The following is a 113,142-nucleotide window of genomic DNA, read 5'->3' on the forward strand; positions in this document are numbered from 1 at the left end:
GCCCCGCCGCCCCGGGGGGCCCGGCGGGCCCCCCCGGGCGGGCCCCGCGCGGGCACCCCCCGGGGCGCGGGCCCGGCGTCGGCGGGGCGCCGGCCCGCCGCGTGCGTCAGGCAGTGGCCGTCAGCGCGCCGTCTGCGGGACGCGCTGGCCCGGGACGGCCGGCCTGGCGGCCGTGCGGCCCGCGGCCGGGGCGGCTCCCAGGGCGGTGCCCCGGGTCTCCTCGGCCCACAGCACGCACACCAGCAGGCCGACCACGGTGGTGCCGGCCGCGATGAGCATGGTCGGACCGGTGCCCAGCCCGGACAGCGACAGCGGCAGCAGGTAGGTGCCGACGGCCGCGCCGATCCGGCTCACCGAGGTCGCCACACCCACCGCCGTCGCCCGGATCTCGGTGGGGAACAGCTCGTTGGGGTAGGTCCAGTCGAGGACGTTGGGCCCGCCGCACAGGAAGGCGTACGCGCACAGCGCCGTCAGCGCGACGGCCGCCGGGGCGGTGGGCCACACGCCCAGCAGGGCCAGCGGGACGGCCATCAGGGCGAACGACCAGATGATGACGGGGCGCCGGCCGCGGGTGTCGATCAGGCGCAGGGCCGGGTAGCAGCCGAGCAGGAAGACGAGGCTGATCAGCCCGGTGCCCAGGGTCTCCATCACGGTGCCGCCGGGCATGCCGAAGGAGGAGAGGATCTGCGGGCCGAAGGTGAGCATCGCGAACAGCGGGCCGACCTGGCAGAGGAAGAACAGACCGCAGAACAGGGTGCGGCGCCGGTAGGGCGGGGTCATCAGCAGGCGCAGCCCGCCGGGGCGGCCGCGCTCGGCCGGGTCGGGCATCAGCTCGCGGCCGTCCACCCGGACGCCGAGGTGCTTCTCGACCACGCGCACCGCGTCGCCGACCCGCCCGTGGGCGGCCAGCCAGCGCGGGGACTCCGGCGTACCACGGCGGATCACCAGGAACACCACGCACAGCACCGTGGAACTCGCGAGCATCCACCGCCAACTGCCGGGCCCGGCCAGCTCCAGGAACGCGTAGCCCACCACGTAGGCGAGCACGGACCCGGCGTACCAGGCGATGATCTGCTGACCGAGCAGCCGCCCGCGCTGTTTGGCGGGCAGCCACTCGGCGAGCAGGGAAGTGGCGATGGGGTAGTCGGCGGCCACGGCCATGCCGAGCACGAAGCGCAGCACGGCGATCGCCCACACCGTGTCGACCCAGAAGGAGAGCACCGAGCAGGCGACCATCACGAGCAGGTCGGCGGTGTACATCACCTCCCGGCCGATCCGGTCGGTCAGCACGCCGAAGAGCGCGCCGCCGACGAACATGCCCACCAGCGCGGCGGCGCCGATCAGGCTGACCTCCGCGGTGGACAGGCCGAGCTCGGGTCGCATCCCGATCAGGGCGACGCCGACGATGCTCAGGATGTAGCCGTCGAGCAGCGGTCCACCGGAACAGGCGAGGGCCAGTCTCCGGTGGAAGGCGGTATACGGGGCGTTGTCGATGGTCTGGGACATGTGCTGGGGGTCCTCCGGAGCGTACGACGGCGGATGACCCGCTCACCGTGCGCCGGGTAGACGGCAAGGAAAGACGCCGTCCGGCGGACGGCGCCATCACCCGCTCACACCGGGCGACCGTCCACGGTTGCCCGGGTGCGAGGGGGCCGCCACCGGGCCGAAGGTCGGCCGAAGTCGCGACGAAGGTCCCGAAGCGGACAGGACCTCGGACCGTGTCGCGACCCCGCCCGCCCAGTCCTGCCGGGCCCTGTCGCCGTCCGGACGGCCGTCCGCCCGCCGGGCGTGACCCTTCTCACCCGGAGGCCCCCGAGGGCCCCGATCCTGTGACCGGCGCCACATCGCGCCGTTCCGCCGGTGGGCGCACCGGGCTGCGCCCACCGAACGGCGCAGCCCGTCTCCCGCTACGCGGGCGCGCCCTCCGCCAGCTCGCCGTCGGCCAGCCGCAGCCACCGCTGCACGCCGATCCCGTGCAGGAACCGCTCGTCGTGGCTGACCACCACGAAGGCCCCCCGGTAGGAGTTCAGCGCGCTCTCCAGCTGGGCCGCGCCCGCCAGGTCGAGGTTGTTGGTGGGCTCGTCCAGCAGCAGCAGGTGCGGGGCCGGCTCCGCGCAGAGCACGCAGGCCAGGGTGGCGCGCAGCCGCTCGCCGCCGGAGAGCACCCCGACGGGCAGGTGGGCGCGGGCGCCGCGGAAGAGGAAGCGGGCGAGCAGGTTCATCCGCTCGGCCTCGGGCCGCTGCGGGGCGTACGCGGCGAAGTTCTCGGCCACCGTGCGCTCCGGGTCCAGCAGGTCGAGGCGCTGCGAGAGGTAGGCGGTGCGCCCTTCGGCGCGCCGCACGTCGCCTCCCTCGGGGGCGAGGTCCCCGCCGAGCAGGCGCAGCAGGGTGCTCTTGCCCGCGCCGTTGGGGCCGGTGAGCGCGATGCGCTCGGGGCCGCGCACCGTCAGGTCGACGCCCCGGCCGGTGAACACCTCCCGGTCGCCGAGCCGCACGCGCAGCCGCTCGCCGAGGAAGAGGGTGCGCCCGGCGGGCACGGTGGTGTCGGGCAGGTCCAGCGAGAGGCGCTGCTCCTCGCGCAGCGCGCGCCCGGCCTCGTCCAGCCGGGCCTTCGCCTCACCGACCCGCTCGGCGTGCATCTGGCCGGCCCGCCCGGCGGATTCCTGGGCGCCGCGCTTCATGGTGCCGGCGAAGATGCGGGGCAGGCCGGCGCTCTTCAGGTTGCGGGCGGCGTTGCCCTGGCGGCGTTCGGCACGTTCGCGGGCCTGCTGCATCTCCCGCTTCTCGCGGCGCAGTTCCTGTTCGGCGTTGCGCACGTTCTTCTCGGCGGTCTCCCGCTCGGCCCGTACGGCTTCCTCGTACGCGGTGAAGTTGCCGCCGTGGAAGCGCAGTTCGCCGCGGTCGAGTTCGGCGATCCGCTCCATCCGGTCGAGCAGGGCGCGGTCGTGGCTGACCAGGAGCAGGCCGCCGCGGAAGTCGTCCAGGGCGTCGTGGAGGCGGTGGCGGGCGTCGGCGTCGAGGTTGTTGGTGGGCTCGTCGAGCAGCAGCACGTCGGGGCGCCTGAGCAGTTGGGCGGCCAGGCCGAGGGAGACGATCTGGCCGCCGCTGAGGGTGCCCAGGCGCCGGTCCAGCGCCAGGTGGGCCAGGCCCAGGCGTTCCAGCTGGGCGCGGGTGCGTTCCTCGATGTCCCAGTCGTCGCCGATGACGGCGAAGTGCCGCTCGTCGACGTCCCCGGACTCCACGGCGTCGATGGCCCGGACGATCGCGGCGACGCCCAGCACCTCGGCGACGGTGAGGTCGCCGCTCAGGGGGAGGGTCTGCGGGAGGTGGCCGAGGGTGCCGGTGACGGTGACGGATCCGCCGGCGGGCCGCAGCGTCCCGGCGAGGAGCCGCAGCAGCGTGCTCTTGCCGGTGCCGTTGGGCGCGACGAGGCCGGTGCGGCCGGCACCGAGGGAGAAGGACAGGTCCTGGAAGACGGGGGTGTCGTCGGGCCAGGAGAAGGACAGGTTCGAGCAGACGACGAGAGCGCCGGACATGGAGGTGGCCTCACAGAGGAGCAGGGCGCGGCGCAGCAGACAGCCGGCGCCCGGGGGCAGACGGATGGGAGAAGGGCACGACGACGGGGCCACGCCGACGGTGCTCGTACGCACCGGTCGGTGGCCTACCGGGTCCGGGACTCACCCGGAGATGTCGTCGTCCACCACCACGTCTGGTCTCCTCGGCATACGGACGGTCGAAGTCCGCGCCAGTGTAGCCACCGGCGGCCAGGCACGCACGGCATTTATCCGGCGGCGGCCACCCCTTGCGGTGACCGCCGCCCGCTCCGCCCTCCCGCGCCCTGCGCTCGGTCATCCCCTGCCTGCACGGCTCGGTGACCCTCCCGGCCACCCCCGGGCCGGAACCGGCCGCGCTGCTCCGGCGCGAACCGGGCCGGCTCGACGAGCGCATCGACTGCCTCACCCGCAACCGCGACGCGATCCGCGACTACCTGGAACCCCGGGCCTGAAGCGGCGGCGGCGAGGGCTCGGCGGGTGAGCGGAACGGCCGGCTTCGGCCGGTCGTGCGAGTTCGGCGACGTCCGGAACCGCGGGCCCGGACCGCTCACCGGTCCGGGCCCGCGCGCCGTCAGGAGCCGGCCGTGGCCGCTTCCAGGGTGGTCGCCATGATCGGGCTGGTGAACGTGTTCGTCGCGTCGCCCGAGGAGGGGTGGTAGGAGCCCCACTTGAGGTAGTTGCGGTCGCCGTCCCAGGTGGTGCCCGTGAAGGTGTCCGAGCCGGTGGTGAAGGTCTGCTTCACGCCGTCGAACCAGAAGTCGATGGTGCCGTCGGTGCGGCCCAGGCTGATCTTCAGCGCGTACGAGTGCCACGTGTTGTTGGCCGTCTGAGCGGTCCACAGGGAGTGCGCGACGTGGTCGGTGTCCCACTCCTGGAGGCGGACGCGCCCGTTGACGATGTCGATCTCGATCGGGTGGTTGGCCGTGTCGGTGCTCGGCGAGCACTTGAGCTGGAAGACGTAGCGGCTGTTGGAGTCCTGGATGTCCACCTTGGACGACCAGCCGAGGTAAAAGGTGTCGCCCTCCTTCAGGTCCGGGCTGAGCGTCTCGCAGCGCTCCTCGCCGGCGGCCTGGAAGGCCCGCCACACGTTGCCCTTGGTGGAGTCCTGGACGACGTCGAAGTTGCCGGCCGCGCACTGGACGGCCTTGAACGAGGACGGGCCGGTGCTGGTGCTCGGCGTCCACAGGACCTCGCCCGCGTCGTCGGCGGAGGCCTGGCCGCCGCAGGTGAGCGCGAACGTGGCGAGGGCGGCGGCCGCGGCGGCGGCCTTGCGGCGGTGGGTCGGAACGGACATGCCTCTCCCGGGGGGATGAGTGGCGCGGGGTGGGGGACGGGTGTACGCGGCGATTCGACCACCGCCCGGCCCGTCCGGCCAGACGGAACGGCCGACGGAAGCTCCCTTTCGGACACTTCCGCCGGCCGTCGTGTCGACCTGAACCCGAACCCGGGCCCGTCCGTTACGGGTTGCGCGGCCCCTCGGTACCCTCGGAGCCCTCGTCGTACGAGGACGTGCCCTCGTCCAGCAGCGGCTCCTGCGTCTTGAGGTGCGCGGGGGCCAGCGCCCGCAGCGTGTGGTAGCCGGTGATGACGACCAGGGTGCCCAGCGCGATGCCGCTCAGGCTGAAGGTGTCGGTGAACTTCAGGGTGACGTTGCCGATGCCGATGATGATGCCCGCGGCGGCCGGCACCAGGTTCAGCGGGTTGCGCAGGTCCACCTTGGACTTGATCCAGATCTGCGCGCCGAGCAGGCCGATCATGCCGTACAGGATGACGGTGATGCCGCCGAGCACCCCGCCGGGGATCGCGGCGACGACGGCGCCGAACTTCGGGCAGACGCCGAACAGCAGCGCGAAGCCGGCGGCGGCCCAGTAGGCGGCGGTGGAGTAGACCCGGGTGGCGGCCATGACGCCGATGTTCTCGGAGTAGGTGGTGTTCGGCGGGCCGCCGAGCGCGGTGGAGAGCATGGAGCCGACGCCGTCGGCGGAGATCGCGACGCCGAGCTTGTCGTCCAGGTTCTGGCCGGTCATCTCGCCCACGGCCTTCACGTGCCCGGCGTTCTCCGCGACGAGCGCGATCACCACGGGCAGGGCGACCAGGATCGCGGACCACTGGAAGGAGGGGCCGTGGAAGTCGGGCAGGCCGATCCAGTCCGCCTTGCCGACGCCCGACAGGTCCAGGCGCCAGTGGTCGGTGAGGTGGCCGCTCGCGTCCACCGAGTGGATCCTGCCGAAGACCTGGTCGAACAGCCAGGAGATCCCGTACCCGAAGAGCAGTCCGAGGAAGATCGCCACGCGCGACCAGAAGCCACGCAGGCACACCACGGCCAGACCGGTGAACAGCATCACCAGCAGCGCCGTCCACTGGTCCTGCGGCCAGTAGGTCGACGCGGTGACGGGGGCGAGGTTGAAGCCGATCAGCATGACGACCGCGCCGGTCACGATCGGCGGCATCGCCGCGTGGATGATCCGTGCCCCGAACCGCTGGACCGCGAGGCCCACCAGGAACAGCGCCGCGCCCACCACGAACACCGCACCGGTCACGGTCGCGCTGGTGCCGCCCTGCGCCCGGATCACCGCGGCCACGCCCACGAAGGACAGCGAGCAGCCGAGGTAGCTGGGCACCCGGCCGCGGGTGGCCAGCAGGAAGATGATCGTCGAGACGCCGGACATCATGATGGCCAGGTTGGGGTTGAGCCCCATCAGCACGGGCGCCACGAAGCTCGCGCCGAACATGGCCACCACGTGCTGGGCGCCGAGCCCTGCCGTGCGGGGCCAGGAGAGCCGTTCGTCGGGGCGGACGACCGCCCCCGGCGCGGGCGTACGCCCGTCACCGTGCAGCTTCCAGCGCACGCCGAGATCCATGGTGGGGGTTCGCTTTCTCTGTACTTCCGGTGAACTGTCCGCACCATTCTCCCGGTCACCGGGCCTCCCGCGCGCACCCGGCCCGGCCTTGACCTGCGCACTCGCGCGGCCCGACGGCGGCGCGGCCGGCTCACAGCAGCTCGGCCCGGGCCGCCTGGATGCCCGCCTGGAACCTGGTCCGGGCCCCGAACCGGTCCATCAGCTCCCGCACCCAGCGCTGCACCGTCCGGGTGGACACCCCCAGCTGGCGGGCGATCGACTCGTCGGTGAGCCCCGCCGCGAGCAGCGGGAGCAGCTGGCGGTGCCGGTCCTCCGGACTCTCCTCCGGCAGGGCGGGCAGCCGCATCGCCTGCGCCCAGTACAGCTCGAACAGCCCGGCCAGCGCGTCCAGCAGGGTGGAGGGCCGGATCAGCAGCACGCTCTGCAGCTCGGTGCCCGCGCTGACCGGCAGCAGCGCCCAGCGGTCGTCCAACAGCGCCAGCTTCAGCGGCAGTTCGGTGTGCACCCGGGCCTGCTCCCCGGCCGTGGTGAAGGAGTGGATCTCCGCCAGGCGCTCCGGATCGCGCAGCACCTGGCTGTGGTACACCACCCTGGTCGTCACCCCCCTTGCCAGCAGGGCCAGTTCGGTCTGCGGATCGCTGCGCCGGATGTACGGGGGCCGGTCCAGGACCCGCAACTGCCGACGCACCCCCTGTTGCAGGGTGCGCCACAGCTCGGCGACCGACCTGCGCCCGCAGATCACCTCGGCCGGCCCGTCGGAGCCGCTGCCGTCCCGGCCCTGCCGGTAGGCGCGCATCAGCTCGCCCATCCGCCCCCGGGCGCGCCGCAGTTCGACCTCGCGCCGCAGCAGCAGTTCCTCCACCGCCACGTCCGGCGGCACCGCCGCCCAGGCCCCGGCCGCGCACGCCTCCACCAGCCCCTGCGCGGCCAGCGAGACCAGCGCCGCGAGCACGATCGAGGCCTGGAGGTTCATCTGGGTGGCCAGCCACTGCGGGTCGGCGGCCTGGACGCCGAGCAGCCGCAGGTAGAGCTGTTCCTCGACCGTGCCGAGGCCGAGTCCGGCGAGCATGCCCGTCCCCGACACTGCGCCCTCCTCGTCCTGCACCGCCAGTGGACGAGCCGACTGTGCGCCACTCGGTGCCCGAAATCAAGGGATTGATCGGCCGACATGTTCCCGCCATGTCGGGTTCCTGCCCACGCGGCTCCCTTCCCGGCCCGCCCGCGGCGCCCGCAAGCTGGGCGGCACCCCCTCAACCCCCAGTGAAGGAGCCCCCCATGGCCCTTTCCCGCACCGGCCGGCTCGTGCTCGCCGCCCTGCTGGCCCTCCCGGCCGCCGCGGCCGCGACCCCCGCCACCGCCGCCCCCGCCACCCACACCGCCGCGCACGGCTTCGGCGCCGCACACCGCTTCGGCCACGGCGCCCGCTACGACGGCGGAGTCTGGGGCGGCTACGTCGCCCAGGGCAACGGCTTCCAGAGCGTCTCCGGCTCCTGGACGATGCCCGCCGTGCAGTGCAACACCACCAACGACCTGTTCGCCCCGTGGGTCGGCATCGACGGCTACGGCTCGCAGACCGTCGAGCAGACCGGCGTCCAGGCCGACTGCTCCAGCGGCTCCGCGGTCTACTCGGCCTGGTACGAGATGTACCCGGCCCCGCCGCAGTACTTCAGCGATCCGGTGGACGCCGGCGACAGCTTCACCGCCTCGGTGGTCAACAGCGGTGGTTCCAGCTACGCCCTGCAGATCACCGACAACACCAAGGGCTGGACCGAGACCACCACCCAGCAGCTCAACGGCCAGAACGTCAGCGCCGAGGCCGTGATCGAGTCCCCGAGCCAGAGCTACCCCTCCTTCAGCCGTCTGGACTTCTCCGGCGTCACGGTCAACGGCCAGGTCTTCGACGGCTACTCCCCGCAGGCCATCAACAGCGGCCCCTACACCGAGACCGCGCTCAGCAACGGCTCCTTCGCGATAGTCCCCGCCTGACCCGCCTGACCCGCCTGACCCGCCTGACCCGCCTGACCTGAACCATCGGCCGGACCCGTTCCGCCGGACCCGCCTCCGCGTTCGCCCCGGCCCCCGCCTTCCCGCGAGGGCCGGGGCCAGTTCGCGTCCCGCCGGGACTCATGTCCCAGTGGGACATTTCCGGGTGTACGGTGGCTCCCGTGACCACCGAGAAGGCCGAGCACAGCACCGAGGGGCGGCGTGACCGCAAGGCGCGCCGCACCCGCGAGTCACTGGCCGCCGCCGCCCTCCAGCTGGTGCTGGACCGCGGCCTGGCCGCCGTCTCCGTCGAGGACGTCACCGACCGGGCCGACGTCTCCCGCCGCACCTTCAGCCGGTACTTCGCCTCCCGCGAGGACGCCGTGCTGGACTGCCTGCGCGCCGACTTCGGCCGGATCAACGCGGCGCTGGCGGCCCGCCCCGCCGCCGAGACCCCGGTGGCCGCCTACCGCGCGGCGCTGCGGGTCTGGCTGGGCGACGAGCGGGACCCGGCCTGGCACCGGCGCCCCGGCGTGCGGGAGCTGTTCGGCCTGATCGCCGCCGAGCCCTCGCTGACCGCCGCCTACCGGCGGATCTGCGTCGACGAGGAGGAGGCCTCCATCCGGATCGCCGCCGCCCGGCTCGGCCTGGACGCGGAGTACGACCTGCGCCCGGCCGTCGCCGTCGGCCTCGGCGTGGCGGCCCTCCAGGCCGCCTCCCGCGCCTGGGTCCGCCACCCCGTCGGCGCCGACGAACCGGATCTGCCCGACCTCGTGGAACGGGCCTTCGACCTGCTCGCCGCCGAACCGCCCCCCGACGGCCCGGCGGCCTGAACCACCGCGCCCACCCGGCGCACCCGCACGAAAGGACGTACGCCATGACCGGCACCGACCACCCCCAGGAGTTCACCGGCAAGACCGCACTGGTCACCGGTGGTGCCTCCGGCATCGGCCTCGCCGTGGCCCGCCGCCTGGCGGCCGGCGGCGCGGCCGTCGCCGTCGCCGACTTCGACCTGGAGGGCGCCCGCAAGGCCGCCGCCGAACTGGAGGCCACCGGCGCCCGGGCCCTGGCGATCGGGACGGACGTCACCGACCCGGAGTCGGTGCGGGCCGCCGTCCAGGCCGCCGTGGACGGCCTCGGCGCCCTGCACCTGGCCGTCAACAACGCCGGCATCAGCGGCGCGAAGGCCCCCACCGGCGCGTACGAGCCCGAGCAGTGGCGCCGGGTCCTGGCCACCAACCTCGACGGCGTCTTCTACTCGCTGCGCTACGAGATACCCGCCATCCTGGCGGCCGGCGGTGGCGCCGTCGTCAACATGGCCTCGATCCTGGGCACCAACGGCTTCGCCGGTTCGCCCGCCTACGCCGCCGCCAAGCACGGCGTGGTGGGCCTGACCAAGACCGCCGCCCTGGAGTACGCCGCGCAGGGCGTGCGGATCAACGCCGTCGGCCCGGGCTTCATCGACACCCCGCTGCTGAGCGCGGCCGACGAGGAGGCGCGCCAGGCGCTGGTCGCCCTGCACCCGGCCGGCCGGCTCGGCCGCGCCGAGGAGGTCGCCGAACTGACCGCCTTCCTGCTCTCCGACCGGGCCTCCTTCATCCACGGCAGCTACCACCTGGTCGACGGCGCCTACGCGGCCCGCTGACCGGACCGTCACCGGCCCGTCCGGGAGCCGGGGCGGCGCAAGCGGGGGACAGACACGTCCGGGGGGACAGAGAGAGGGAGTCCGAAACCCATGAAGGCAGTCCAGTACCGCAGCGTCGGCGCCGCCCCCGAGGTGGTCACCGTCCCCGATCCGGAGCCCGGCCCCGGCCAGGTCCTGCTCAAGGTCACCGCGGCGGGGGTGTGCCACTCCGACATCGCCGTGATGAGCATGCCCGCCGAGCGGCTCTCCTTCCCCCTGCCGCTCACCCTCGGGCACGAGGGCGTCGGCACCGTGGCCGCGCTCGGCGCGGGCGTGACCGGCCTGACCGAGGGCGAGCCGGTCGCCGTCTACGGGCCGTGGGGCTGCGGCAACTGCGCCAAGTGCGCGGAGGGCAAGGAGAACTACTGCCTGCGCGCCACCGAACTGGGCATCCGCCCGCCCGGCCTGGGCGCCCCCGGGGCGATGGCCGAGTACATGGTGGTGGACAGCCCCCGGCACCTGGTGCCGCTCGGCGGACTCGACCCGGTCAGGGCCGTGCCGCTCACGGACGCGGGCCTGACCCCGTACCACGCCATCAAGCGCTCGCTCGGCAAGCTGACGCCCGGCAGCACCGCCGTGGTGATCGGCACCGGCGGCCTGGGCCACGTCGCGATCCAACTGCTGCGCGCGATGACCGCGGCCCGGGTGATCGCCCTGGACGTGACGGAGGAGAAGCTCGCGCTGGCCCGCAGCGTCGGCGCGCACGAGACGGTCCGCTCCGACGCCTCCGCGCCCGCCCGGGTGCGCGAACTCACCGGCGGCGTCGGCGCCCAGGTGGTACTGGACTTCGTCGGCGCCCCGCCCACGACGGCCGCGGCCGGCGCGATGGCGGCGGTGGAGGGCGACGTGACGATCGTCGGCCTCGGCGGCGGCACCCTGGCCGTCGGCTTCGGCACCCTGCCGTACGAGGTCTCGGTGGCCTCCCCGTACTGGGGCACCCGCGCCGAGCTGATCGAGGTCCTCGACCTCGCCCGGGCCGGCGCGGTGGACGTGCACGTCGAGACCTACGGGATCGACGAGGCGCCGCTCGCCTACGAGCGCCTGCACAGCGGCCGGATCAACGGGCGCGCCGTCATCCTCCCCAACGGCTGACTCCTCGGGGCGCCCGGAGCGACGCGGCAGGTCGGTGACCGAAGCGGTGCCGCCGCGCGGGCCGGCCGCCCGGGTGGAACGCGCGGTCGGGGATCCACCGAGGTCTTCGGTGCGCGCCGATGTCACGTTCTCCGGCGGTGCCCGGTCTACCTGTCGGGTGCGGTCGTGGCGTGCTGCGGCGACCGCCTCCGGTGAATCGGGTGCGGTGCGGGCGGGTGAGGCGGGCGGGTGGCCTGCTCCGGCCGCGCCGCACGGGAATCGTGAAGCGTAAGGAGCGCCGTCATGAAGGCCGTCATCGTGTGCACCTCCGTGTCCCACGGCAACACGAGGAGGATCGCCGACGTCATGGGCCAGGTCCTGGAGGCCCGGGTCGTCGACCCCGAACGGATCGGTGTCGAGGAGCTCGCCGACTGTGACCTCGTGGGGTTCGGCTCGGGGATCTTCTCGATGAGGTTCCACCCGCAGCTGCGCCGGTTCGTCAGGTCGCTCCCGCAGGGGCGGGGGCCGCGCCGCCGGGCGTTCGTGTTCGCCACCAGCGGGCTGCCCGAGCCGCGGTTCCAGCCGTTCACCCGCCCCCTCGTGCGGGTCCTGGAGCAGAAGGGCTTCGAGGTGGGCGACACCTTCGCGTGCCGCGGGTTCGACACCTGGGCCCCGTTCAAGCTCGTCGGCGGCATCAACAAGGCCCGGCCCGACGCGGACGACCTGATGGCGGCGCGCGCGTTCGCGGAAGGGCTGCGGGCCCGGACCGGCACGGCGTCCTGACCGGTCGGGCCGGGGGCCGCGGTGCTGCCCCGCCGCACGGGACGGCGGGGCAGCGGAGTACTGCGGTCAGGCAGTCAGTGCTGTCAGTGCTGTCAGAGCGGTCGGGACCGTCAGAACTGGACGTCGGTGCAGGAGTAGAAGGCGTTGCCGGTGTCGGCGACGTCCCAGACCGCCACCACCACCTGGTGCCCGGTACGACCGCTGGGGAGGGTCGCGGTGTGGGTGGTGGTGGCGGCGGGCTGGCGGCCGTTGTAGGGGACGGTCAGGAAGGGGGTGAGCTCCAGGCTGGCCCGGGTGATCGGCTGGCTCGCGTCATAGCCGGGCTTGGTGAGGAAGTACCTGAAGTTCGTGGTGGAGTGCCGGGCCTCGATGTACCAGGTGAAGGTGAGCTGCTGGCCCGCCGTCACCCGGGTGGTCGGCCAGGTGCCGTTGCGCGGGTTGTCCAGCGGGGCCCAACGGGCGTCCCCGCCGGCGCAGATGGTGCCGTCGGCCGGGCCCCGGCCGGGGAAGCCCTTCGGGCCCTCGACACTCTGCGGTTCCCACTGGATGTCGCCGCAGTCCCACGGCACCCCGCCCGCTCCGCAGAGCGCGGACCGGCTGGGCGGCAGGTTGATGTAGCCGTGCGACTGGGCGGGCAGGGCCAGTACGAGCGGGAGCGCGATCGCGGCCGCGGCCGCGCCGGCGAGATGACGTTTGCGCATGGTGCTCCTCCGTGGGGGTGGTTGGAGTGTGCGCCCGACGTAGGGCGCGCGCGTGGGGGCGCGGCCGAAGATCATGGCATGCCTGCGTCAGGTCGGTGCTGACACCGTAGAAGCCCCCGCCCGGGCCGTCAATGGTCTGAACCATTGCCGGTTCATTGCCGAGTCATTGCCGCGCCCCGAGCTCCGCGCCCCGAGCCCCGCTCCCCGCGGGTCAGGGAATCAGGACGATCTTGCCGCTGACGGTCCCGGACTCCGCCAGCCGCAGGGCCTCGGCCGCCTGGGCGAGCGGGAGTCGGGCGGCGATCCGGGCGGTGACGTCACCGCGGGCGACGGCGGCGAACACCTGGGCGAGGTCGGACCGGAGGCGGGCGCGGAAGCGGTCCCGGCCGAGGGCGCGGCCGGCCCAGATGTTGTAGAAGTGGGCGCGGCGGCCGTTGGGCAGGGTGTTCCAGAGCCAGGTGCGGGCGAGGATCTTCAGCACGGGCCACTGCTTGGAGCCGGTGTCGTCGCGGGTGGAGGCGCTGCCGTAGGCGACGAGCGTGCCGCCGGGGGCGAGCAGGCGCCAGGAGTCGATCACGCTGCGCCCGCCGACGTGGTCGAACACGGCGTCCACCCCGCCGGGCGCCAGCTCCCGGACCCGGGCCGCCACGTCCTCGGTGCGGTAGTCGACCGGGGTCACGTCGAGCTCCCGCAGGGCGTCGTGGTGTCGCGCGGACGCGGTGCCGATCACCTGCACGCCGGCCGCGCGCGCCAGCTGGACCAGGACGGAGCCCACCCCGCCGGAGGCGCCGTGCACCAGGATCCGCTGCCCGGCGCGCACCCGCGCCTGGCGGTGCAGCAGCTGCCAGGCCGTGATGCCGTTGACCACCACGGTCTCCGCCTCGGCCGCGGTGAGGCCGTCCGGGACGGGCACGGCGTCGGCGGCGTCGACGGTCACGTGGCTGGCCCACCCGCCGACCTTCGTCAGCGCGGCCACCCGCTGCCCGGTCAGCCCCGGGTCGACGCCCTCGCCGGTGGCCAGCACCCGGCCGACCAGGTCGTAGCCGGGGACGAACGGGAACGGCGGCTGGTCGTAGTACCGGCCGCGGCGCATCTGCTGCTCGGCGAACGAGACGCCGCTGGCCTCCATGGCGATCAGGACCTGCCCCCGGCCGGCCCGCGGTACGGCTCCGTGCCGGATCTCCAGGCCCTCCGGCGCCACGACGCCCGGCAGTACGACCTGGACGAGGCGTTCGGTGTCCATGACGCCCTCCTTCTCGATAGATATTGTTGCCTTCGTTAGAAGTTATAACTCCAGGCGTCGGTGAGAGTCAAGAGGGGGAGTGATAGCCTCTAACGAGATGGTGATGTCGTCGTCGTGAGGTCTGGAGGCGGCCATGGGCGCGTCGGATGTGAGGACTCCCCGGGAGCGCTACCGCGCCCAGGTGCAGGAGGAGATCAAGGAGCGGGCCTGGGAGCAGATCGCCACCGCCGGGGCCTCCGCACTGTCCCTCAACGCCATCGCCAAGCGGATGGGCATGAGCGGTCCGGCCCTCTACCGGTACTTCGCCAGTCGCGACGAGCTGATCACCGAACTCGTCCGGGACGCCTACCGGAGCCTCGCCGACGCCTTCCGGGCCCGCGCCGCCGCGGGTACCGACGTGGCCGGGCTGGCGCAGACCCTGCGCGGGTGGGCCCTGGACGACCCCCAGCGGTACCTGCTCGTCTACGGCACCCCCGTGCCCGGCTACCGGGCGCCCGAGGACACCACCCGGATCTCCGTCGAGATCATGGCCGTCCTGCTCGATGCCTGCGCCGCCGAGCGGTCGCCCGTCGAGCAGGCGCCGGCGGAGCAGTCACCGGCCGTGCCGCCGTCCCCGTTCGACGCCCACCTGGCCGAACACCGGGCCTGGGCCGGGGAGCACCCGGCCCCGCCGGCGGTCCTCCACCTGGCCCTCTCCGTCTGGACCCGGCTGCACGGCGTGCTCTCCCTCGAACTCGCCGGCCACTTCACCGGCATGGGGTTCGACCCCGCCGAGCTCTACGCCGCCGAGCTCCGCTCGCTCACCGGCCGCTGACGGCGCGGCGCTGGCCCGGGTCCGCGGACGGAAAGGGCCCCGGGCGGCCGTGTGGCGCCCGGGGCCCGTCGCGTCGGAGGTCAGGCGTCGGAGTAGCTGAGGTCACCCACCGTCCAACTGCTCACGTCCTCGATGGCGATCCGGTACATGCCGCCGGTGTGGGGCAGTCCGAAGTCGCCCTGGAGGATCCGCGCCCGGTGCAGGTGCAGGTGCGTCGGCCGTGCGGGCACGTCGGCGGAGGGCGGGGAGAAGAGGGCGGCGAACGGCTTCAAGTGCTGTGAGGTGTGCAGGACTTCCGACACCCGCTCGAACCAGAGGGCCATCGGTGCGAGCCGGCCGGTGATGACCGCTCCGGGGACGACCACGGTCAAGGACATCTGGTTGCTGTGCTCGGACTCCACCATGGCGGCGATGTCAACGAGGAGCTCATCAGAGTTCGACATGCACCCAGACTATTGCGCCGCCGCCGGCTTCGGTGGCCTCGTGCACGGTTCGGCGCAGGCCGGGCGCGTGACCGTGCGCGCGGCCTGTCCTACGGCCTACGCACGGTCCGGCGTCCTGGGGAAGATCTTGTGGATCGTTCCGGGGCCCGGGCCCTGGTGTCCCGGGGGGAGCCCCGGGTCAGAGCTTCCACATCTCGGCGTACGGAGGGGTGAGTCGCTCCTGGCGGGAGCCGAAGTCGACGAGGACCGCGATGTCGCTGCCGTCCTCGACGTCGACGACCCGGCCGAGGCCGTGCTTGTCGTGGGTGACCCGGTCGCCCACGGCGAACCGCTTGCGGGGCACCTCGGCCGGGGCTTTGAAGGGACTGGTGGGCAGGTGGCGCCGGACTGCCGGTGATTTCGTCATCCCGATCAGTATGCTCCGAAAAACCGGGGAGCGGACCCTTCCGGAGGGCCGGAACCCCGCCGGGTGACAGGGCACGACCAGTCGGCCCCGGCTCGGCGGACCCGCCCGGCCCGGAAAAATTCTCCGCCCGACCGGGCCCCGCCGCCGGTGCCCCAACTGCCCTGGCGGCGCCACCCGTTGCCGACCCCGTCGGCGGGTGGGCCGCGCCCGTGGGGGAGGGTCAGGAAAGACCGGCTGCGGAATATCCTCCGCGACGAGCCCGGGCCTGCTACAGTCGATTTAGTTGCAGTAGTGGTTCCCATGAACTTTGTGTGCGCCTGCTGATGTATTGCAGGCGCATTTTTTGTTTTCCGGCTCTTTCCCCGGCGGGTGCTCATCGCGGCGACTCGGCGTCCGCACGGTGCGGACTTCGTACAGTCTCTCGAAGGAGATTTTTTAATGGCTACTGGTACCGTGAAGTGGTTCAACGCGGAAAAGGGCTTCGGCTTCATCGAGCAGGAGGACGGCGGCGCTGACGTCTTCGCCCACTACTCGAACATCAACGCCCAGGGCTTCCGTGAGCTGCTCGAGGGCCAGAAGGTCGAGTTCGACGTCACGCAGGGCCAGAAGGGCCCGCAGGCCGAGAACATTCGCCCGCTGTAGTTCTCTGCCACGGCACTCGCCTGGTAGCGAGGGGCCCGCACCGTGCACTACGCCCGGTGCGGGCCCCTCGGCCGTTCCACCCCCCCATCGCCTCCGGCCGTCCTGGCCGCCAGGCCGCCCCGGCCGTACCGGGCCCCGTGGATCCGCCTTCGGCCGTCGTCCGCCGTCCCGCGCGGGCCGTGTCGCGCCGACCGCGCACACCGACGCCCGCCCACCGGTGGCTGCACCGTCCATGCCTCGCCCGGCCGCATCGTCCGCGCCCCGCCCGGCACATCTCCGGCCCGTTTCTTGTGATCTCCGCGCGCCCGTGCAGCGGAGTCTTCCTCGCGACGTGCCGTCCTGAGGAAGGTTCCGTATGAACCGCTCGAACCGCCCGTCGCACCGCAGTCCGCACCGCCGGACCGGAGCCCCGAACCGGGCCCAGGGCCGCTCCTCCCAGCAGGAGTTCGAACTCCCGGTCAGCACCACCCCCGCCCTGCCCGCCGTCGAATCGTTCGACGAACTGGACATGCCCGCGGCCCTGTTGAAGACGCTGACCCGCCAGGGCGTCACCTCGCCGTTCCCCATCCAGGCCACCACGCTGCCGAACTCGCTGGCCGGCCGCGACGTGCTCGGCCGGGGCCGTACCGGCTCCGGCAAGACCATCGCCTTCGGCCTCGCGGTGCTGGCCCGCACCGCCGCCCGTGCCGCCGGCCGCAGGGCGGAGCCGGGCAGCCCGCTGGCCCTGGTACTGGTCCCCACCCGCGAGCTCGCGCAGCAGGTCACCGAGGCGCTCGCCCCCTACGCGCACTCCGTGCGGCTGCGGATGGCGACCGTGGTCGGCGGGATGTCGATCGGCCGCCAGTCCCAGGTGCTGCACCGGGGCGCCGAGGTCGTCGTCGCCACCCCCGGCCGGCTGAAGGACCTGATCCAGCGCGGCCACTGCCGACTGGACGACGTCGGCATCGCGGTCCTGGACGAGGCCGACCAGATGGCCGACCTCGGCTTCCTGCCGCAGGTCACCGAGCTGCTCGACCAGGTCTCCGCCGACTGCCAGACGCTGCTCTTCTCCGCAACTCTGGACCGCAACGTCGACCGCCTGGTGCGCCGCTTCCTCAAGGACCCGGTCACCCACTCGGTGGATCCGTCGGCCGGAGCGGTCACCACCATGGAGCACCACGTGCTGCATGTGCAGAACCACGACAAGAACACCCTGATCATCCGCATCGCCGCCCGGGACGGCGGGGTGATCATGTTCACCGACACCCGGGACCGCGCCGACGCGCTGGTCGAGGACCTGCTCGCCAACGGGGTCAAGGCCGCGGCCCTGCACGGCGGCAAGTCCCAGCCCCAGCGCACCCGGACCCTGGAGCAGTTCCGCACCGGCCACGTCACCGCGCTGATCGCCACCAACGTCGCCGCCCGGGGGATCCACGTGGACGGCCTCGACCTGGTCGTCAACCTGGACCCGCCGGTCGACCACAAGGACTACCTCCACCGGGGCGGGCGCACCGCCCGGGCCGGCGAGTCCGGCACCGTCGTCACCCTCGTCCTGCCCAGCCAGCGCCGCCAGATGGCCCGGCTGGCGGCCACCGCCGGGATCGCCCCCACGGCCACCCGCGTCCACTCCGACGACGACGAACTCGCCCGCCTCACCGGCGCCCGCGTCCCGACCGGGATCCCCGTGACGATCCCCGACCCGGTCGTCGAGCGTCCCCGCCGCTCCGCCCGGGGTGCCGTCGGTGGCGGGCGCCGCCGCCCTGCCGGCGCTGCCGCCGCCCGTCATCCGCGCGCCGTGAGGTCCGCCGCGCGGTCCTGACCCGGTTCGTGCGGGCCCGGTGCGAACCGGCCCGGTACGACGGCCCCGCGCTCCCCGCCCCGACCGGGCGGTGGAGCGCGGGGCCGCTCGCGTTCAGGCCCGGGACGGGCCGCCTTCCGGGGCGAGGAGGAAGTCGAGGACCGGCCGGGCCCGGTCCCCGAGCAGGTGGCCGACCTCGGGGAGGAAGGTGACCGAGACCCGGGGGGCGGCCCGCTGGAGCCGGCGGCGGGTGTCGTGGGAGTCGATGAGCCGGTCGCGGCCACCGATGGTGACCTGCACCGGCATCTCCAGGCCCGCCAGGTCGTCGTCGGTGACGACCGGGAGCTTCTCCCGCCGCGGCCGGAAGTGCTGGTGGATGAGCAGCACGTACTCGCCGAAGGCGCGTTGCCCGGTCGTGGGCGGGGCGGTGGTGGGGGCGGGGCCCAGGGCCAGCCCCAGCATCGTGCGCCGCCCCCACTCCCCGAACGGCAGCAGGAACAGCGCGGCGACCAGGACGCCCCACTTCTGGCGGCCGATCCCGCTGGGGCAGCGCAGCGCCAGCCGGTCCACCCGCTGCGGTCGGCGGATGGCGTAGTCGAGGGCGAGCAGCCCGCCCAGCGACGTCCCCACGAAGGCCGCGCGCTCGACGCGCAGCGCGTCCAGCACGTCGTCCAGCCACAGCGCGTGCGCGTCGGAGTGCAGTTCGGGGCGCACGGGGGCGCTCAGACCGGGCTCGCCGATCACGTCGACGGCGTGGACGCGGAAGTCCCGGGCCCACAGCGCCACGTCGTCCGCCCACATCGCCGTGTTCGCCCCGGAGCCGTGCAGCAGGACCAGGGGCGGCGCGTCCTCGGGGCCGCAGGTCAGGACGAAGGTCGAACCCTGGCGGGTGGGGACGTGCAGCCGTTCGGCGGGCACGGGCCAGCGGTCCAGGAGGGCGGTGTACTCCCGGGCGAGGACGCGGGCGCCCTCGTCGGAGGTGTAGATGGCCATGCCGTACTCCACTCGCTCGATAGGTTGGTATCTATCCTTAAACTACCGCGAGGAATGAAGCAAAGGTAATTTTAGGGAGTGATGGGGAGTGTTACCTCGGGGCGGAAACGACTCCGGCCCGGCCGCCGTGGGGGCGACCGGGCCGGGAGGCGGGAAGGCTCAGGAGCGTTTGGGCGGCAGCACGGCCAGTGCGAGGAGGAGCACCAGGACGCCGCCGCAGGCGTTCCAGAAGCCGTTCTCCAGATCGCCGATCCCGAGCGAGAGCGGCTTCAGCTCCCGCCCCTTCTGGTACACCCAGAGCACGCCGGTGACCACCGCGACCACGGCGGCCAGGAGCAGGCCCGGGCGCGAGCGCACCAGCAGCGCCAGCACCGCGATCGCCGCGGCGACGGCCAGGAGCAGGAACATCGACATGCCGGTCGACGTGGTGCGGGTGGGTGACATGCCCCGGAACAGGTCGGCGACCGGTACGGACCTGGGATCGCTCTTGGCGTACCAGGGCTGGAACGAACTGAGCACCAGCCCTGCCGCGCCGGCCAGGGCCAACAAGCTTGCTACGACGGTTCGCATGGGACGGGACCCCCACTTTCCTCTTGGTCGTGTTCCTCATGGCCGGCCGATCGTCAGCACGATCGGCGCCCCCGCCTGGAGCATGCCATGGACGACCGGCCGGTCGGTGCCCAACGGCCGGATCGACGCCACGAGTTAGGCGACGGCCGGGTGCGGCGCGCGGAGCCCGCGGAACGCCCGGGGCGGCCGTCGGGAGGTTGCCGGGAGGCCGTCGGGAGGCCGTCGGGAGGTCAGAAGATCGAGCAGCCGGAGAGGGTGGTCAGGGCGTCCAGGGCGGTGACCGCGGCCACCGAGTTGCCGGCCTGGTCCAGCCGGGGGCCCCAGGCGCAGACCGCGGCCCGCCCGGGGAGTATGGCGAGGACGCCGCCGCCCACGCCGCTCTTGCCCGGCAGCCCGACCCGGAAGGCGAACTCGCCCGCCGCGTCGTAGGTGCCGCAGGTGAGCAGGACGGCGTTGACGCGCTTGGCCTCGCTGCGCGACATCAGCCGGGTGCCGTCGGTGCGCACCCCGTAGCGGGCCAGGAAGGAGCCGGCCAGGACCAGGTCCCGGCAGCTGGCGGACACCGCGCAGTGCGCGTAGTAGTGGTCGAGGACGGTCTCGACCGGGTTCTCCAGATTGCCGTGGCTGGCGATGAAGTGGGCCAGGGCGGCGTTGCGGTGGCCGTGCTCGGCCTCGGACGCGGCCACGACCGGATCGGTGTCGAGCAGCGGGTTGCCGGACTCGCGGCGGAGGAACTCGCGGACCGCCCCGGCGGCGTCGCCCGTCATGGTCTGCAGGCGGTCGGTCACCACGAGCGCGCCGGCGTTGATGAACGGGTTGCGCGGGATGCCGTGCTCGCTCTCCAGCTGCACCAGCGAGTTGAAGGGGTTGCCGGACGGCTCCCGCCCCACCCCGCGCCAGACCGTGTCCCCGCCGTGGGCCAGGGCCAGTGCCAGGGTGAACAGCTTCGAGACGCTCTGGACGGAGAACGGCTGCTCCCAGTCCCCGACCCCGTACAGCTCGCCGTCGACGGTGGCCACCGCCATGCCGAAGGCGTCCGGGTCGACCGTGGCGAGGGCCGGGATGTAGTCGGCGACATGCCCTTGGTCGCCGGTCGCCCGCGCGGCCGCCGCCGCGGCATCCAGCAGCAGCCGGTAGTCGAGGTTCTCTCCGGCGGGCATACCGTTCAACGCTGTTCCTCCATGAGCACGATCAGGACCACGACCTGGTCCGATACAGGATTATCCGTGCTCCGGGACGTGCGGATGAGCACCGGGAGCGACGTCGGCGCTGGTAGGAGGGGCGGTCGGGGAGGCTTCGGGCGCCCGCCGGTCCCCGGCTCCGCCCAAAACACAACTAAGTCATTCTCTTAACTGAGTTCAGTTATGCTGCTCCGTACGCCCGTGCTGCGGGCGCACGGCATGGCCGGACAGGTGGCAGTGGCGGGGAAGGGGTGCGGCGATGGCGGGAGACCTCCGGCGCGCGGACGGCGAGCGGAAGGCAGCCGGTCCCGGCGGGGAACTGGAAGGCGAACGGGCCCATGTCGAGGCCTGTCGGGCGGCACTGGCCCGGCAGGTCGAGGACGCCGACCACCAGGTCGTCGCCGCGGAGGACGTCTCCGGCGACGGTGCCAGTGCGGAGGCCCTCGGCCGCTACCTGCGGACCCGGGCCCGGCGGATGCGGGAACTGCCGCAGAGCCCGGCGTTCTTCGGCCGGCTCGACTTCGACGACGCCCCGGAGACCGGCGACCATCGGCGCCAGCGCTACTACGTGGGCCGCCGCCGGATCTCGGCCGACCCGGCCGCGCCGCCGCTGGTGATCGACTGGCGGGCCCCGGTCTCCCGGGCGTTCTACCAGGCGAGCGCCGACCGGCCGCTCGGCCTCGCGAGGCGACGGCGCTTCGGCTGGGCGCCGTCGAGCCCCGGCGCGCCCGAGGACCTCACCGGCCTGGAGGACGAGCACCTGGACCGCGCCGGGGCGCAGGGCGGGCGGCGAGGCGCCGGCGGCATCCTGGCCGCCGAGATCGAACGCCCCCGGACCGGGCCGATGCGTGACATCGTCGCCACCATCCAGCCCGAACAGGACGCGCTGGTGCGCGGCGGGCCGGCCGAGTCGGTGTGCGTCCAGGGCGCGCCGGGCAGCGGCAAGACCGCCGTCGGCCTGCACCGCGCCGCCTACCTGATCTACACCTTCCCGCAGCGGATCCAGCGCGGAGGCCTGCTGGTCGTCGGCCCGAACCCGACCTTCCTGCGCTACATCGCCGAAGTCCTGCCCGCGCTCGGCGAGATCGACATCGCCCAGTGCACCGTCGAGGACCTGGTGGCCATGCACCCCGTCCAGGCGCAGGACGACGAGCGGGCCGCCGTGGTCAAGCAGGACGCCCGGATGGCGGCCGTGCTGCGTCGGGCGCTGTACGGGCGGGTCGGCGCGACCGGCTCCGAGGCGCTGGTCGTGCCGGACGGCTCCTACCGCTGGCGCGTCCCGGCGGACGAACTGGACCGGATGGTCGCCGAACTGCGCGAGCAGGACGCGCCGTACGCGATCGGCCGGGAGAACCTCCGCACCCGGGTGGTGGCCGCACTCCAGGACCGGGCCGAACGGCGGTCCGGGATCAAGGGCGGAGCCTGGCGGGCGAGGGTCGGCCGCGGCCGGCCGGTGGCGGCCTTCCTCGACGCGGCGTGGCCCGCGCTGCGCCCGGAGGCGGTGCTGGCGGCCCTGCTCGGCGACCCCGCCGTCCTGGCCGCAGCCGCCGACGGCCTGCTCGCCCCGGCCGAGCAGGCGGCGATCCGCTGGCACCGGCCGCCGCGCTCGCCGAGGAGCGCGCGCTGGTCCGGGCGCGACCTGCTGTTGCTCGACGAGGTGGCCGGGCTGATCGAGCGGCCGGCCGGCTTCGGCCACGTGGTGGTCGACGAGGCGCAGGACCTCTCGCCGATGCAGTGCCGGGCGATCGCCCGCCGCAGTGCCTTCGGTTCGCTCACCGTTCTCGGCGACCTGGCGCAGGCGACCGCGCCATGGTCGGCGCGCAGCTGGCCCGAGCAACTGGCCCACCTGGGCAAGCCGCAGACGGCCGTCGTCCCGCTGACCACCGGCTTCCGGGTGCCGGCGGCCGTCCTGGCCCTGGCCAACCGGCTGCTCGCCGTGCTGGACGTGGGCGTCCCGCCGGCCCGCTCGCTGCGCCAGGGCGGTGAACTGACAGTGCGTCATGTTGCCGACCCGGGGCGGGCGTTGGTGGAGGCGGTGTGCGGCGCGCTGGAGCGGGAGGGATCGATCGCGGTCATCGCCGCGGATGCGGAGGCCGCCGGGGCCGCCGCGGCGCTGCGGGAGGCCGGGGTCGCGGCCGCGTCGGCGGCGGAGGTCGGTACCCCGGCACGGGTCACGGTGCTACCGGCCTCGCTGGTCAAGGGACTTGAGTACGACCATGTGATCGTGCTGGAGCCCGCCGCCATCGTCGAGGCCGAACCGCGCGGCCTGCACCGCCTCTACGTGGTCGTGACCCGGGCGGTGTCCCGGCTGGACGTGCTGCACGCCCGTCCGCTGCCGGCCGCCTGGTCCTGAGTGGGCGGTCGGGAGGCCGGGGGTTGCCGGGCGGTCGGGAGGGGGCGGGCCCGTCAGGGGGCGGAGGTGGGGGCCTGGACGGGCGGGCCGGTGAGCAGGGTGCCGGTGTCGGAGTAGGGCCAGCCGTTCGGGACGCAGCCGTGCAGGCCCTTGATCTGCTGCATCATCACCGGTGCCGGCGCGCCCGGGCCCGGGCAGTCGACGTGGCCGTTGCCGAGGATGTGGCCGACCTCGTGGTTGACGGCGAGCGCGTGGTAGAGCTCGGGCTTGCCGACGTAGAACTCCGACAGCTCCGTCCAGCGCTTGAGGTTGATGACGACCTGGTGGCCCACGCCGCAGTTCACCGTGCCGCCGGTGTCCAGGCCGTACTGGCCGCATATCCGGTCGGTGGTCTTGGGGGTGGCCAGGTAGACGGTGAAGTCCACCGGGTCGGCGGGCATGCGCTGGAAGGAGGCGGTGCCACCGGCGGCCCAGCCGTACTGGACGTTCCCGAGGACGGCGTCGACCTCGGCGGCGAACTGCCCGGGGCTCTCGGCGATCCCGTTCTCCGCCCGCACCTTGTAGCGGTACAGGTGCTCGCCGGTGCCGAAGCGGGGCGAGTCTCCGGCGGCCGTGGTGAACTCCATCGGCTTCTGCCCGTCGCCCGGGGCCCACGGGTGCCACCACAGCAGGCCGGCGGTCACGGCGCCGGCCACCACCAGGGCGAGCGCGCCGTGCCAGAGCCGCAGACGCCGGAATCCGGTGAACCTCTTCATCGGCTGCCCCCGGCTGCGAGGCGCGCCCTCGCTCCGGTGGTCGGGTCGGGTCCGGTGGACCCGCCGGGTATGGAGGTGTGGGGCGTCGGGGTGGGCATGACGGTGAAGGGCTCCTGGGCGGGTTCGGTCGGGATCAGACGAGTCTAGGCGGCGTTCAGGCGGGTTCGGACAGGTTCAGACGGGTTCGGACGGGGTTCGGTCGCGGAAACGAAGGGCGTTATGGGGAGGAACGGGCGAAAGCGGACCATCGGTTCAGTCGGTCGGTGACGGCCCGTCGGCCGCGCGGCCCGATCGGTTCCCGGAACCACTCGAAGGTGCCACCCGTGCGGCGTGTCCCTCGGCGTCGGCGGCGCTTTCCGCTGTCGTGGTGCACGTTGATCACCGGCCGCGTCCGAGCGGACCCGGCCGGGCTTCCCCACCCCACTCCACCTCACCGGAGGCACCGCCATGTCCATCACCACCGTCCTCACCGTCGACGGCATGAGCTGCGGCCACTGCGAGAAGACGGTCAGCGCCGGGCTGGCCGCCCTCCCCGGCGTCACCGGGGTCAGCGCCGACGCGCCGACCGGCCTCGTCACCGTGGCGTCCGCGCAACCGCTCGACGACGCCGTGCTCCGTGGCGCGGTCGCCGGGGCCGGGTTCACCTTCGTCGGCCGGGACTGACCCGCCCCGCCCCCGGCCACCGGCCGAGGGGGAGGGGGAGGGGGAGGGGCGGCCCGGGGCCTGTCCGACGGATCCGCCGGACAGGCCCCGGGCGCCGGGGGTCGTTGACCGGCGTCAGCCCATGCTCTTCGCGCCGTCCAGGGCCTCGCGGATGATGTCGGCGTGGCCCGCGTGCTGGGCGGTCTCGGCGACGATGTGCATCAGCACCCGGCGGGCCGACCACTCGGCGCCGGCCTCGAACCAGGGGGCCTTCGGCAGCGGCTGGGTGGCGCCCAGGTCGGGGAGGGCGGCGACCAGGTCGTCGGTGCGGCGGGCCACCTCGGCGTACTCGGCCAGGACGCCGGCCAGCGTCTCGCCGGGCAGCAGCCGGAACTCGTCCGCGCGGCGGGCGAAGTCGGCCTCGGTGAAGCTGCTGAAGTCAGGCATCGCGGACGGGCCCTCCACGATGAAGCCCACCCAGAACCGCTCGACCGCGCTCACGTGCTTGATCAGGCCGCCCAGACACAGTGCGCTGGCGGTGGTCCGCAGGCCGGCCTGCTCGTCGGTGAGGTCGCGGGTGGTGAAGCGCAGGAAGTGCCGCTGCTTGGCCAGGGCCGCCAGCAGGTCGGCGCGCTCGCCGGTGGCGGTGCTGTTGTTCGGGGTCGCGGTGCTGGTCATGGTGATGGCCTTCCGTTCGGTTCCTGCTCCTTCGGACAAGCTCCACGCTAAACGCGATAGCGGCCACTTTCTGGCCTGAATTCCGGGATGATCGGAGTCATGGCGAACACCAGCACCCGGACGCTGCGACTGCTCTCCCTGCTCCAGACCCACCGTTACTGGCCCGGCGAGGAACTGGCCGACCGGCTCGGGGTGTCGATCCGCACCCTGCGCCGTGACATCGACCGACTGCGCGAACTCGGCTACCCCGTGGAGGCGCAGCGCGGCGTCGACGGCGGCTACCAACTCGCCGCGGGCGCCGCGCTGCCCCCGCTGGTGATCGACGACGAGGAGGCGGTCGCCCTGGCCGTGGGCCTCCAGGCCGCGGCGGAGAGCCCGGTGGAGGGCATCGCCGAGGCCTCGGTGCGGGTGCTGGCCAAGGTGGTGCAGGTGATGCCCGCCCGGCTGCGGCACCGGGTCGAGGCGCTGCGCGCGGTGACCGTCCCCGTCGGCGGGGGCGCCACGGCCGGGCCGGGCGTCGACCCGGACCGGCTCACCGTGGTCGCGCTGGCCTGCCGGGACACCGAGCGGCTGCGCTTCTCCTACACCGCCGCCGACGGCCGGCACGCCGAACGCCAGGTCGAACCGCACCGGCTGGTCTGCCTGCACCGCCGCTGGTACCTGGTCGCCTACGACCTCGACCGGCAGGACTGGCGCACCTTCCGGCTCGACCGGCTGAGCGCGCCGCAGGGCGGCGGCGTCCGGTTCGGGCCCCGTTCGCTGCCCGCCGCCGACGCCGCCGAGTTCGTCCGGGCCGGTCTCAACGGCGTGCCGCGCCCGTACCGGGTGGCGGCGCTGGTGGACGCCCCGGCCGCGACCGTCCGCGCACGGGTCGGCCGGTGGGGCACCGTCGAGGAGGTCGACGCCGGGCGCTGCCGCCTGGAGATGACCGCCGACTCCCTGGACTGGCCGGCCATGGCGCTCGGCTCGCTGGGCGCGGACTTCCGCGTCCTCGGCCCGCCCGAACTGCTCGACCTCGTCGAGGAGTGGGGGGCGCGGTTCACCCGGGCCGCGCGGGGGAGTAGGGCCGCGGAGTAGGGCACCGCAGCAGGACGTCGGAGCAGGACGTCGGGCGGGCCGACTTCTCGTGCGGTTGGTGCTGCGCGTGCGGCGGGTCGGCCCCCACGGCAGGCAGGCAGGCCTGCGGGCAGGCGGGCCGTGCGCCGCGAGAGGCCTCACGGCGGGATCGCCTCGACGGCCGTGCGCAGTCGCCCCAGCACGCCCGCCAACGCGTCCAGCGGCGGCGTGGCCAGCGCCAGCCGGACGGCCCGGGGGTGGTGCGGGCCGGTGGCGAAGGCGTCCGCCGTGGACACCAGGATCCCCTCACCCGCGAGGACGGCGGCGACCTGGTCGGGCCGCTGGTGCTCCGCCAGGCCGAGCCACACCAGGTACGAGGCCGGGTGCGCCGTGACGTCCAGGCCGGCCAGGGCGGTGGCGGCGACGCGCTGGCGGGCGGTGGCGTCCGCGCGGCGATGCCGCTCCAGCCGGGCGACCGTGCCGTCCGCGAGCCAGCCGGTGGCCAGCGCCGTCACCAGCCCGGGCGCACCCCAGGCCGCGGCGCGCAGGCTGCTGGTCGCGGCCCGCAGCAGGCGCCCGGGCAGCACGGCGAAGCCGAACCGCAGGCCCGGGGCCACGTTCTTGGACAACCCGGCGACGTAGCAGGTGTGTTCGGGCGCCAGTGCGTGCAGCGGCGGGGGCGGCGAGGCCTCCAGGAAGGCGTACGTGCCGTCCTCGATCAGCGTGCAGCCGCGGGCGGTGGCGATGGCGGCCAGCCGGTCGCGCTGCGCCCGGTCGAGCACCCAGCCGAGCGGGTTGTGGACGGTGGGCATGGTGTACACCGCGCGGACCGGCCGGGCGCGGCACAGCCACTCCAGCGCGTCGAGGTCCGGTCCCGTCGCGGTGACCGGGACGGGCGCCAGGTCGAGGCCGTGGGCGGCGGCGAGCAGCTTCACCCCCGGGTAGCTGAGCGCGTCGACGGCGAGGACGTCGCCGGGCCGGGTGAGCGTGCGCAGCACGCAGTCGAGCGCCTGCTGCGCCCCGCTGGTCAGCAGGACGTTCTCCGGGGCGGTGTCGACGCCGCGCCCCAGCAGGTACCCGGCCACCACCGCCCGGTCGTGCCGGTGGCCGCCTGGCGGGTGCTGGCGCAGCAGCGCCTCGGCGTCGCCGGAGGAGGCCAGTGTGCGCAGGGCCTGCCGGAGCAGGTCCCCCTGCCCGGGGGCCAGCGGCTGGTTGAACGACAGGTCCGCGACCCGGGGCACCGGGAGCGCGCGGGAGGGCTCGATCCCGTCGTAGCCGGAGCGCGTCCGGACGAAGGTGCCCCGGCCCTGTTCCCCCACCACCAGCCCGGCGGCGGCGAGTTCGGTGTAGACGCGGGTGGCGGTGGCCAGGGCGATCCGCCGCTCGCGGGCGAGCACCCGGTGGGTCGGCAGCCGGGTGCCGGCCGGGAGCGCGCCGGAGCGGATGGCCGCCGCGAACTCGTCGACGATGGCCTTGTAGGAGGGCGGTCGCATGCGGCACCTGCCGTCGTGGGGCGTTGGGCGTCCAGGGTGTATCCAGGACAATAACTGGATTGTCCTGGAGGGTTGTTCCTAGCCTCGGTGCCGTCCGCAACCGGGCGGGCGCCGTGGGGGCGTCCGCCACCGCGCGGGCGTCCGCCGGGTTGCGGGCGTCCGTGCCCAGGCGAAACGGAGCACCCGGCATGACCGTCCGCAGCGAGCGGGACCAGCACGTCGTCACCCTGACCATCGACCGGGAGCACAAGCTCAACGCGCTCGACTACCCGACCATCGACGCGCTGCTCGCCGAACTCGACCGCGTCGACGCCGACGACACCGTCCGAGCGGTCGTGCTGACCGGCGCCGGGCAGCGGGCGTTCAGCGCGGGTGCCGACATCCCGTCGCTGGCCGGGAGCATCGCGGGCGGGCCCGAGCGGGCGCTGCGCGAGGTCGTCCGGCGCGGCCACGCGCTGACCCGGCGGATCGAGGAGTTCCCGAAGCCGATCGTCGTCGCCGTCAACGGCCTCGCCTACGGGGGAGGGTGCGAGCTCACCGAGGCCGCCCCGCTGGCCGTCGCCGCGGAGCACGCGACCTTCGCCAAGCCGGAGATCTCGCTCGGCTTCCCGCCGCCGTTCGGCGGCTCCCAGCGGCTGCCGCGGCACGTCGGACGCAAGCGCGCCCTGGAGCTGATCCTGACCGGGGACCCGATCCCGGCCGCCCGTGCCGCCGAGATCGGACTGGTCAACGCCGTCGTCCCGGCCGGTGAACTGCTCGACGCGGCACGGGGCCTGGTCGACCGGATCATCCGGCACGCGCCGACCGCGGTGTCCGCCTGCCTGCGGGCCGTCACCCGCGGCGTCAACCTGCCGATCGACGAGGGCCTCGCCGTCGAGGCGGCCTGCTTCGCGGCCACCGTGCCGACGGACGGGGTGCGGGAGGGGCTCCGGCACTTCCTCGACCGCCCGGCGGCCGACTGAGCCCGGCTCGCGCCCCTGGTCCCGGTGGTTCCGGGCCGGACCCGGCGTCCTTCGGCCACGACGACGACAACGCGGACGGCCGGGCCATCCGATCGGGTGACCCGGCCGTCGCGGCTCACAGGGGGGCTCGGTGCTCGCCGGGGGCGGGTGCGCTCACCAGGAGACCGGGTAGCGGACTGGGTGCCCGCCGATCCGGCCGGGGAGGAGACCGATCGCCACCAGGATGCCGGTCGAGAGGACCAGCAGCGGCAGGAACGGCAGTGCGGGCGGGGCCTGGAGCACCACGACCACGGCGCTCGCGACGGCCGGGGAGTGGGAGAGGTGGGTGAGCATCATCGCGCCCAGCGCGAGACCGGCGGCTATCGCGGCTCCCCAGGCGGTGCTGCCGGTGACCGCGAGGGTGGCATAGCCGATCAGGGCGGACAGCAGCTGGCCGCCGACGACGTTGCGCGGCTGGGAGATCGGAAGCCCGGGGGCGCCGTGCACCAGGGCGGCGCTGGCCGCCACCGGCGGGATCAGCAGCGGCTGGTGGACCACCATGCCGATTCCGGCCAGCAGGAGCAGCGCGCCGACGGCGAAGACGGAGGCTCGCAGGGCGTGCAGCGGGTGCGGCCTGGGGGCGTCTGCGGGCTTTTGGGTGGGCATGCGTGGGTAACTCCGGATGGGTGACGGGGGACCACGGGATGATAGGCACACTGCCGCTCGAAAGGTGGGATGTTTCGTCTGTTGGACAACCATTGGACACTCCGTGGACGGATGGCTCTGCGGGAGCGGGTCAGAACGTCGAGTTGGCGCACCAGTGCGCGAGCAGCTCCTCGTCCCCGCGCACGTCGAGCCGGGCGGAGGCCAGGTCGAGGCGGCCGTACAGGAGCAGCAGCAGATCGGCGGCGCTCGCCCGGACGGTCGCGTCGGCCTCCGGGCCCGGGCCGTCCGCGTCGGGCCCGAGGTCGTCGAGCCCGAAGCCGTCGGGCCGCAGGCGGATCAGCCAGTCGCCGTCCGCGGCGGTGGCGTTGCCGTCGGTGCGGGTGAAGCGGATGGTGCGGTCCGCGCCGCGCAGCTCGGCGGTCCCCGGGGCGAAGAAGGCGGCGTGGGGCAGGTTGGTGAGGAATTCGGACACCCCGTCGGCGGCCAGCTCCGGGTCGATCACCGGGGTGCGCCCGAGGGCGAGTTCCGCGTCGGCGCGGTGCACCAGGGTCTCGAACAGCATCCGCCGTACCCAGAAGCGGGCGTGCTGGTCGGCGCCCCAGGCCCACATCGGGGCGTCGAGGTCGGTCTCCGCGAACGCGGCGCCGGCCTCGGCCGCGGCCTGTGCCAGCCAGGCGGGGTAGCCGTCCGGCCCGGCGGGCAGCCGCAGGTCGACCTCGCGGCTGCGGGGCGGCTGCTGGATCCGCTGCCGGAGCAGGACGGTGAACCAGCGCTGCACGCTGCCGGTGTGGCGGGTGAGGTCGGTCAGTGTCCAGCCGGGGCAGGTGGGCACCGGGGTGGCCGGGTCGGCGTCCTGGAGGGCGGCGACGAGCCGGGCGGTCTCCGCGGCGACGGCGGCGCCGTGGTCGATGGTGGTCATGAGGGTGCTCGCTCGGTGTCGGGGTGGCGGGGAGGGGCGGAACGGTCGGACGAGGGGCGGAACGGTCGGACGAGGGGGAGCGGTCAGGCGAGCGGCTTGTCGACGACGGCCTTGGCGTGGCTGAAGGTGTCGAGGGAGTACTCGCCGTGGTAGCGGCCCATGCCGCTCTCGCCGACCCCGCCGAACGGCAGCTCGGGCATGGCGAGGTGGGAGACCGGCAGTCCGAAGGAGAGCGCGCCGGAGGAGGTCTCCTCGGTCAGCCGCTGCTTGGTGTGCGCGGACTCGGTGAAGGCGTAGAGGGCGAGCGGCTTGTCGCGCTCGTTGATGAAGGCGATCGCCGCGTCGAGGTCGGGCACGGCGACGACGGGGAGGATCGGGCCGAAGATCTCCGCCCGCATCACGGGGGCCTCGGGGGAGACGTCGGCGAGGACGGTCGGCGCGAGGTAGCGGTCGGCGCGGTCGTGGGTGCCGCCGGTGACGGTCCGACCGTCGCCGAGCAGCGCGGTGAGCCGGTCGAAGTGGCGCTCGTTGACGATCCGGCCGTACTCGCCGCCGGTCGCCGGGTCGTCGCCGTACAGCTCCCGGACGGCGTCGGCGAGGTGTGCCTCCAGCGCGGGCGCGCTCTCGCCGATGGCGAGGACGTAGTCGGGGGCGACGCAGGTCTGGCCGGCGTTGAGGAACTTGCCCCGGGCGATCCGCCGGGCGGTGACCGCGAGGTCGACGCCGGGTTCGACCACCACCGGGCTCTTGCCGCCGAGTTCCAGGGTGACCGGGGTCAGGTGCCGGGCGGCGGCCGCCATGACGATCCGGCCGACGGCGCCGTTGCCGGTGTAGAAGATGTGGTCGAAGCGCTGCTCCAGCAGCGCGGTGGTCTCCGGGACGGCGCCCTCGACGACCGCGACGGCCGCCGGGTCGAGGTAGCGCGGGAGCAGCCGGGCGAGCGCGGCGGAGGTCGCGGGGGCGAGCTCGCTGGGCTTGAGGACGGCCGCGTTCCCGGCGGCCAGTGCGCCGACCAGCGGGGACAGGGCGAGCTGGAGCGGGTAGTTCCAGGGCGCGATGATCAGGACCACGCCGAGCGGGTCGCGCACCACGCGGGCCGCGGCGGGCTGGAAGAACTCGGGCACGGCGGCGGGCTTCGGCCGCAGCCACTGCTCCAGGTGGGCGACGGTGTGGTCGAGCTCGTTGAGCGTGAAGCCGATCTCGGTGCGGTAGGCCTCGGCGGTGCTCTTGCCGAGGTCCTCGTGCAGGGCCTGGAGGAACGCCTCGGACTGCTCGGTGAGCAGCGAGCGCAGTGCTGCCAGCTGGGCCTGGCGCCAGGCGAGCGGCTTGGTCCGGCCGGTGTCGAAGGCGGCGCGCAGGCGGGTGACCGTGGCGGCGGCGGTCTCCGGGGCGGCTTCCGGCGTGGCTTCGGGAGCGGCGTCCGGAGTGGCGGCGGGGGTGTGGTTCATGAGGGTCTCGCGGTCCTTCCAGCTGGCTTGAGGTCGTCGATGGTTTATGACCTCAAGCATTCTTGGACGGTAAACCTCAATGGTTGAGGGTGTCAAGCAATGTGCCTATGCTCGAACCGTGCACCAGAACCCCCACCCGGACCCACCGGCCACGCCGGGCGAGCTGATGGATCAGCTCGCCCGGGTGGCCGCGGCCTACTACCGCCACTTCGCCTCCGCCGCGGCCGGGCACGGGCTGACCCTGATGCAGGGCAAGACCCTCAGCCTGCTCACCCGGCCGCGCTCCATGCGCTCCCTCGCCGGACTGCTGTCCTGCGACGCCTCCAACGTCACCGGCATCGTCGACCGGCTGGAGGGCCGCGACCTGGTCCGCCGCGAGCCCGACCCCGCCGACCGCCGGATCAAGAGCATCGCCCTGACCGACCGGGGCGAGCAGACCGTCCGGCTGATCCGGGCCGACCTGATGTCCGGCCTGACCGCGCTGGAACAGCTCTCCGGCCCGGACCGGGCCGCCCTGGGCGCGCTGCTGGACCGGGCGTTCCCCGAGACGGCGGCCCCGCCCGGCTGAGGCCGGGCCGCCGGCTCGAGGCGGGGCCGGAGCCCGGTCAGAGCTTCGTGGCCTCGTGGACCTGGTGGAGGTGGACGAGGACGTCGTGGGCCCGCCCGAGGGCGACGGAGGGCAGCGGGTCCTTCGTGAACGTGGACCCGGCCTCGTAGACGGGTCGGGCGGTGTCCAGCCAGTCGCGGGCCACGCGCGGGGCGGTGCGCAGGTCGACGTAGTAGTCCTGGCCGCGGACCTGGTCCAGGGTGTACTCGTTCATCCCGGGCGTGGCCGCGGGCACGGTGTTCTTCTCCCAATTGGTGTCGAGGGCGGCGCCCATGGTGAGGAAGGAGCCCCGGTCGAAGGTGAACCCGATGTTCATGTACTCCGGGCCGAAGGTGTCGCGCAGGATCGAGCCCTGCGTCTTGGGGTACATCTCGGGATCGCTGGCCAGGTAGCCGACGTGCCCGTTGTGGGCGGAGAGCAGCATCCGGTCGCCGGTGTGGCGCTGCCACCACGCGGTGTTGTCGGCCATGGCCCGGTCGCGGACGACCTCCGCGGCGTTCACCGAGGCCTTGTCGGTGAGTTCGAAGGTGGCGAAGGCGAAGGTCTGGGCGATGATGCGGGCGTGCTGCACGGCCCAGTCGTACTCCTCGCCGCCCTTGCCCTTGGCGGCGGTGACCAGGTCCAGCGCCTGCTGCGCCTTGGCGGCGTTCTCCTTCCGCTCGGCCACCGGCCGCTTCAGGTAGGCGACGGTGTCGTCGAGCGGGCGCAGGCCCGCGTACAGCCCGTCCACGCGCGCCAGGGCCGCGGGGTCGGCCTTGCGCAGGTAGGCGTCGACCCGGGCGAAGACCTCCTCGCCGAGCTTGGGGGCGCCGACGTCGTCACCCATGAAGTGGACCGGGCGCTCCGGGTGTTGGCGGTTGTACTCGCGCATCCAGCTGATCAGGTCGACGAACTCCTGGCGTTCCCAGGGTGATTGGCCCAGCTCCTCCTTGACGATCTGCCGGGCGTCGCCCTTGCCGTCCTGGAGGAACTTGTCGATCTTCAGGCCCGCCGACCAGCTCATCTCCAGGGCGAAGGTGGTGAAGCCCTTCTCCTGGACCAGGTAGCGGAAGACCCGCTGCTTCATGGTGAAGAACTCGTGCGAGCCGTGCGTGGCCTCGCCGAGGCCCACCACCTTGGCGTCCCCGACCATCGCGCCGAGCGCCCGCAGGTCGCTGGTGCTGCCGCCGGGCTCGGTCGACCGCAGCGGGTGCGCGGACCGCTCCAACGCGCGGACCACCGTGCTCCGTTGGCCGTCCACCGCAGGGGCGGCGGAGGCCACCGGGGCCAGCAGGGCGGTGCCGGCGGCCGCCACCGTCACCGCGATCAGCCCGCGTCGGCCGATCGTTCGCTTGTTCGCCGTGGTCATGATCTCTCCTCAGTTTCCTTGTCCCGAAAGCTCGGTGAGATGATCATCGTCCGCGGCGGGGGTGCGGCGCGCTGGGGCCGACCGCCGGGTTCCTCGGGGGGATAACCCCCGACCTGCGGCGATGCGGGGTCCGCCCGGCGGGTCAGAGCGCGGCGGCGCGGTGCGTCGGGCGGCCGTCCAGGACGGTCAGCAGCACCGGGACGTCCGGCAGTTCGGTGGCGGGGGTGGTGAGCGGGTCGGCGGCCAGGACGGTGAGGTCGGCGCGCTGCCCGACGGCGATCCGGCCGGCCTGCTCCTCCTCCCCGGCCGCGTGCGCGGCGTTGACGGTCACCGCCCGCAGCGCCTCCAGGGCGGTGAGCGCCTGCCCGGGCCGGTGCGGCGGCTGGGTCAGGTCGCGGCTCGGGCGGCGGTGGCGGGCGCCGGCCATCACGCCGAGCGGCGGGTACGGGGCGATCGGCCAGTCCGAGCCGAGCACGACGGTGGCGCCCGCGTCCCACAGGTCGCGGCAGCGCCAGGCGCGGTCGGCGCGCTCCTCGCCGAGGCGGCGGGACCAGTTGTCGGTGTGGTCGGCCCGGGTGAAGTCGCAGCAGTGGGTGGGCTGCATGGAGGCGATCACGCCCAGCTCGGCGAAGCGCCGCAGGACGGCGTCCGGGACGGTCTCGATGTGTTCGATCCGGTGCCGGACGGTACGCGCCCCGGCGGCGGCCGCCCCCGGGTCCTGCGCCGAGGCCCCGGCCACGGCGTCGAGCGCGTGGCGGACGGCGGCGTCGCCGATGGCGTGGGTGGCGGTCGGCACGCCGGCGCGGTGCAGGTGCGCGATGACGCGGGTGTACTCCGCCGGGTCGGGCCAGAACGCGTGGGTGGACTCGCCGTGGCAGTCCGGGCGTTCCAGCCAGGCGGTGCCGTTGTCGATGGTGCCGTCCATGAACAGCTTGACGCCGTCGACCCGCCAGAGCCGGCCGCCCCGGCGCTGCTGTTCGACGAGCGCGCGCAGCCCGTCCGCGTCCACCCCGGGCTGGCACCAGGGGGCGACCCGCAGCCGCAGCGGCAGCTCGCCCGCCTCGTCGAGTTCGGTGTAGAGGTCGAGGCTGTCGCCGTTCGCGTCCATCGCGTGGCCGCCGGTGAGGCCGGCGGCGGCCATGGCGGTGAGCGCGGCGGCCAGGCGGGCGCGGCGTTCGGCCCGGGTGGGCTGCGGGGCGGCGCGTTCGACCAGTTCGCAGGCGGCGTCCTCCAGCAGCAGGCCGGTGGGGCGCCCGGTCGCGTCGCAGACCACCTCGGCGGCCTGGGCGAAGCTGCGCGGGCCGTCGACGCCGGCGAGCTCCAGGGCGCGCGGGCTGGCGAGCATGGAGTGGGCGTCGAAGAGTTGGAGCAGCGCCGGGACGCCGTCGAGGACGGGCGCGAGCGCGGCGGACTCCACCGGCCGGTCGCCGAAGACGTTCGGGTCCAGGCCCCAGGCGTGCAGCCAGGCGCCGGGGGCGAGGGTGCGGACCTCGGCGGCGAGGGCGGCGCGGACCCCGGCGAGGTCGGTGCAGCCGGAGAGGTCGAGGCCGTGGGTGAGTTCGGCGCCGGTGACCGGGTGCAGGTGCCCGTCGACCAGCCCGGGGGTGACGGTGGCGCCCTTCAGGTCGACCACCGTGGTGGCGGCGTCGGCGAGTCGGCGGATCTCCCGGTCGTCGCCGAGGGCGGCGATCCGGCCGTCGGCGACGGCCAGGGCGGTCTGCGGGAGCGGGCCGCCGGTCGCCGGGTCGAGCAGGCGGGCGGACAGGAGGACGAGGGAGGTGCGCACATCGGCTCCAACGGTGCTGCGGGGTGGGGGAGTTGTGGGGTGGAGTGGTCAGTGTTGCCGGGCGAGGGAGCCGTCGGGCAGGCCGAGTTCGCGTTCGGCGGTGGCCGCGGCGAGCCGGGTGACGGCGGAAGGGTGTTCGCGCAGGCCGGTGTTGGCGTGGGCGGCGAGGCCGTCGATCACGACCAGGATCTGAAGCGCCGCCACATCGCCGTCCTCGGTGCGGAACTCGCCCTGGGTGACGCCCGCTTCGATGACGCCGCTGAGCCGTCCGCGCCAGCCGGACTGCTGCTCCAGGACCCGGTCGCGCAGGACGGGCCGGTAGCGGCTGAGGTGGCGGGCGTTGAGCCAGAGCCGGCTCATGTCGTCGTAGGCGGGCCCGGTGGCGCGGGCGAAGAACCGTGCGAGGTGGTGCAGCGGCGACCCGTCGTGCGGGTCGGCGGGCAGCAGCGTCTCCAGTTCGGCGGTGGCGGCGCTGCCGAAGGCCTCGGCGACGAGGTCCTCGACGGCGGGGAAGTAGTGGCTGATCAGACCGGGGCGGACGTCGAGCTGCTCGGCGATCCTGCGCAGCGTGATGCACTCCAGGCCCTCGGTGAGGGCGACGGCGGCCGCCGCCTCGACGATCTCCGCCCGCCGGTCGTCGGGGGATTTGCGGACCCGTTTGCGCTGAACGCTTGACGTCATGTGCCGGATGCTATTGAGTGTGCGACCAATAAGCAAGCAGGTGGGCACGACACCCCCACGGAGGGCCCCCAATGGCGTCCACGCTCCCGGACCACCCCCACCCCGACACCCGCGCCGCCGCGCCGCTCCAGCAGGAGCGGGCCGGCCGGGTCGAGGTCCACGGCATCGACCACATCCCCGAGACCGAACGGCGCGGCCGCGCCCGCGAACTCTTCTCCGTCTGGGCGGCGGCCAGCGTCAACTACCTCAACCTGGTCGTCGGCGGCGCCCTCGTCCTGGCCGGGCTCGACCTGCCCCAGGCGTTCGCGGTGGTCGTCGTCGGCAACCTGTTCTGGCTGGGCACCGGCCTGCTGGCGGTCTCCGGACCGGCCGCGGGCGCGCCCAGCGAGGTCATCACCCGCGCGCTGTACGGCGTCCGCGGCAACCGCGTGAACAACGCCGTCACCGGCTGGATGATCTCCGTCTGCTACTTCGCGCTCAACCTCGCCGCGGCCGCCGTCGCCGCGTTCTCGCTCGTCGAACAGGCCGGGATCACCCCGACCACCCCGATCAAGATCGCCATCGTGGTGGCCATCGTCGTGGTGACGCTCACCATCAGCGTCTACGGCCACGCCGCGATCCTCCGGCTCTACCTGCCGATCACCCTGGTGCTCGCCGCCGCCTTCGCCGTCGTCGGGTACGTGGTGCTCCGGCACGCCGACTTCGGCTACGCGCCCGCCGAACCGCTCTCCGGAACCCGCCTGTGGTCCGCCGTCCTGGCCGGCGTCACCCTGATCGCCTCCGGCCCGCTGTCCTACACCACCAGTGCCGACTTCTCCCGCTACCTGCCGCACACCACCTCCCCGCGCGCCGTCCTCGGCTGGACGGCCCTCGGCGGCTTCCTGCCCAGCGTCGCGGTCGGCGGCCTGGGCGTACTCGCCGCCAGCGCCGTCGACATGACGGACCCGCAGGCCGCCCTCCAGCAGATCCTGCCCGGTTGGTTCGACCCGGTCTTCCTGCTCGCCCTGGTCGTCGGCACGATCGCGGTCAACGCGCTCACCGCCTACAGCGCCGGCCTCGCCCTGCAGGCCGTCGGCATCCGGATCCGCCGCACGCTCAGCGTGCTCGTCGACGGCACCGTCGCCGTCTGCCTCACGCTGTACGCGCTGCTGGTCTCCAACTTCCTCGACACCGTCAGCAACGTGCTCCAGCTGACCGTCGTCCTGCTCGGCCCCAGCACCGCGATCTACGCCACCGACATCCTGCTGCGCCGCAACCGCTACGACGGCCGCGCGCTCACGGACGAGAGTCCGGGCAGTCCCTTCTGGTACCGGGCGGGCGTCAACCCGGCCGGCGCGCTCGCCCTCGCGGCCGGGGTGGCCGGCGCCGCGCTGTGCGTGGACACCCTGTACACCGGGCCGGTGGCCGCCCTCGTCGGCGCGGACCTCGCGCTGCCGGTCGGCATGGTCGTCGCGGCGGCGGTGTACGCGGTGCTGATGCGCGGGAGGCTGAACCGCCGGGGCGCCTGAGCGCGGTCTTCCGACGGCCCCCGGCGAACTGCCCTTCCTCGGGCGGGTGCTGAGGACGCCCGGCCGGGACGCGCCTGGGGGGCGGCCGGTTGTCGGTGGCGTCCGTTAGGGTGCGGACCGGCGGCCCGGCCACGCGGGTCGGCGCGAGGTGAGGGGGCGTCATGACGGACGGTACCGAAGGGGCGGGGGGCGAGGAGGGCATCCGGTGGCTCGCGGACGCCGGGTGCTCCGTCGACGGCGTCCTGTTCGCCCGGGGGATACCGCCGCAGGAGCTCGCCCGCCGGATGGGCGCCGATCCGGCCGCCGCGGCCGGGCCGCTCAGCGGCACCGAGGTGTGGGACCTCGACATCGAGGTGTTCCGCCCGAGCGACGACGGCGACGGTGTGATCAGGGTCGGCGAGTCCGGTGACTGGTCCTTCGCGGTCGAGTACGGCGACTCCACCGGCGGCGAACGGCTCACCGAGATAGCGCGCGACGGGGTCGAGGTGGTCCACTTCCGCCCGATGCCGGACCACCCGCCCGCGCTGCTCGACTACGCCCGCGACGGCGCCGTGCTCTGCGGGTTCGGCCTCGCCGAGGAGCGCTGGCGCTGGGGCCGGGAGCCCGACCTGCTGGTCCCCGAGCTGGTCGCCGCGGGCGTCCTGGAGCCCGACGGGATCACCCGCGGCCCCGGGGGCGAGCCGCCCGCGGCCGTGCGCCGCCGTACCCTCGGCGCGGTCGGGCGGCGGTTCGGGCTGAGCCTGCCCCGGGCCGTCCTCGGCGAGCTGCGGCTGCCGGCGTACGCGGTGCGGGGCAGGCCGGGGATGGCGCCGCAGGGTGGTTGAGCCCGGCCGTTCCCGGGCCCGCCCGGGCCGCGCACCGGACGTTTCGGACGCCCCGGGCGCGTGATCAGTCGGAGCGCGGCCTGGTCCGGGCGGCCCGGGCCTCCAGGTGGCGCCGCTCGGCGAGGCTGGCGGTGGCCTTCGCGGCCAGCCGGTAGTGCTCGTGGGCGCCGGCCGGGTCGCCGGCCTTCTCCAGCAGGTGCGCCCGGACGGACAGCAGCCGGTGGTGCCCGGCCATCCGCCCGTCACCGTCCAGGGCGGACAGCAGGGCCAGCCCGGCGGCCGGGCCGTCGGTCTCGGCGAGCGCGATCGCCCGGTTGAGGGTGACCATCGGGTTGGGCGCGATCCGTTCCAGGATCAGGTAGAGGGCGTGCACCTGGGGCCAGTCGGTCTCCTCGGCGGTGGCCGCGTCGGCGTGCGTGGCCGCGATGGCGGCCTGCAACTGGTAGGGCCCCAGGGTCGGGCCGGCCAGCGCCGCCTCGACCAGTTCGACGCCCTCGTCGATCAGCGCCCGGTCCCAGGCCTTGCGGTCCTGCTCGTCCAGCGGCACCAGGTCGCCGGCCGGGGTGGTCCGCGCCTCCCGGCGGGCGTGGGTCAGCAGCATCAGTGCGAGCAGCCCGGTCACCTCGTCGTCCCCCGGCAGCTGCGCGTGCACCGTCCTGGTCAGCCGGATCGCCTCGCGCGCGAGGTCGGGGCGGTGCAACTCGGGGCCGGAGGTGGCGGTGTAGCCCTCGTTGAAGATCAGGTAGAGCACGTGCAGCACGACCCGCAGCCGTTCCTCGCGCTCCGCGCCGTCCGGCAGGGCGAACGAGCTGCCGGCGGCCCTGATGCGCTGCTTGGCCCGGCTGATCCTGGCCGCCATGGTGGCCTCCGGCACCAGGAACGCGCGGGCGATCTCGGCGGTGGTCAGACCGCCGACCGCCCGCAGCGTCAGGGCGGTCCGGGAGGCCGCGGTGAGCGTCGGATGGCAGCACAGGAACAGCAGGACGAGCGTGTCGTCGGTGTCCGGCACCTCCGTCGGCACCACCTCGGCGGCCGTCGCCGACTCCCGTTCGCGGCGCGCGCGGTCGCGGCGCAGCTGGTCGATGAGCCGCCGGGCGGCGACGGTCACCAGCCAGCCGTGCGGATTGTCGGGCATGCCCTCGGACGGCCACTGCAGGGTGGCGGCGAGGACGGCCTCCTGGACGGCGTCCTCGCACCCTTCGAACCGGCCGTAGCGGCGAACCAGGGTGCCGAGGACCTGCGGCGTGAGCGCACGCAGCAGGTCCTCGAAGTCCGGTGCTGTCATGCCTCCAAGTGTCCGTCGGCGAACATCACCTGGCGCACCTCGACCCCCAGGCCCTCGATCGCGGTGTCCGGGATCAGCGCCGCCAGCGCGATCGCCCGCTCCTTGTCCTCGCAGTCGATCAGGTAGAAGCCGCCCAGGTACTCCTTGGCCTCCAGGAACGGGCCGTCGGTCACCACCGGCTGGCCGTTGCGCACGGTCACCACGGCGGCCTGGGCCGGATCGGCCAGTGCCTGGGTGGTGATCAGCTCTCCGGACGCCTTCAGCGCCTCGATGAACTCGCCGTGGCCGCGGCCGATCGCCGCCTTCTCCTCGTCGGTCAGCGCGTCCATCACGGCCGGGTTGATGTGCAGGCTGATCAGGAACTTCATCTCGTGCTCCTCGTGCTCCTCGTGGTTCGCGGGCCCGGCTGGGCTCCTCGACGGGTGGTCGGAGCCGTCGCCGCGGTCTTGACGTCCTCCGCCGGACGTTCGGAGGAATCCTCGCGGCCGCATCGCCACCTCGCCACCTCGCACCTCGTACCTCGCACCTCGCGCGTCTCCGCACGGCCCGCATCGGGAGGGCCGGGGGCCGGGAACCGCCCCGCCGTCACCCGGGAGTGTGATGGCCACGTCACATCGGGCGCCGCTACTGTGACCCGGTGGCGGAGCGTCACATGGAGCGGGTGGGCCGTCCCGGCCCGGTCCCGTCAGGAGGGGCAGTCATGAAAAGCACTCGTCGTGTGTTCGGAGCGGTGCTCGCGGCCGCCGCCCTGGCCGCCTGCGCCCCGTCGGCGTCGCCCGCCGCGGCCTCGATCGCCGCGCCGGCTGCCTCGGGGTCCGAGGGAGCCGGGGGAGCCGCGCCGGCCGCGGTGGCGAGCGGGAAGGCGGCCTGGACCGGCCAGTTCCGCGGCTACGGGACGGACCAGTGGAAGCACGCCTGGGGCGCGGTCGACCAGGGGACGTGGGGCGGTTCGGACCTGAGCGCGGTCGACGACGCGGCCGCTCCCGGGGGCGGCTCGGCGCTCCAGGTCACCTACGGCGCCGGCTCCTCCTCCAACCAGTGCACCGACTGCCCGAACCCGGGCGGCGGCCAGTTCTACACGGATCTGACCGGTCTGGGCCTGTCCGCCCTGGCCCAGGGCCGGACGCTGGACCTGAAGTACTCCCTCAAGTTCCCGGCCGGCCGGGACTGGGGCAAGGCGGGGAAGCTGCCCGGGCTGTACGGCGGCAAGATCGGCGAGGAGTCGGGCGGCAACCACGGCGCGGGCTGGTCGACGCGCTACATGTGGCGCGGCGCCAAGGGCGTGCCGGACAACGGCGAGGTCTACCTCTACACCCCGACCAACTCCGGCCCGACCGGCTACGGGGTGGACGAGGGGCTCGGTGACTGGCGGTTCCAGGGCGACGGCGCGTGGCACAGCGTCGAGCAGCTGGTCGACCGCGGCACCGGGGACGTCACCGTCTGGTACGACGGCCGTCAGGTCTACGCGGCGCGCGGGGTGGCCTCGGGCATCGGCAGGATCCCCTTCGGCGGCGTGTTCTTCTCCACCTTCTACGGCGGCCACGACACCAGTTGGGGCCCGGCGAGCACCCAGCGCGCCTACTTCGCGGACTTCTCGCTGTCCTCCGGTGTCCAGCACTGATCGTCAGCCGACCGTCACCGTCACCGTCACCGTGAAGGCCCGCTGCCCGGGCGGGCAGGCCAACGCCTCGCCGCAGGTGGTGCGGTGGGCGGAGAGGCGGGCGGTGCCGGGGGCGGCGGCGAGGAAGCCGGCGGTGACCTGGCCGCAGCCGCCGCCCGGCCGGCAGGAGGCGGAGGGGGTGGTCGCGGTGGCGGTCGGACGCAGCGTCCGCGGGCTGTCGCCGGCGGCCGGGGACCAGTAGGTGCTGTGCAGCTCGACCCGGACGACGGTGCCGGGTGCCACCCGTACGGTCGTGCCGTCGGCGTGCTCGTCGAGCACCAGGGCGGCCGGGGCGGGCGGGCCCGGTGCGGCGGGGCCGGTGTTCGACGAGCAGCCGGCCGCCAGGGCGAGCAGGGCGGCTGCCGCGAGCGTTCGCACGGTCACGGCTCTTCTCCTTCGCTGGGACGGGGTGCGGGGTGCGGGGTGGGGTGCCGCCGGGCGCGGTGCCGCCGGGGCGGGCCGTGGTGGCCCGCCCCGGCGGCGTCAGGGGCGTGGACGGGCGGCCGTCAGGAGACGGTCACGTCGTCGTAGTAGGTGTAGGTCGGGTCGCCCGGGTAGTTGTCGTCCACGTTGGTGAGGGTGAGCGTGTAGCTGTGCCCCGGGGTGACGGTGCCGGAGGCGGACTTCCAGCCGAGGCCGCTGGTGCAGGTCTTGGCGAGCACCGTGGTCGTGGTGTTGGTGGTGTTGTCCTTGAGCGTGGCGGTCGCCCAGTCGTAGGTGACGGTGTCCGGGCAGGTGACGTCGTACCAGAAGGCGACCTTGCTGCTGCCGGTCGGGGCGGTGAAGGTCTGGCTGGCCGTGGACGTGGTGGTGGGGCCGGTGGAGCCGAGCATCGCGCCGTAGCCACCGGTGTGCTTGGCGGCGCTGGAGGCGGCGGCGCTGCCGGTGGAGGTCCAGCCGCTCAGGGTGCCGGTCTCGAAGCCGCCGTTGGTGAGGCCGCCGCCGCCCGCGGAGGTGACGGTCCAGCCGAAGGCGGCGGAGCCGGAGGCGCCGGTGGCGTCCTTGGCGGTGACCGTGACGTTCGCCGTGCCGGCGGTGGTCGGGGTGCCGCTGATCAGGCCGGAGGCGGAGATGGACAGGCCGGCCGGCAGGCCGCTCGCCGTGTAGGTGAGGGTCTGGCCGGAGGCGCTGTCGGTGGCCGCGATCTGCAGGCTGACGGCCGTGCCGGTGGTGCCGGTCTGGGCGCCCGGGTTGGTGACGGTGACGGTGTTGCCGGTCGTGCCGCCGACGATCGGGTGGGACATCTCGCAGCCGCCCGCACCGCTGTTGAAGTCGTTCGCCCAGGTCGACTGCATGGCGAAGCTGCCGGTGGTGAAGCCGACGTTCGCCGAGGCGCCCTGGCCGCTGCTGACCCAGGCGCACTTGTCGCCGTTCTCGGCGCCGCTGCTGTCGGTCCAGCCGCCGGCCGGGTTCTGGTCGGTGATGGTCTCGGCGTACTCGTGGCCCTCGACGATGGTGACGCCGTCCAGGGTGCCGGCCGTCCCCGCGTTGACGAAGCCCTGCCCGCAGCCGGAGCCCGCGTCCGTCACGTACGGCAGGTTGGTGAAGGCCAGTTCGCCGTACGGGGAGGAGACGGCGCCGCCGGTGAGCGTGGTGTCGCCGGTGTAGTCGTGCCAGGCGCAGAAGTTGCCGGACGCGGTGTTGAAGCCGTCGGGGGTGGTGCCGGTGGGGGAGACGACGACGTACTGGTCGTTCCGGTTGGCCGCGGCCGTGGTGTTGCCGAAGTGGCCGGACGCCTTGACCGCCTCGGCGCCGATCTGGTTGCCGGTCGCGGAGGCGGGCGCCGCGGCGGAGGTGTCCACCCAGACGCCGGCGAGCGCGCCGCCGGTGGGGTAGGCGACGTGCGCGGAGTTCCCCGGGCAGGTCTGGGATCCGGTGGCGACGCCCTCGCAGTACTGCGTCATGACGCCGGACCAGAGTTCGTTGCCCGCGCCGATGCCCTTGAACAGCTGCTGGAGGCGCGGGGCCATGCCCTTGGCGTCGCCGCTGAGTGTGGTGTTGCCGTTGGCGTCGGTGCCGGAGCTGCCCCACTGGGAGCCCCAGAACACCAGGTAGACGTGCTCCGGTCCGGTGGTCACGCCGATGCTCGGACTGCCCGCGCCGCCGCCGTAGTTGAGGTTGTTGGCGGAGGTGGCGTTCGGTGCGGCCTGGTGGCCGCGCAGCGGGACGGCGCCGTGCCGGTAGGGGTGGTTCGCCGACGCCGCGGGGTGCGCGGCGTCGTCGGGCTGCGCCTGGGCGGGTGCCGCGGTGAAGCCGGCCGCCGCGAGGGCGAGCGCGGCGACGCCGGTGAGCGCCGCCCGTCCGGCGAGACGGAACGTGGGGGTTCGGCCCATGTGAGGGTTGCCTCTCTCATGCCGACCGCCCGGGCACCGGTGGGTGACGGGTGGTCGCGAAGGACAGGGAGAGGCCGGAGGCGGTGGAAATGCCTGGATGACCCGCCGCACAACGGATCACCGGGGGGAAAACAGGCCCGCCTCGGCCGCCGAGAAGCAAAGCAGCCGCCGGAGAACGGGGTCAACGAGCCTGACGGTAAAGTGAGTTGCCTTGATTCCCGCGTAATGGAAAAGCCCCCAGACGGAGGGGGCGGCGGTTCGGATTCTCCAGGCCTGCACACTGTATACGGGTTTCCATTAACCGTATGAACAGCCTTGGCCGAAAAGGGATTTGATGGTGAGAAACAGGTAAGACATTAGCCGCCGGGCAGAGGCGCGCGCAAGCGCGAGCCTCCGACGTGCGGAGGCCGCCCCCCTTGTACGTGGGGGCGGCCTCCAGCATCGCCAGGGGGGGCGGCGAAACGTCAGTGTTCTTTGGTGAAGCCGGTTCAGGCCGTGAGTGCGGCGTTGCGCAGCCGGGCGGCGGAGCGGGCCAGGAGGAACGCCGCGAGCAGGGCGGGACAGAAGCCCACCACGCAGGCGGCGAGGACGCCGGTCGCGGTCAGGCCGAACGGGGACACGACGGCGGCGACGATGGCGGCCAGCGGAATGGCCAGGACGGGGGAGAGCAGCAGCAGGGCCGCCAGCCGCTTCTCCCGGCGGCTCCACTGCGTGGACCGCCACACCCTGCTCGCGGCGATGACGGCGGCGGCCAGCGCGAGCGGGGGCCCGACGGCCGGGGCGAACGACAGCGGAACCGGCAGCACCGCGAAGACCAGGGTGCGGGCGGTGCGGCCGCGGCTCTCCGGCTCCGGTCGGGCGCTGCCCTCCTCGTCGAGCGCGGCGTCGGCGATCTGTCGGGGGCTGCCCAGCTGCTCCAGGACCCGCCGGACGGCGGCCTCGTCGGCGGGGTCGCACTCGGCGAGCGAGACCTCGATGTGCTCGCGCAGGTCCGCGAGCAGTTCGCGGCGGCGCGGCTCGGGCAGCGGAGCGGTGTACCGGGCGACCGCGGCCAGGTGGGCGCGGACCAGGGGGTGCTCGATGGGGTTGTTCACGGGTTCTCTCCCGGGGCCAGGACGTGGTCGACGGTTTCGCGGAAGGCGGGCCACAGCGTGGCGAACTCCTCCAGTGCGCTGCGGCCGGTGTCGGTGAGGGTGTAGTACCGGCGGGACGGGCCGCTGGCCGAGTCGCGCAGGAAGGTGTCGGCGAGGCCGGCCCGGCGCAGCCGGGACAGCAGGGGGTAGATGGTGCCCTGGCTGGTCGCCAGCATCGGGAACCGGCCGAGCTCCTGCAGCAGCTCCACCCCGTACCGGGGGCCGTCCCGCAGCAGTGCCAGGACGCAGTACTCCAGCACGCCCTTGCGCAACTGCGTCGCCACCGGTCCGTCGGCCGTACCGGCGTCGCCGTCGTGGTGTGTGATGCCAGGTACCATGTGATGCAAGATAGCATGCGACGCCAGGTAGTGGGCAATACCGGACGAGGGTCGCAGGACGCCTCACCCGGACGGCGGGTGGCAGCCGGACCGGCGCACGCCCCTCCACCGGGCCGTCCACCAGGCGTAGTCGCCCCACCACCCCTAGGGTCTGTGGTGCGCTGACCGTGCCGTCCGCCGGGGGCGCGCCCGGCAACCCGAGAGGTGGACCGCTCCATGCACACCGTCGTCCGCGGCGCCGGCGCTTTCGGCCTGGCCGCGCTGCTGCTCGCCTCCGCCACCGGCTGCCAGGGCGACGCCCGTTCCGCCGTCGAGCCCGCGCCGGCCTCCCCGGCCTCCCCGGCCGGCTCACCCGGTTCGCCCGCCGCGTCCGCGACCGGACTCGCGGCCCAGCGGCTCGACTGGCAGGCCTGCCCGGCCCCCAGCCCCGCGCAGGGCAGCGGCACCGCGCCCGCCGGCGACTGGCAGTGCGCCACCCTCAAGGCGCCGCTCGACCACGGCAAGCCGGACGGCCCGACCATCGACCTGGCCATGATCCGGAGCCGGGCGAAGGACGAGAAGCACCGGATCGGCTCGCTGCTGTTCAACTTCGGCGGCCCCGGCGCCTCCGGCGTCGCCACGCTGCCCGCCCTCGCCGCCGACTACGCCTCCCTCAACGCCCGCTACGACCTGGTGAGCTTCGACCCCCGTGGGGTCGGCGCCAGCGCCGGGGTGAGCTGCCTGGACGACAAGGCGATGGACGCCACCCTGGCAGTCGACAACACCCCCGGGACCCCCGACGCGGTGAAGGCGCTGGACGCCAGCAACGCGCAGTTCACCGCCGCCTGCGAGCACAACTCCGGTCCGGTGCTGCCCTACGTGGACACCGAGAGCGCCGCCCGCGACCTCGACCTGATGCGGCAGGTGCTCGGCGACCAGAAGCTCTACTACTTCGGCATCAGCTACGGCACCCAGCTCGGCGGCGTCTACGCGCACCTGTTCCCGCAGGAGGTCGGCCGGATCGTCCTGGACTCGGTCGTCGACCCGACGAAGGACCCGCAGCAGGCCGCGCTCGGCCAGGCCCAGGGCTTCCAGCTCGCCTTCGACAACTTCATGAAGGCCTGCGCCGCCGAGGAGGCCGCCGTCTGCCCGACGGGTGCCGGCGGCGCCGAGGGCACGGCGTCGGTCACGGCGCTGCTGCAGAAGCTGGAGCAGTCCCCGCTGCCCACCTCCAGCGGGCGGCAGCTCACCGAGACCCTGGCCGTCACCGGCATCGCCGCGGCCCTGTACAGCGAGGAGACCTGGCCCGTCCTGGCCGCCGGGCTCACCGAGGCGATGCAGCAGGGCACCGGCAACACGCTGCTCCAGCTCTCCGACGACATGTTCGGGCGCGACGCGCAGGGGCGCTACACCAACCTGAGCGCCGCCAACCGGGCGATCAACTGCGTGGACGCCCGGCAGCGCTACTCCGACCAGGACGTCGAGCAGCAACTGCCGCAGTTCCGCGACGCCTCCCCGGTGTTCGGGCCCTACTCCGCCTGGGGCCTGACGAGCTGCACCGGCTGGCCGGTGCCGGGCAAGGCCGACCACCCGGACGTCTCCGCCGCCGGCGCGGCCCCGATCCTGGTGGTCGGCACCACCGGCGACCCGGCCACCCCGGTCGAGGGCGCCCACGCGATGGCGCAGCAGCTCGGCCCCGGCGTCGGCGTCAACATCACCCTCCAGGGCGAGGGCCACGGCGGCTACAACACCGGCGACCCGTGCCTGAAGCAGGCCGTGGACGCCTACCTGCTGGACGGCACCGTGCCGGCCGGCGGGAAGACCTGCAGCTGAGAAGTGGCCCACCGCGATGGTGATCGATTGGCCCTGGAAAGCGGTCCACTCGGCGCCTAGGCTCCTCACCGTGACCACCAAAGTCGATTTCTACTTCGATCCGATCTGCCCGTTCGCCTGGATCACCTCCCGGTGGATCCTGGAGGTCGAGCGCCACCGCGAGCTCGACCTCACGTTCCGGGTGATGAGCCTGTCCGTCCTCAACGAGGGCCGCACCGACCTGCCCGAGCGCTACCAGCGCCTGATGACCACCGGCTGGGGCCCCGTCCGGGTCTGCATCGCCGCCGCCGAACAGCACGGCGAGCACGTGCTGCGCGACCTGTACACCGAACTCGGCACCCGCCTGCACGACCAGGACCGGCCCGCCGACGACGCCGTCCTCCGGGAGGCCCTGGTCGCGGCCGGGCTGCCGGAGGAACTCGCCGCCGCGGCCGACAGCACGGCGTACGACGTCGCGCTGCGCAAGAGCCACCACGAGGGCATGGACCCGGTCGGCGAGGAGGTCGGCACGCCGACCATCCACGTCGACGGCGTCGCCTTCTTCGGCCCGGTGCTGAGCGCCATCCCGCGCGGCGAGGACGCCGTCCGGGTCTTCGACGGGGTGCGGCTGCTGGCCGGCTACCCGAACTTCTTCGAGCTCAAGCGGACCCGGACCGGCTCGCTCGACTTCTCCTGACGGCGCCGCCGGCCCCCTCACCGGGGCCGGCCGGTTCGTCCTGGACCTCCCGTCCGGGCCCTTCTCGCCCCACCATGGAGAGGAAGGCCCGGCGGCGGAGAGGCGGTGAGCGTGGATGATCACCCGAATCCGGCTGCGCGCCGCCCGCCACCCCGCGACCCCGCCGCCCCCGGGCGGGGGCCCCCAGCGGCCCCGCACCCCCGGCGGCCCGCCGCCGCCCAAGCCGCCCCCGCCCGCGATGCGCCGCTGGCTGCTGCCCGTCGCCGTCCTGGTGACCCTGCTGCTGCTCATCCTGTTCTCGCGCTCCGGCTCGACCGGCGCCAACTACGGCTACACCGACTTCCTCAACCGGGTCGGCGCCGGCCAGGTGCAGACCGTGGACATCACCGACACCGGCGGGGTCACCGGCACCCTCAAGGACGGCACGCACTTCACCAGCCAGATCCCGACCGCCCTGGACACTTCCCAGCTCAGCGGCGAGCTGGCCAGCCAGCACGTCGACATCACCGCCAGCCGCAGCGGCGGCAGCTCGATCTGGTCCACGCTGCTGCTGTTCCTGCCGCTGCTGCTCTTCGGCGGGCTGTTCCTGTGGTCCGGCCGGATGGCCGCCCGCTCGCTCGGCGGCGGCCTGAGCGCCATCGGCCGCTCCCGCGCCAAGATCATCGAGGCCGAGCGGCCCGCCACCCGCTTCGCCGACGTCGCCGGGTACGAGGGCGTCAAGCAGGAGGTCAGCGAGGTGGTCGACTTCCTGCGCAGCCCCGAACGCTACGCCGCCGCCGGCGCCAAGGGCCCGCGCGGGGTGATCATGGTCGGCCCGCCCGGCACCGGAAAGACCCTGCTCGCCCGGGCCGTCGCCGGCGAGGCCGAGGTGCCCTTCCTCTCCGTGACCGGCTCCGGCTTCGTCGAGATGTTCGTCGGCGTCGGTGCCTCCCGCGTCCGCGACCTCTTCGACGATGCCCGCAAACGCGCGCCGTCCATCATCTTCATCGACGAGATCGACGCCGTCGGCGGCCGCCGCGCGGGCGGCACCCGGCTCGGCGGCAACGACGAGCGCGAACAGACCCTCAACCAGCTGCTCTCCGAGATGGACGGCTTCGACCCGACCACCGGCATCGTCGTCATCGCCGCCACCAACCGCCCGGACGCCCTCGACCCGGCCCTGCTGCGTCCCGGCCGGTTCGACCGCCAGGTCACCGTCCCGCTGCCCAACCAGGCGGAACGGGCCGCGATCCTCGCCGTCCACGTCCGCGGCAAGACCCTCGCCCCCGACGCCGACCTGAACCGCATCGCCCGCGGCACACCCGGCTTCTCCGGTGCCGACCTCGCCAACCTGGTCAACGAGGCCGCCATCAACGCCGTCCGCGCCGACCGCGCCACCCTCACCGCCGACGACCTCGACGCCGCCCGCGACCGCGTCCTGCTCGGCCGCCGGGACTCCTCCAACGCGCTGCTGCCCGAGGAGCGCCACGCCGTCGCCGTCCACGAGTCCGGGCACGCCCTGACCGCCGCGCTCTGCGAACACGCCGACCCCGTCGCCAAGGTGACCATCCTCCCGGCCGGCGTCGCCCTCGGCGCGACCGAACAACTCCCCGAAGCGGAACGCCACCTGTACACCGAGGGCTACCTCACCGACCTGATCACCGTCCAGCTCGGCGGGCGGGCGGCCGAGCTGGTGGTCTTCGGCGAGGGCTCCACCGGCGCCGCCAACGACCTCGCCCACGCCACCGGCGTCGCCACCCGGATGGTCCGCGAATTCGGCCTCTCCCCGGAACTCGGCCCGGTCGGCTACTCCAGCGGCTCCCCGAACTACCTCGGCGACGGCCCCGAGGACCTGTTCCGCCGCCCGTACTCCGAGCAGACCCAGCGCGCCGTCGACGAGGCGGTGGCCCGCCTGCTGCGCCGCGCCGAACGCCGCGCCGTCGACCTGCTCCGCGAACACCGCCACCACCTCGACGAACTGGCCGCCCTGCTGGTCGCCCAGGAGACCGTCGACGGCGCCGTCGTCCTCGACATCCTGCGGCACCCCGCGTAGGCGCTAGGGGCTCTCTTTCGGATCACGCCGGGCGCGCGACGCCGGGGCACGCACCTCGCCGCGTTGTCGTCGGTCGCCGATAGCCCCCAGCCTCCGGCCGGGAGGTGCCCCCACCGCATGGACTCCCTCCTCCGCCTTGCGATGCACGCACCCCGACGCCGCACGCTGATCCGACGTGATCCGAAAGAGAGCCCCTGGCCCCGGCCTGCCGCAGCACCGCCACCACCTCGTCGAACGCGTCGAACGCGCTGGTAGCGTCCAGGGCGGGCACCCACCGTGTCACCTTCACTCGGGAGTCGATATGACCGAACCCCTGTCCGCCGACCTCCAGCGGGAGATCGCCCGCACCCTGCGGGTGGCCCCCGTCCCCAGCCCCGAGCAGGAGGCGAAGCGCCGGGTCGACTTCCTCGTCGACCAGCTCCGGGCGGCCGGCGCCCGCACGCTGGTGCTCGGCATCAGCGGCGGCGTCGACTCCACCACCGCCGGGCGGCTCTGCCAGCTCGCCGTCGACCGGCTGCGCGCCGCCGGACACCAGGCCGAGTTCTGCGCCATGCGGCTGCCCTACGGCACCCAGGCGGACGAGGCGGACGCCCGCCGCGCACTCGACTTCATCCGGCCGGACCGGACCCTGACCGTCGACATCAGGCCCGCGACCGACGCCGCCCTCGACACCCTGACGTCCGCCGGCCTCACCTTCGCCGACCGCGCCCACGAGGACTTCGTCCGCGGCAACGTCAAGGCCCGCCAGCGGATGGTGGCCCAGTACGCGGTCGCGGGCGCCACCGGCGGCCTGGTCGTCGGCACCGACCACGCCGCCGAGGCGGCCGTCGGCTTCTTCACCAAGTACGGTGACGGCGCCGCCGACGTGATGCCCCTGGACGGGCTGACGAAGCGTCAGGTCCGTTCGCTGGCCGAGGCCCTGGGGGCTCCGGCGGACCTCGTCCACAAGGTCCCGACCGCCGACCTGGAGAACCTCGCCCCCGGCCGCCCCGACGAGGACGCCCTCGGCGTCCCCTACGAGGCCCTGGACGACTTCCTGGAGGAGCAGCCGGTGAGCGAGGAGGTCTTCCGCACCGTCCTCGGCCACTACCGCCGCACCGAGCACAAGCGCCGCCCGCCCGCCACCCCGGCGTAGGGCGCGTCGTCGGGCCGGGCGGGGGCGCTGCCGTCGGCAGCCCCCGCCGACGTCGTCGGGACGGGCCCCGGGGCGGTCAGTCCCCGTCGGTGTCGGCGGCCGGGGTGGGGGAGCCGCCGGACTTGATGCCGAGCTTGGCCTCGGCGGTGGTCCAGTCGGTGGCGATGGCCTGCTGGGCGGCGGCGAGGGCGGCCTGGCCCTTGCAGATCGCGGTGTGCAGGTGCGTCTCCACCGAGTCCTTGGGGTTGTTGGGGCCCTTGCCCGGGACATGGCCGGGGGAGGGCGGCTGCACCCACAGGTTGCGCGGGTCGTTGGGGTCGCCGCCGAGTTGCAGGCTGATCAGGTGGTCGTACTCGGCGTCGCCCATCGGGCCGGTGTAGCCGTAGGACTTGGCGTTCTCGGCCTTCTCCTTGCCGGTGATGTTCGCCGGCGGGCGGATCGTCGAGGTGTAGCCGCCCGGCTTGCAGATGGTGTCGTTGATGTTGCCCTGGTTGACCGCCGGGCTGATCGCGCCCGGGGTGCACTTCGGGTCGGGCAGCGGCTGCTTGTCCGCGGTGTAGCGGTACGTGCAGCTGCCCGGCGCGGGCTGCGGCTGGACGTCGTAGGAGCTCTTCGGGCCGGGGCCGGTGACGATCGCCGCCGGGGCGGGCGGCGCTCCGGCGGCAGCGGCGTCGGCGGCGGAAGAGGCCGGGCCGTGTCCGGCCGGCCGGGCAGTGTGGCCGCCGCCGGACGAGCAGCCTGAGGCTGCGGCGAGCAGGGCGGCCACGGCTATGGCCAGGGCGGCACGGGCGGGAGCCGGCACGGGTTCCTCCAGATCGGGGCGGTGGGGCGCGGGGCGGGCCGACGGACCTGCCGGTTGCCGCGCCAGCGGACACTACCGCCTGGAGGGGCCGAAGGGGTGACGGCACGTCCGGGCGCGGGAGGACCGCCCAGGGCGCGCGGAATCGCTTCCGCGACGCTCCGGGATCGGCGGGCCGGGCCGTTCGCCGGGGCGGAGACGGGCCGGGTCAAGAGTCCGTGTTCGGACGGAGTCGACGAAGCCGCCCCGCGTCGCCGAGGTCGTGTCGTAGCCTGACGCCGACCGCGCCGACACCGCGGTCCGACTGCGGAGGGGAATCCATGAACGAGCTTGCAGCAAAAGGTCATTGGCGAAAGTCGCTGGGTGCGCTGGCGGTGGTGGGGGCACTGCTGGCGACCGGTGCGGGCGCTGCGGCAGCAGCCCCGGCCCCGGCGCCGGCGGGCACCATCGCGTTGGGCGGCCGAGCCGAGACGCTCGCGGTCAGTCCGGACGGCACCCGGGCGTACGCGGTGGTCGACCTGCTGAACGGCGGCACCGACGGCGTGCGGGTGCTGCGCAGCGTCGACACCCGCACCGGCGCCACCGCGGACCTGCTGAGCGTCACCGGCTACGACCACGTCAGCCGCCCGGCCGTCAGCCCCGACGGCAAGCGCGTCTACGTGCTCGTCAACGAGGCCCTGCTGACGTTCGACACCGTGCGGAACCAGGAGATCGCCCGCGTCCCGGTGCCCGACCAGCCGCGCCCCGCGGGCTTCAACTCCGGCGTACTGAACAGCCTGGTGGTCAGCCCGGACGGGGCCCGGGTGTACATCGACCAGTACGGCCCCTGGGCCGTGCGCCTGGGCAGCCGAGGCGGCCGGGTGCTCGGCTACGACGCCGTCCAGCGGAAGTTCGCCGGTGCGGTGACCCTGACCGGCTACGAGGTGGCCGAGGTCGTGCTCGGCCCGGGCGGCACCGACGCCTGGGTCGGCACCGGCGACAGCCTCTACCACCTGGACACCCGGGCCGCCGCCCCGGCCGTCATCGACCTCGTCGACGACTACGGCCCCGGAGACGAGGTCGCCCCCACCCCGGACGGCCGGAGGGTGTACGCCCGCGGCTACCAGACCACCGCCGGCACCGTCTACCGGGTCGACCCGGAGGAGAACACCTTCCGCTCCGCCTTCACCGTCGCGCCCGACTGGACCGATGCGCACCTGTTGGCGGCGAGCCCCGACTCCCGCCGGGTGTACGTGCTCAAGGGCGGCACGACCGCACAGGCCACGCTGCTGGCCTACGACACCGCGACCGATACCGCCGTCCCCGGCGAGACGCTCAGCGGCTTCGGGCTGGACTCCGTGACCCGGGCCGTACTGGGCCGCGACGGCCACACCCTGTACCTGGTCGGGCCCAAGGGCGACGGCTCGTCCCTCCGGGTGGTCGGCTTCTGACCACGGTGCCGCTGCGGGGCTGAACCCGGCCCCGCAGCGGCGGGCCCCACCGCGCCGGCGGGCCCTACCGCGCCGGCGGGCCCTACTGCGCCGCGATCCAGTCCGTGACCAGCGTGTCCAGCACTCCCAGCGGCAGGCTGCCGTGCCCGATCAGCTGGTGGTGGAACTCCCGGATGTCGAACCGGGCACCCAGCGCGGCCTGCGCGCGCTCGCGGTGCCGGACGATCTCCCGGCGGCCGATCAGGTACGCCGTCGCCTGGCCCGGCCAGGCGAGGTAGCGGTCGATCTCGTTGCGGACGTTGGCCTCGGTGGTGGCCGTGTTGTCCCGCATGAAGGCGATCGCCCGCTCCCGGGACCAGCCGTAGTGGTGCAGCCCGGTGTCCACGACCAGGCGCACGGCCCGCAGCGCGTCGAGCGACAGCATGCCGAAACGGGAGAGGTCCGAGCTGTACAGCCCCATCTCGTCCGCGAGCCGCTCGGTGTACAGGCCCCAGCCCTCGACGTGGGCGGTCAGCTGGCCGCTCGGCCGGCGCCGGAACTCCGGCAGGTGGTGCAGCGTCTGGGCGACGGCGATCTGCAGGTGGTGCCCGGGCACGCTCTCGTGGAAGGCGATCGCCTCGTACTCGTACCTGAACCTGGTCTGCGGGCGCAGCGTGTTGATCCAGTGGGTGCCGGGCAGGCCGCCCGGGCCCGGCGGCTGGTAGTAGGCCAGCGGCCCGGTCTCCGCCTCGATCGGGTCGATCTCCCGGGTCACGCAGTCGGCGATCGGGTAGGCCCGGAAGTAGTCGGCCGAGGCGCGGCGGGCGCGCTCCAGCGCGTCGTCGACCAGGGCGATGATCTCCTCGGCGCTGCCGAAGCGCAGCGCGCGGTCCTCCCGCAGCGCGGCCAGCACGGCGTCGGGGCCGGTGATGCCGAGCACCTTGCCGCCCAGCTCGGCGAACTCCTCGCGCAGCCCCGCCAGGGTGTCCAGGCCGATCCGGTGGACCTCCTCCGGGGTGAGCCCGGGCCGGGTGTAGCGCGTGACGGCGTCGGCGTAGCCCTCGGTGCCGCCGGGCACGTGGCAGACCCCGGCCCGGTCGTCCGGCCGGGCGTCCGCGGCCAGCCGCTGGGCCAGGCCGGCCCGGTAGCGGGCCACGGCCGGGCGCACGCCGTCGCGGACGATCACCTGGCCCCGGTCGAACTCCGGGCGGCCTTGCAGCGCGCGCAGCAGCTGGTCCTCGTCCGGGCCGGCGACCAGGTACGCGTCGAGCTGGTCGAGGGCGGCGTCGACGCCGCTGCGCAGCGGCGTGCGGCCCTCGGCGGCGGCGTCCAGGTGGAGCTGCAGGGCGGCGTCGAAGTAGCCCGGCAGGCCGGCCAGCCGCTCCAGGTACGCGTCGGCGCCCTCCTGGTCGACGGAGGTCATGGCGAGCGAGGTGAAGGCCTCGTTCTGCGGCGCGGTGATGGTCGCCGAGATGCCGAAGTCGCCCAGCCCGTGGGTGATCCGGCCGGTGCCGTTGTCGATCAGCCGCCCGAGTACGCGGTGGGTGACCAGGTCCTCGCCGGCCAGCGCGTCCTCCGGGATCGCGGCCAGTCGCGCCCCGAAGCCCGCCAGTGCGTCCCGGTGGCGCAGCGCGGCCGCGCGGGACGGGTCGGGCACCTCGTGGGCGTAGCCCTCGACCCCGCTCAGCGTCGCGTCGAACGGGGCGTGGGCGTTCTCGGCGGCGAAGTACTCCTCGGCCAGGGCGGCGAGTGCGGTGGGGGCGGCGAGCGCGGCGGGTTGGTCGTGGTGCGGTCGGTCGGTCATGCGCGCTCCCCGGTCCGGTGTGGTCAGAGTGACGAGGGTTGCCTGGGCGCCTCGGTGGCGCCGATTATTCGGAGTCGGCGGCGGCGCGGTCAATACGCGGCGCGGGGAAAGGGGTTCTCCCCGGCGCGCGGTGGCGCCGCCGCCGACGCCCCGTCAGCGGTAGCCCTCCGGCGCGGCCGGCTTGCCCGCGTCCTGCACCTCGACCAGGTAGCGCCAGCAGTCCGGCCGGCTGCCGTCGCGGTCGGTGAAGCCGTACTCCTGGGCCAGCTGCCCGCTGGACACCGACCCGCCGTTCCAGCGGGAGACCTCGGGGTCGGCGGCGAGGGCGGCGACCGCCCGGCCGACGAAGTACGGGCTCTCGGAGATGCCGAAGTGCGGCTCCCGGGCCACGGCGTCGCGCCAGTTCTCCTCGGTGACGCCGAAGTGGCCCAGCATGATCTCCGAGCGCATCCAGCCGGGGGTGAGCGCCAGGGCGGTGGCGCCGCGCGGGCCCAGCTCGTGGCCGAGCGCGAAGGCCATCCGCAGCACGGAGGCCTTGGCGAGGTCGTAGAAGAACGAGTTGCGGTAGGTGTCGCGGTTGTACTCGGTGGTGCCGTCGGTCATCTCGACGACCAGGCCGCCCGGGCTGCGCAGCAGCAGCGGGAGGGCGTGGTGGCTGGTGACGGCGTGCGTCTCCACCGCGAGGCGGAGCAGCCGCAGGCCGTCGTCCAGGTCGTGCTCCCAGACCGGGACGTTCCAGCCGAACAGGTTCTCGCCGCCCCAGATGTCGTTCACCAGGACGTCCAGCCGGCCCTGCTCGGCGTCGATCCGTTGCACCAGGGCGGCCACCTGGGACGGGACCAGGTGGTCGGTCGGCATCGCGATGCCCCGGCCGCCGGCCGCGGTGACCAGGTCGGCGGTGTCCTCGATGGTCTCCGGCCGGTCGTACTCCGAGCGCTTCTCGCGGGTGCTGCGCCCGGTGACGTACACCGTCGCCCCGGCGGCGCCCAGCTCCACCGCGATGCCCCGCCCGGCTCCCCTGGTCGCCCCCGCGACCAGGGCGATCCGACCGTCCAGCGCCCCCGCTGCCCCTGCTGCCTCTGCTGTCTGTGCCATCCGCAAGCTCCCTGTCCGCATGTCCGCCGACGACTGTGCCGACGCCCGTGGAACGGACGTCGGCACCAGCCTTGCGCAGGGGCCTGACAATCGGGCCCGGCCGGCGGCCGGAGCGCGCGGGTCAGCCGGCCTTGGCCGCCTTGGCAGCCTTGGCGGCGAGCGCCGCGGCGTCCTTCTCCTGCTTCTCCTTGATCCGGACGGCCTCCTTGCGGACGTCCACCTGGTTGGCGCGCTCGTGCTGCAGCCAGAGCGGGTTCTCGGCCTTGAGGGCCTCGATCTGCTCGGTGGTGAGCGCCTCGGTCACGCCGCCGCGGGCCAGGCCGGCGATGGAGACGCCGAGCTTGGCGGCGACCACCGGGCGGGGGTGCGGGCCGTTCTGGCGCAGCTCCTGGAGCCACTGCGGCGGGTCGGCCTGAAGCGCGTTGAGCTCCTCGCGGGAGACCACACCCTCCTGGAAGCCGGTCGGCGCCGCGTCGAGGTAGATCCCCAGCTTCTTGGCGGCGGTGGCCGGCTTCATGGTCTGGCTGGTCTTCTGCTTGAGCGATGTCATGGTGACAAGGGTAAGGGAGTGCGCGGGCGCTCCCGGTCACGGTCGGTAGCCTTGCCCTGTGACAGACATGCAGGTGAACCCGTCCTTCCGGCTCGCGTACGTCCCGGGCGTGACCCCCGGCAAATGGGTCCGGGTGTGGTCCGAGCGGCTCCCGGACGTGCCGCTCGACCTCCTCGCCGTCCCGGCCGGGGACGGCGAGGCGACCCTGCGCGAGGGCACCGCGGACGCCGGGCTCGTCCGGCTGCCCGTCGACCGGGACGTGCTCAGCGCGATCCCGCTCTACGCCGAGACCACCGTCGTGGTCTTCCCCAAGGACCACTGGCTCGCGGCCGCCGAGGAGGTCGCGCTCGGCGACCTCGCGGAGGAGGTGGTGTTCCACCCGCTCGACGACACCCTCGGCTGGCCGGGCGGGCTGCCCGGCCGCCCGGCGATCGAGCGCCCGGCGAGCACCGCCGACGCCATCGAGCTGGTCGCGGCCAACGTCGGCGTGCTGCTGGTGCCGCAGTCGCTGGCCCGGCTGCACCACCGCAGGGACCTCACCTTCCGGCCGGTCGTCGAGGCGCCGCAGTCCCAGGTGGCGCTCGCCTGGCTGGAGGACCGCACGACGGACCTGATCGAGGAGTTCATCGGCATCGTCCGGGGGCGCACGGTCAACAGCTCGCGCGGGCGCGGCGCCCAGCCGGCGGCCGAGCCCCAGAAGGCCGCGGCGGCGCGCAAGTCCCAGCCGCAGAAGGGCGGCCAGCAGAAGTCCGGCCAGCAGAAGGCGGGTCAGCACAAGGGCGGCCAGCAGAAGGGCCGGCCGAAGCCCGCGGCGGGCGGCCGGGGTGCGGCCGCCGCCAAGCGCGGCAAGCCGAAGCGCCGCTCCTAGACGGAACCCCGGCTTCGTCCGGGTGCTGGCCGGGGACCGGCGGGGCGCGTACCGTCGGTCCCCGGGCGCTGCCCGCCCCGTCCGGCCGAGGGGTTGAAGGAGCGGGGCCATGTGGCACGACCTGGTGATCGTCCAGATTCCGATCGTGGAGAAGATCCTCCGCACGATCGCGGTCTACGCGCTGATCCTGATTCTGTTCCGGATCGCGGGGAAGCGCGGGCTGGCGGGCCTGAACACCTTCGACATGGTGGTCATCTTCCTGCTGTCCAACGTGGTGCAGAACGCGATCATCGGCAATGACAACAGCCTGCTCGGCGGCGCCATCGGCGCGGTCACCCTGATCGCGGTGAACGCCGCCGTCACCCGCTGGCTGGCCCACGACCCGCGTGCCGCCCGGCTGTTGGAGGGCACCCCGACCACCGTGGTGCGCGACGGCAAGCTCGTCCCGGGCGCGCTGCGCGGGCTGGCGCTGCGCGCGTCCGAGATCGAGCACGCCGTCCGCGTCCAGAACGGCGACACCATCCGCGACGTCGCGGTCGGGCGGCTGGAGCCCGACGGCCAGCTGGTGATCACCCTCAAGCCCACCGAGCAGAGCGCCACCCGCGGCGACGTCGAGGACCTGCACCGACGGCTGGAGGCCATCGAGCGGCTGCTCACCACCCTGGCGGCCGAGCGGCGCGGCGAGGACTGACCCGGCGGCCATCCCAGAGGTCTGGGATGGGAACGGCCGCGTCCGGCCCGGCAGGATTGGCGTAGACCACTTCCGTCCACACTCGCCGGACCGCCGTCCGGCCGGAGGAACGCATGCTGCGCAGACTCTCCTGGATCCCGGCCCTGACAGCCGTCCTGCTCGCCCTGGTGGCCGGGCCGACGGCCGGTACGGCATCCGCCGCGACCGAACGTGAATTCCTCCAGGGCTACGGGCAGTTGGTGCCGCTGCCGGCCCCGGTGACGCCGGCACAGCAGTGCGTCGAGCGGCGGCTGTTCCTGGACGCCGGCACGTACGCCTGGAGCTTCAGCACGCCGGGCGGCAACGTGCCGTCCCAGGACGTCCAGCTCTCCTCGGGCTGGTTCCGCTGGACGATCTGCGTGTACCCGCGGGCGTCCGTCTACGGTGCGACCACCTGGCTCGACCCGGAGACCCCCGGCCAGCCGCACCTGGAGCGGACCACCAGCTTCGACGTCACCTTCGCCTACACCTACACGTGGGAGTCCATGCTCTACCGCTGGCAGGGCATCCCCCGCCCGCCGCGCACGTGACGTTCCGTCAGGCAGGGCTCCCGTCCGCGCCGTGCGGGTCGGGAGCCCCGGTCACCACGGCCGACGGGCGAGGGTGGCCGTGAAGGGGCGGGGGGACAGCGAGGAGCTGCGGGTCGGGCGGACCGGGCGTCCAGGGGTGGGGGTGACGGTCCAGCGGGCCGCGATGGTGGCGATGGCGAGGGCGGCCTCGGTGGTGCCGAACACGTCGCCGATGCAGCGGCGGGCGCCGAGGCCGAAGGGGGCGTAGGTGCCGGGGGAGGGGCGGGTGTTGGTGAGCCAGCGGTCGGGGTCGAAGCGGGCGGGGCAGGCGAAGACGTCGGCGCGGCGGTGCAGCAGGTACGGGCTGAACAGGATGGTCGCGCCGGCCGGGACGCGGTGGCCGCCGAGTTCGGCGTCGGCGGCGGCGACGCGGCTGAGGATCCACACCGGCGGGTAGAGCCGCAGCGTCTCGGTGACGACGCGGGCGGTGAGCGGCAGGGCGGGCAGGTCCTCGTGGCGGGCGGGGCGGCCGTCGAGCACGGTGTCCAGCTCGGCGTGCAGGCGGTCGCGGATGGCCGGGTGGGCGGCGAGCAGGGTCCAGGCCCAGGAGAGGGTGGCGGCGGTGGTCTCCATGCCGGCGAGCAGGAAGGTGACCACCTGGTCGTGGATCTCGGCGTCGGTGAGCCCCCGCCCGTCCTCGTCGCGGGCGCTGAGCAGCATGGACAGCAGGTCGTTGTGGTCGGTGCCGGCGGCGCGGTAGTCGGCGATCAGCCGCCGGGTGACCTCCTTCAGGTCCTGCCGGGCGCGGCGGAAGCGGCGGTTGCCCGGGGTGGGGATGCGGTCGGTGCCGGGCAGCGGCATCATGACGCGCCGGCCGACGCCGCGGGTGATGACGTCCATGCTGTCGTGGACGGGCAGCGCGCCGGCCCGCTCGTGGGCGGCGAACAGGCAGCGGGCGGTCACCGCGGTGGTGAGGCGGTACATCGCGGCGGGGACGTCGACCACGTCGCCGTCGCTCCAGGAGGCGGTGGTGCCGGCGATCTCCTCGGCCATCATCGCGGCGTAGCCGGGCAGCCGGTCGCGGTGGAACGCGGGTTGCAGCATGCGGCGCTGGCGCCGGTGCGCGGCGGCCGGGCAGGTGGCCAGGCCGTCGCCGAAGACCTCGCGGGCCTTGTCGAGGACGAGCCCGCCCTTGTCGTAGGTGCGGTCCTCGGTGAGCAGTTGGCGGACCAGATCGGGGTGGCAGGCGACGTACACGTCGAGCGGGCCGAGCCGTAGTCGGACGAGGTCGCCGTGGGCGGGCAGGCCGGCGACGAACTCCAGCGGCCGGCGGAGGAAGGCGGGGGCGTGGCCGAGCAGGGGGAGGGCACCGGGGGCGGTGGCCGAGGTGTATGTGGTGGGCACGGGCGTCACCTTGGGGTGGGAGGTGGACCGGATCGGTTCGTGATCCGGCCTTTCCCCGGGGCGGTCGGCGAAACGATCTCCGACCGGCGGGTGGGGTGAACACGGGGGCGCATGCCGAACGCCCGTGCGCCGTCAGGGTTCGGCGGCGGGCGCCGGGGGCGGGGTATCCCTGGGCGCGGCCCCGCGCCTACACTGCGAACTCTTGCGCGACTACCGGTCAGTAGGGATTGGGGAGTTCGGATGACCGACGAGCGGGCCCACGGGTTCACCGACGACGCCCTCGGCGCGCACGACGCCGTGGCCCTGGCCGCCCTCGTCCGCGCCGGCGAGGTGGCCCCCGCCGAACTGGCCGCGGCCGCCGCCGCCCGCGCCGCCCGGGTCGACCGGGCGCTCACCCCCGTCGCCCACTCGTCCTACGACCGGCCCCGGCTCGGCCCGGACGGCACCGACGGCCCGCTGTACGGCGTCCCCACCTTCCTCAAGGACAACGTCGACCTGCGCGGTCTGCCGACCGGCATGGGCAGTGAGGCCTTCCAGGCCCGCCCGGCCCGGCGCAACTCCCGCTTCACCGACCAGTTCCTCGCCACCGGCCTCGCCGTCCTCGGCAAGACCCGGCTGCCCGAGTTCGGCCTCAACGCCTCCACCGAGTTCGCCACCGCCCAGCCGGTGCGCAACCCGTGGAAGCCCTCGCACTCGGCCGGCGCCTCCTCCGGCGGCTCGGCCGCACTGGTCGCCGCCGGAGTGGTGCCGATCGCGCACGCCAACGACGGCGGCGGATCGATCCGCATCCCGGCCGCCTGCTGCGGACTGGTCGGACTCAAGCCCACCCGGGGCCGCCTGGTCACCAACGCCCAGGGCGGCAAGCTGCCGATCGACCTCGTCACCGACGGCGTGCTCACCCGCTCCGTCCGCGACACCGCCGCCTTCTACGCCGCCGCCGAGCGCCACCACCGCAACCCCGCGCTGCCCCCGCTCGGCCTGGTCGAAGGCCCGGGGCAGCGCCGGCTGCGGATCGGACTGGTCGTGGACTCGCCGCTCGCCACCACCGACGGACCCACCCGCACCGCCGTCGAGCAGACCGCCGCCCGGCTGGAGGCGCTGGGCCACCACGTCGAGGAGACCACCCTGCCGTTCGGCGAGGAGTTCTCCCGCGACTTCGTCCTCTACTGGGGCTGCATCGCCTTCGCCATCGCGGTCAGCGGCCGGCTGGTGCTGGACCGCAGCTTCCGGATCAACCGGCTCGACGGCCTGACCACCGGGCTGCGCCGGCTCTACCAGCGGGAGTTCCTGCACACCCCGGCCGTGCTGCGCCGGCTGCGCGCCGCCGAAGCCGCTTACGCGGGCCTCTTCCGCACTCACGACGCGATCCTCTCGCCGGTCCTCGCGCACGCCGCCCCGCCGATCGGCCACCTCAGCCCGAACGTGGCCTTCGACGAGCTGATCGAGCGCCTCCAGCGCTACGTGGCCTTCACCCCGGTCAACAACGTGACCGGCGGCCCCGGCATCGCCCTGCCCACCGGCGCCGCGCCGAGCGGCCTGCCGATCGGCGTGCACCTCTCGGCCGCGCACGGGCAGGAGCGGCTGCTGCTGGAGCTGGCCTTCGAACTGGAGGCGGACCGGCCCTGGCGCCGGATCCAGGACTGACCCCTCCGCGGGGCCGGCCCGGGCTTCGACGGGACGGGCCGGGCGTTCGAGGGGACGGGCCGGGCCTCCGGCGGGACGAGCGCCAGGCGGGTGCTCCAGGACCGACCCGGCCCCCGGCCGACCCGGCCCCCGGCCGACCCGGCCCTCAGCTGGGCACCACCGCCCGCGCCGCCTGCACCTCGCGGTGCAGCCGGCCCAGCGCGCAGTCGGGCGGCAGGACGTCCGGCCCGGCCTCGGGCAGCGGCCCGCCGCTGCGCAGCGCCCCGGCCAGGTCGCCCAGCTCCCGGACGACGGCGCCGACCTCGGCCGGGGACGGCGCCGGAGCGCCGTGCTCGACCCGGACCCGGGTGGCGGTCGTGGTGTCCACGATCCGCTCGACCGCGATCACCAGCGGCCACCAGGCCTCGGCCCGGGCCCCGACCGGCGGCGGTTCGGTGAGCGCCCGCTGGAACTCGCTGCGCACGGCGGACAGGTCCCGGTAGAGCCGCCGCCGGTACCGTGCGCGGGCCGGCTGGTCGGCCCCGGGCGCGGTGGTGAAGGCCAGCGAGACGTACGCGGCGGTGTCCGCGACGGCGTCGGCCAGCCGCTCCCCGATCCGGGTGTGCCAGGAGTCCGGCCACAGCAGGTAGCCGGTCAGCAGCGCGATGCCGCAGCCGATCAGCGAGTCGTACAGCCGGGGCAGCACCAGGTGGAAGCCCCGGTGGTTGAGCAGGTCGGAGAGCAGCAGGATCACCGGGGTGATCGCCGCGGTCTGGAACGCGTACCCCTTCGCCGACAGCACCGGGATCAGGGTCGCCAGCGCCGCCATCACCGGCACGTCCCACCAGCCGTGCGGCACCTCGGCCAGCACCGGAATGGCGATCAGCAGCCCGGCGGCGGTGCCGAGCGCGCGCAGCACCGCCCGGGAGAACACCGAGCCGAAGTCGGGCTTCAGCACGAAGGTGACGGTCAGTGACACCCAGTACGAGCGGGGCACCGCGATCACCGACACCAGGATCTGGGCGAGGCCGATGCACAGCGCCAGCCGCAGCCCGTACCGCCAGGACGCCCGGGACAGCAGCAGCGCGTGGGTGGCCCGGCGGGCGCGGACCTGCAGTGCGGCGGGGCGGCCGAGCGGGTCGTCGCCGGCGTACGGGTCGGGTGCGGGCTCGTGCGCGACGGCCCGGGCGTGGCCGATCGCGGCGACCAGGGCGCGGGTGGACGGTCCGGCCGGATCGGGCAGTGCGGGCGGCGGGGTCGGTCCGACGCGGCCCCGCTCGACGGCCGCGGCCAGCTCGCGCACCGCCGCCGGGTAGTCGGGCGGCAGCGGACCGTACTCGCGCGGGCGCAGCTGCGCCGCCGAGGCGGCCTCCACCACCGGGATGGCGGCGTTGAGCTGGGCGAGCAGCCGGACCAGGGTGGGGGAGCGGCCGTGCCGGCGGGCCCGCCGGGCGAGCAGCAGGTCGTAGGACTGGTTCAGCGACTGGGTGAGCGCCTGCCGCGCGTCGTCGGCGCCGGGGGTGCCGGCGGCCTCCAGGAAGTCGGCGACCGACCGGTAGGTGCCGGCCACGGCGGAGCGCTCCGGCGCGCCGCCGCGCAGCGGCCAGGCGAGCAGGGTGAGGCCGAGCACCAACAGGCCGCCGAGCAGCAGCAGTCCGGGTGGCAGCCACCAGGGGGAGGGCAGCGGCAGTCCGGCGCCGACCACCGCGTTGAGCAGCAGGAGCAGTCCGGACACCGACGCGACCGCGCCGATCGAGGAGATCATGCCGGAGACCAGGGCGACGGCGGTCAGCACGGCGACGGCCGTCCAGCCCGCACCGTACACCAGGGTGCCGAGCAGGATCCCGAGGGCGCCGAAGAGCTGCGGCACGGCGATGTTGAACACCCGCATCCGGTAGGCGTCCGCGGTGTCCCCGATGACTCCGGACAGCGCGCCCATCGACACCAGCGCGCCGTACCCGGGCCGGCCGGTGGCCGTGCCGACCGCGAGCGGCGCGGCCAGCGCCACCGAGGCCCGGGCGGCGGCGGCCCAGGGGACCGGCGCGGCCTTGGGGCGCAGGCTCGCGGTCAGCCAGCCGGGCGGGGTGAGCCGGGTGGCGGCGGGGCGGTGTGCCATAGGCCCAACGTACGGCGCGAAGGACGGGGTGCAACGCTGGGGAACTCGTTTCGGTTCACGTCCGGGTATGTCAATTCCCGAAACATACCCCGACTTATGTCACTCTCCGAAACATAAAGCGAACCCCGAGGGGCCATCTGAACTGCGCGGATTTCCCTATTGGTAACCAGCCGTCGAGGGTTGACACCATTAGTTGGTCTAGTCCAACGTATGAGGGGCGCGGTTCGGCCGGGGCTGAGGCAGGGTGAGAGGCCGTGCCGGACCGACGAGTTGGCCCCCTGACGTGGCGGAACCTCGCACGGTCGGGGCCCGGGCGAGGCGGAGCGTATGCGGACGGCATGCGGTCCACGAGCTGAATTCCACGCACGGCCGGTGACGGGCCGTCGGCTCGCCGTGCCCGCACTGTGCGTCCAGGAAGCGCTGCGTCGACTACGAACCATGGAGTGACTGCCCATGCCGAGCCCTGACGGATATCTGCACCGAGCCGCCTCGGCGCGCCCCTACTTCAGCGAGGACGGGGAGAGCTACCTCGCGCGCACGGCGCTGCGCGAGGTCCGCAAGGAGCGCCCGCTGCGGGTGCTCTCCGAGGAGGACTTCGCGTTCTGGCAGACCTACGGCTACGTCGTGGTCAAGGAGGCCATCCCGGCCGAGGCCGCCCGGCGCCTGCTCGACTTCGCCTGGGACTTCCAGGGCCTCTCGCCCGACCGCCCCGAGGACTGGTACCGCGAACGCGACTACCGCGACGACCTCGACCGGGAACTGCACATCTACGGCTTCGTCGAGGCCTACCACCACCAGCTGATCTGGGACAGCAGACAGGCCCGGCGGGTCTACGACGCCTTCGTCGACGTCTGGGACTGCGAGGAGCTCTGGGTCACCCTCGACCGGCTCAACCTCAACCCGCCGAACATCCGCAACCGCGACCGCGCGCTGATCGAGCCCACCGACCGGGGCTTCGACATCGAACTGCACTGGGACGTCGACACCACCCAGGGCATGCTGCCCCAGCGCGTCCAGGGCATCATCGCGCTCGACGACACCCGGCCCGACCACGGCGGCTTCCAGTGCAACCCGGAGCTGTTCCGCCGCTTCAACGAGTGGCAGGCCGCCCAGGCCGCCGACCGCGACCCGATCCGCCCGGACGTCGACCGCACCGAGTTCCCGGTGGTACGGCCCGAGTTGAAGGCCGGCGACCTGCTGATCTGGAACGGCCTGCTCGCCCACGGCGTCGCCCGCAACACCTCCGAGAACGGCGTCCGCGCCGTGCAGTACCTGTCGATGATGCCCGCGCTGGAGGAGGCCGCGCAGATGCGCCGCTCCCGGGTGGAGTCCTGGCGCACCCTCGCGACCCCGGACTGGAACCGCACCCTGGTCGGCGACGCGACCCGCCACGAGTCGCTGCGCTACGGGCCCGCCGAACTCACCGAACTCGGTGAGCGGCTGCTCGGCCTGCGCTCCTGGCGCGACCCGGAGTCCACGGACGACCGGCCCGCCCCGCAGCAGCTCGCCGAGTCCGCGGGGGAGCCGGCATGCGCGCCGTCTGCCTGACGCTGCCCACCAACCGCGAGTGCGCGGCCACCATCGCCGCGATCGGCGCCGAAGCCGCCTACGCCGCACGGCGGTTCGGCGTCCGGGTGCACCTGCTGATCCTGGACTCCGCCGACCCGGCCACCTACCGGCGGCACGCCGAGGCCGTCGCCGCGCTGCGTGCCGTCGGGTCCGGTGTCACGCCCGGTACCGCATCCGATGCCGTCTTCGGCACGGCTTCCGGCACCGCTTCCGGGACCGCCTCCGGCACCGCTTCCGGGACCGGGGAGGTGGTCGTCCACCACCTCGACGAGGCCGCCCAACGCGGCTTCCTGCGCGACGTGATCGAGCGCTCCGGCGCCGCCGGCCCGGCGGACGGGCCGCTCGGCGAGCACCTGCTCGACCTGATGCTCCCCGACGCCGTCTCCTACGGCGCCTGCACCAACCGGGCGTTCCTGCTCGCCGGCGCGCTCGGCTGCGCCTCCGTGCACCGCCGCGACTCCGACAGCGCGTACCAACTGCTCGACGGCGAACCGGTGTTCCCCATCGAGCACGAGCTCGCCACGCTCGGCCTCAAGGCGGCCGACGCGGCCGCCGCCGTCACCGAGGTCGCCCTCGACCCGGTGCACGCCGACAAGCCCGTCGCCCTGGTCGGCGGCTCCTTCGTCGGTGAACTCTCCGTCGACATCGGCGAGATCCGCGAACTCGACCCGGACGCCTACCACCAGGTCGTCGGGCTCTGGGCGCCCACCGGCGCGAGCGAGCAGGAACGCCGCGAACTCGTCGCCGACTCCTTCACCGGCGGCGGCACCGACCCGTTCCGCCACGACCGCGCCGTGCTCGACCTGCCCGACATCTGGCGGATCGACATGTGCAACGTCGCCCTCGACCACGAGGTCTACGACCGCGTCCCGCTGCCGCCCGCCACCGCCACCATCGGCAGCGACTACTTCCTGCTGCACCTCGTCCGCGACGCCACCCTGCCCGGCGTCGTCCACAACCGGCACATCGTCAACTACTACACCCCGGAACGGCGCACCGGCGCGGGCTTCACCGCCTACCAGCTGCGCTACGCCAAGTTCCTGCTCTCCATGCTCTACCTGTACCCGGTCTACTCCGAGATGGAGGCGGCCGGCGGGGCCCTCCTCGACGAGGCGAACCGCATCCGCGCCGACGTCATCGCCGACTCCGCCCGCCGCAGCGCCGCGACGGACCGCGCGGAGAACCACCGACGGCTCGACGCGCTGGACCACTGCTACCGGCGACTCGGCGGGAAGTACGCCGAGTTCGCCGACCACCTGGCGCCCGAGCGGGCGCGTCTGCTCGACGAAGCGCAGGCGGACATCGAGGACTTCGCGCTGCTGATCGACGCGTGGGGCCCGCTCATGCGGGCGAGCAAGGCCACGCCCGCCGACCGGCTGCCGCGGTAGCCGCACCGGGAGCCATTCGTGATACGTCAGACCATCGCCCACCGCGCCCCGGCGCACCACACCACCGCCCACACCGGCGTCGCGCCCGACCCGGCCGCGCACGACCGGACGGCGATCCGCGCCGCCCTCGCCGCCGCCACCGACGACCGGATCATCTACGACCTCGACGGCATCGAGCGCCAGTACACCGACCTGATCGGCGAACTGCCCGACGTCGCCGTCCGGTTCGCCATGAAGGCCTGCCCGGTGGACGAGGTGCTCGGCCGCCTCGCCGCCCTCGGCTCCGGCTTCGACGCGGCCAGCCCCCAGGAGATCGCCCAGGCCCTGCGCACCGGGGTGAGCCCCGACCGCATCCACTACGGCAACACCATCAAGTCCGACCGCAACATCGCCGAGGCCTACCGGCTGGGCGTGCGCGACTTCGCGACCGACAGCCTGGAGGACGTCGCCGCCATCGCCGAACACGCCCCCGGCTCCCGGGTGTTCTGCCGGGTCGCCACCTCGGGCGACGGCGCCCTGTGGGGCCTGAGCCGCAAGTTCGGCTGCTCGCCCGAGGACGCCCTGCGCGTCCTGGACGCCGCCCGCTCGGCCGGCCTCACCCCGTCCGGACTCTCCGTGCACGTCGGCTCCCAGCAGATGACCGCCGAAGCCTGGGGCGCCGCCGTGGACTCGCTCGCCGCCGTCCTGGAGGCGCTCAACTGGCGCGGCATCACCCCGCAGCGGATCAACCTCGGCGGCGGCCTGCCCGCCCTCGGCGTCCTGGACCGGCACGGCCGCCCGCTCGACCCGCCGCTGGACAAGATGTTCGCGGTCATCCGCGAGGGCATGGACCGGCTGCGCACCGTCAACGCCGCGCCGCTGGATTTCCTGCTGGAGCCCGGCCGGCACCTGGTCGCCGACCACGGCGCGATCCGCGCCCACGTCGCCCGGCTCTCCTCCCGGCACCAGCTCGACGGCACCCGCGAGGACTGGCTCTTCCTGAGCTGCGGCAAGTTCAACGGCCTGTACGAGATGGACGAGCTCCAGTACCGGCTCGAATTCCCCACCCACCCCGGCGGCCAGTTCGTCAACGCCGTCGTCGCCGGCCCGACCTGCGACAGCGACGACGCGTACGCCCAGGAGGACGGCCTGGTCCGCGTCCCGCGCGCGATCGCCTCCGGCGAACCGGTCTGGATCCACTCCTGCGGCGCCTACGCCACCGCCTACACCACCCGGGGGTTCAACGGCTTCGAGCCGCTGCCCTACACCTGCATCGGCGGGACCGGCGGCCCGGACGGAGACACCGGCAGATGACGACCGACCTCCGCATCCGGGTGCTCCAGGAGGACGACTGGGACGGCGTCGTCGCGCTGGAGGAGCGCGCCTACGCCGCCAGCGGCCTGTCCGAAGGCCGCGAGGCGCTGCGCTCCCGCCACCGCGCCTCGCCCGACACCTGCTTCGTCCTGGAGCACGCCGGCGGCCTCGGCGGCTACCTGCTGGCCCTGCCCTACCCGCTGTTCCAGTGCCCGGACCTCAGCCGGGCCGAGGCCGGCGGCGTCCGCGCGACCAACATGCACCTCCACGACCTGGTCGTCGCCGAGGAGCTGCGCGGCCGTCGCCTGGCCCACCGGATGCTGCGCGGCCTGGAGGAGACCGCCCGGGCCCGCGGCTACCGCACCATGTCCCTGGTCGCCGTCCGCGGCTCGCAGGTGGTGTGGGCCCCGCTGGGCTACCGCGCCCGCCCCGAGATCGGACTGCCCGGGAGCTATGGCCCCGAGGCGCTCTACATGGCGAAGCCGCTGAGCCCGGCCGCCTCCCCGGCCGCCGTCGCTGCCCCGGCCGCCTCCCCGGCCGCCGTTCAGGCCGCCATCCAGGCGTTGACCCCCTCCACCGACCCGTCCCTCGGGTTCCCACCCAGAGCCGAAGTGGGCTGATGCACATGTCCCCCGTTCGCGACGACTTCCGCCGGTCCCAACTGGCCATCGCCGCACTGTTCTTCCTGCTCGGATTCCAGTACGCGACCTGGGTCTCCCGGATCCCCGCGCTGAAGACCCGGCTCGACCTCGGCGAGGCCCAGATCGGCCTGCTGCTGATGACCTGCGGGGTCGGCGCGGCGGTGTCCTTCCCGCTGGTCGCGGTGCTGATGCGGCGGTTCGGCTCCCGCCTGCTGTCCGTGCTCTCCGCGCTCGCCCTCGGCGTCGTCCTGGTCGCCCTGTCCGTGGTGCCCAACTACCCGCTCACCCTGCTGGTGCTGTTCTGCGACGGCGTCGCCGTGGGCTGCCTGAACGTCGCGATGAACGCCCAGGGCGCGGCGCTGGAGGCCCGCTACGCGCGGACCACCATGTCCCGCCTGCACGCCACCTTCAGCGCAGGCTCGCTGCTCGCCGCGCTGCTCGCCTCCGGCGTCACCGCCTTCACCGGCACGCTCGCCGTGCACTTCGGGATCGCCGCCGCGCTGCTCGCGGTGCTGGTCGTGGCCGCCCGGCCCGGACTGCTCACGGACGACGCGCCGGCCGCGGCGCAGGACGGAACGGACCAGGAGCAGGCGTCGGCCGCGAAGAAGGACCGCCGCCGCTTCGCCCTCCCGGCCGCGGCGACCCTCTGGATGGGCCTGGCGATGGTGTTCGGCACCGTCACCGAGGGCGCCATGAACGACTGGTCCGCGCTGTACCTCAAGGACGTCGTGAACGCCGGCGCCGGGCTCGCCCCGCTGGGCATCGCCGTCGTCTCGGTGATGATGGTGCTCGCCCGGATCTTCGCGGACGGCTGGCGCACCCGCTTCGGCGACGGCCGGATCGTACGGACCGGCAGCCTGCTGGCCGGCGCCGGACTGGCCCTCGCCCTGCTCGTCGGCGGCGTCGTGCCGACCCTGATCGGCTTCGCCTGCGTCGGCCTCGGCGTCGCGGCGGTCACCCCGTGCGTCTACGTCGCCGCGGCCCGTCAGGGCCCGGACGCGCTCTCCCTGGTCGCCGCGATGGGCACCACCGGGCTGCTCGCCGGGCCCGCCGTGATCGGCTTCATCGCCGACGCCACCAGCCTGGTGTGGGGCATGGCCGCCGTCGCCGTCTCCGCCGCGGTCGTCTCGCTCTGCGCCACCCGGATCGGCTGGCCCGCCCCGGAGCCCCGCCCCGAGGCCCTCGACGGCCGACTCGCCCCGGACGCCGGCTAGCTCCCTGCCACAGACCTCGCCCGGAACACCGCGCCTCCCCCGTCGCGGTGTTCCGGGCGAGCCGTGCTGCGTCAGGGGCGACCCCGCCGGCCCGGGGCGGTGTCCGGCGGGGTGTCGGCGTGGCGGGTCTTCTAGAGTCGCCTGCGAAACCACCGCAGGACCAGGCGACCGTGAGCCGCGCCGAGAGGGACGAGCACCATGAGTGAGCAGGCCGTCGAGCCCTACCAGCCCGTCGACGAGGACTGGCAGACCGCGCTGGCCGTCGTCGCGCACCCGGACGACATGGAGTACGGCGCCGCCGCGGCCGTCGCACGGTGGACGTCGCAGGGCAAGAAGGTCGTCTACGTGATGGTCACCAGCGGCGAGGCCGGAATCGACTCGATGGACCCCGAGGAGTGCGGGCCGCTGCGGGAGGCGGAGCAGATCGCCTCGGCGCGGGTGGTCGGCGTCGACGTGGTCGAGTTCCTCGGGTACCCGGACGGGATGGTGGAGTACGGGCTGCCGCTGCGCCGCGACATCGCCCGGGCGGTGCGCCGGCACCGGCCGGACATCGTGATCACCAGCAACTTCCGGGACACGTACGGCGGGACCGCCCCCAACCAGGCCGACCACATCGCGGTCGGCCGGGCCGCCCTGGACGGGGCTCGGGACGCCGGCAACCGGTGGGTGTTCCGGGAACTGCTGGCCGAGGGCCACGAGCCGTGGAACGGCGTCCGGCAGGTGTGGGCGGCGGCCTCGCCGGAGTCGGGCCACGCGGTGGACACCACCGAGCACTTCGACCTGGGCGTGGCCTCGCTGGAGGAGCACAAGGCGTACCTGGCCGGGCTCGCCGGGATGGGCGGGACGATGGCGGACGCGCGCGAGTTCCTGGAGGGTGCCGGGCGGGGAGCGGGCGGCCGGCTCGGGGTGCGGTTCGCGGCGCCGTTCGAGGTGTTCCCGCTGCGCTGAGCCGCGCGGCCGGCTGTGAGCAGCACGTAGCGGCCCCAGCGGCGGACGAAGGCGCGCCCGCCGGTACGGCCGATCGGGTAGCCGAGGCTGCCGAGCCTGCCGCGCCTGCCGAGCCCGGCGAGCGCTCCGGGCCGCGGGGTCGCGGGGGCGGACACCGCTGCTCACCACCTCGCCCGGGTGGGGTGCGGGGCGGTGGGGGAGTCGGTCAGCGGTCCGTCGTGCGGTGCTCGATGTTGCAGTCGGGGCCGGGGTAGATCAGGCCCTCGTGGCCGTCCTCGAAGCGGACCACGTACGGCGGTTCGCCGTCGATGCCGCGCACCTCGACGATCTCGCCCTTCTGGTCCGTCATGCCCACCGACCTGCTGTGGATGTGGAGCTGGTCACCTACCGCTGCCTGCATGGTCTGCTCCTCGGGTCGTGGCGGCCGCCTCCGCGGCCGTTCCGCTTTCCACTGCTCTCCACTGTGCTGCGGCGGCGGCGGGCTCGCAACGGCGCGGGCGGACGGGCTCCGAAGGACGGACGGGACGAAAGGGGCGGGGCGGGACACGAGGGGCGTGCGGGGACCGGTCTCAGCCGGCGGGCGGCTGCTCCGCGAGGTAGCCGCGGACCAGCCGCTTGCACTCGGCGATCAGCGCCGGATCGCCCTGCGGATCGCCGCGGAAGGCCAGTTTGAGCACCGCGTCGGCGGCCTCCAGGGCGACCCGCAGGGCGAGGGTGAGCGCCGCCGGGTCGCCGGTGGCGAACACCTCGCCGCCGAGCGCCTGGAGGCGCAGCGCGACGGCGGTGTTGTTGTCCACGCCCGGGTCGAGCAGGTGCCGGTCGTCCCGCAGCCCGGCGGGGGCGGTCGCGTCGGCGAGGCCGAAGTCGAGCTGGCCGAAACCGGGCACCTCGCGCTTCATCGCGACGAACTCCTCCACCGCGAGGTCGGTGAACCCGGCCGGGCCGAGGGGCGTGGCGGTCGCCAGCCGGTGGTCGAGCCGCTGGAGGTAGCGGTCGAGGTTGCGGCCGGCGAGGGCGGCCAGCAGGTCCTCCTTGCCGGCGAAGAACTGGTACAGGGTGCCGATCGGCACCTGGGCGCGCTGGGCGACCTCCTTCGTGGTGAGCGCGGTGGCGCCGACCTCGTCGAGCAGCCCGGCGCAGGCGTCGAGGATCCGGCCGTACCGCTCCTGGCTGCGCTGCTGGACCGGACGGCGCCTGGTCACGGGGCCCCGCCCGGCGCTCTCGTGACTCCTGGTGTCGCCGCTCATGACGTCACTGTGCCGCATCCGCTGTGTCAGCGGCGAATCATCGGGGCGCAACGGGTCAGGAGTTTCGGGTGGGGAACGAGTCGATCGGTGGCTGGAGCTGAACGTCACGGTGGCGGGAAGGTGTCCAGGAGTCGGCGATGGTCTTGTGGTGGACACGAACAACGGTTCATACTCCTCAGCGGACTACCTTGCGTGATCAACTCGTGCCCTTTCGTGGTGAACGTGTGTCAGCTGTGGCGACGACGGACGAACCCGGCGCCACCCGAGGTCTGGATGATCCCGTGCGTTTCATACAACCCGTTCAGGTCCGATCCGCCGAGCCCGACTGTGCGACCCGTCATCCGGAAGGAGGGGGCCGGTTCGGTGACGCAGACTTCCGGAGGGCGTGAAGCCCTAGACACCGAGCAACACCGCCAGTTCCTGGAATCCGGATACCTGGTCCTGCCCGGCCTGGTGCCGGAGCCGCTCGGGGCCAGGCTCGCCCCCGAGGTCGACCGCTGGGTGGACGAGGGCCTACGGGCCCGCTCGATCGCCGCCTGCACCGACCCCGCCCGGCACGGCCCGCCCCCGGTGCTGGAACTGGAACTGCCGGCCCACGGCGAACTCCTCACCCACCCACCGCTGTTACGGACGCTGTCCGGTCTGATGGGGCCGTCCTTCGTCTTCCACCACCTGCACAGCGACCGCCAGGCCCCGGGGATCCCCGGCAAGGCCTGGCACCACGACTGCGAACCCAATGACCGCGCCGACCCGTCGCTGCTGATGGTCCACGCGCTGCACTACCTCGGCGGCCTGGACGAGAAGGTCGGCAGCCTGGCCGTCCTGCCCGGCTCGCACCGGCGCACCGTCGGGAAGACGGCCTACGCCCACCACGGCACCGCCGAACTGCCCGGCGAGGTGGTCATCGACCGGCTGCCGCCCGGCTCCACGGTGCTGCTCAACTCGGCGCTGTTCCACACCCGCAGACCGGCGCCGGACGGCCCGGGCAGGCCCCGGTACTTCATCGACGCGTCCTACTGCCAGGTGGGGGCGCGCTGGCGCCCGGTGAAGCCGCACTGGCGACTGATGCTCGCCCGGGCCCGTGAACTCGGCCTGGCGGGGGGCCGGTGGCCGGAACTGTTCGCGGAACGGCACTTCACCGAGTACGTCGGAACCGCCTGACCGGAACCGGTCGATCGGAACAGCCTGACCGGAACGCTGATCGGAACAGCCTGATCGGAACTGTCTGAGGAGCACCGCGTGGAGATCGTCACCGCCGTCGCCTACGCCGAGGTCCACCACGCCTACCTGCGGGACCACCCGGCGGAGCGCACCCACGAGGCGAACAGCAACCGGGACGGCGAGGAGAACGTCGAACGCGCCGGCCGGATCCCCGGCGGCTGGTGGCGCGTCCGGCTCTCGCGCTCGGACGTCCTCGGCGTCGTCCTGCCCTGGCACCTGAGCGAGGGCGGCGCGCGCGAACTCGTGCCCCGCTCCGGCCTGACGGTGGCCGAGGCGGCCGAGCGCATCCGCTCCGACGAGGCCGCCTGGTCGGCCGCGAACCCGGTCTGCGCCGCCAAGCTCCGGCTGCTGAGGTGGGCCCCGTTCACCCCCGTCTACCTGAGCACCGGCGCGGTCGACCACTCCGACTACACGGACCTGCTGGTCCGGGAGGGACTGATCCACATCGACGGCCTGCACCGCATGCTGGCCTGGGAGCTGGCCGGACGCCTGCCCGACCGGCCGCGCCTGGACGCGTTCCTCGCGGGCGACCCCCTGGTCGCGGACCCGCACGCGACCGGGGCGGTCCGCGCCGGGCGGGCGGCCCGGACGGGAGGCGAGCCGGAGTGACCTTCGCGACGCAGCACGTCCGGTCCACACCGTCCACGCCGTCCACGCCGTCCACGTCGTCCGACCAGGCCGCGTTTGCCGCGTCGTGCGGCCGGTCGCTGTCCGGGTTCCTGTTACGGCTCGCCCGGGAGCACCCGGACCGGACCGCCCTGACGGATGGCGACCGCACCCTCGACTACCGCACCCTCGACGCCGCGGCGGGCCGGATCGCGGCCCTGCTGGCCGCGTCCGGCACCGGCCCGGGCGACCGGGTCGCCCTGCTCGGGCCCCGGGACGCCCGCATGCTGGTGCTGCTGCACGGCGTGCTGCGCTCGGGCGCGGCGGCGGTGATGGCCGACCCGGACTGGTCGGCGGCCGACCTCGCCCGGCGGCTGGCGTCCGTCCGGATCGGCCGGGTGCTCAGCACCGAGGAGGCCTTCCCCGGGCCGGAGGGCCATCCGGCCGAGGTGGTGGACGTCGACCGGCTGGCCGGGCCGCAGGGCCTGCCCGACGCACCGGGCAGCGCGCCCGGCACGACCGGTGACCTCATGCCCGGTACGACCGAGGACCTCATACCCGGCGGGGCCGGTGACCTCCTGCTCTGCGGGGCCGAGGAGCTGATGCTGGGCGCGGCCGAGGACCCCGCGTACCTGTCCTTCACCTCGGGGTCGAGCGGCGAGCCCAAGGCGGTGGCCGTCACCCACGCCAACGCGGTGCACTACGCGCGGGCGCTGGCCGACCGGCTGGGCTTCACCGAGGCCGACGCCCCGTGCGTCGCGCACGTCACCACGCTGGCCGCCGACCTCGGCCACACCGCCTGGCTGCTGGCCCTCGCGGTCGGCGGTTCGGTGCACGTGGTGCCGGACGCCGAGGTGCGCGACCCGGAGGCGTTCTGGGCGTCACTGCGGCGCGCCGGGGTGTCCGTGCTGAAGACCACCCCCTCGCACCTGACCGTCCTGCTGGAGGGCCGGCCCGGCGACGCCCCGCCCCTGCACACCGTGCTGCTCGGCGGCGAGGCGCTGCCGCGCCCGTTCGCGGCCGCCCTGCTCGACACCGGCGTCACCGCCCGGCTGGTCAACCACTACGGCCCGACCGAGACGACCGTCGGCGCCACCTGCTTCCTCGCCGCCACCGCCCGCCAGCTGCCGGCCGAGGAGCCGACCGTCCCGATCGGCACCGGGATCGGCGAGGTCCGGCTCGTCCTGCTGGACGGCGACGGGCGGCCGGTGCCCGACGGCACGGTGGGGGAGCTGCTGATCGGCGGCCGGGGCGTCAGCGCCGGCTACTTCGGCCGGCCCGCCGAGACGGCGCGCGGCTTCGTCCGCCACGACGGTGAACGCATGTACCGCACCGGCGACTTGTGTCGCCGCCGGGCGGACGGGAGCCTGGTCTTCCTCGGCCGGGTGGACCGCCAGGTCAAGATCCGGGGCTACCGGGTCGACCTCGCCGAGATCGAGCGGGCGATGGACGACTTCCCGGGCGTCGCCCGGTCCGCGGTGCTGGTCCGGGAGACCGCCGTGGGGAACCAACTCCTGGCCGCCGTACGGTTGTCGGCCGACGGCGCCGGGCTGGCCGGGCTCGGCTCCTACCTGCGCGACCGGCTGCCCGGCTACTCCGTGCCGCAGCCGGTCCTGACCCTGCCGGAGTTCCCGGTCGGGCCGAACGGCAAGCTCGACCGGGAGCGGCTGGCCGAGCTGGTCGCCGAACTGGTCGAGGCCCGGGCGGAGTCGGGGCCGTCCTCGGACGGGGACGCGCTGGCCCGGTCGATCGCCGGGTTCTGGGCGGCCGCACTGGGCCTGCCCGGGGTCGGGCCGCACACCGACGTGCTGGACCTCGGCGGGGACTCCATCCTCGCCATGCGCACCGTCGCCTTCCTGCGCCGGTCGGGCCTGCGCGTCCACTACGACGACTTCTACCGGCACCCGACCGCGCACGGCCTGGCCGCGGCCGCCGCAGCCGTACCGGTTCCGGCCGCCGCTCCGGCCGGGCGAACCGGAGGCGGCGACCGGGGGAGTCGACTCGCCCCCGCCCAGCGGTGGTTGTACCGCCAGGAGTCCGTCGACGACCTGCGGCACTGGAACCAGTCCGTGCTGCTGCGCTGCCGGACGGCCGTCGACCCGGCCGCGCTCTCGGCCGCGCTCGCGGCCGTCCTGGAACGCCACCCGGCGCTGCGGCGGCCCGTCTCGCCGGAGGGCTACGAGGCACCCCGGCCGGTGGCCGACCTCGACCCGCTGTCCTTCTCCCGGATCCCGCGCGGGGCGGCCCCGATCGCCGAGACCGTCGCCGGGGTCTGCACCGAACTCCACCGCAGTCTGGACCCGTTGGCCGGTCGGCTGCTGCGCGCCCACCTGTTCACCGGCCCGCCCGGCACCGACGACCGGCTCGCCCTGATCGCGCACCACCTGGTGGTCGACGGGCTGTCCTGGCGCATCCTGCTGGACGACCTCGCCCACGCCTACCGGGCGGTGCTCGACCAGAAGCCGGCCGACCTGCCGCCGACCCCGGACTTCTACCAGTGGGCCGCTGCCGCGCCGCCGCCCCAGGCGCCGGTGTCGCCTTCTCCGGAGCCCGCTTCTCCGGAGTCCGCGCCGGAGTCCGTTTCTCCGGAGTCCGCGCCGGAGTCCGTTTCTCCGGAGTCCGCGCCGGCGCCCGTGGTCCGCGCGCAGCCGGCGGCCGTCGGCTGGACGCTCGACGAGGACGGCACCGCCCGGCTGGTCGGCCGCCACGGCGGCGGGACGGGCCTGGAGGCCTTCCTGCTGGCCGCCTTCGCCGACGCCGTGACCGGCTGGAGCGGCCATCCGCGGCTGCCCGTCGAGGTGGAGACCCACGGCCGGGACACCGCCGGCGATCCGGGCGAATTCCTGGACACCGTCGGCTGGTTCACCGCCGTCAAGCGGCTGGTGGTCGAGGCGTCGGCCGGCCCCGAGGGGGCCGCGCAGCGCCTGCGCGAGGCCCCCGTCCAGGCGATGGACGCCCCCGGCACCCGCCCCGCCGCCGGGTTCAACTTCCTCGGCACCTTCCGGCTGCCCGACGAGCCCGCACTGGACTGGACCGTCGCGGACGAGCAGGCCGGAGTGGCCCGTTGCACCGGCGGAGACCCGCTGTACGACCTGCGCCTCACCGCCCGCATCGTGGAGAACCGGCTGGTCGCCGACCTGGTGTACGGGTGGCCCGGTCTGCCGCACCCCGCCGCCGAGCGGATCGTCGCCGCGTTCGCCGGGACGGTGGCCGCCGAGGCCGGTGCCGGTGCCGGTGCCGCCACCCGTCCCGTCCGGGCGCCGCTGTCGACCTCCGGCCAACTGCTCCACCCCGGCACCCGGGCACCCGCCGTACCGGCGGCCCGCATCACGGTGCGCGAACCCGCCCGGGTGCTGCTCACCGGCGCCACCGGCTACCTGGGGCGGCACCTGCTCGACGCCTTCGTCCAGCGGGGCGCCCACGTCACCTGCCTGGTCCGGGCCGAGCACGACGCCGGCGCCGTCCGGCGGTTGGGCGCGGGCGCCGACGACGGCCGGATCCAGGTCGTCGCCGGGGACATCGACCGGGAGGGGCTGGGCCTGTCCCCGGCCGGACTGGCGTGCGCCCGGGGCGCGCACCTCGTCGTGCACGCCGCCGCGGACGTCCGGCTGGTGGCCTCGCCCGACGACCTGGAGCGGACCAACCACGCCGCGGTGCGGCGGCTGCTCGGCTGGATCGACGAGCACGCCCCGGAGGCCCGCGTCCACCACGTCTCCACGCTCGCCGTCGCGGGCGGCGTGGACGGCCCGCCCCGCCGCTTCAGCGAGGCCGACCTGCGGATCGGCCAGCACTTCCGCACCCCGTACGAGCGGACCAAGTTCGCCGCCGAGCAGACCGTCCGCGCCTGGGCGGCCACCGGGCGGGCCGCCTACCTGTACCGCAGCGGCCACATCGCGGCGCACAGCCGGACCGGCGCCTTCCAGGCCAACATCGGCGACAACCGGATCTACCAGCTGATCCGCGGCTACCTGCTGGCCGGCGCCGCCCCGCGCCGGCCGCACACCACCTACGCGTTCTCCTACGTCGACACCGTGGCCGCCGGGATCGCCGCGATCGCGCTGGACCCGTACGCCGCGCCCGGCGCCTACCACGTCGAGAGCCCGCACGAGACGCCGCACGACGAACTCGTCCGCTGGCTCGCCGGCCACGGCCACCCCGTCCGGCTCACCGACGACGAGGCCTTCGCGGCGGCGATCGCCCGGGCCGAACGCGACCACCCGACGGCGGCGGGGCTGGCCGCCGCGTGGTCCCTCCAGGAGGAGCGCAACGTCCTGGTGGACCGCGCGTACACCACCTCCGTGCTGGACCGGCTGGGCGTCCGGTTCGCCGAGCCCACCCCGCAGTGGTGGTCGGCCGCGCTCACCCGGGCCGCCGAGGCCGGCTACCTGCCGCCCGTCGCGCCGCCGCACTGACCCCCGTCCCGCCGCACTCACTCCAGTCCGCCGCACCGACTCCCGTCCGCAGGACCGACCCCCGATCCCCGTCCGCCGTACCGACCCGTTCGGCGCGCCGCCGCCCCGTGAGCTGCGCCCCCACCGACCCGTACCCCCAGACCCATGGAAGGCGGACCTCGTGTCCCAGCTCTCCCCGGTGCTCAAGCAGGCCACCCCCGTCGTCGCCACCCGCGGCGAAGGGCTCCACCTCTTCGACGCCGACGGCCGCCGCTACCTCGACTTCACCTCCGGCGTGGGGGTGACCAGCACCGGCCACTGCCACCCGCGCGTGGTGGAGGCGGTGCGCGAGCAGGCCGGCCGGCTGATCCACGGCCAGTACACCACCGTGCTGCACGACCCCCTGCTCACCCTCACCGAGCGGCTCGGCGAGGTGCTGCCGCCCGGCCTGGACTCGCTGTTCTACGCCACCGCCGGCACCGAGGCGGTGGAGGCGGCGCTGCGGCTCGCCCGGCACGCCACCGGCCGGCAGAACGTGATCGTCTTCGAGGGCTCCTTCCACGGCCGCACCATGGGCGCTGCCGCGCTCACCACGGCCGGCAGCCGCTTCCGCGCGGGCATCGGCCCGGTGATGCCCGGTGTCGCGGTGGCGCCGTTCCCCGACGCCTTCCGGCTCGGCCTGAGCCTCGGGCTGAGCGAGGAGCAGGCCGTGGAGCACGCCCTGCGCGGGCTCGACCAGGTGCTCGCGACCGTCAGCGCCCCCTCCGAGACCGCCGCGATGTTCGTCGAACCGGTGCTCGGCGAGGGCGGCTACGTGCCCGCGCCCGCCGGGTTCCTCGCCGGGCTGCGCGAGCGCGCGGACCGGCACGGCATCCTGCTGGTCGTCGACGAGATCCAGACCGGCTTCGGCCGCACCGGCCGGTTCTGGGCCCACCTGCACCACGACGGCGTGGTGCCCGACGTCCTGATCACCGCCAAGGGCCTGGCCAGCGGCTTCCCGCTGTCCGCGATCGCCGCGCCGACCGACCTGATGCGGCGGGCCTGGCCCGGCTCGCAGGGCGGCACCTACGGCGGCAACCCGGTGGCCTGCGCCGCCGCGCTGGCCACGCTGGACGTCATCCGGGACGAGCAGCTGGTCGACAACGCCGCCGAACAGGGATCGAGGCTGCTGGACGGCCTGCGGGCGGTCGCCGCCGGAGCGCCGGGCATCGCCGACGTCCGGGGCCTCGGGCTGATGATCGGCAACGAGTTCTGCCACCCGGACGGCTCCCCGGACCCGGACACCGCCAAGCGCGCCCAGCAGGCGGCGGCCGACCTCGGCCTGCTGCTGCTGATCTGCGGTGTCCACCTGAACGTGGTCAGGATGATCCCGGCGCTGACCGTCACGGCCGGGCAGGTCGACGAGGCGCTGGCGCTCTGGTCCAAGGCGGTGGCGGCGGCCGCCGCCCAGCGGTAGAGAGGAGTGGTTCCACACATGTACGACGACACGGTGTCCGAAATCGGTTGGAGCAGCTCGGAGTTGGAGGCGCGGCGGGAGCAGTGGTCGCTCCCGCTCGACGAGGGTGAGCGACAACTGCTCTGGGCGGACGCGCGGGCCGAGCGGTGGGGCGCGGCCGAGCCGGTCCGGGCGAAGCTGCGCGCGCTCGTCCAGGGCGGCGCCCGCTCCGTCGGCGTCGCCCACGTCACCGGGCTGATGGATCCGACCGCCCCGGAGGAGGAGGTCGCGGCCGCCCTGTCCTTCCTGCTGCGGGACTTCGGCGAGATCGTCCCGCAGAACGGGCGCGGCGACCTCACCCAGGTGCTGCGCGACCAGGACGGCGACGGCAACACCGAGCTCGGCTTCCACTGCGACACCTGCGACCTGCTCGTCCTGCTCTGCATCCGACCCGCCCACAACGGTGGCGGGTTGACCAAGCTGGCGAGCGCGCGGCACGTCTACGACCTGATCAGGCGGGAGCGGCCGGACGCCCTGGCCACCCTCACCGAGGACTGGACCTTCGACCGGACCGGTCGGGCCGGGCCCCAGGTCGTGGTCTCCCCGATCCTCTACACCCAGAAGGACGGGACCATCGCCTGCTACTACCAGACCCGCACCGTCCGCTCGTCCCCCGACCGCGGCGGGCCGCCGCTGACGGACCGCCAGTGGGACGCGCTCGGCGTGCTCGACGAGGTGCTCTACCGGCCCGAGATCGCCTTCGGCCTCCCGATGGCCGCCGGAGACCTGCTGATCATCCGCAACAGCCGCGTCCTGCACGGGCGTTCGGCCTACGTGGACGAGCCGGCACCCAACTCCCGTCGGATGCTGCGGATCTGGATGAACACGGAGGACATGTGACCGGGAGCGCGCAGGCACCGCACGGGCGTACCGCCGTCGTCACCGGCGGCGGCAGCGGGCTCGGCCGGGCCGTGTCGCTGGCCCTGCTGGGCGCCGGCTGGTCCGTCGCGCTGGCCGGGCGGCGCAAGGACGCCCTCCAGGAGACCATCGCCCTCGCGGAGCTCGACCCCGCCCGGGTGCTGGCCGTCCCGACCGACATCCGCCGACCGGAGGAGGTCGCGGCCCTGTTCGACGCCGTCCGCGACCACTTCGGCCGGGTCGACCTGCTGTTCAACAACGCCGGTGCCGCCGCCCCGCGCCGACCCATCACCGAGACCCCGTTCGAGGACTGGAACCGCGTCCTGGACACCATCGTCACCGGCGGCTTCCTCTGCGCCCGCGAGGCCTTCCGGGTGATGAGCACCCAGTCCCCGCAGGGCGGGCGCATCATCAACAACGGCGCGCCGTCCGCCCACGTCCCGCGCCCCAATTCCATCGCCTACACGGCCGCCAAGCACGCCGTCCTGGGTCTCACCAAGGTGCTCTCCCTGGACGGCCGTGCGCACGGCATCGCGGTCGGCCAGATCGACGTCGGCAACGTCACCCCGGTCGACGGCGGCCCGCAGCCCGCCGCCATGCAGGCGGACGGCACGATGGCGGTCGAGGCGACCATCCCGGTGGAACGCTTCACCGAGGCCGTCCTGCTGATGGCCTCGATGCCGCCGGACACCAACGTCCAGTCCCTGACCGTCCTGCCCACCACCATGCCGTACGTCGGGAGGGGCTGAACCGTGCTGGTCAGCGCACGTTCCTTCGACGAGTACCGCGCGATGTTCGCGCTCACCGACGGCGACCTCGCCCCCGGCCGGCGCATCCTGGACTGTCCGGGCGGCGCGGCCGCCTTCACGGCCGAGGCCGGCCGGCGCGGCATCGACGCGGTGGCCGTCGACCGCGAGTACGCCCACCACCGGGAGGACCTCGGCGTCCTCGTCGAACGGGAGACCCGGCACAAGCGCGACCAACTGGTCCGGGAGGCATCGGACTTCGTCTGGACGTGGCACGGCGACCCCGACCGGCTCACCGGTCTGCGGATCGACAGCGCCCGCGACTTCCGGGCCGACATCGCCGCCCGCCCGGACCGCTACGTCGCCGGCTCGCTGCCCGAACTCCCGTTCGCCGACGACTCCTTCGACCTGGTCCTCAGCTCGCACCTGCTCTTCTCGTACGGCAACCGGCTGGACGCGGACTTCCACCTGGCGGCCCTCCTGGAACTCGCCCGGATCGCCCGCGGTGAAGTCAGGCTCTTCCCCGTCATGGTGTACGACACCGGCGTCCGCTACGGGGAGCTGGACGGGCTGCGCCGACACCTGGACACCCTCGGGATCACGAGCCGGGTGGAGCGGGTGGAGTACGAATTCCAGCCCGGGGACAACGAGTTGCTCGTGCTGTCGTGCGCCGGCTACCGGCCACTGGCGCGGACCGGGGCCGGAGCGCCGAGCGCCGCCGACCCGGTGCGGTGGCGGCACCGGGAGAAGTCCTGACCTGAGGCCTGAGCCCTGTCTGTGATCCGTGGTCCTGGTCCTGGTCCTGGTCCTGGTCCTGGTCCTGGCCGACGCCGACTCTGATTCTGCGTCGGTCAGGACCAGGACCCGGCCCCAGGTCACCCGCCGGCGGGGGCGGATCCGGCGGCGCCACCTCCGAGGTGGGCGGCAATCCTCCGCGCGCACTCCAGCGACTCGGTGCGCGAGGTGTCCACCTCCAGGTCGTAGCGCACGCCCTGGTGGACCAGCTCCGCCTGCGAAGCGGCCATCCCCAGGATCCGGTTCCCCCGGGCGAGCTCCCGGCCGGTGGCCACCGCCGCCTCGCAGCGGACCCCGACCCACAGCACGTCCAGGCCCACGAGCGCCTTCTCCCAGCGCAGTTGGGACTCCGCCCGGCCGAGGAAGACCTCGTCGACGATCACCCGCGCGCCCGCCCCCGCCATGGCCGCGACCCCCGCGATCCACGCCTCCTCCAGGGCCCGGAACGCTGCCCCGACGCTCACCCCGCCATCGGCCGCGAAGCCGATGCCCCCGTCCGCATCGTGCAGGGACGCGGGCATCGCCTCGATCAGGGTGTCGACCCCGACCGTCAGCCAGGGCTCCGGCAGCACCGCCTGCAGACACCGGGCGATCCCGGACTTGCCCGAGCTGGAACCACTGTTCAGCACAACCACCTGAGTCGCCATCCCGCCACCGTAGCCACTCCGGCACCACGTCCCAACCGGATATCGGACGCCCGGCGGGAGCCCGGCCGCCGACGGGTGGAGCGCGTCGGGAGGGGGCGGGATCGGTCACGGTCCGTGTCGACGTGGTGACGGCGCGGTCACTCGTGCGGGGGAAAAGCGATGGTTGCGCTTTGAACAGTCGCGGTGGCTGGCCAGACTGGTCCTTCTCCGACCGGCCGGTCGGAGGTGGTGAGCGAGGGGGAGCACAGGCATGGGCATTTCGCCGTACCGCGGCATGTGTGGCCTCGCCGCCGAGCACCCCGGAGGCCCCGACCTCCTCGCGGGAGTCGCCAGACCGGCGCCGCACGGCGAGGCCGACGCCCTCCGCCGGGACGTCGGGGCGTGGCTGGTGGCGAGCGGCGTGCTCGGCGGTGACGTCCAAGGGTTCCTGGCACAGGGCCACCTGGACCTGGTGGCGGAGGCGTGGGGCGACGTTCCCCGGGGTCCGCGGCTGGTCGCGGCGGCGAAGTGGCTGGTGCTCACCTGGATCCTCGACGACCGCTTCGACGACCAGTGGATCGGCGGGCCCGTCACGGCGGCCCGGCGGACCGTCCGGGCGCTCACGGACGTCCTGGACGCGGGCTTGGAGGGCGTTCGAGGTGGTGTTCCGGACGGCGACGCACTCGTCGAGGCGTTCGCGGTGCTGTGGCGTGACACGGTCGAGCTGACACCGCCGCAGTGGCAGGCACGCTACGCGGCGTACTTCCGCGCGTACCTGGACACCTCCCTCGGCTACCTCGACGAGGCCGCGCTCCGCGACACCCCCTTACGCGACTCCTCCTCCCACGGCACTCCCTTCCGCGACACCCCGTTCCACGCCCCCGGGGCCGCCGCCCCGGCCGGCGCCGTGCAGACCGTCCCCGAGTACCTGCGCCGACGGGACCAGGACGGCGCCGTGTCGTGCGCGGCGGGCTGGATCGAGCTCGCCCACGGCCTGGACCTCGCCGACGAGGTGTTCCGGCACCCGAGGGTGGCGGACCTGCTGATGCGCTTCAACCACGTCGTCTGCTGGGTCAACGACCTCTACTCCGCCGAGGGGGAGTCCGCCGCCGGGAACGGCAAGAACCTGCTGCGCTCGTTCACCGTCCACGAGGGCCTGGCCCCCAAGGAGGCGTCGGCCCGGCTCGGGGCGCTGTGCGAGGCCGAGTCGACGACGCTGGAGTTCCTGGCGGACGGCATCGCCCGCGACCCCTCGGCGCCCGGCGAGGTGCGGGCCTTCGCCCTCGGACTGGTCCGCTTCACCCGCGCGCTCATCCACTGGACGGCGACGGCCGCCCGCTACCGTACGGAGTCACCGCGATGATCCCCCGTCCGCCCGGCGGCCTGCCGCTGCTCGGGCACCTGGTGCCGTTCCTGCGCGACCCGCTGGCGTTCCTGCGCTCCCTGCCCCGGTACGGCGGCCTCGTCCAGATCAGACTGGGGCCGGTCTCGGCGGTGGTGGTCTGCGACCTGGAGCTGACCCGGCACGTCCTGCGCGAGGACCGGGTCTTCGACAAGGGCGGGTTCCTGTTCGAACGGGTCCGCGACTTCGCCGGCAACGGCCTGGTGACCTGCCCGCACGCCGACCACCGCCGCCAGCGCCGCTACGTCCAGCCCGCCTTCCGCGCCGACCGGATCGCGCGGTACACGGAGGTGATGGCCCGGGAGGCCCGGCGGCTGGCCGGGTCCTGGAGCGACGGGCAGGAGGTCGACATCACCGCCGAGTTGAGCCTGGCCGCCGGGCGCAGCCTGGTCTCGACCCTGTTCACCCGGCTGCCGTTCACCGGCCTCCAGGAGACCGTCGAGGACTTCGTGCTGCTGATCGGCGGCTCCTACCGGCGCATGCTGCTGCCCCACCGGATCAACCGGCTTCCGCTGCCGGCCAACCGCCGCTACGACGCCGCCCGCACCCGGCTGGTGCGCCTGGTCGACGAGGTCGTCACCGCCTACCGCGCGGATCCGGAGGACCGGGGCGACCTGGTGTCGACCCTGGTGGCCGCCGACGCGGGCGGGCAGGCGCTCTCCAACGCGGAGGTCACCGACCAGGTGATGACGATCTTCGCCGCCGGCTTCGACACCATCGCCAACTCCACCGTGTGGGCCCTGCACCTGCTCGCCCAGCACCCGGACATCGCCGATCGGGTCCGGGCCGAGGTGGACGCGGCCCACGTGGGCGCGGTCGGGGTGGACTCGGCCGGGGTGGACGCGGCTGGAGTGAACGTGCTCGGAGTGAACGCGGCCGAGGCGGACGCGGCCGGAGTGGGCGCGTCCGAGACCGACGCCACCCCGGCGGCCGGCACGTCAGCGAGCGTCGACGGGCTGGAGCTCACCACCCGGGTCGTCCGCGAGGCCGTCCGGCTGTACTCCCCGGGCTGGCTGCTCACCCGCGTCACGGCCACCGACACCGAACTCGGCGCGCACCGCCTGCGCGAGGGCACGACGGTCGTCTACAGCCCCTACCTCCTGCACCGCCAGTCCGCCCTGTTCCCCGACCCCGACCGCTTCGACCCCGAGCGGTGGGTGGGTGTCCACCCGCAGCGCGGCCCGTTCATCGGCTTCGGCGCGGGACCGCGCCGCTGCGTCGGCGAGCAGTTCGGGATGACCGAGTCCGTCCTGCTGCTCGCCACGATCATGCGGGCCTGGCGGCTGGAGCACGTCCCCGGCCGGACCGTCCGCGAGCTGCCGCTCGCCACGCTGCGCCCCGGCCCGGTGTGGATGCGCGCGACCCGCCGGGACGGCCTCGCCCCCACCGGAGCCGCCGGGTGAGCACGGCCCTCGTCCTCGGCGGCGGCCTGGCCGGCACGCTGGCGGCCGCCGCCCTGGCGCCGCACGCCCGGACCGTCACCGTTCTCGAACAGGACGTCCTGCCCGTCCTGCCCGGCCCGCGCCGGGGCCTGCCGCAGGGCGAGTTCAGCCACATCCTGCTCGGCGGCGGCGCGGACGCCGTCGAGGAGGTCCTGCCCGGGACGCTCGACGCCCTGCTCGCCGCCGGCGCCCACTACCGCTCGATCCCCGCCGGCCTGCTGATGCGCCTCGGGCCGGGCTGGCTGCAGGGCTTCGACTCGCCGGCCTACCTGATCGCGTGCAGCCGCCACCTGCTCGACCACGTCGTGCGGCGGCGGCTGCGCGAGCAGCCGAACGTGACGGTCCGCGAACGCACCTCCGTCCTCGGCCTGGTGGGCGGCCCGGGCCGGATCGTCGGGGTCCACATCGAGAACCCGGACGGCTCGCGGGAGACCCTGCGGGCCGACCTGGTCGTGGACGCGACCGGCCGCCGCTCCCGTGCTCCGGAGTGGCTGCGCGCGCTGGGGGTCAAGGGCCTGTGCGAGGAGACGGTGGACGCCGGACTCGCCTACGCCGCCCGGGTGTTCGAGACGCCGGGCGGGAACGAGGGCTTCCCGGTGGTGAGCATCGTGCCCGTCCCGGGGCGTGGCCGGCCCGGTCGGGGCGCCACCATCATCCCGATCGAGGACGGGCGCTGGATCGTCACGCTCTCCGGTACCCGGGGCGGCGAACCCGCCCGGGGCGAGCGCGAGTTCCACGACTTCCTGAAGGCGCTGGACCACCCGGTCGTCCACGACCTCGCCCGCGCCGCCCGCCCGCTCGGCCCGATCCGCACCTGCCACGGGACACTGAACCGCCGGCGCCGCTACGAGTGCTACGAGGGCGGCCCGCTGGCCGGGTTCGCCGCCACCGGCGACGCGGTGGCGGCGCTGAACCCGGTGTACGGGCACGGCATGACGGTCGCGGCCCAGTGCGCCGCCGCCATCCGCGCCGCCGTCGACAGCGAAGGCCTGCACCCGGGGGTGAGCGGACTGATCCAGCGGCGGATCGCCAGGGTCGTCGACACGCCCTGGGACATGGCCAAGGACCAGGACGAGGGCTTCCCGGACGCGCTGTCGAGCCACCCCGCCACCGCCGCCGGGCCCGCCGCCGTGTTCACCCGCTGGTACACCCGCCGGGTGCTGGGCGCGGCCCTCACCGACCCCGCCGTCTCAGCCGCCTACTTCGAGGTGTTCTCCCTCGCCGCCAGACCCGCCCGGCTGGCCAGGCCCGCGGTGGCCCTCGGCGCACTGAGACCCCGGCGCGCCCACCCGCCGACCGCCGGCCAGGCGATCGCCCGCTTCCCGGGGGTGGCCGCACTGGCCGGGCCGTACTGACCGTACCGACCGGTCCGCCCAACCTCGCGCTCCGGTACCACAGTTCACGCCGTCGCCGCCGTCGAACGCCCAGGTCCTGTCCCGTCCAGATCGGTCGGACAGGCCTGGGGCGGCCAAGCGGCTCCGCTCACCGAGCCGCCGCGGCCATGGCCTCGCGAACGGTGATCAGGCATGGATCGCAGTAGCGGTCCGGGCCCGCCGACTCCTCGACGCCCGCAGCCGGCGCGACGCGCTGGGCGGGTTCGAGGAAGCGTCCGCACAGGGACGTCGACGAGTCGTTCTTCGTCACCACGTGCCACACCACGGCCGGCGGTGACACCGCCGGGTCGTGCTCGGCCCACATCTCGTACACGGTAGCCTCCCGAATCGCTGGGGCCCGGTCACCCCATGCAACCCCCCTCCCCGGCGGTCGGCCACCGGACGGGGCCCGGTGGGATGGCGCGCGGGCGGGTAGGGGCCTGTCCGACCGCGCCCGCCGGGGGTGCGCCGCGCTCCTCCGGTCGGGTGGCGGCTGTTCCCTTGTGGCGGTGGCCGGTTGGCCCTGGTGTTTCGGTGTCGCGCCAGTAACATGAGTTCTCCTCACGTTCACGTCAGGAGGCAGTCATGCCGGACCGCTACGACCTGCCGACGGGGTTCCGCTGGGGCGCCGCCACCGCCGCCTACCAGATCGAGGGTGCGGTGACCGAGGACGGCCGCGGGCCCTCCGTCTGGGACGTCTTCGCCGCCCGCCCCGGCACCGTCCGCGACGGCCACACGGGCGCGGTGGCCTGCGACCACTACCACCGGTACCCCGAGGACATCGCGCTGATGAAGGACCTCGGGCTGGACGGCTACCGCTTCTCCATCGCCTGGCCCCGCGTGCTCCCCACCGGCGCTGGCACCGTCAACCCCGCCGGACTCGCCTTCTACGACCGCCTGGTGGACGCCCTGCTGGAAGCGGGCATCACCCCACTCCCCACCCTCTTCCACTGGGACCTCCCGCAAGCCCTGGAGGACAACGGCGGCTGGCTGAACCGCGACACCGCCTACCGCTTCGCCGAGTACGCCACCGTCATGGCCGACCGCCTCGGCGACCGCGTCCCCACCTGGATCACCCTCAACGAGCCCTTCGTCCACACCGTCTTCGGCTACGCCCTCGGCACCCACGCCCCCGGCCGCACCCTGATGCTGGAGGCCCTCCCGGCCGCCCACCACCAGCTCCTCGCCCACGGCCTGGCCGCCTCGGTGCTCCACGACCGCGGCCTGGAGGTGATGCTCTCCAACAACCTCACCCCGGTCGAGCCGGCCACCTCCTCCGCCGCCGACCTCGCCGCCGCCCAGGCCTACGACGCCCTCCACAACCGCCTGTTCACCGACCCCGTCCTCCTCGGCCGCTACCCCGACCTCACCGCCCTGGGCGTCCCCGACGACCTCTACGGCGCCATCCACCCCGGCGACACCGACCTCATCGCCGCCCCCGGCCTCGACGGCCTCGGCCTCAACTTCTACAACCCCACCCGCATCGCCGCCCCCACCGAACCGGGCCTCCCCTTCGACTTCGTCGACATCCCCGACGTCCCCCACACCGCCTTCGGCTGGCCCGTCGTCCCCGACGCCCTCCGCCAACTCCTCCTCAACCTCCGCGACACCTACGACAAAGCCCTCCCACCCATCACCATCACCGAGAACGGCTGCTCCGTCACCGAGTCCACCACCCCCGACCAACCCCGCATCGACTTCATGTCCGCCCACCTCGACGCCCTAGCCGCCGCCACCGCCGAAGGCATCGACATCCGCGGCTACTACACCTGGTCCCTCCTCGACAACTACGAGTGGGCCGAGGGCTACCACCAGCGCTTCGGCCTCATCCACGTCGACTTCGCGACCCAACAGCGCACCCCGAAGGCCTCCTACACCTGGTACCGCGACCTGATCGCCGCCCACCGGGCCCATCGACCAAGGTAGTTGGCCTTCAGCTGCTGCGGGACGTACGGCTTCTCGGCAGACGGAGATTCCGGCCGCTCCGAACGGCCAACCGGCAGGTCCGTCTGCCCTTTCCTCGGAGCAGTGGTCGCAGAGCGGACTGGAACACCGAGTGGCCGTCGACACGACACTCCAGCGGACGTGACCGGCAGATGCCTCGCTTCCAGCGTTGCCGCCATCAACCGGTGGGTGGCCGAGGCGGAGAGCACCAGGTAACTCATGTCGCCCGAAACGGAGTGGGGCCGCTCCCTGACACGGGGACTTCCTCCACCGGACGGGCTGCACGAGCCAGGACCACCCCGGCGCGACCTCCGAGCGGTCGGATTGTCAAGCCCGCACCGGAGCCGTCCGTTCAGCAGTAGCCTCAACCCCGGTAACGACGGCTGTGGAACGGCGAATTGGAGGCGACGGTGTCCGCAGGGGAGGCCGAGGCCGGGGGTGACGGCGGGTCCGGCAAGGAAGGCGGTCCGCTGCACGAGCGCGAGACCGAGATCCGCTCGGCGGGCCGGGCGATCGAGGCGCTCACCGGGCCCGTCGGCACCGAGGTCGGGGAACTGCTGCTCTACACGGGCGCGGCCGGGCTGGGCAAGACCGCGATGCTGACCGAGGTGCGGCGGGCGGCGAGGCGCGCGGGCTGCACGGTGCTGTTCGCCCGGGGCGGGCAGCGTCAGTGCCACGAGCCGTTCCACGTGGTGCGCCAGCTGGTGCGGCCGGTGCTGGCGGCCCTGTCCGACGAGGAGCGGGCGCGGGTCTTCGGACCGTGGGAGGACGTCGTCGGCCCGGCGGCCGGGCTGCTGCCACCCCGTGGGCAGCTCGATCCGCAGGGGGTGCGGGACGGGCTGGACTTCGTCCTCACCCGCCTCGTGCAGCTCCGCTCCCCGGTGGCCGTGATCGTCGACGACCTGCACTGGGCCGACCCGGAGTCGCTCGGCTGGCTGGCGGGCTTCGCGGTCCGCGCCCGGGAGCTGCCGGCCCTGCTGGTGCTCGCCTGTCGCGACGAGTTCCCCGACGACGCCCTGGCGCTGCAGCGCGGCCTCGCCGACCGGGCCGACCGCCGGCACGAACTGCGGCCGCTCCATCCGGCCTCGGTCGCACACCTGGTCCGCGCGGCCCTGGGCGTGCAGGCCGAGGACGCCTTCTGCCGCCAGGTCTGGGCGGTCACCGCCGGGAACCTGTACGAGACCGCCGCCCTGCTGCGTGAGGTGGCCGACCAGCGGCTCGACCCGGTCGAGGAGAGCACCGGGCAGTTGCGCGAACTCGCCGCCACCGCGCGGGGGATGACGCTGCGGCACTGGCTGGAGCGGCTCGGTCCCACCGTGCTGCGCTTCGCCTGGGCGGCGTCGGTGCTGGACACCGACATCCGCCCCGACCTCGCCGCCGCCATCTGCGCCCAGGGCCCGGAGACCGCGGCCCAGTCCGTCCGGGAGCTGCGTCGGCACCGGGTGCTGACGGGCACCTCGACGGGCCGGCTGGAGTTCGTCCACCCGCTGGTCGCCACCTCGGTCTACCAGTCGATGCCGCCCGCCGCCCGGACCGGGATGCACGGGGTCGCCGCCGTCGAGATCGAGAATGCCGGCCTCGGCCTGCTGGCGGCGTCCCGGCACCTGCTGGAGATCCTGCCCGAAGGGGACGGCGAGATCGTCGACAAGCTGCGCCGGGCGGCCCGCGAACACCTGGCCATCGGCGCGCCCGAAGCGGCGCAGCGCTGCCTGCGCCGCGCCGTCAGCGAGCCGCCCGCCGACGAGGACCGGGCCTCGGTGCTCTACGAACTCGGCTGCTCGGCGCTGCTCACCGACCCGGCGACCACGGTCAACCAACTGCGCCTGGCGCTCGCCGACCCGTACGGGCTGGGCCCCGAGCTGCGGGTGGACGCGACCTTCCGGCTCGCCCAGGCCCTCGCCCACAGCAACCGGCTCGGCGAGGCCGCCGCGCTGTGCGCCGAGGAGGCCCGGCGCACCGGGCCCGGACCGGGGCGGCTGCGCCTGGAGGTCGCCCACTTCATGTTCGCCGCGTTCCAGTCCGAGGACGCGGAGGGCCCGGGCCGCTCCCGGCGGCTCGCGGAGTTCGACCGGATGCTGGGCACGGTCGGCCTGGCCTTCACCGACGACGGCGGGGACGCGGCGCCGGGCGAGGTCGTGTTCGAACGCGACGGTCTGGCCCATGCGGTGGCCGTACTGCGCTGCTGGGACCTCACGCTGCGCGGCGTCGACCGCGTGGAGGCGATCGCCCTGGCCGAGTCCGCGCTGCCGGGCGGCCGGCTGCCCCGCAGCCTCGGTTGGACCAACACCACCTGGGGCTTCGAGCTGCCCGGGATCCTGGGCATCAGCTACCTCTACGCCGACCGGGTCGACCGGGCGGAGGAGCTGTTCGGTGAGGCGGTGCGCGCCTACGAGGTCGCCGGGTGGAGCGGCGGCCACCTTGGCTTCGCCTATCTGCTGACCGGCATGCTCCGGTTCCGCTGCGGTGCTCTCGCCGCGGCGGAGGACTACCTGCGCCGGGCCCTGCGCATCGCCGGGCGGATCGGCTCGGGCAGCCCGCTGCACTGGGACGCGGTCGGGGCGCTGGCTGAGACCCTGGCCGCGCGCGGCCGGCTGGACGAGGCCCTGGAGCTCGCGCGCGAGCACGCCTTCGGCCCGCCGTACCCGACGGTGATGGTGCTGCCCGACGCCCCGACGCTGTACGGGCGCCTGCTGCTGGCCCGGGGCGACGGGGCGGGCGCGGCCGCGACGCTGACCGCCGCCGGGGCCGCCCTGGACGCACGCGGGTGGCGGAACACGGTGTGGGCGCCGTGGCTCGGCCACCTGGCGCGGGCGGTGGCCCCCGAGCAGCCGGAGCGGGCCCGTGGCCTCGCTGCGGAGGCGGTCCGGCGGGCCCGGGAGTCCGGGACGGACTCGGCCGTCGGCAGTGCGCTCCGGCTGTGCGCCGCGGTGCACGAGCGGCCGCGCGCGACCGAGTTGCTGGCGGAGGCGGTCGGCCGTCTGGAGCGGTCGCCCGCCCGCTACGAGCACGCGATCGCCCTGGTCGATCTCGGGGAGACGCTGGGCACCGCGGTGGGCGCCCGCGCTGTGCTCACCCGGGGGCTGGAGCTGGCCACCCGGTGCGGCGCCGACGGCCTGGCCGCCCGGGCCTGCGGCCTGCTGCGCACGGGCGCGGCGGGCTGAGGCGGGCCGCCGACGTCGTGGACCCCCGTGCGCTGCCGATGCGGATGCGATGTTCCGGCCTCCGTGCCGGGTTGTCGGTGCGGGCCCGTACTGTGGTGCCGGCCGGGAGTCCTGGCCGTCGGGAGGAGGGGAGCCGTTGCGCAGGGTGCCGCCGGAGATGTTCCGGTTCACGACCGGGGATCGGGCCGAGCTCTACGGTGCGATCCTCCAGGCCTTCGGTGCGGCCAACGAGCGGCTGGAGACCGCGCTCGGGCTGGACGACGTGCGCGCCCGGCTGCGGACGGTCGGCTGGCTCGACGCGGTCCACGACGACGAGCTCCAGGAGGCGCTGCGGAAGCTCAGGGAGTGGCAGCTGCTGGACGTCGTGCAGAACCACGCGGAGAACTACCGCACCGCCGAGGAGTACGAGCGCCGCAACCTCCAGTACTCGCTGACCCGGCGCGGCGAGGCCGCGTTCGCCGGGGTCGAGCACGCCCTGTCCGTCCTCGCCTCGACCGGTGCGCTCCAGACGGCGGTGCTGGAGGCGATCACGGACCGGCTCGACGAACTGTACGTCCTGCTGGGGGACTCCACGTCCTCGGACCGGCGGGTCTTCAGCACGCTGCAGGAGCTGGAGGGGCACCTGGAGGCGCTGCTGGCCAACACCAAGGCGTTCAACGGCGAGTTGCAGCGCCTGCTGCGCGCCGAAGGCGCGGACCTGGCGACCTTCCGGGAGGTGAAGGCCGCGACGGTGGCCTATCTCCAGGAGTTCCTCGTCAACCTCGACCAGCGGGGAGAAGCTGTGGCCTCCGCCGTGGAGCGGGTCGAGGATCGGGGGGTGAGCCTGCTGCACGAGCGAGCGCTGCGGGGCGCCGAGCTGCCGCCGGTCGCCGACGGCGATCCCGCACCGGCCTGGTTGGAGCGGCGCCGGGCGCGCTGGGAGGGGTTGCAGGCCTGGTTCCGGCCGGTGGACGGGGCACGGCCCCGGGTGGAGCAACTGCACGACGTGGCGCGCCGCGCGATCGTGACACTCCTCCAAGTCCTCGACCGGATCACCGAGTCACGGCGCCGCTCCTCCAGCGCCGTCCAGGACTTCCGGGAGCTGGCCCGCTGGTTCGCCGCAGCACCCACCGAGGACGACCTGCACCGCCTCTGGTCGGCCGCCTTCGGCCTCGGCCCGGCCCGCCACGCCCATCTCGCCCACTCCGACCCGGAGCTGGTTCCCTCGTCGGGCAGCTGGGCCGAGGCTCCGCCGGTGGAGGTGTCGGCCCTGCTGCGCACCAGCGGCCGCACCGAGCGGTTCACCCGCACCGGGAAGGTGCGCGACATCGGCGGCATCAAGGCGGCCCGCGCCGAGCGGGCCCGGAAGGAACGCGCCGAACTCGAAGCGGCCTGGGACGTCCTGAACACCGACGGGCCGGTACGGCTCTCCGGCTTCGGCCTGCTGGACCACGCCGTCTTCGAGCGGCTGCTCGACCTCCTCGGCCGGGCGCTCGCCGCGCGACCGGACGGCAGCGGCATGCGCCGGGCGGTCACCTCCGACGGCCGGGTCGAGATTCTCCTCCGGCCGCTGCCCGACGGCGGGCGGGCCGTCCTGCGGACGCCTCGGGGGAGGCTGGAGGGGCCTGATTACCTGGTGGAGGTCCGCAGCCCGGGCAGCACGCGGGAGCCTGCCGGACGGGAGGCAGGATGAGCACCCTCGCGAACCAGCTGGTCCTGGCCGAGCGGCAGGACGTCGCCCGGGGCATCAGGCTGCTCCTCGGCCGGCCGCTGATCACCGAGCGCGGCGACCCGGCCGCCTTCGAGGTGATCCGCCGCCGGCAGGACCCGTTGACGAAGTGGTTCGACTACCACTGCGGCTGGCAGCTGGTGGTGGAGCCGCGCCTGGGGTACGCGCGCCTGCTCAAGATCCGGACCGTCCCCGACGCCTCGCGCCCCGCCCGCCGGCTGCGGTCCGGAAAGGCTCCGCTCGACCGCCGCCGCTACACCCTGCTGTGCGTCGTGGCGGCCGAACTGCTCCCGGTCCCGGTGACGACGGTCGGTCTGCTCGCCGACCGGGTCGTCCAGGCCTGCGCCACCGACGGGGCGCTGCCGTCCTTCGACACGGCGAGCAAGTCCGAGCGCATGGCCTTCGTGGACGTCCTCAAGCTGTTGGAATCCTACGGCGCGCTCCTCACCGTGGACGGGGTCTCGGAGAGCTTCGTGGACTCGGCGAAGGCCAAGGTCCTCTACCGGGTGGACGCCACCGTACTGGTGCGCCTGCTCGCCGCACCCGTCGGGCCGTCCCGGCTGGCCGTGCCGGCGGAGGAGGTACCGCTGCGCTTCGAGGAACTCCTGCGGGGCATGGTGCGCGAAAGCCGGTACGGCGGCGCGGACGCCTCCGATGCGCAGCGCAACCTCCGGCTGCGGCACTCGGTGCTGCGTCGGCTCTTCGACGACCCCGTCCTCCACCACGACGAGCTCGGCGCCGACGAACTGGCCTACCTCACCTCGCCGACCGGGCGCCAGATCGTCCGGCGCGCCGCCGAGCAGGGCGGTTTCGTGCTGGAGGAACGGGCTGACGGCCTGCTGCTCGTGGATCCGGACGGGATCGCCACCGACAGCCGGTTCCCGGACGACTCCGCGACGGCCCGGGTGGCCGCCCTGCTCCTGCTGGAACCGCTGACGGCCGCTCCGGACGGGCTGACACCCGAACAGCTCGCGGTCGAGGCGAACGAACTCCTGCGGCGCTTCCCGCAGTGGGCGAAGAGCTACCAGTCGGAGGACGGAGCCCAGCGCCTCGCGGCCGACGCCGTTCGCGTCCTCGCCGACTTCGGCCTGGCCCGCCGGGCCGGCGACCGCACTGTCCCCCGGCCCGCGGCGCTCCGGTACCGGATCACCGTGCCCGACGGTCCCGCAACCTGACCTGGGAAGACCTCCGATGACCGTGACACAGCTCCCGCAGCGCTCCGCGCTCCCGACGGCGGCCGCCGCAACGCGGTGGCGGCCCTCCAGGGCCGGCATCCTCAACGTCTGGCGCTACTACGACGAGGTCTTCACCTTCCACGAGGGGCGACTGCTACTGCGGGGGCAGAACGGCACCGGCAAGTCGAAGGCGCTGGAGGTGCTCCTGCCCTTCCTGCTCGACGCCAGCCTGCGACCCAACCGGCTGTCCACCTTCGGCGGATCCGAACGCACCATGCACTGGAACCTGATGGGCGAGGGCGCCTCGGGCAAGACCCGCGTCGGGTACGTGTGGCTGGAGTTCGTCCGCGACGACGGAGATGACGACGGCGGTCCCGTTCGGTTCACCTGCGGCGCCAGACTCCAGGCCAGCGTGCACACCACCGGTGTCACCGTCGACTACTTCACCACCGGCGCGCGGATTGACCGCCCCGGCGGTCTCTCCCTGGTCAACGACGCGGGCCAGCCGCTCACCCGCGCGGCGCTGGCCGAAGCCCTGCAAGGCCGGGGCGAACTGCACGGATCACCGACCGACTACCGCAACACGGTCCGGAGCACGCTCTTCTCCGGACTCAGCGAGCAGCGCTACGACGCCCTGATCACCGCGTTGCTCCAGCTCCGCACCCCCAAGCTCTCGGAGCGCCTGGATCCGTCGCTGCTGTCCTCCCTGCTCTCGCGGGCCCTGCCCCCGCTCGGCCAGGGCGAGATCACCGAACTGGCCGAGGGCTTCGAACGCCTCGACCGCCAGCGCGAACACCTGAAGGCCCTGGACGACGAGGTGGCTGCCGCCACCGCCGTCGCGAACCAGCAACGCGGCTACGCCCAGCGCGTCCTGCGCGCCGGGGCGGCGGCGCTCATCGCCGCGACGACCGAGATGGACAACCTCGCTCGCACCGCCCGGGAGAGTGGGGAGGCGCATGCGGACGCCGTGCGTGAGCGCGACGGGAACAAGCGGGCGCAGCAGGAGCTCGAACACGGACGGCAGGAGATCGAGGGCGCCATCGAGGGGCTGCTCGACTCCGAGGCCTACCGGCAGGGGCAGGAGCTCGACCGGCTCCGGCGCAGGACCGACCAGGCCGCCGGTGCCGCTGCCCGGGCCCGCACCGCCGCCGACCGGAAGGTTCAGGCGGCCGACGAGGACGCAGGGCGTGCCGACGATGCGCGGCTGCGCTCCGAGCAGCGGGCCGAACTCAACCGGGCCGCCCTGGACGAGGCGCGCGGCGCGGCGCGGCGAGCAGCCCTGGAGTCCGTCTGCGCCGAGGTGCAGATGGTGCTCGGCACCGCGTCGGGTCCCGCCGGGGAAACAGAGGTGCAGGGGCGTACGGCGCGGCGCCTGCTGCGTGGTGCGGTCGTTTCGCGGCACCGTCAGATCGCCGAGGTCCGGGCCGCCGTGGAGCGCCACGAGCGTTCCCTCGCGGACCGGACGACGGCGGAGCAGCACCTCGACTCGGCGCGCGAACGGTTGGCCGGGGCGACCACGAAGAGCGAGGGGAACGCCCTCGCCTACGAGGCCGCCGTCGACGCCCATGCCGCTCTGTTGCGCCGTTGGGCGACGGAGGACTGCGCGGAGCTGTCGATCGACGACGCCGAGGAGCTCGCGTCCCGGGCCGCCGTCGAGACCGACGTCCTCGTGCTGGTCGAAGCTGCCGCCCGGGCGGCGGAGAGTTCCATCACCGCAGACGAGACGACCGCCCGCGCCGGCCGGGACGACGCCCGTGCCCGGCGTGACCAGGTCGTCAGGGAACTGGAACGCACCGCGGCCGCGGTAGATCTCCCGCCGGTTCCACCACGGACCCGAACGGCCGACCGGTCGGTCCTGCCGGGGGCACCGCTGTGGCGACTGCTGGCCTTCCGGCCGGACGTGCCGCCCGCCGATCAGGCAGGCATCGAAGCTGCCCTGGAAGCGGCCGGCCTGCTCGATGCCTGGATGGCCTCCGACGGCGGCCTCGTCGTCACCGGACACGACACCCTGGCCGACCCGGCGGCGGCCGCGCCCGCAGCGGGCCCCTCGCTGCTGGACGTCCTCTCTCCCGATCCCGATGGCCCGGTGCCGCCGAGCCGGGTGCAGCGGCTGCTCGCAGGCATCGCCTACGGCCCCACGCTCCCGACGGGCCACCCGGCAGCCGTGGCGGCCGACGGAAGCTGGCGGCTGGCGACGGCGGTCGGCTCCTGGAGCAAGGAGGAGTCCAGCCACATCGGCGCCGCGGCCCGGGAACGCGCCAGGCAGCGGCGGATCACGGACCTCACCGCCGAACTCGCGGAGGCCGACACCACCGTCACCGGCTACGAGACACGGCTGCGTGCCCTCGCCGACCGCCGGACGCGCCTCGGCGCCGACCTCCGCTCCCGGCCGCACCACCGGGAAGTGGAGCAGGCCAAGCGCGTCTGGGAACGGTCCGAGTCCGAGGTGGGCGCCCGCGAGGACGTCGTACGCGAGGCCGTCGAACGGCTCGCGCGGCAGGAGGACGCGGTCGGGGACGCGCTGCGTGCGCTCGCCGTCGCCTCGGCCGAGCACGCCCTGCCGACCGAACGTGCCGCCCTGGACGCGACCGACACGGCTGTCGACGCGTTGCGTGAACAGGCCGACATCTGGCTCGACGCCCACCTGGCATGGACAGCTGCCCAGCACGCCTGGAACTCCGCGCGCAGCCACGCCGAGGCATCCAGGGACGCGGCAGCCGAGGGCTTGGCGGAGGCCGAGACCGTCGAGGCCGCCGCCCGCGGGCTCCGATCCACGCTCCTGGCGGTCGAGAGCACCGTCGGCGAGGACTACCGCCAAGTGGCCGCCCGCATCAGTGACTTCCGGAAGTCCCTCGACCGGATCCGTCGCGACATCGAATCCGGAACCCAAGCACTTCTTACGCTCGAGGGCCGTATCGGTGCACTGGGCGCCACCACGGCACAGGATGAGGCCAAGCACGACAGGGCCGTGGCGGCCCGGAACGAGGCGGCCCGCAGCTTCCGGCAGCTGTGCGTCCTCGGATTCCCCGAGGACGCGGGCCTCGCCCTCGTCCTCACCTCCGTGGACGGCACTCGCGCGACCCTCGACGCGGCACGCGAGACCGCCGCGGCATGGCCCAGCCTGCCGCACGGCACCAGGAACCTCGGCGACGCCCTGAACCGCCTCTCCGAGGCCGTTCACCGAGCCCGCCAGAGCCTCAGCAGCCGTGCCGACCTCGAACTCGAAGCCGAGGAGGACATCCACGTTCTCACCGCCACCATCGACGGCATCCGTGTCGGCGCGACCAGCCTCCTCTCCATCCTCACCAGCGACCGTGACCGTAGTCAGGACGACATCACCGCCGTCGAACGGAGCCTCTTCGACCGGACCCTCACCGGCGACACCCGCCGCCACCTGGCTTCCCGGATCCGCCAGGCCGGTGAACTCGTCGAGCGGATGAACGGCCACCTCGAACGGGTCCGGACCGCCTCACGGGTGGCGGTTCGTCTGGTGTGGCAGATCCACCCCGACCTGCCCGCCGGCACCCGGACGGCCCGTGAGCTCCTGCTCAAGGACCCGGCCCGGATCACCGAAGCCGACCGCGAGGCCCTGCACGCCTTCTTCCGAGGTCGCATCGAGGATGCCAAGACCCGCAACACGTCGGCGACTTGGGAGGAACAGCTCGCAGAGGTCCTCGACTACACGGCCTGGCACCAGTTCGTCGTCAAGCTGGACCGAGCCAACGGCACCGGGTGGCAACTGCTCACCAAGAAACTCCATGGCGCGCTCTCGGGCGGCGAGAAGGCCATCGCACTCCACCTGCCGCTCTTCGCCGCCGTGGCCGCCCACTACGAGGCGGTGCCGGAGTCCCCGCGGTTGATCCTGCTCGACGAGGTCTTCGTCGGCGTCGACACCGTCAACCGCGGGCAGGTTTTCGCCCTCCTCGCGGCGCTCGACCTCGACCTGGTGCTCACCTCCGACCACGAGTGGTGCACCTACCGGGAACTCTCCGGGATCGCCGTTCACCAGCTGATCACCGGAGGCGACGGCGACGATGCCGTCACCAGCGCCCGCTTCACCTGGACGGGCGCCGACCTGCTGCCCGACGAAGCCGCCCCGGACGGATCGGCATGACGGTCCGCCATCCCCTCGACGTCCCCGAACTCCGGCCCCTCTGGTCGGCCGTCCACGATCGCCTGTCGACCGGCCGCCCCGTCAGTCGGGTGCGGTCCGGACCGCTCGACGACGCCGGCCGGGAGGCCCTGGCCGACCTCCTCGGACTGGACCGGCTCCCCGGCCCCGAACCGACGATCCCGCTTGCCGGACTCGACCGCGCCGTGCTTGACGTCTGCGGCCGGACCGTCCGGGACGTGGTGGCCGCGATCCTCGGCCCGGTCCACGACCGGGCTGCCGAGCGGGAACGCAAGGCCGGTCAACGCGACGCCTTGTGGGGGTGGCTGGCCGGCCACGACGTGGTCACCGCCCAGCCCGTTCTGCTGGAGTGGGTCGGCCACCTGCGGACCAACGGCCTCGTCGACGGCTCGCCCGACCGGACCAGGGGCCTCCTGACCGCTGCGCTGGCCGTCCTTGCCGCGCTCCCGGCCGACGGTGAGCCACTACCGGTCCTCGCCGCCCGCCTCCTCGACGGCGACTCCCATGCCCTCGACGACGGGACACGGCTGTCCTCCATCGTCCTGCGCGCACTGGCGATGCTGTACGGCACGGACATGCCCGACGCCGCCGAGGGACGGCGCGCACTCTGGAGCCGAGCCGGCGTCGCCGACGACGAACTGTCCGCCGCCGTGCTCGCCGTCGGGCTCCGCCCCGAGGGAGAAGGCCCGGTCGCCGGGATCTCCCGGATCTGCGCCGCATCCGGTCACCCCGTCAGCCTCACTCTCGCCCAACTGCGCTCAGCCGGCGAATTCACCGGTCCCGCAGGACCGGTGCACGTCACCGAGAACCCCAGTGTGCTCGCCCTGGCCCTACGGCGCTTCGGCCGGCAGTGCCCGCCGCTCGTCTGCACGTCCGGCTGGCCCAACACCGCCGTGATCCACCTGCTGCGCCGCCTCGCCGACGACGGCGCGTCCCTGCGGTACCACGGCGACTTCGACGGCGAGGGCATCCGCATCGCGGCGCACGTCCTTGCCAAGACCGGGGCCGTCCCCTGGCGGATGGCAACCGACGACTACCGTGCCGCCGTGCCCCGGGTCCCCTCGGGCCCCGTTCCGGGCCGCCTCACGCCCGCACCGTGGGACCGGACGCTCGTCGACTCCATGGCCGAACTGCGCACCGCAGTGGTCGAGGAGGTGGTCGCCGACCTCCTCCTCGACGACCTGGCGGGCCAACGCCACGGATAGGATGACAGCCTGTTCGACGGGCTGAGGGCTACCACCAGCGCTTCGGCCTCGTCCACGTCGACTTCGCGACCCAACAGCGCACCCCGAAGGCCTCCTACACCTGGTACCGCGACCTGATTTCCACTCACCGACTTTATCGAGCTGAGTAGTTGAGATCGATGGCGGCCGTGGCACATGGTGGGACCGGTCCAGGTTGATGAGTGCGCTGGTCGAGCGCGGGCAGGTGGCCGCGCTCGGCCATAGGGTGTGAAGACAGGGTGTTCGATGGTTGAGAAGGCCGTCACCAGCGGTTTGAGCTGAATCGGATTTTGTAGAGGCCTTGAAGCCAGGCGTGATCGCCGTGTTGGCCCAGTTGTGGGCCTGCTTCTGCTCGACGCTGCTGGCATCGCGTGGTACAGGTCGATCAGGTCCGGATCGAGGCCCAGTGGGTCGGGGCTGAGAGAGTGGGCGGTGGCCGGGTCGTAGTACCGGAAGACGTTGCAGTGCAGGCCGGTCTCGGCGTCGTGGAACTTCCCGGGGAAGCACAGCGGGCAGTCGATGCTCTCGACCGCGTCAGGCAGCGGGTGGCCGCACAGCGCGGTGCGCTGCTGCCAGGTTACGGCGCCGTGCTCGTCGACCAGTTCGGTCGGGGCGCTGACTACGTCGGTGACGATGGCGTGGAAGCGGCGGTCGATCTCGTGCTGCGGGGCGTCGGCAATGGGCAGCAGCCAGTCGGTCTGGGTGAGCGGGCGCTGCCGCGTGAGGGTCCACTCGGCCCCGGCGGCGTGCTGGTGCGCGCACGATCGTCGAGTCGACCGTGACCACGCGGTCCAAGTCGCCCTCGGCTTCGGCCAGCGCGAGCAGCGCGGTGAGCGCGCGCTCCCACGTACCGTCCAGTGCCGACCTCCAGGGCCGGTTGTGACGCCCTTCCACGACCCCGAACCGCTCCTGCAGCTCCGTTTACGGCGTCCCGGTCCGGTACTTGAACACGATCGCGTCGATCACCTCCCGATGATCACGCCACCGTCCGCCCGCGCCGAGGCGTAGGGTACGGCCCCAACGGCTCTGCCCGCGCCTATTGTGGATCAACCAACAATCGAATGATCCGCAGGGAACGGCCTACCCCGGAGCCCCAGGCTCCAAGGGGACCCACCTCGTCATCGAGTCCCAGGCCTGCAGGACATCCGCCAGGACATCCACCGAGGCCTCGGACTCGGGCCCGACGGTGCTCGCCGTGATGAGCAGCATTCCGCCGTACTGCTCCACCAGCGCGATGAACGCCTCGGTTGCCGGAGCGCTCCAGACCTCCCCGAACACTGCCACCGCGGCCTCGCCGGGGCCGGTGAGTGCCCAGGTGCGCCCGTCGGAGGACTTGGGCGGCAGCCCGGACCACAACGGTCGCAGGTTGAGCACCTGGGCGTTGGCCGACCGGGGCCCGTACGCCGTCGTGGCCGTCCAGCGGTCCTCGCTGCGGACCAACTGCGCGACCTCGAAGGACGGGTTGACCACGAGGGCGGGAACGCAAAGCGGGCCGAATCCCTCCCCCATGGGCACTCCGGCGGTGAATGCCGTCCACCTCATGCCCGCGTCTTTGGCTATCTGGGTCAGGGCTGACTCGTTCCAGTGCGGATACCGGCACAGTCCGAAGTGGAACAGCCGCGCGTTGGCCGCTATGAAGGTGTCGTCCACATAGAGCGCAGGAACACCGTCGCCCAGGGGGTACCCGCAGTCCTGGCAGTCGCCGGCCCAGAGCAACTGCATGAGCGAACGGGCTTCCTCCTCTCCGAGTCTGTCCAGGCAGACCTGGCTGAAAGCCAGGTGCCGCAGTCCGGACGAGCCCTCCTCTGCCTCCAGGACCACCCAGTCCGAGGGACAGCCACGTTTACGCGCCCGGCTCCACCATTTCTTCCCCAGCCGGACGTCGCCGAAGGAGTACGCCGTCACACCGGCCATCAGACAGCCGATCGGATCACCCAACTCCCCCTGCTCGACCGCTACGGCGTAGGCACGCGACACGTAGGCATTCGCCGTCTCGTGGTCCTTCCTATGCAGGAGGACGCCGGCGTACGAGAGGGCGGCGAGCGGGATCTTGCCGTCGGCAGCAACTCTCAGGGCTTCGACGGCTTCGTCCAACTGCCATTTCGACCTCAGCCAGTCCGAGTAGTGCAGCGCACTCCCGGGATCTCCGGCCTCGGTACCGCGCTTCCAGAGCGCCACCGCCTCGTCCTGGTCGCCTAGTTTCTCGTGAACCAGGCCGAGGGCTCCGAGCGACATCCGCTCCCCACTCTGGATCGCGCGCTCGTACCACTCCCGGGCCGCTTCCAGATGCCCCCGCTTGAAGGAGACGGCACCCATATTGTGTGCCCCCATGGAGTCGCCCAGAGCGGCAGCGCGCTCGAAGCAGTGGGCGGCGCCGTCATAGTCTTCCTCCTCTGCCAGCAGCGCCCCCAGATTGATCAGGCCGTCTGGATCGTTTGCCTCCGCGAGGGGACGGAGCACCTCCTTGGCCACCTCCGGCCGGCCCGCCGCCTTGGCGACGGTCGACACCAGCACCCGGCGCGTATCGTCCACGACGCGCAGCGTCTCTTCCCATACCTGCTCCGGGAGTTCGTTCGGACGGGCCCGGCGCGCAGCATCGGACACCAGGTAGTCGAACGGCTTCCACGTTCCGCCCCGGCCCGGCACCAGGGGACTGGTCACGCCCAGCACGATCCGGGACGCCCACTTCCATGCGTCCGCCATGTCCTCCGGACGCAGCGCTGGACCGCCCGCCAGGTCGAGGAAGTACTCGTGGAGGCGTTCCAGTGAATCCGGTGGCAGCGCACTGTCCACACCCGTGCGGGCAAGGGCGACCGCAGCCTCGACGAGCGCGGCCCCCCGGGGGTTGCCCCGCACCCGGGAGGCGGCCTTCCACCGCTTGAGGACCTGCGGCCCCGCCGCCAGGTACTCCGCCACCCCGTGCGCCCGGTTGGCGCTCAAGGCCGCGACGACGCGCGGGTCCTGGCGTGCCGACGCGGCCTGCCGCTCGTCGTCGGTCCAGATCCGGTCCAGCGTGAGGTGGTGTGCAGCGCGGATCACCCTGCCCGGCGAGGACGGCAGACGCGGTCCGGTGCCCTGCCAGAGTGACGGCCCGTCCTCCTCATCCGTGTAGTGCTCGTAGAACTCGGTGCGCAGCGTCGCGAGCACGACCGTGCCCCGGCGGACAAGCTGGTCGAGAAGGGACGGCGTCAGCCCGCCGGACCGCAGGTAGGTGTGCAGGTCGTCGAGCCACACGACGTTCTCGTAGTCGTTTCCGGAGGACACGAGCAGGAAGGCCAGGTCGGCGTCGGGATCCGGCTTGCAGACCGACCGGTCCGGGAGATTGCGGACCATGCCTTCGAACAGGGCCCGCGACTTGCCCGCCGCCGAATCCCCGGTCAGGAGCAGCATGCCGCCGGTCTCTGCCAGCGCTTCGAGTCGGGCGTCAAGTTGGGCGTCGACGTTGCGCGGCACGTACTGCACCACTTCCGGATGGCCGGCGGCGTCCGGCGCGCGATGGACGCCGAAGGAGATCGGATCGGCGTCGGCGATCCGGAGCCAGTCGCCTTGGCGAGAGGTGGCGGCCTCGCGCACCGTGTGCGCTACCGACCTGTCAATCTCCACCACTTCCGGCCGCAGCCCTACGGCTGTCCCCATCGCCTGCTGGAACTCGGGGTCGGCCACCACGACCGATATTGGAACGGCTTCCACCCGTGCGTGCGCCCACCGTCCCGGGTCCCCGGAGACCACGCCGATCAGGAATTCTCCGGCGAAGAGCGCGGCACCCGACATCCCCTGCCAGGGCGATGTGCCGGGAGTGCTGGCCGTCGGCGGCGGTGTGTGGGAGCTGTCCAGGATGTAGCGGCCGCGTAGGATCGACGAGCCCGGCTTCAGCGTGCCGACGATCTGCTCGGTGTCCGGCCTCGCCCCGTCCCGCAGCGAGATGAGCGGGTACCCCACGGCTTCGCAGTTCTCCCACGCGGCCAGGCCCGCCGTCCGGCCCCAGCGGACGTCGGAGATCCGGCACGTCGTGGCGTCCCTGACCAGGTCGTCGTCCGCTTCGAGTAGGGCCGCGTCGCACGCCTCGTCGTAACGGCGCCACCTGAGACGGCAGTTGCGCGTCCCCGCCCCTCCGGGGACGGCGACGCGAGCGGCCCCGTTGTCCCCGTCGAACAGGTGCGCCGAGGTGAGCACCAGGCGGGAGTCCAACAGGAAGCCGCTGCCCTGCCGCGCTCCCTGGACGATGGCGATGCGTTCGACGGACCGGACGCTCATTCGCCGCGCAGCCCGGACGGATGCTCGAAGTCACCCAGGTCGACAGCGGCCTGACTGCCGATCTCGATTGGCCCGCCGAGGGCCGAGTCCGTCGGCTTCAACTTCACGGACACCTTGTGGACGGCGTTCTGCGCGACCCCCACTTGGGCGTCGCCGGAGACCACCCATGCCTTGAACCCCGCCTTGGCCGTCGCGTCGCGTCGCAGCTCGACCGAGAAGTCCAGCGTGATCTCGTCGACCTCGAACCTGATGCGCTGACCGTCTGCAGCGTCTGCGGCGGCCATCAACTGGTCCCGCAGACCTTGCACGGCCTCGGAGAGTTCCACGTTCTCCAACGGATTGCGCACGTCTCCGACTCCCCCCGTCCGGCCCGCCCTCAACCGCTATCCGTATCACATCGATTCTGGTGCGGGCGGGCGATCCGGACAACGCCGCCGAACGCACTGGAGTGCGGTGGGGCGTGTCGAGCACCATCGATGCGCCCCGATACAGCCCGCCGCACAGCTACCGGCGCCAGCTCAGCGCTCGTGGCCCTGCGCTTCAGTGGCGTCAGCGGCAGCTCCGGGGCGGGCAGGCAGGCGCGGGCGTAGCCATGGACTTCGCCGAAGCGGGTGCCGGACTGCCAGTCGGCGCGGGTCTGGGCGATCTCCTCGTTGGTGCGGCCGATGAAGTTCCACCACTGGCGATCTGATGATCGTGGCTCTGGTTCTGGGTTTGCGATGGCGCACCTGTGGCCGGTGTGGCCGGGTGGGGTGATCGGTGCGGCGGCCCCTGAGGGCCAGGCCCTTGCGGGCTATGTGGCACTCGGCTTTGGATTTGGGCCGCCGGCTCGCCTTGAAATGAGCCCTGCTCGCATTTGTGGCTCGTGTTGTTTAAAGGGATTCATCCATGACGGACCGTCGCGACCCGCCGCCCGGATTCCGCTGGGGCGTGTCCACCGCCGCCTACCTGATCGAGGGCGGGATGGACGAGGATAGCCCCGGCCGGTCGGTGTGGGACACCTTCTGCGACTGGGCCGGCGCAGTAAGGGGCGGCGACACCGGCCGGGTGGCGTGCGACCCCTATCACCGGTGGCCCGAGGACGTGGGGTTGATGCGCGGCCTGGGGCTCGACGGGTACCGGTTCTCGATCGCCTGGTCGCGCGTGCAGCCGGCCGGCCGGGACGAGGTCAACGGTGCTGGGCTCGACTTCTACGAGCGGCTGGTGGGCGGGCTGTTGAAGGCCGGCATCACTCCGCTGCCCGCGCTCTACCACTGGGACCTGCCGCAGGCGCGACCGCCTGTCTTCGCCGTGGTCGTGCACTGGTTCACGCGTTTCCCGCCTCCCTGCAGCCAGCCGTTCAACTTTGGCGGCGGTGATCCTATACGCCTGGGTTGCCACCATCAGAGGACGGGCCTGACGACGAGCCGCGAGGAGTCACCGATGGTTACCAGGCCACTGCTGAAGCGCCGGCCGGCAGGCGCGGGGAAGACGATTTTCGCCGAGTCTTCGACCAATGGCTGCTGCGGCGCGAGGTCGGGTCGTACCGGCTTGTCGCAGGCTGCTGACCTGGCAGACCACCGCCATGGATAGAATGACAGCCTGTTCGATGGGCTGAGGGCTACCACCAACGCTTCGGCCTCATCCACGTCGACTTCGCGACCCAACAGCGCACCCCGAAGGCCTCCTACACCTGGTACCGAGACCTGATCGCCGCCCACCGGGAGCGGCGCGTACGGTAGTTGGGACATCGGTCGGACGTAGCGCCCGGCAGGTTCAGGGCGGGTTCGGCGGAGACCGAAGGCTGGAAGCGCGTGTCTGCGTGGTGCACTGCGAATGCCTGGTGACTCAGTCGGGTAGCCGGGTCACGTCAACCGTGACCCGGCTGCCCGGCTTACTGCGTTCTTGACCGCCTGCGTGCCGCCTCGGAGCCGCCCGGGCTCCGCCGCGCGCGGCAAGGTCGTTACCGGGCGCCGTCGGTGGGTGTCTGGTGCCTGGCCCGGTAGGCGCGCTTCTTGACGAGGGCGCCGCAGGTCTTCATCGAGCACCAGCGGCGGGCGCCCGCGCGGGAGGTGTCGACGAAGGGGGCGCCGCAGTCGGGGTTTCCGCAGATGCGGACGCGGGTGCGGTGCTCCGATGCGCAGAGGGCGATCAGGTCCCGGGCGACCATCGAGAGCACCGCGGCGAGCGCGTCGCCGTGCCAGTGCACGGTGGTCGCGTCGGGGGCGAGCTCGGGTGTCGACGGGGGCTCGGCGGCGGCGCGGTTGACGAGGGCGATGTCCTCGGGCGCGGGCGGCGCGGCGTCCGCGAGGGCGCGGCCGGTCCGCTGGATCGCCTCACGCAGTTGCCTGGCGCGGTCGAGGTCGGCCTCGGTGCAGGGGGGCGCCGTTGTCGTGCAGCCGCTTTCGACGGCCCAGCGGCTCAGGTCCTCGGGGCGGGCCAGCCGTTCGAAGGGCGTGTCCGCGCCGCGGTCGGCCAGGGTGCCGGCGAAGGCGAAGCACAACCGCGCGTCGTCGAAGCGGAAGTCGGCCTTGGCGCGCTGGCGCCCCTCGCGGCTGCCGTCTCTGTCGTCCATGTCCACCACTTTATGCGGTTGACATGATTCCGGGCAAGCGGCTAGCTTCCAAGTCCACCGCTTGAACCGGTGGACTTCAGGCGGTTGCTCTCCGCTCCCGTCAGCTCCCAGCACGAGGAGGCCGCGCCATGCGCGCCGCAGTCATCGAGGAACTCCACAAGCCGCTCGTCATCCGCGACGTGCCCGATCCCTCCTGCCCGCCGGACGGCGCGATCGTGCGCGTCGGGGCGAACGGGATCTGCCGGACCGACTGGGCCCTGTGGGCCGGGGAGTTCTGGACGGGCGGACCGCGTGTCGAGGCCCCGTTCGTCCTCGGCCACGAGTTCGCCGGCACCGTCGTGGAGGTCGGCCGCGAGGTGCGGGGGTGGAAGGAGGGCGACCGCGTCATCTTCCCGATGAACCCCGGCGAGGGCTCGTGCGAGATGTGCCGCAGCGGCAATCAGCACGTCTGCGAGCACGTGGACTCGCTCGTGCCCGGGGTGTCCTACTGGGGCGCCTTCGCCGAGTACGTCATGGTCCGCTTCGCCGACGTCAACCTGGTCGAAGTGCCGGAGGGCGTCGGCTTCGTGGACGTCGCCGCGCTGGCCTGCCGCTACATGACGGCCTTCCACGGCGTCGTCGACCAGGCGAAGGTCCGCGGCGGCGAATGGGTCGCGGTGTACGGCGCCGGGGGCGGCATGGGGCTGTCGACGGTCGAGATCGCCGCGGCGACGGGTGCCAACGTCATCGCGATCGACATCACGGACGACAAGCTGGACGCCGCCCGCGCACTCGGCGCCGTCCACACCGTCAACGCGGCGACCGACGACCCCGCCGAAGCGGTGAAGGCCCTCACCGGCGGCGGCGCGCACGTGTCGGTCGACGCCGTGGGCATCGCCGCCGCCTGCCGCAACTCCGTCCTCTCCCTGCGCACCCGCGGCCGCCACCTCCAGCTCGGCCACACCACCGCTGCGGAACAGGGGGATGTCGCGCTGCCGGTCGACGTCATGATGGTCAAGGAACTGGAGTTCCTGAGCGCCTTCGGCATGCAGGGCCAGCGCTTCGGCACGATGTTGAACATGATCGCCGCCGGTCGTCTCGACCCCGGTCGCATCGTCTCGCGCACCGTCGGCCTCCACGAGGCGAGCGAGGTCCTGGAGTCCCTGGAGACGTACGGACCCACCGGCGTGGTCGTCATCGACTCGTTCCGCCCCTGAGACGTCTCCTCCTGAATCGTTTCCCCCCGAAACACCCCCCGAGAGCAGGAACGGCCATGCCCGCATCCCGTCAACTGATGGACCAGGAACTGAGCCTGGCCCTCGACGCAGTCCCCATGACCCCCAACGGCGCGTTCGACCTGACGGACCTCGCCGCAACGCGCGCGGCCTTCCGCGCGCAGGCCGAGGCCGCCGCCGACGCCCAGCCCGGCGACCCGTCGGTCACCATCGAGACGCACCTCGCGCGCCGAGCGGACGGCCCCGACGTACCGATCCGCCTCCTGCGCCCCACCGAAGCGCCCGGACCGCTGCCGGTCCTGCTCTGGTTCCACGGCGGCGGACAGGTCCTCGGCTTCGCGGCCCAGGACGACCCGTGGCTCACCCGGCTGGGCGCGAGCCTCGGCTGCGCCGTCGCCGTGGTCGACTACCGGCTCGCCCCCGAGACACCCGCCCCCGGCGCCGCCGAGGACGGCTTCACCGCCTACCAGTGGCTCGGCCGCGAGGCGGAGGCCCTGGGCCTGGACGGCACCCGCATCGGCATCGGGGGCCAGAGCGGCGGCGGAGGCGTCGCGGCGGCCACGACCCTCCTGATCCGCGACCGCGGCGGCGTGGCACCGCTGTTCCAATCACTCACGTATCCCATGCTCGACGACCGCAACCGCACCGCGTCGAGCCACGAGATCACCGACATCGGTATCTGGGACCGCTCGACCAACATCCTCGCCTGGCAGGCGATCCTGGGCGACCGCGCCGGCACCGACGACGTCTGCCCCTACTCCGCCCCCTCCCGCACCACCGACCTCAGCGCCCTGCCGCCCACCTTCATCACCGTCGGCGACCTCGACTGCTTCCGCGACGAGAACCTCGATTACGCCGCCCGTCTGCGGGCCCACGGCGTCCCGGTCGAATTCCACCTCTACCCCGGCGCCTACCACGCCTTCGACCTCATCGCCCCCGACTCCCGGCTCGCCACCACGTTCCACCAGACCTGGTCCAACTACCTCACCCGCCAGTTCCACACGGCTCCGTCCCCCGCCTGACAGCCGCGCCGACGACTGTTCGACCGTGGAGGAGACGAGAGGAGACGAGAGGAGACGAGAGGAGACGAGAGGAGGTGAGAGGAGGCGAGAGGCGAGAGGCGAGGGGAAACAAGAGGAGGCGGGAGGCGAGGAACGGCGTGCGCCCGGCCGGTCCCGTGGGGCGGGTGAGCCGTTCGGTGTCGCGGCGGGACACGCTGCCACCTGCGCTTCGCCCCCATCAGCGTAGTGTGGCCCGCCCGTGCGAGGGGCGCGGTAGATCATGGGTGTATGGCCAGAGACACGGGCCGCTCCTCCTGGCTGCCCCTGCGCCGATCGGGTAGCCGTCGTGAGCGGCGACACCCACGCTCAGCCCCGCGGGAGCAGTCGGCGCATCGTCTGTGGTCGGTGATGAGCATCCGGAGTGTCGCCGGTCAGATGTTCATCCTCCAGGTGCTGATCGTGCTGTTGCTCGTGGTGACGGCCGTGGTCGTGCTGCTGCTCCAGTCCCGCAGCGACCGGTTCGACGCGGCGCACGGCCGCACGCTCGCCGCGGCCCAGGCGTTCGCCCACGGTCCCGGCCTGGTGGCGACGATGCAGGGCCCCGACCCCAGCGCGGTGCTCCAGCCGCTGACCGAAGCGGCCCGCACGGCTGCCGGGGTCGACTTCATCGTGGTGACCGACCGCAACGGCATCCGCTACACCCACCCCGATCCGGAGCTGATCGGCAAGATGTTCATCGGCACCATCGCGCCGTCGCTGCACGGCCAGGTCACCACCGAGGACGTGCACGGGCCACTCGGCTCCGAGTACCAGGTGGTCGTCCCGGTGGAGGACTCCCACGGGGCGGTCGTGGGCATCGTCTCGTCCGGGATGAAGGTCTCCAACGTGAGCAGCGCGTTCAACCGCCAGCTGCCGGTCGTCCTGGGCGTCGGAGCCCTGGCGCTCGGCCTGGCCACGGCCGGGACGGCGCTGGTGGGCAGGCGTCTGCTGCGGCAGACCCGGGGCCTGGGGCCGGAAGAGATGACCCGGATGTACGAGCACCACGACGCGGTGCTGCACGCGGTGCGCGAGGGCGTGGCCATCGTCGGCGGCGACGGCCGGGTCCTGCTCGCCAACGACGAGGCGCGCCGCCTGCTAGACCTGCCCCCCGACGTGGAGGGGCGCCCCGTCGCCGACCTCGGCCTCGCCCCCCGCACGGCCGAACTGCTGATCTCCGACCGTGCGGTCACCGACGAGGTGCTCCCCGTCGGAGACCGCCTGCTGGCCGTCAACAGCCGCCCCACCGACAGCGGGGGAGGCCCGCCGGGCAGCGTCACCACCCTGCGCGACTCCACCGAACTGCGCGCCCTCGCGGGGAAGGCCGAGGTCGCCCGCAGCCGGCTCAGGCTGCTGTACGAGGCGAGCCTGGCCATCGGCACGACCCTGGACGTCCGGCGCACCGCGGAGGAGCTCGTCCGGACGGCCGCCCACGAATTCTGCGACTACGCCACCGTCGACCTCGCCGAGGCGGTCCTGGACGGCGAGGACCCGCGGGCCCTGGTGGTCGATGCCCCGGTGGAGCTGCGGCGGGTGGCGCTCGCGGGCGTCCGGGACGATTCGCCGCTGTACCCGCAGGGGGAGCTGGTCAGGTGGGGCCGGGCCACCCCGCAGGCGGCGGGTTTCGTCAGGGGACGCCCCACGCTGGTCACCGAGCTGGCGACCGACGCCGGCTGGCGCATGCAGGACACCGAGCGCACGCAGGCGGTGCTGGAGTTCGGCCTGGGATCGCTGATCGCCGTTCCGCTGTCGGCACGGGGTGTGCTGATGGGCATCGCCTGCTTCTGGCGCAGCCGTGACAGAGGCCCCTTCGAGGAGGAGGACCTGTCCCTGGCCGAGGAGCTGGCCGCCCGGGCGGCCGTGTCCATCGACAACGCCCGCCGCTACACGCACGAGCACACGATGGCCGTCACCCTCCAGCACAGCCTGTTGCCGCGCGCGTTGCCCGAGCAGAGCGCCCTCGACGTCGCCTACCGCTACCACCCCGCCCAGGCGGGGGTCGGCGGCGACTGGTTCGACGTCATCCCGTTGTCGGGCACCCGGGTCGCGCTCGTCGTCGGGGACGTGGTCGGCCACGGCCTGCACGCGGCCGCGACCATGGGCCGCCTGCGCACCGCGGTCCAGAACTTCTCCACCCTCGACCTGCCGCCGGACGAGCTCCTCGGACACCTGGACGAACTGGTTGCCCACATCGACCAGGAGACGGCGGCGGCCGAGGGCGAGCTCGCGATCACCGGCGCCACCTGCCTCTACGCCATCTACGACCCCACCACCGGCGTCTGCGTCCTGGCCCGGGCGGGCCACCCGCCGCCCGCCCTCGTCCACCCGGACGGCACGGTGGAGGTCCTCACCCTCCCCGCCGGTCCGCCGCTCGGCCTGGGCGGGATGCCCTTCGAGGCCACGGAGGTGCGGGTGCCGCAGGGCAGCAACCTGGTCCTCTACACCGACGGCCTCATCGAGGACCGCACCCGCGACATCGGTGTCGGCCTGGACGTCCTCACCGCCACCCTGGCCCGCGCCGACCGGTCGCCCCAGGAGATCTGCGACGCCGTGCTCGACGCCCTGCTGCCCGTCCGCCAGACCGACGACATCGCCCTGCTCGTCGCCCGGACCCGGGTGCTGGCGCCCGATCGGACCAGCGAGTGGGACGTGCCCGCGACCCCCGAGGCCGTGGGCCGGGCGCGGGCCGAGGCGACCAGGCAGCTCACCGAGTGGGGCCTCGAGGAGGCCGTGTTCGTCACCGAACTGGTGCTCAGCGAGCTGGTGACCAATGCCATCCGCCACGGGACCGAACCGATCAGGGTGCGGCTGCTGTACGACCGCACGCTGATCTGCGAGGTCGCCGACACCAGCAGCACCGCCCCGCACCTGCGCTACGCGGCCGCCGAGGACGAGGGCGGCCGCGGGCTGTTCCTCGTCGCCCGGCTCGCCGAGCGCTGGGGCGTGCGCTACACCCCCTGGGGCAAGATCATCTGGGCCGAGCAGTCGCTGCAGCCGAGCGCCTCGATGGCCTGGCCCGTGATCGAGTAGCCCGAGAGCCCGAGTCAGAGTAGCCCTGGGAGGGGGCGTGGCGGCCGAGCCGGGTCAGCCGGTGGTGAGCACCATCCGGAAGCGGGCCTTCCCGGCGAGCATCTTCTGGTACGCCTCCTCGGCGTCGTCCAGCGGCACGGTCTCGGTCATCGGGCGGATGCCGTGCAGGGCGCTGAACGCCATCGTGTCCTCCACGTCCTGCGCGGTGCCGGACGGGTGGCCCCGGACGACGTTGGCACCCATGAGCAGTCCGGCCGGACTGATCGCCATCGGCGAGGTGTCCGCCCCGATCACCACCAGCTCCCCGCGGGGGGCCAGCCCGTCCAGGGTGGACGCGATGGCCTCGGAGTTGCCGGCGGTGGCCAGCACGGCCCTGGCGCCGCCGAAGGACTGCAGCGCCTCGGCGACCGGGGTGCCGGCGGTGCTGTCGACGTAGTGGTGGGCGCCCAGTTGCTCGGCGAAGCCGGCCTTCTCGGCGCCCCGGGCGATCGCCACCGTCTCGAAGCCCATCGCGACCGCGTACTGGACCCCGAGGTGCCCGAGGCCGCCGAGCCCGAGCACCGCGACCAGGTCGCCGGGCCGGGCGCTGCTGCGCCGCAGCCCGTTGTACGTGGTCACGCCCGCGCAGGCCATCGGCCCGGCATCGCCCGCCGCCAGTTCGTCGGGGATCCGGGCCAGCGCGTCGGCGGGCGCGATCACCTTCTCGGCGAAGCCTCCGTCGTACGCCCATCCC

93 protein-coding genes and 3 pseudogenes (1 of these 96 cut by a window edge) are annotated in these 113,142 nt (G+C 73.8%); 55 read left to right on the forward strand and 41 right to left on the reverse strand.

Annotated elements, in window-relative coordinates; translation table 11 throughout:
* Positions 1–120 precede the first annotated feature (120 nt).
* Complete coding sequence (locus tag ACFVTF_RS13090; RefSeq protein ID WP_363585835.1) at positions 121–1,506, reverse strand: MFS transporter; 1,386 nt, start codon at positions 1,504–1,506, stop codon at positions 121–123.
* Positions 1,507–1,907: 401 nt separating this feature from the next.
* On the reverse strand, positions 1,908–3,536 hold the full coding sequence (gene abc-f, locus ACFVTF_RS13095; protein ID WP_387812964.1) for a ribosomal protection-like ABC-F family protein: 1,629 nt from the start codon (positions 3,534–3,536) through the stop codon (positions 1,908–1,910).
* 335 nt (positions 3,537–3,871) lie between these two features.
* On the opposite strand from abc-f, the gene ACFVTF_RS13100 reads away from it, so the two are divergent.
* A complete protein-coding gene (locus ACFVTF_RS13100) occupies positions 3,872–4,006 on the forward strand; it encodes a hypothetical protein (protein ID WP_387812967.1) in 135 nt (44 codons plus the stop codon).
* A 119-nt stretch (positions 4,007–4,125) separates the two neighbouring features.
* On the opposite strand, the gene ACFVTF_RS13105 is transcribed toward ACFVTF_RS13100, so the two are convergent.
* The 3 genes from ACFVTF_RS13105 to ACFVTF_RS13115 form a co-directional block, all read right to left on the reverse strand.
* Complete coding sequence (locus ACFVTF_RS13105; protein WP_387812969.1) at positions 4,126–4,848, reverse strand: hypothetical protein; 723 nt, start codon at positions 4,846–4,848, stop codon at positions 4,126–4,128.
* A 163-nt stretch (positions 4,849–5,011) separates the two neighbouring features.
* A complete protein-coding gene (locus ACFVTF_RS13110; protein ID WP_387812972.1) occupies positions 5,012–6,415 on the reverse strand; it encodes a uracil-xanthine permease family protein in 1,404 nt (467 codons plus the stop codon).
* Positions 6,416–6,545: 130 nt separating this feature from the next.
* Positions 6,546–7,499 carry a LuxR C-terminal-related transcriptional regulator gene (locus tag ACFVTF_RS13115; RefSeq protein WP_371521605.1) on the reverse strand — a complete coding sequence of 318 codons (954 nt, stop codon included), beginning with the start codon at positions 7,497–7,499 and terminating at the stop codon, positions 6,546–6,548.
* Positions 7,500–7,690: 191 nt separating this feature from the next.
* Here ACFVTF_RS13115 and ACFVTF_RS13120 point away from each other — a divergent pair, with 191 nt between their 5' ends.
* From ACFVTF_RS13120 to ACFVTF_RS13140, 5 genes are all read left to right on the forward strand, one after another.
* The gene (locus ACFVTF_RS13120) at positions 7,691–8,401 is read left to right on the forward strand and encodes a G1 family glutamic endopeptidase (RefSeq protein WP_387812975.1); all 711 of its coding nucleotides are present in this window, start codon (positions 7,691–7,693) and stop codon (positions 8,399–8,401) included.
* Between the two features lie 179 nt (positions 8,402–8,580).
* Positions 8,581–9,231 (forward strand): TetR family transcriptional regulator, encoded by a 651-nt coding sequence (locus ACFVTF_RS13125; RefSeq protein WP_387812978.1) that lies wholly within the window; start codon positions 8,581–8,583, stop codon positions 9,229–9,231.
* Between the two features lie 44 nt (positions 9,232–9,275).
* Complete coding sequence (locus ACFVTF_RS13130; RefSeq protein ID WP_387812981.1) at positions 9,276–10,043, forward strand: SDR family NAD(P)-dependent oxidoreductase; 768 nt, start codon at positions 9,276–9,278, stop codon at positions 10,041–10,043.
* A gap of 90 nt (positions 10,044–10,133) precedes the next feature.
* Positions 10,134–11,174, forward strand: a complete 1,041-nt coding sequence (locus ACFVTF_RS13135) for an NAD(P)-dependent alcohol dehydrogenase (protein WP_387812984.1) — start codon at positions 10,134–10,136, stop codon at positions 11,172–11,174.
* A gap of 282 nt (positions 11,175–11,456) precedes the next feature.
* Entirely contained in the window at positions 11,457–11,936 is a 480-nt protein-coding gene (locus ACFVTF_RS13140) for a flavodoxin family protein (protein WP_387812987.1), read from the forward strand.
* Between the two features lie 110 nt (positions 11,937–12,046).
* Here ACFVTF_RS13140 and ACFVTF_RS13145 read toward each other — a convergent pair whose 3' ends face one another.
* On the reverse strand, positions 12,047–12,637 hold the full coding sequence (locus tag ACFVTF_RS13145; RefSeq protein WP_371521617.1) for a lytic polysaccharide monooxygenase: 591 nt from the start codon (positions 12,635–12,637) through the stop codon (positions 12,047–12,049).
* A 211-nt stretch (positions 12,638–12,848) separates the two neighbouring features.
* Positions 12,849–13,880 (reverse strand): medium chain dehydrogenase/reductase family protein, encoded by a 1,032-nt coding sequence (locus ACFVTF_RS13150; protein ID WP_387812989.1) that lies wholly within the window; start codon positions 13,878–13,880, stop codon positions 12,849–12,851.
* A gap of 133 nt (positions 13,881–14,013) precedes the next feature.
* Here ACFVTF_RS13150 and ACFVTF_RS13155 point away from each other — a divergent pair, with 133 nt between their 5' ends.
* The gene (locus ACFVTF_RS13155) at positions 14,014–14,694 is read left to right on the forward strand and encodes a TetR/AcrR family transcriptional regulator (protein WP_387812992.1); all 681 of its coding nucleotides are present in this window, start codon (positions 14,014–14,016) and stop codon (positions 14,692–14,694) included.
* Positions 14,695–14,774: 80 nt separating this feature from the next.
* Here the strand turns inward: ACFVTF_RS13155 and ACFVTF_RS13160 are convergent, their stop codons facing one another.
* Both ACFVTF_RS13160 and ACFVTF_RS13165 read right to left on the reverse strand, forming a co-directional pair.
* Entirely contained in the window at positions 14,775–15,137 is a 363-nt protein-coding gene (locus tag ACFVTF_RS13160) for a hypothetical protein (RefSeq protein WP_387812995.1), read from the reverse strand.
* Between the two features lie 178 nt (positions 15,138–15,315).
* Positions 15,316–15,543 (reverse strand): hypothetical protein, encoded by a 228-nt coding sequence (locus ACFVTF_RS13165; RefSeq protein ID WP_371521625.1) that lies wholly within the window; start codon positions 15,541–15,543, stop codon positions 15,316–15,318.
* 438 nt (positions 15,544–15,981) lie between these two features.
* Here ACFVTF_RS13165 and ACFVTF_RS13170 point away from each other — a divergent pair, with 438 nt between their 5' ends.
* Positions 15,982–16,185, forward strand: a complete 204-nt coding sequence (locus ACFVTF_RS13170; RefSeq protein ID WP_063350360.1) for a cold-shock protein — start codon at positions 15,982–15,984, stop codon at positions 16,183–16,185.
* A gap of 355 nt (positions 16,186–16,540) precedes the next feature.
* Entirely contained in the window at positions 16,541–17,983 is a 1,443-nt protein-coding gene (locus ACFVTF_RS13175) for a DEAD/DEAH box helicase (protein ID WP_387812999.1), read from the forward strand.
* A 93-nt stretch (positions 17,984–18,076) separates the two neighbouring features.
* Here the strand turns inward: ACFVTF_RS13175 and ACFVTF_RS13180 are convergent, their stop codons facing one another.
* The 3 genes from ACFVTF_RS13180 to ACFVTF_RS13190 all read right to left on the reverse strand — a co-directional run bounded on the left by ACFVTF_RS13180 (position 18,077) and on the right by ACFVTF_RS13190 (position 20,685).
* Positions 18,077–18,955: an alpha/beta fold hydrolase gene (locus tag ACFVTF_RS13180; protein WP_387813002.1), complete on the reverse strand. Its 879-nt coding sequence runs from the start codon at positions 18,953–18,955 to the stop codon at positions 18,077–18,079.
* 159 nt (positions 18,956–19,114) lie between these two features.
* Positions 19,115–19,525, reverse strand: coding sequence for a hypothetical protein (locus ACFVTF_RS13185; RefSeq protein ID WP_387813005.1), 411 nt, complete (start codon positions 19,523–19,525; stop codon positions 19,115–19,117).
* Positions 19,526–19,755: 230 nt separating this feature from the next.
* Complete coding sequence (locus ACFVTF_RS13190) at positions 19,756–20,685, reverse strand: glutaminase (protein ID WP_350884044.1); 930 nt, start codon at positions 20,683–20,685, stop codon at positions 19,756–19,758.
* 280 nt (positions 20,686–20,965) lie between these two features.
* On the opposite strand from ACFVTF_RS13190, the gene ACFVTF_RS13195 reads away from it, so the two are divergent.
* Positions 20,966–23,059 (forward strand): HelD family protein, encoded by a 2,094-nt coding sequence (locus ACFVTF_RS13195; protein WP_387813008.1) that lies wholly within the window; start codon positions 20,966–20,968, stop codon positions 23,057–23,059.
* Between the two features lie 53 nt (positions 23,060–23,112).
* Here the strand turns inward: ACFVTF_RS13195 and ACFVTF_RS13200 are convergent, their stop codons facing one another.
* Positions 23,113–23,814 carry a DUF3152 domain-containing protein gene (locus tag ACFVTF_RS13200; protein ID WP_387813011.1) on the reverse strand — a complete coding sequence of 234 codons (702 nt, stop codon included), beginning with the start codon at positions 23,812–23,814 and terminating at the stop codon, positions 23,113–23,115.
* Positions 23,815–24,261: 447 nt separating this feature from the next.
* Here ACFVTF_RS13200 and ACFVTF_RS13205 point away from each other — a divergent pair, with 447 nt between their 5' ends.
* On the forward strand, positions 24,262–24,477 hold the full coding sequence (locus ACFVTF_RS13205; RefSeq protein ID WP_387813014.1) for a heavy-metal-associated domain-containing protein: 216 nt from the start codon (positions 24,262–24,264) through the stop codon (positions 24,475–24,477).
* A 114-nt stretch (positions 24,478–24,591) separates the two neighbouring features.
* On the opposite strand, the gene ACFVTF_RS13210 is transcribed toward ACFVTF_RS13205, so the two are convergent.
* Positions 24,592–25,134 (reverse strand): DinB family protein, encoded by a 543-nt coding sequence (locus tag ACFVTF_RS13210; RefSeq protein WP_387813017.1) that lies wholly within the window; start codon positions 25,132–25,134, stop codon positions 24,592–24,594.
* A gap of 99 nt (positions 25,135–25,233) precedes the next feature.
* Between ACFVTF_RS13210 and ACFVTF_RS13215 the strand changes: the two genes are divergently transcribed.
* Complete coding sequence (locus ACFVTF_RS13215; protein ID WP_387813020.1) at positions 25,234–26,211, forward strand: helix-turn-helix transcriptional regulator; 978 nt, start codon at positions 25,234–25,236, stop codon at positions 26,209–26,211.
* A gap of 137 nt (positions 26,212–26,348) precedes the next feature.
* On the opposite strand, the gene ACFVTF_RS13220 is transcribed toward ACFVTF_RS13215, so the two are convergent.
* Positions 26,349–27,683 carry a PLP-dependent aminotransferase family protein gene (locus ACFVTF_RS13220; protein WP_387813023.1) on the reverse strand — a complete coding sequence of 445 codons (1,335 nt, stop codon included), beginning with the start codon at positions 27,681–27,683 and terminating at the stop codon, positions 26,349–26,351.
* 188 nt (positions 27,684–27,871) lie between these two features.
* Between ACFVTF_RS13220 and ACFVTF_RS13225 the strand changes: the two genes are divergently transcribed.
* Positions 27,872–28,645, forward strand: coding sequence for an enoyl-CoA hydratase-related protein (locus tag ACFVTF_RS13225; protein ID WP_387813026.1), 774 nt, complete (start codon positions 27,872–27,874; stop codon positions 28,643–28,645).
* A 153-nt stretch (positions 28,646–28,798) separates the two neighbouring features.
* Here ACFVTF_RS13225 and ACFVTF_RS13230 read toward each other — a convergent pair whose 3' ends face one another.
* The 3 genes from ACFVTF_RS13230 to ACFVTF_RS13240 all read right to left on the reverse strand — a co-directional run bounded on the left by ACFVTF_RS13230 (position 28,799) and on the right by ACFVTF_RS13240 (position 31,657).
* On the reverse strand, positions 28,799–29,290 hold the full coding sequence (locus ACFVTF_RS13230) for an HPP family protein (RefSeq protein WP_387813029.1): 492 nt from the start codon (positions 29,288–29,290) through the stop codon (positions 28,799–28,801).
* 130 nt (positions 29,291–29,420) lie between these two features.
* Complete coding sequence (locus ACFVTF_RS13235) at positions 29,421–30,209, reverse strand: maleylpyruvate isomerase family mycothiol-dependent enzyme (RefSeq protein ID WP_387813032.1); 789 nt, start codon at positions 30,207–30,209, stop codon at positions 29,421–29,423.
* Between the two features lie 83 nt (positions 30,210–30,292).
* Positions 30,293–31,657, reverse strand: coding sequence for an aldehyde dehydrogenase family protein (locus ACFVTF_RS13240; protein WP_387813197.1), 1,365 nt, complete (start codon positions 31,655–31,657; stop codon positions 30,293–30,295).
* 118 nt (positions 31,658–31,775) lie between these two features.
* Here ACFVTF_RS13240 and ACFVTF_RS13245 point away from each other — a divergent pair, with 118 nt between their 5' ends.
* Entirely contained in the window at positions 31,776–32,225 is a 450-nt protein-coding gene (locus ACFVTF_RS13245; protein WP_387813034.1) for a MarR family winged helix-turn-helix transcriptional regulator, read from the forward strand.
* A 37-nt stretch (positions 32,226–32,262) separates the two neighbouring features.
* Here ACFVTF_RS13245 and ACFVTF_RS13250 read toward each other — a convergent pair whose 3' ends face one another.
* The 3 genes from ACFVTF_RS13250 to ACFVTF_RS13260 form a co-directional block, all read right to left on the reverse strand.
* Positions 32,263–33,612 carry an erythromycin esterase family protein gene (locus tag ACFVTF_RS13250; RefSeq protein WP_387813037.1) on the reverse strand — a complete coding sequence of 450 codons (1,350 nt, stop codon included), beginning with the start codon at positions 33,610–33,612 and terminating at the stop codon, positions 32,263–32,265.
* 142 nt (positions 33,613–33,754) lie between these two features.
* Positions 33,755–35,398, reverse strand: coding sequence for an amidohydrolase (locus ACFVTF_RS13255; RefSeq protein ID WP_387813040.1), 1,644 nt, complete (start codon positions 35,396–35,398; stop codon positions 33,755–33,757).
* A gap of 48 nt (positions 35,399–35,446) precedes the next feature.
* The gene (locus tag ACFVTF_RS13260) at positions 35,447–36,079 is read right to left on the reverse strand and encodes a TetR/AcrR family transcriptional regulator (protein ID WP_387813042.1); all 633 of its coding nucleotides are present in this window, start codon (positions 36,077–36,079) and stop codon (positions 35,447–35,449) included.
* 71 nt (positions 36,080–36,150) lie between these two features.
* Between ACFVTF_RS13260 and ACFVTF_RS13265 the strand changes: the two genes are divergently transcribed.
* Positions 36,151–37,587: a purine-cytosine permease family protein gene (locus ACFVTF_RS13265; RefSeq protein WP_387813045.1), complete on the forward strand. Its 1,437-nt coding sequence runs from the start codon at positions 36,151–36,153 to the stop codon at positions 37,585–37,587.
* A 161-nt stretch (positions 37,588–37,748) separates the two neighbouring features.
* Positions 37,749–38,411: a DUF6461 domain-containing protein gene (locus tag ACFVTF_RS13270; RefSeq protein WP_371521655.1), complete on the forward strand. Its 663-nt coding sequence runs from the start codon at positions 37,749–37,751 to the stop codon at positions 38,409–38,411.
* A gap of 64 nt (positions 38,412–38,475) precedes the next feature.
* Here the strand turns inward: ACFVTF_RS13270 and ACFVTF_RS13275 are convergent, their stop codons facing one another.
* Both ACFVTF_RS13275 and ACFVTF_RS13280 read right to left on the reverse strand, forming a co-directional pair.
* Entirely contained in the window at positions 38,476–39,696 is a 1,221-nt protein-coding gene (locus tag ACFVTF_RS13275) for an RNA polymerase sigma factor (protein WP_387813048.1), read from the reverse strand.
* Positions 39,693–40,064, reverse strand: coding sequence for a YciI family protein (locus ACFVTF_RS13280; RefSeq protein ID WP_371521659.1), 372 nt, complete (start codon positions 40,062–40,064; stop codon positions 39,693–39,695). Before ACFVTF_RS13280 ends, ACFVTF_RS13275 begins: the two co-directional genes overlap by 4 nt.
* Positions 40,065–40,396: 332 nt before the next feature.
* Between ACFVTF_RS13280 and ACFVTF_RS13285 the strand changes: the two genes are divergently transcribed.
* Positions 40,397–41,317, forward strand: a complete 921-nt coding sequence (locus tag ACFVTF_RS13285) for a polysaccharide lyase (RefSeq protein ID WP_387813051.1) — start codon at positions 40,397–40,399, stop codon at positions 41,315–41,317.
* Positions 41,318–41,320: 3 nt separating this feature from the next.
* Here ACFVTF_RS13285 and ACFVTF_RS13290 read toward each other — a convergent pair whose 3' ends face one another.
* From ACFVTF_RS13290 to ACFVTF_RS13305, 4 genes are all read right to left on the reverse strand, one after another.
* Positions 41,321–41,740 carry a hypothetical protein gene (locus ACFVTF_RS13290; protein WP_387813054.1) on the reverse strand — a complete coding sequence of 140 codons (420 nt, stop codon included), beginning with the start codon at positions 41,738–41,740 and terminating at the stop codon, positions 41,321–41,323.
* 122 nt (positions 41,741–41,862) lie between these two features.
* Positions 41,863–43,689, reverse strand: a complete 1,827-nt coding sequence (locus ACFVTF_RS13295; protein WP_387813057.1) for an Ig domain-containing protein — start codon at positions 43,687–43,689, stop codon at positions 41,863–41,865.
* 488 nt (positions 43,690–44,177) lie between these two features.
* Entirely contained in the window at positions 44,178–44,783 is a 606-nt protein-coding gene (locus ACFVTF_RS13300; protein WP_387813059.1) for an HAAS signaling domain-containing protein, read from the reverse strand.
* Positions 44,780–45,160 (reverse strand): PadR family transcriptional regulator, encoded by a 381-nt coding sequence (locus ACFVTF_RS13305; RefSeq protein ID WP_363377112.1) that lies wholly within the window; start codon positions 45,158–45,160, stop codon positions 44,780–44,782. The genes ACFVTF_RS13300 and ACFVTF_RS13305 overlap by 4 nt, the downstream gene beginning before the upstream one ends.
* Positions 45,161–45,376: 216 nt before the next feature.
* Between ACFVTF_RS13305 and ACFVTF_RS13310 the strand changes: the two genes are divergently transcribed.
* The 4 genes from ACFVTF_RS13310 (at position 45,377) to nadE (ending at position 50,815) form a co-directional block, all read left to right on the forward strand.
* Positions 45,377–46,972 carry an alpha/beta hydrolase gene (locus ACFVTF_RS13310; protein WP_387813063.1) on the forward strand — a complete coding sequence of 532 codons (1,596 nt, stop codon included), beginning with the start codon at positions 45,377–45,379 and terminating at the stop codon, positions 46,970–46,972.
* Between the two features lie 16 nt (positions 46,973–46,988).
* Complete coding sequence (locus ACFVTF_RS13315; protein ID WP_371521671.1) at positions 46,989–47,648, forward strand: DsbA family protein; 660 nt, start codon at positions 46,989–46,991, stop codon at positions 47,646–47,648.
* A 115-nt stretch (positions 47,649–47,763) separates the two neighbouring features.
* Positions 47,764–49,680, forward strand: a complete 1,917-nt coding sequence (gene ftsH, locus ACFVTF_RS13320) for an ATP-dependent zinc metalloprotease FtsH (RefSeq protein WP_387813067.1) — start codon at positions 47,764–47,766, stop codon at positions 49,678–49,680.
* A gap of 301 nt (positions 49,681–49,981) precedes the next feature.
* Complete coding sequence (gene nadE / locus ACFVTF_RS13325; RefSeq protein WP_387813069.1) at positions 49,982–50,815, forward strand: ammonia-dependent NAD(+) synthetase; 834 nt, start codon at positions 49,982–49,984, stop codon at positions 50,813–50,815.
* Between the two features lie 76 nt (positions 50,816–50,891).
* Here the strand turns inward: nadE and ACFVTF_RS13330 are convergent, their stop codons facing one another.
* Positions 50,892–51,617, reverse strand: a complete 726-nt coding sequence (locus ACFVTF_RS13330) for a hypothetical protein (RefSeq protein WP_387813072.1) — start codon at positions 51,615–51,617, stop codon at positions 50,892–50,894.
* A gap of 317 nt (positions 51,618–51,934) precedes the next feature.
* On the opposite strand from ACFVTF_RS13330, the gene ACFVTF_RS13335 reads away from it, so the two are divergent.
* Positions 51,935–53,044 carry a YncE family protein gene (locus ACFVTF_RS13335; RefSeq protein ID WP_387813075.1) on the forward strand — a complete coding sequence of 370 codons (1,110 nt, stop codon included), beginning with the start codon at positions 51,935–51,937 and terminating at the stop codon, positions 53,042–53,044.
* Positions 53,045–53,126: 82 nt separating this feature from the next.
* Here ACFVTF_RS13335 and ACFVTF_RS13340 read toward each other — a convergent pair whose 3' ends face one another.
* The 3 genes from ACFVTF_RS13340 to ACFVTF_RS13350 all read right to left on the reverse strand — a co-directional run bounded on the left by ACFVTF_RS13340 (position 53,127) and on the right by ACFVTF_RS13350 (position 56,472).
* Positions 53,127–54,827 (reverse strand): DUF885 domain-containing protein, encoded by a 1,701-nt coding sequence (locus tag ACFVTF_RS13340; RefSeq protein ID WP_387813078.1) that lies wholly within the window; start codon positions 54,825–54,827, stop codon positions 53,127–53,129.
* A 153-nt stretch (positions 54,828–54,980) separates the two neighbouring features.
* Entirely contained in the window at positions 54,981–55,922 is a 942-nt protein-coding gene (locus tag ACFVTF_RS13345; protein WP_387813081.1) for an SDR family oxidoreductase, read from the reverse strand.
* 121 nt (positions 55,923–56,043) lie between these two features.
* Complete coding sequence (locus ACFVTF_RS13350) at positions 56,044–56,472, reverse strand: DUF5997 family protein (protein WP_371521682.1); 429 nt, start codon at positions 56,470–56,472, stop codon at positions 56,044–56,046.
* A gap of 67 nt (positions 56,473–56,539) precedes the next feature.
* Between ACFVTF_RS13350 and ACFVTF_RS13355 the strand changes: the two genes are divergently transcribed.
* From ACFVTF_RS13355 to ACFVTF_RS13365, 3 genes are all read left to right on the forward strand, one after another.
* On the forward strand, positions 56,540–57,340 hold the full coding sequence (locus ACFVTF_RS13355) for a LysR family substrate-binding domain-containing protein (protein WP_387813200.1): 801 nt from the start codon (positions 56,540–56,542) through the stop codon (positions 57,338–57,340).
* A gap of 109 nt (positions 57,341–57,449) precedes the next feature.
* A complete protein-coding gene (locus ACFVTF_RS13360) occupies positions 57,450–58,031 on the forward strand; it encodes a DUF421 domain-containing protein (protein WP_387813084.1) in 582 nt (193 codons plus the stop codon).
* Between the two features lie 113 nt (positions 58,032–58,144).
* Positions 58,145–58,600 (forward strand): hypothetical protein, encoded by a 456-nt coding sequence (locus ACFVTF_RS13365; protein WP_387813087.1) that lies wholly within the window; start codon positions 58,145–58,147, stop codon positions 58,598–58,600.
* Between the two features lie 51 nt (positions 58,601–58,651).
* Here the strand turns inward: ACFVTF_RS13365 and ACFVTF_RS13370 are convergent, their stop codons facing one another.
* Entirely contained in the window at positions 58,652–59,983 is a 1,332-nt protein-coding gene (locus ACFVTF_RS13370; protein ID WP_387813089.1) for a cytochrome P450, read from the reverse strand.
* A 240-nt stretch (positions 59,984–60,223) separates the two neighbouring features.
* Between ACFVTF_RS13370 and ACFVTF_RS13375 the strand changes: the two genes are divergently transcribed.
* Positions 60,224–61,627, forward strand: a complete 1,404-nt coding sequence (locus ACFVTF_RS13375) for an amidase (RefSeq protein ID WP_387813092.1) — start codon at positions 60,224–60,226, stop codon at positions 61,625–61,627.
* A gap of 145 nt (positions 61,628–61,772) precedes the next feature.
* On the opposite strand, the gene ACFVTF_RS13380 is transcribed toward ACFVTF_RS13375, so the two are convergent.
* Complete coding sequence (locus ACFVTF_RS13380) at positions 61,773–63,722, reverse strand: FUSC family protein (protein ID WP_387813094.1); 1,950 nt, start codon at positions 63,720–63,722, stop codon at positions 61,773–61,775.
* Between the two features lie 453 nt (positions 63,723–64,175).
* On the opposite strand from ACFVTF_RS13380, the gene ACFVTF_RS13385 reads away from it, so the two are divergent.
* From ACFVTF_RS13385 to ACFVTF_RS13410, 6 genes are all read left to right on the forward strand, one after another.
* Entirely contained in the window at positions 64,176–65,270 is a 1,095-nt protein-coding gene (locus ACFVTF_RS13385) for a phytanoyl-CoA dioxygenase family protein (protein ID WP_387813097.1), read from the forward strand.
* Positions 65,252–66,679: a DUF6271 family protein gene (locus ACFVTF_RS13390; RefSeq protein WP_387813100.1), complete on the forward strand. Its 1,428-nt coding sequence runs from the start codon at positions 65,252–65,254 to the stop codon at positions 66,677–66,679. The genes ACFVTF_RS13385 and ACFVTF_RS13390 overlap by 19 nt, the downstream gene beginning before the upstream one ends.
* A 114-nt stretch (positions 66,680–66,793) precedes the next feature.
* Complete coding sequence (locus ACFVTF_RS13395; RefSeq protein WP_371522983.1) at positions 66,794–67,972, forward strand: type III PLP-dependent enzyme; 1,179 nt, start codon at positions 66,794–66,796, stop codon at positions 67,970–67,972.
* Positions 67,969–68,592 carry a GNAT family N-acetyltransferase gene (locus ACFVTF_RS13400; protein WP_387813103.1) on the forward strand — a complete coding sequence of 208 codons (624 nt, stop codon included), beginning with the start codon at positions 67,969–67,971 and terminating at the stop codon, positions 68,590–68,592. The genes ACFVTF_RS13395 and ACFVTF_RS13400 overlap by 4 nt, the downstream gene beginning before the upstream one ends.
* 5 nt (positions 68,593–68,597) lie before the next feature.
* Entirely contained in the window at positions 68,598–69,827 is a 1,230-nt protein-coding gene (locus tag ACFVTF_RS13405) for an MFS transporter (RefSeq protein WP_387813106.1), read from the forward strand.
* Positions 69,828–70,025: 198 nt separating this feature from the next.
* Entirely contained in the window at positions 70,026–70,775 is a 750-nt protein-coding gene (locus tag ACFVTF_RS13410) for a PIG-L deacetylase family protein (RefSeq protein ID WP_387813108.1), read from the forward strand.
* Positions 70,776–70,980: 205 nt separating this feature from the next.
* On the opposite strand, the gene ACFVTF_RS13415 is transcribed toward ACFVTF_RS13410, so the two are convergent.
* Together ACFVTF_RS13415 and ACFVTF_RS13420 are read right to left on the reverse strand one after the other, a co-directional pair.
* A complete protein-coding gene (locus tag ACFVTF_RS13415) occupies positions 70,981–71,175 on the reverse strand; it encodes a DUF1918 domain-containing protein (protein WP_387813111.1) in 195 nt (64 codons plus the stop codon).
* 169 nt (positions 71,176–71,344) lie between these two features.
* Positions 71,345–72,022, reverse strand: coding sequence for a TetR/AcrR family transcriptional regulator (locus tag ACFVTF_RS13420; RefSeq protein WP_387813113.1), 678 nt, complete (start codon positions 72,020–72,022; stop codon positions 71,345–71,347).
* Positions 72,023–72,385: 363 nt separating this feature from the next.
* On the opposite strand from ACFVTF_RS13420, the gene ACFVTF_RS13425 reads away from it, so the two are divergent.
* The 7 genes from ACFVTF_RS13425 (at position 72,386) to ACFVTF_RS13455 (ending at position 82,095) form a co-directional block, all read left to right on the forward strand.
* Complete coding sequence (locus ACFVTF_RS13425; RefSeq protein ID WP_371521705.1) at positions 72,386–73,183, forward strand: phytanoyl-CoA dioxygenase family protein; 798 nt, start codon at positions 72,386–72,388, stop codon at positions 73,181–73,183.
* 78 nt (positions 73,184–73,261) lie between these two features.
* Positions 73,262–73,852 (forward strand): DUF6309 family protein, encoded by a 591-nt coding sequence (locus tag ACFVTF_RS13430; RefSeq protein WP_387813116.1) that lies wholly within the window; start codon positions 73,262–73,264, stop codon positions 73,850–73,852.
* A complete protein-coding gene (locus ACFVTF_RS13435; protein WP_387813119.1) occupies positions 73,849–78,261 on the forward strand; it encodes an amino acid adenylation domain-containing protein in 4,413 nt (1,470 codons plus the stop codon). Before ACFVTF_RS13430 ends, ACFVTF_RS13435 begins: the two co-directional genes overlap by 4 nt.
* Positions 78,262–78,421: 160 nt before the next feature.
* Positions 78,422–79,696 (forward strand): aspartate aminotransferase family protein, encoded by a 1,275-nt coding sequence (locus ACFVTF_RS13440; RefSeq protein ID WP_371521711.1) that lies wholly within the window; start codon positions 78,422–78,424, stop codon positions 79,694–79,696.
* A gap of 18 nt (positions 79,697–79,714) precedes the next feature.
* Positions 79,715–80,575 carry a TauD/TfdA family dioxygenase gene (locus ACFVTF_RS13445; RefSeq protein ID WP_387813122.1) on the forward strand — a complete coding sequence of 287 codons (861 nt, stop codon included), beginning with the start codon at positions 79,715–79,717 and terminating at the stop codon, positions 80,573–80,575.
* A complete protein-coding gene (locus ACFVTF_RS13450; RefSeq protein ID WP_387813125.1) occupies positions 80,572–81,342 on the forward strand; it encodes an SDR family oxidoreductase in 771 nt (256 codons plus the stop codon). Before ACFVTF_RS13445 ends, ACFVTF_RS13450 begins: the two co-directional genes overlap by 4 nt.
* A 3-nt stretch (positions 81,343–81,345) precedes the next feature.
* A complete protein-coding gene (locus ACFVTF_RS13455) occupies positions 81,346–82,095 on the forward strand; it encodes a class I SAM-dependent methyltransferase (protein WP_387813127.1) in 750 nt (249 codons plus the stop codon).
* Positions 82,096–82,214: 119 nt separating this feature from the next.
* On the opposite strand, the gene cpt is transcribed toward ACFVTF_RS13455, so the two are convergent.
* The gene (cpt, locus tag ACFVTF_RS13460) at positions 82,215–82,781 is read right to left on the reverse strand and encodes a chloramphenicol phosphotransferase CPT (RefSeq protein ID WP_387813130.1); all 567 of its coding nucleotides are present in this window, start codon (positions 82,779–82,781) and stop codon (positions 82,215–82,217) included.
* 250 nt (positions 82,782–83,031) lie between these two features.
* On the opposite strand from cpt, the gene ACFVTF_RS13465 reads away from it, so the two are divergent.
* From ACFVTF_RS13465 to ACFVTF_RS13475, 3 genes are read left to right on the forward strand one after another with little or no spacing between them, the layout of a single operon-like run.
* Positions 83,032–84,123, forward strand: a complete 1,092-nt coding sequence (locus ACFVTF_RS13465) for a terpene synthase family protein (RefSeq protein WP_387813133.1) — start codon at positions 83,032–83,034, stop codon at positions 84,121–84,123.
* Positions 84,120–85,565 (forward strand): cytochrome P450, encoded by a 1,446-nt coding sequence (locus ACFVTF_RS13470; protein WP_387813136.1) that lies wholly within the window; start codon positions 84,120–84,122, stop codon positions 85,563–85,565. Before ACFVTF_RS13465 ends, ACFVTF_RS13470 begins: the two co-directional genes overlap by 4 nt.
* Complete coding sequence (locus ACFVTF_RS13475; protein WP_371521723.1) at positions 85,562–86,959, forward strand: NAD(P)/FAD-dependent oxidoreductase; 1,398 nt, start codon at positions 85,562–85,564, stop codon at positions 86,957–86,959. The genes ACFVTF_RS13470 and ACFVTF_RS13475 overlap by 4 nt, the downstream gene beginning before the upstream one ends.
* A gap of 127 nt (positions 86,960–87,086) precedes the next feature.
* Here the strand turns inward: ACFVTF_RS13475 and ACFVTF_RS13480 are convergent, their stop codons facing one another.
* On the reverse strand, positions 87,087–87,311 hold the full coding sequence (locus ACFVTF_RS13480; protein ID WP_363377142.1) for a hypothetical protein: 225 nt from the start codon (positions 87,309–87,311) through the stop codon (positions 87,087–87,089).
* A gap of 251 nt (positions 87,312–87,562) precedes the next feature.
* Here ACFVTF_RS13480 and ACFVTF_RS13485 point away from each other — a divergent pair, with 251 nt between their 5' ends.
* From ACFVTF_RS13485 to ACFVTF_RS13520, 8 genes and pseudogenes are all read left to right on the forward strand, one after another.
* Positions 87,563–88,903, forward strand: coding sequence for a GH1 family beta-glucosidase (locus ACFVTF_RS13485; RefSeq protein WP_387813141.1), 1,341 nt, complete (start codon positions 87,563–87,565; stop codon positions 88,901–88,903).
* Positions 88,904–89,331: 428 nt separating this feature from the next.
* Positions 89,332–92,082 (forward strand): ATP-binding protein, encoded by a 2,751-nt coding sequence (locus tag ACFVTF_RS13490; RefSeq protein WP_387813144.1) that lies wholly within the window; start codon positions 89,332–89,334, stop codon positions 92,080–92,082.
* A 157-nt stretch (positions 92,083–92,239) separates the two neighbouring features.
* Positions 92,240–93,754, forward strand: coding sequence for a TIGR02677 family protein (locus ACFVTF_RS13495; RefSeq protein ID WP_387813203.1), 1,515 nt, complete (start codon positions 92,240–92,242; stop codon positions 93,752–93,754).
* A complete protein-coding gene (locus ACFVTF_RS13500; protein ID WP_387813147.1) occupies positions 93,751–94,965 on the forward strand; it encodes a TIGR02678 family protein in 1,215 nt (404 codons plus the stop codon). Before ACFVTF_RS13495 ends, ACFVTF_RS13500 begins: the two co-directional genes overlap by 4 nt.
* Positions 94,966–94,981: 16 nt before the next feature.
* Positions 94,982–99,079 (forward strand): TIGR02680 family protein, encoded by a 4,098-nt coding sequence (locus tag ACFVTF_RS13505; protein WP_387813150.1) that lies wholly within the window; start codon positions 94,982–94,984, stop codon positions 99,077–99,079.
* Positions 99,076–100,302, forward strand: coding sequence for a TIGR02679 family protein (locus tag ACFVTF_RS13510; protein ID WP_387813153.1), 1,227 nt, complete (start codon positions 99,076–99,078; stop codon positions 100,300–100,302). The genes ACFVTF_RS13505 and ACFVTF_RS13510 overlap by 4 nt, the downstream gene beginning before the upstream one ends.
* Positions 100,303–100,322: 20 nt before the next feature.
* Positions 100,323–100,451 (forward strand): annotated as a pseudogene (locus tag ACFVTF_RS13515) (family 1 glycosylhydrolase); the annotation flags it as partial.
* Between the two features lie 333 nt (positions 100,452–100,784).
* The gene (locus ACFVTF_RS13520) at positions 100,785–101,102 is read left to right on the forward strand and encodes a hypothetical protein (protein ID WP_387813157.1); all 318 of its coding nucleotides are present in this window, start codon (positions 100,785–100,787) and stop codon (positions 101,100–101,102) included.
* Positions 101,103–101,400: 298 nt separating this feature from the next.
* Here ACFVTF_RS13520 and ACFVTF_RS13525 read toward each other — a convergent pair whose 3' ends face one another.
* Both ACFVTF_RS13525 and ACFVTF_RS13530 read right to left on the reverse strand, forming a co-directional pair.
* Positions 101,401–104,574, reverse strand: coding sequence for a trypsin-like peptidase domain-containing protein (locus tag ACFVTF_RS13525; RefSeq protein WP_387813160.1), 3,174 nt, complete (start codon positions 104,572–104,574; stop codon positions 101,401–101,403).
* Positions 104,571–104,921 (reverse strand): trypco2 family protein, encoded by a 351-nt coding sequence (locus ACFVTF_RS13530; protein WP_387813163.1) that lies wholly within the window; start codon positions 104,919–104,921, stop codon positions 104,571–104,573. The genes ACFVTF_RS13525 and ACFVTF_RS13530 overlap by 4 nt, the downstream gene beginning before the upstream one ends.
* A 541-nt stretch (positions 104,922–105,462) precedes the next feature.
* On the opposite strand from ACFVTF_RS13530, the pseudogene ACFVTF_RS13535 reads away from it, so the two are divergent.
* Positions 105,463–105,846: pseudogene (locus ACFVTF_RS13535) on the forward strand (family 1 glycosylhydrolase); the annotation flags it as partial.
* Between the two features lie 317 nt (positions 105,847–106,163).
* Positions 106,164–106,295 (forward strand): annotated as a pseudogene (locus ACFVTF_RS13540) (family 1 glycosylhydrolase); the annotation flags it as partial.
* Between the two features lie 221 nt (positions 106,296–106,516).
* On the opposite strand, the gene ACFVTF_RS13545 reads toward ACFVTF_RS13540, so the two are convergent.
* On the reverse strand, positions 106,517–107,128 hold the full coding sequence (locus tag ACFVTF_RS13545) for a CGNR zinc finger domain-containing protein (protein WP_387813166.1): 612 nt from the start codon (positions 107,126–107,128) through the stop codon (positions 106,517–106,519).
* A gap of 128 nt (positions 107,129–107,256) precedes the next feature.
* On the opposite strand from ACFVTF_RS13545, the gene ACFVTF_RS13550 reads away from it, so the two are divergent.
* From ACFVTF_RS13550 to ACFVTF_RS13560, 3 genes are all read left to right on the forward strand, one after another.
* Complete coding sequence (locus ACFVTF_RS13550) at positions 107,257–108,324, forward strand: alcohol dehydrogenase catalytic domain-containing protein (RefSeq protein ID WP_387813168.1); 1,068 nt, start codon at positions 107,257–107,259, stop codon at positions 108,322–108,324.
* A gap of 56 nt (positions 108,325–108,380) precedes the next feature.
* Positions 108,381–109,364 (forward strand): alpha/beta hydrolase, encoded by a 984-nt coding sequence (locus tag ACFVTF_RS13555; RefSeq protein ID WP_387813171.1) that lies wholly within the window; start codon positions 108,381–108,383, stop codon positions 109,362–109,364.
* A gap of 387 nt (positions 109,365–109,751) precedes the next feature.
* Positions 109,752–112,409: a SpoIIE family protein phosphatase gene (locus ACFVTF_RS13560; RefSeq protein WP_387813173.1), complete on the forward strand. Its 2,658-nt coding sequence runs from the start codon at positions 109,752–109,754 to the stop codon at positions 112,407–112,409.
* Between the two features lie 54 nt (positions 112,410–112,463).
* On the opposite strand, the gene ACFVTF_RS13565 is transcribed toward ACFVTF_RS13560, so the two are convergent.
* Positions 112,464–113,142 carry the 3' portion of an alcohol dehydrogenase catalytic domain-containing protein gene (locus tag ACFVTF_RS13565; RefSeq protein WP_387813176.1) on the reverse strand. The gene runs 347 nt beyond the window's last position, so only the last 679 of its 1,026 coding nucleotides appear in the window; the start codon falls outside the window, past its right edge — the gene reads right to left on this strand; its stop codon occupies positions 112,464–112,466.

This window comes from Kitasatospora sp. NPDC057940 (assembly GCF_042887425.1).
Taxonomy (GTDB): domain Bacteria; phylum Actinomycetota; class Actinomycetes; order Streptomycetales; family Streptomycetaceae; genus Kitasatospora.

What these genes read in the sequence shown, in the direction of transcription:
- ACFVTF_RS13090 (WP_363585835.1), bottom strand. Translation starts at nt 1,506, where the DNA reads ATGTCCCAGACCATCGACAACGCCCCGTATACCGCCTTCCACCGGAGA.
- abc-f (WP_387812964.1), bottom strand. Translation starts at nt 3,536, where the DNA reads ATGTCCGGCGCTCTCGTCGTCTGCTCGAACCTGTCCTTCTCCTGGCCC.
- ACFVTF_RS13105 (WP_387812969.1), bottom strand. Translation starts at nt 4,848, where the DNA reads ATGTCCGTTCCGACCCACCGCCGCAAGGCCGCCGCCGCGGCCGCCGCC.
- ACFVTF_RS13110 (WP_387812972.1), bottom strand. Translation starts at nt 6,415, where the DNA reads ATGGATCTCGGCGTGCGCTGGAAGCTGCACGGTGACGGGCGTACGCCC.
- ACFVTF_RS13120 (WP_387812975.1), top strand. Translation starts at nt 7,691, where the DNA reads ATGGCCCTTTCCCGCACCGGCCGGCTCGTGCTCGCCGCCCTGCTGGCC.
- ACFVTF_RS13130 (WP_387812981.1), top strand. Translation starts at nt 9,276, where the DNA reads ATGACCGGCACCGACCACCCCCAGGAGTTCACCGGCAAGACCGCACTG.
- ACFVTF_RS13135 (WP_387812984.1), top strand. Translation starts at nt 10,134, where the DNA reads ATGAAGGCAGTCCAGTACCGCAGCGTCGGCGCCGCCCCCGAGGTGGTC.
- ACFVTF_RS13140 (WP_387812987.1), top strand. Translation starts at nt 11,457, where the DNA reads ATGAAGGCCGTCATCGTGTGCACCTCCGTGTCCCACGGCAACACGAGG.
- ACFVTF_RS13145 (WP_371521617.1), bottom strand. Translation starts at nt 12,637, where the DNA reads ATGCGCAAACGTCATCTCGCCGGCGCGGCCGCGGCCGCGATCGCGCTC.
- ACFVTF_RS13150 (WP_387812989.1), bottom strand. Translation starts at nt 13,880, where the DNA reads ATGGACACCGAACGCCTCGTCCAGGTCGTACTGCCGGGCGTCGTGGCG.
- ACFVTF_RS13155 (WP_387812992.1), top strand. Translation starts at nt 14,014, where the DNA reads ATGGGCGCGTCGGATGTGAGGACTCCCCGGGAGCGCTACCGCGCCCAG.
- ACFVTF_RS13160 (WP_387812995.1), bottom strand. Translation starts at nt 15,137, where the DNA reads ATGTCGAACTCTGATGAGCTCCTCGTTGACATCGCCGCCATGGTGGAG.
- ACFVTF_RS13165 (WP_371521625.1), bottom strand. Translation starts at nt 15,543, where the DNA reads ATGACGAAATCACCGGCAGTCCGGCGCCACCTGCCCACCAGTCCCTTC.
- ACFVTF_RS13170 (WP_063350360.1), top strand. Translation starts at nt 15,982, where the DNA reads ATGGCTACTGGTACCGTGAAGTGGTTCAACGCGGAAAAGGGCTTCGGC.
- ACFVTF_RS13175 (WP_387812999.1), top strand. Translation starts at nt 16,541, where the DNA reads ATGAACCGCTCGAACCGCCCGTCGCACCGCAGTCCGCACCGCCGGACC.
- ACFVTF_RS13180 (WP_387813002.1), bottom strand. Translation starts at nt 18,955, where the DNA reads ATGGCCATCTACACCTCCGACGAGGGCGCCCGCGTCCTCGCCCGGGAG.
- ACFVTF_RS13185 (WP_387813005.1), bottom strand. Translation starts at nt 19,525, where the DNA reads ATGCGAACCGTCGTAGCAAGCTTGTTGGCCCTGGCCGGCGCGGCAGGG.
- ACFVTF_RS13190 (WP_350884044.1), bottom strand. Translation starts at nt 20,685, where the DNA reads ATGCCCGCCGGAGAGAACCTCGACTACCGGCTGCTGCTGGATGCCGCG.
- ACFVTF_RS13195 (WP_387813008.1), top strand. Translation starts at nt 20,966, where the DNA reads ATGGCGGGAGACCTCCGGCGCGCGGACGGCGAGCGGAAGGCAGCCGGT.
- ACFVTF_RS13200 (WP_387813011.1), bottom strand. Translation starts at nt 23,814, where the DNA reads ATGAAGAGGTTCACCGGATTCCGGCGTCTGCGGCTCTGGCACGGCGCG.
- ACFVTF_RS13205 (WP_387813014.1), top strand. Translation starts at nt 24,262, where the DNA reads ATGTCCATCACCACCGTCCTCACCGTCGACGGCATGAGCTGCGGCCAC.
- ACFVTF_RS13210 (WP_387813017.1), bottom strand. Translation starts at nt 25,134, where the DNA reads ATGACCAGCACCGCGACCCCGAACAACAGCACCGCCACCGGCGAGCGC.
- ACFVTF_RS13215 (WP_387813020.1), top strand. Translation starts at nt 25,234, where the DNA reads ATGGCGAACACCAGCACCCGGACGCTGCGACTGCTCTCCCTGCTCCAG.
- ACFVTF_RS13220 (WP_387813023.1), bottom strand. Translation starts at nt 27,683, where the DNA reads ATGCGACCGCCCTCCTACAAGGCCATCGTCGACGAGTTCGCGGCGGCC.
- ACFVTF_RS13225 (WP_387813026.1), top strand. Translation starts at nt 27,872, where the DNA reads ATGACCGTCCGCAGCGAGCGGGACCAGCACGTCGTCACCCTGACCATC.
- ACFVTF_RS13230 (WP_387813029.1), bottom strand. Translation starts at nt 29,290, where the DNA reads ATGCCCACCCAAAAGCCCGCAGACGCCCCCAGGCCGCACCCGCTGCAC.
- ACFVTF_RS13235 (WP_387813032.1), bottom strand. Translation starts at nt 30,209, where the DNA reads ATGACCACCATCGACCACGGCGCCGCCGTCGCCGCGGAGACCGCCCGG.
- ACFVTF_RS13240 (WP_387813197.1), bottom strand. Translation starts at nt 31,657, where the DNA reads ATGAACCACACCCCCGCCGCCACTCCGGACGCCGCTCCCGAAGCCACG.
- ACFVTF_RS13250 (WP_387813037.1), bottom strand. Translation starts at nt 33,612, where the DNA reads ATGACCACGGCGAACAAGCGAACGATCGGCCGACGCGGGCTGATCGCG.
- ACFVTF_RS13260 (WP_387813042.1), bottom strand. Translation starts at nt 36,079, where the DNA reads ATGACGTCAAGCGTTCAGCGCAAACGGGTCCGCAAATCCCCCGACGAC.
- ACFVTF_RS13265 (WP_387813045.1), top strand. Translation starts at nt 36,151, where the DNA reads ATGGCGTCCACGCTCCCGGACCACCCCCACCCCGACACCCGCGCCGCC.
- ACFVTF_RS13270 (WP_371521655.1), top strand. Translation starts at nt 37,749, where the DNA reads ATGACGGACGGTACCGAAGGGGCGGGGGGCGAGGAGGGCATCCGGTGG.
- ACFVTF_RS13275 (WP_387813048.1), bottom strand. Translation starts at nt 39,696, where the DNA reads ATGACAGCACCGGACTTCGAGGACCTGCTGCGTGCGCTCACGCCGCAG.
- ACFVTF_RS13280 (WP_371521659.1), bottom strand. Translation starts at nt 40,064, where the DNA reads ATGAAGTTCCTGATCAGCCTGCACATCAACCCGGCCGTGATGGACGCG.
- ACFVTF_RS13285 (WP_387813051.1), top strand. Translation starts at nt 40,397, where the DNA reads ATGAAAAGCACTCGTCGTGTGTTCGGAGCGGTGCTCGCGGCCGCCGCC.
- ACFVTF_RS13295 (WP_387813057.1), bottom strand. Translation starts at nt 43,689, where the DNA reads ATGGGCCGAACCCCCACGTTCCGTCTCGCCGGACGGGCGGCGCTCACC.
- ACFVTF_RS13305 (WP_363377112.1), bottom strand. Translation starts at nt 45,160, where the DNA reads ATGGTACCTGGCATCACACACCACGACGGCGACGCCGGTACGGCCGAC.
- ACFVTF_RS13310 (WP_387813063.1), top strand. Translation starts at nt 45,377, where the DNA reads ATGCACACCGTCGTCCGCGGCGCCGGCGCTTTCGGCCTGGCCGCGCTG.
- ACFVTF_RS13315 (WP_371521671.1), top strand. Translation starts at nt 46,989, where the DNA reads ATGGTGATCGATTGGCCCTGGAAAGCGGTCCACTCGGCGCCTAGGCTC.
- ftsH (WP_387813067.1), top strand. Translation starts at nt 47,764, where the DNA reads ATGATCACCCGAATCCGGCTGCGCGCCGCCCGCCACCCCGCGACCCCG.
- nadE (WP_387813069.1), top strand. Translation starts at nt 49,982, where the DNA reads ATGACCGAACCCCTGTCCGCCGACCTCCAGCGGGAGATCGCCCGCACC.
- ACFVTF_RS13335 (WP_387813075.1), top strand. Translation starts at nt 51,935, where the DNA reads ATGAACGAGCTTGCAGCAAAAGGTCATTGGCGAAAGTCGCTGGGTGCG.
- ACFVTF_RS13340 (WP_387813078.1), bottom strand. Translation starts at nt 54,827, where the DNA reads ATGACCGACCGACCGCACCACGACCAACCCGCCGCGCTCGCCGCCCCC.
- ACFVTF_RS13345 (WP_387813081.1), bottom strand. Translation starts at nt 55,922, where the DNA reads ATGGCACAGACAGCAGAGGCAGCAGGGGCAGCGGGGGCGCTGGACGGT.
- ACFVTF_RS13350 (WP_371521682.1), bottom strand. Translation starts at nt 56,472, where the DNA reads ATGACATCGCTCAAGCAGAAGACCAGCCAGACCATGAAGCCGGCCACC.
- ACFVTF_RS13355 (WP_387813200.1), top strand. Translation starts at nt 56,540, where the DNA reads ATGCAGGTGAACCCGTCCTTCCGGCTCGCGTACGTCCCGGGCGTGACC.
- ACFVTF_RS13360 (WP_387813084.1), top strand. Translation starts at nt 57,450, where the DNA reads ATGTGGCACGACCTGGTGATCGTCCAGATTCCGATCGTGGAGAAGATC.
- ACFVTF_RS13365 (WP_387813087.1), top strand. Translation starts at nt 58,145, where the DNA reads ATGCTGCGCAGACTCTCCTGGATCCCGGCCCTGACAGCCGTCCTGCTC.
- ACFVTF_RS13375 (WP_387813092.1), top strand. Translation starts at nt 60,224, where the DNA reads ATGACCGACGAGCGGGCCCACGGGTTCACCGACGACGCCCTCGGCGCG.
- ACFVTF_RS13380 (WP_387813094.1), bottom strand. Translation starts at nt 63,722, where the DNA reads ATGGCACACCGCCCCGCCGCCACCCGGCTCACCCCGCCCGGCTGGCTG.
- ACFVTF_RS13385 (WP_387813097.1), top strand. Translation starts at nt 64,176, where the DNA reads ATGCCGAGCCCTGACGGATATCTGCACCGAGCCGCCTCGGCGCGCCCC.
- ACFVTF_RS13390 (WP_387813100.1), top strand. Translation starts at nt 65,252, where the DNA reads ATGCGCGCCGTCTGCCTGACGCTGCCCACCAACCGCGAGTGCGCGGCC.
- ACFVTF_RS13400 (WP_387813103.1), top strand. Translation starts at nt 67,969, where the DNA reads ATGACGACCGACCTCCGCATCCGGGTGCTCCAGGAGGACGACTGGGAC.
- ACFVTF_RS13405 (WP_387813106.1), top strand. Translation starts at nt 68,598, where the DNA reads ATGTCCCCCGTTCGCGACGACTTCCGCCGGTCCCAACTGGCCATCGCC.
- ACFVTF_RS13410 (WP_387813108.1), top strand. Translation starts at nt 70,026, where the DNA reads ATGAGTGAGCAGGCCGTCGAGCCCTACCAGCCCGTCGACGAGGACTGG.
- ACFVTF_RS13415 (WP_387813111.1), bottom strand. Translation starts at nt 71,175, where the DNA reads ATGCAGGCAGCGGTAGGTGACCAGCTCCACATCCACAGCAGGTCGGTG.
- ACFVTF_RS13420 (WP_387813113.1), bottom strand. Translation starts at nt 72,022, where the DNA reads ATGAGCGGCGACACCAGGAGTCACGAGAGCGCCGGGCGGGGCCCCGTG.
- ACFVTF_RS13445 (WP_387813122.1), top strand. Translation starts at nt 79,715, where the DNA reads ATGTACGACGACACGGTGTCCGAAATCGGTTGGAGCAGCTCGGAGTTG.
- cpt (WP_387813130.1), bottom strand. Translation starts at nt 82,781, where the DNA reads ATGGCGACTCAGGTGGTTGTGCTGAACAGTGGTTCCAGCTCGGGCAAG.
- ACFVTF_RS13465 (WP_387813133.1), top strand. Translation starts at nt 83,032, where the DNA reads ATGGGCATTTCGCCGTACCGCGGCATGTGTGGCCTCGCCGCCGAGCAC.
- ACFVTF_RS13470 (WP_387813136.1), top strand. Translation starts at nt 84,120, where the DNA reads ATGATCCCCCGTCCGCCCGGCGGCCTGCCGCTGCTCGGGCACCTGGTG.
- ACFVTF_RS13485 (WP_387813141.1), top strand. Translation starts at nt 87,563, where the DNA reads ATGCCGGACCGCTACGACCTGCCGACGGGGTTCCGCTGGGGCGCCGCC.
- ACFVTF_RS13495 (WP_387813203.1), top strand. Translation starts at nt 92,240, where the DNA reads ATGTTCCGGTTCACGACCGGGGATCGGGCCGAGCTCTACGGTGCGATC.
- ACFVTF_RS13500 (WP_387813147.1), top strand. Translation starts at nt 93,751, where the DNA reads ATGAGCACCCTCGCGAACCAGCTGGTCCTGGCCGAGCGGCAGGACGTC.
- ACFVTF_RS13505 (WP_387813150.1), top strand. Translation starts at nt 94,982, where the DNA reads ATGACCGTGACACAGCTCCCGCAGCGCTCCGCGCTCCCGACGGCGGCC.
- ACFVTF_RS13510 (WP_387813153.1), top strand. Translation starts at nt 99,076, where the DNA reads ATGACGGTCCGCCATCCCCTCGACGTCCCCGAACTCCGGCCCCTCTGG.
- ACFVTF_RS13525 (WP_387813160.1), bottom strand. Translation starts at nt 104,574, where the DNA reads ATGAGCGTCCGGTCCGTCGAACGCATCGCCATCGTCCAGGGAGCGCGG.
- ACFVTF_RS13545 (WP_387813166.1), bottom strand. Translation starts at nt 107,128, where the DNA reads ATGGACGACAGAGACGGCAGCCGCGAGGGGCGCCAGCGCGCCAAGGCC.
- ACFVTF_RS13550 (WP_387813168.1), top strand. Translation starts at nt 107,257, where the DNA reads ATGCGCGCCGCAGTCATCGAGGAACTCCACAAGCCGCTCGTCATCCGC.
- ACFVTF_RS13555 (WP_387813171.1), top strand. Translation starts at nt 108,381, where the DNA reads ATGCCCGCATCCCGTCAACTGATGGACCAGGAACTGAGCCTGGCCCTC.
- ACFVTF_RS13560 (WP_387813173.1), top strand. Translation starts at nt 109,752, where the DNA reads ATGAGCATCCGGAGTGTCGCCGGTCAGATGTTCATCCTCCAGGTGCTG.